Below are 115,343 nucleotides of genomic sequence, written 5' to 3' on the forward strand. Positions count from 1 at the left end.
GCCAAGGCTCTGGGCGTGCGTTACGAGTTCTTCTTCATGGAGGCCGACGGCTCCCAGTTGCGCGACCTCGGCGCCCTCTACGACAAGGGGGAGCTTCGGCCGGTCATCGACCGGACGTTCCCGTTCGCCGAGACGCTCGAGGCGCTGGCCCATGTCGAGCAGGGCCGCACCAAGGCGGGCAAAGTCGTCGTCGCCGTCGTGCCCTGACACTTGAGCGTATGGTCGTACTCGTAACGACGGGTAAGGAGCGTGCGAAGTGGTGCGATACGCGAAGGAGCACAAGTCGGAGACGAGACGCCGGATCATCGAGACGGCCGGTCGTCGTCTCAAGCGTGACGGCATCGACGGTTCCGGGGTCGCCACGCTCATGAAGGACGCCGGGCTGACCAACGGCGCGTTCTATGCTCACTTCGGTTCCAAGGAGGACCTGGTCGCGACGGCGGTCACGGATCAGCTGTCGGGCCAGCGGGAGCAGCTCGCCGCGGTGACGCCGGGACGTGCGGGGGTCGAGCAGATCGTGCGCTCCTACCTTTCGCCCGAGCACCGCGACAACCCGGGCGACGGCTGCCCGTCGGCGGCGTTGCTGGACGAGATCGTTCGGTGCGGGGAATCGACGAAGCAGGCGTATACCGAGGGTGTGCTGGGGATCATGGACGACATGGTGGCCCGGCTCGCGCCGGAGGACCCGTCGTCGGCTCGGACCACGACGCTCAGCGTCTACGCGATGATGGTCGGGACGTTGCAGCTTTCCCGTGCCGTGACCGACCGGCAGCTGGCCGACGACCTGCTGGAGCAAGGCATCCGCAACGCCCTCGCGGTCTTCGACGACGTCGCGGCCAGCTGAGTACTGGATACTAAACTCAGGGCCCAGTAGGATCACCTCGTGGATGGACGGCCCTCGGCTCCTGAAGGCATCGACGCGGACGCTCGCCTCGATCGGGACACGTCGAACTGTTCGATCGGCCGCACCCTCGAGATCGTGGGGGAGAAGTGGACGATCTTGATCCTGCGTGAGGTCTTCTACGGCTCGTCGCGGTTCGGGGAGTTCGAGCGAGTCCTCGGGTGTCCCCGCAACCTGCTCGCGGCGCGGCTGCGCATGCTCGTGGCGGAAGGGATCCTGGCCACCGAGACCTATCAGGTGCCCGGATCGCGGAGCCGGCCGAAATACGTGATCACTCCCAAGGGGATGGATCTGGTCCCCGCTGTGCTGGGGCTGCTGCAGTGGGGCGACCGGTACCGCGCGGACCCGAAGGGGCCGGCGATGCTGACGCGTCACCGCGGGTGTGGTGCGCCGGTCGGCGTCGAGGTCCGCTGTGAAGCGGGCCATGTGGTCGAGGCCGACCACATCGACAGTCTTCCCGGACCGGCTTTCCGGCTGCGGAAGGCCGGATAAGCCGCGTCGCCACCTGGGCGTTCGCCTCTCCACTTGATATTATGGTCATAATACCAAGTGGAGAGGCGGTCGAAGATGATGAAGTGGAAGGATGCGCCGACGCCCACGATCGAGGTCGGCGGAGTGCCGTTCGCCTACCGAGAGCTGGGCACGGGCGCGGGCGTGCCGGTGGTTTTCCTGCACCATCTGATGGCGGTGCTCGACGACTGGGATCCGCGGGTGGTCGACGGCATCGCCGCGCACCACCGGGTCATCGCGTTCGACAACCGCGGCGTGGGCGGGTCGGGCGGATCGGTGCCGTTCACCATCGAGGACATGGGGCGGGACGCCATCGCCTTCATCCGTGCGCTGGACCTGGACGAGGTCGACCTGCTCGGGTTCTCGCTGGGCGGCGCGGTGGCGCAGATGGTCGCGCTCCAGGAGCCCGGCCTCGTCCGCCGGATGATCCTCGCCGGCACCGGCCCGCGGGGCGGTGGCGGGATCGACGAGATCACCAAGGTCGCGGTGAACGCCTACCTGAAGGCGGCGCTCACCCTGAGCGACGCGCGGGCCTTCTTGTTCTTCCCGCGGACGACCGAGGGCAAGCGCGCCGCGAAGGACTACCTGGCCCGGCTCAAGGAGCGCACCGCCGACCGTGACAAGCGCATCTCGGTGCAGGCCCGGCGTGCCCAGCTCAAGGCCATTCGCGCGGCAGGGCTGAGCGAACCCGACGACCTCTCGGTCATCACGCAGCCGGTCTTCGTGGTCAACGGCGACCATGACCTCATGGTCGCCAGCAGCCACTCGGCCGACATGGCCGCCCGCATTCCCAACGCCCGCCTGAAGATCTACCCCGACTCCGGGCACGGCGGCGTCTTCCAGCGCCACCGGGATTTCGTGCGCGAGGCCCTGCAGTTCCTCGCCGCCTGACCCTCGGGGCAACGGTGTCGTCGTTGACCTGCCCGCCGCGGACGAGTCCCCAGTGGATCAGGAGAGCGACGGCGGCGGAGACCGCGATCGGGTGACCTCCTGACGGATCGGCCGGGGCAGGTCCCGCACCCTCCCGCCTGCGCGGTCGGTGGTCACGCGGTCCAGCCGGCCAAAGCTGTGTCGTCACCCACTCGGGGCGGGGCTTGCCCCGCTCATAGAATTATGGTCATAATATGAAGCACGACGAAGGGTGCGGCCGGGAACCACTTCCTCCTTGACTGACCGAAAAGGACAAGCCATGAGCAGCAGCCAAGACGTCGTGTCGTCCTATCAGGACGCGCCGACCCGCACCGTCTCCGCCGGTGGCGTCGACTTCGCCTACCGCGAACTCGGCCCGAAGACCGGTGTGCCGGTGGTCCTCGTGACCCACCTGGCCGCGGTCCTGGACAACTGGGACCCCCGCGTCGTCGACGGCCTCGCCGCCCACCACCGGGTCATCGCCTTCGACAACCGCGGTGTCGGTGCGTCCACCGGCACCACGCCGAAGACGATCCAGGAGATGGCCGCCGACGCCGTCACCTTCATCCGCGCACTCGGCCTGACGAAGGTCGACCTGCTCGGCTTCTCGATGGGCGGCATGATCAGCCAGGTGATCGTCCGGACCGAACCGGACCTGGTCCGCAAGCTGATCATCGCCGGCACGGGCCCCGCCGGCGGCGAGGGCATCAAGAACGTGACCAGGATTTCGAACATCGACACGGTCCGGGCGCTGCTGGCCCTGCAGGACCCGAAGCAGTTCCTCTTCTTCACCCGTACGGCGAACGGCAAGCGGGCGGGCAAGGAGTTCCTGGGCCGGTTGAAGGAGCGCAAGAACAACCGGGACAAGGCGATCTCGCTGAAGGCCTACCGCGCCCAGCTCAAGGCCATCCACCGCTGGGGGCTGGAGCAGCCGTCCGATCTCTCCGTCGTCAAACACCCCGTGCTGGTCGCCAACGGCGACAACGACCGGATGGTCCCGACGAGCAACACCCACGACCTGGCCCGCCGCCTGTCCGACAGCGAACTGGTCATCTACCCCGACGCCGGCCACGGCGGCATCTTCCAGTTCCACGCCCAGTTCGTCGGCAAGGCCTTGGAATTCCTCGCGCGTTAAGCACTCTCAGTGGAGTTCCGATGGATCTGTCCGGCGGTACCGTCCTCATCACCGGCGCCAACCGCGGGTTCGGCCGGGCGCTCGCCACCGAACTCCTCGGCCGGGGCGCCACGGTTTACGCCGGCGCCCGCGACCCCGGCCGGGTCGACCTGCCGGGCGTCAAGCCGATCACGATCGACATCACCGACCCGGCTTCGGTCGAGGTGGCCGCCCGCGCCACCGGTGACGTCACCGTCCTGATCAACAACGCCGGCTCGCCACCCCGCGCCGACCTGCTCACCAGCGACCCGGACGTCATCCGGCTGGAGATGGACACCCACTTCTTCGGCACCCTGACCGTGGCACGGGCCTTCGCGCCCCAGATCGCGGCCAACGGCGGCGGCGCGATGCTGAACGTCCTGTCCGGACTGTCCTGGGTCAGCTTCCCCGAAGCCGGCGCCTACTGCGCCGCCAAGGCCGCGGAGTGGTCCCTCACCAACACCCTGCGCCTGCAACTGGCCGGCCAAAGCATCCGGGTAACGGGGCTGCACCTCGGCTACATGGACACCGACATGGTCCGCGAGGTCGCCGCGGAAAAGTCCGACCCCGCCGACATCGCCCGCATCGCCGCCGACGGCCTCGCCGCCGGCGCCTACGAAATCGTCGCCGACAACGCCTCCCGCCAGGCACAGGCCGCCCTGTCCGGCGGCGTCGCGGCGATCTACCCCCAACTGCCCTGAGCACCCCACCCAGCAACACCGAACCTACTGGGCACGACCAGCGTGCCCAGTACAGACAGGAGTGTCATCCTGGGAACCAGTCCGCAGGCGCAGCAGTTCGCGCAGTTCCTGGAAAGCGTGCGCGCCAAATCGTCCACGCCGGGCCTCGACCTGGGCATCGTGCGCGACATCGCCGAGACGCACCACCTGGCCTCGACCGAACCGGAAGGCGTCACCTACGCCGAGATCGACGCCGGCGGCGTCCCCGCCCTCTGGTGCATCCCCGCCGGCGCGGACCCCGACCGGGCGCTGCTGCACTTCCACTTCGGCGGCTCGGTCACCGCGTCCATGCACTCCGACCGCAAGGCCGCCGGCCGCATCGCGAAAGCCGCCGGAATCCGCTCCCTGGTCGTGGACTTCCGGCGGGCCCCCGAACACCCCTACTCGCCTACCGGTGGCTGCTGGCGCAGGGCTACCAGCCGCAGAACATCGGCAGCACCGGCCACTCCATCGGCGGCACCCTCGCGATCATGCTGCCGCTGAGGCTGCTCGCCAACGGTGAACCCACCCCCGGCGCCATCGTCAGCATCTCACCGTGGACCGACCTCACCATCGCCAACCCCAAGGTCGACGAGAACGAGGAACACGACAAGATGCTCAGCCGCAACACCCTCGAGCTCTTCCGCGGAGCCTGGCTGCAGGACCCCGCCCTGGACTTCGCCGACCCGAAGATCAGCCTCGTCAACGCCGACCTGACCGGCCTGCCACCCACCGTCGTGCACTACGGCGAGTACGAGACCCTCGCCGGCGACGGCGCCGAACTCGGAGACCGGCTCACCGAATTCAAGGTCACCTCTGAAGTCCACCCGATGTCCGAAGGGCAGCACTCGTTCATCCTCGCCGCCGGCCGGTACCCGAGGTCGACCAGGCGATCGCGCAGATGGGCCAGTGGCTGCGCCGGCATCTCGGCGCCTGAACACCCCATTTCACACGTCACCGTGCCCGAGGACTACGCCGAGTCCTCGGTGTCGTCATACTTCGCGCTGTTCTCCACCATCCTCAACGGCGCGGTGCGTGTGCGGATGATCCCAGCCAACCCGTGCAACGGCGCGCGTGTGTCCAGTGGCGAGTACGACACCGAGCGGCGCGGCATCGAGATCCGCACTCCGCTGAAGGAGGTGGGTGGGAAAGTCTACAAAGGAGGCCGGAAGAGTGATGATCACCACGTCGATGGTCGCCACCGTCCGCCGACGAGGCGCGGCAACTCGCGGCCGAAGAAGGGGCGGACGAAAACGCCTGCCGGAACTCGGTTCGTGCCGTTACCGCCGGGGATCGCGGCGCTCTACGAGGAGGTGATGGACAGCCCTCTGGAGCCCTTCGTGCTGTGCACGCCGGAGGGGTATCCATGGCGGCGGTCGAACTTCCGGATCCGGTTCTGGCGGCTACGACCACGTGACCCCAGCCATGGTCAACCAGATCCTGAACGCCCTGGAGGAACGCTGGCAGCGGTCGCTGGCGTCCCTGTACCCGGGCGAGCGGGCGAAACTGGTGTCCTGGTTCCCGCACCTGAGGTCCCAGCGGGTGATCGGGCCGGGTCCGGGGGCCGTCGCCGGATCGTCGCCGACTGACAGCTAGAAGCCCCGCCCCTCCGGGGAGGGACAGGGCTTTTGACCTGCGAAAACATGTGGTGCGCGATACTGGGATTGAACCAGTGACCTCTTCCGTGTCAGGGAAGTGCAGCTTATCGGTCCACCAGCCGAAATGTGCATTACCGCAGGTCGCTGGCTCGGGTTGCTCTCCGGAGGGGCGGCTTCGATCTCATCGCGTCGGTTTGCGGTCGCCAGGGAATCGCCAGATTTGGAATAACGCGACACCACCAGTAAATCACGAAGCACTGGACCGGTCCGGAAGTGCTCTGCCGGCAGGCTGAAATTCCGGCGCATGTGCTGGCAGGCGTCGCCGTGCAGGTCACCCTCCTGGAGCACCGTCGATGTCTCCGCACCGAGCGCGGTTGACAGAAGATGAAGTGGTCGAGTGCGGGCGGGGCCGGTGCTGCTGCGGACGACGAGGTTCGTTGCCAGTTCCGCCCGCCTCGCGCCCAGTGGCTTGCCGCGGATCAGGGGCAGCAGCATCTGGGCTGCCAGCGCCCGCCTCTTCTGGAGGGGCTGGCGGACCGTGGCCAGCGGAGCGCGGTCCACGGCGCGAACGGCAGGTCATCGAAGCCGACGATGCTAACGTCGTCTGGGACGTGCAGGCGGCTCTCGTGCATCGTCTGATCCCGCCCAGCGTCATCGCCTGTCCGTACCCTTGCTGGTGGCGGAGGTTACCGTGGCGAACGTGCACGGGTGGCGCGAGATGCCCGCGGTGTCCAGCGCTGCCTTGTAACGCGCGATCCGGGCGCGGTGCACATCAGCTGCTACGGGCCGTGAGCCGCGCAGCGCTGCTGCTACATTTCTGTGTCGGGTTCGGCCAAGCTCCGGAGCGGCGTGGTCGTCGTTGCAATGATCGCCGAGTCGAAGGTTGATCTCGTCGATGAGATGGTCTTCGCGGATGTAGAGCGTCTTCGGCCGCGGCTGGCTTGCGCATTGTGTGCTGGTGTGGCCGTGGCGGCAGCGGTAGGTCGGTCGCCCATGGTTCGAGTGCGAATCCAGCTGCCGGTCGCAGACACCGCAGTGGATCAGCCCGGCCAGGGCGAACCGGCGGGCTTGGCCGTCACTGGCCGGTCGTGTCGCTCGGATCCGCTGAGCGGCGACGAAGTCCTGCTCCGTGACGGGCGGCGGATGCGCCATCTTCGCCGACAGCGCCGGCATTGACGCTGGGCCTTCGGTGCTGGCGGTGCGGCGGTTCCAGGTCTGCTGTCCGGTGTAGCGCGGGTTTGCCAGGATGACGGCGACGGTGCGTAGGGTCCAGGCCCTGGCGGCTCGGTCACTCTTCGGCCAGCCAGATCCTGCAAGGTTCTGTACAGCCTGCGGGTGAGCGCCTCGACCGCTCCGCTCCGCCCCGTGCAGGAGCACAGCCCGAACCGCGAGGACGATCTCGATCACCGTACGGATCTTGCTCTTGCCTAACCCGGCAGTGGCCACCTGCCTGCCCCGGGTAACTCCCTCGAATGGCCTAACAATGTTCATCCAGTCCGTCGCGGATCGTGGCGTGGTCGATCGGTGTCGTTGCGATTGCTGCCGGATGAGCTGTAGGAACCGACGGAGCCGTTGATCCCACGGTTCGAGCCGCGGCAGCAGGCGGTGGCACGGCCGCGCTGGACGCTCGTGCGGTGTTCACGGCGATCGTGTGCGTGCTGACCAGCGGCTGTGCGCGGCGGGATTTGCATCCGTCGTTCGGGGTCGCGTTTTGGACCGCACACCGCCGCTTCGGCAAAGGCTCCGCTGACCTATGAGCGTCATTGAAGTACTGAGGCACAAACCCTGCCCCGCCTCTCGGGGCGGCCGATAGATCAGCAGATCGGCTACCTCGTGCCCGGACCAAAGACAAGATCAACAAAGTTTCTGCATGATACCTCGTGCGGATTTGAATCCCGCTGGCTGCACTACCCGCGCAAGCCAGGGTATGCAATAGGATCTGGTCGAGGTCGGCCATCGCAGAGGAGGCGCCAGGGTGGACAGTTCAGCCCCTGAATCAGCAGGGTTGGCCGATGGCGTGCGGAAAGCCAACGCGCTGAGCGAGGAGTGTCCGAACTGCGCCTCGCGGGTGGTCTCACCTCAGCCGGAGTCCGCGGCGGGCTGGGTCTGCGCGGACTGCGGCAGGTCTTTGACGCTTTCGGCCGAGAGGGCTGACGCCGAGACCGCGCTTCTAGCGCTCCTCGACAACGAGGATCTCGCTGTCGGTGACCCCGTTGCTGCGCTCTTTCGACGTGGGGTGACCGTACGGTTCCTCCATTCGTTCAGCTCGCAGTTCGATTGTTGGGATTGGCCGACCTGGCGGGTCGTGCGCGACCTGGTGCGGCCGTCGACTGCCTCGACCCGGAACCGATACTTCGATGTCGTCGAAGGGTGTCATCCTGAGGAGTGTGGGCCGCCGGACGTGTTCGTTTCACACACGTGGTCCGCCCGATGGGGCACCGTGGTGGGTGCGGCTGCCTATGGTTGCCAAGACGGAAACCGGCGAGTTTGGCTGGACGTCTTCGCCGTCCGCCAGTGGCCGCACGGGGCTGCGGACATGAACTTCCATGAAGTCATCGGGAGATGCCGGTCGGTGCTTCTGGCAATCGATCACGATGTCGTCGAGGAGTCGAATCTTAATGATCTCGAAATACTGACGACCAGGCGCGACATCACCATCCACACGGTCATGACCGAATCCGTCCGGCGAAAACTTCCACTGGCTCGTTCCTGGTGCCTGGCCGAGATCGTATCCGCCCACGCCCACGGACGCCCGGTAATCGCCCTAATTGGGCGGTCGATCACGGACAGTTCCGAAGTCACCGGCCGTGATCTCAAATTGCCACGCCGTGGCACCGAGGGATCGTGGCATCCGGAGCGGCTATTCGCTATCTCTAACTTCGGGCTTGTGGAAAGGCTTTCCGAGCTCGTCGATGTGGAGCAGGCAGAGACCACCCTTGAAAAAGACAAGCTTCGGATCGATGCCGACATTGAGGGTTCGCTCGGCTACGACAGGTTCAACGCCGTCGTCCGTGCGACGCTGATCGGCGCGAGCCTCGATGCGCCGGTGGCCGAGTGCGTGCTTCCATTTTTGTGCGACGGTGACGACCAACAGTGGCGCCGGCGTGCGCCACAATTTGCAGGCATCGACCGCGCGCACCTGCTGGGCGCCTTCATTGGTGTCGGCGCGGCCTCGGCGGTGGCGACGTTGGCCGATGAATACGGGTACCGCCTTGAGGATCGGAGCATGCCAGCGCTGTGGATGGCGAGTGGCCGAGGACAGCTTCCCATCACCCGGACACTCGTGGACGACTACCACGTATCGGTGGAGGGCTGCGCCGGCAACGGGATGACGCCGCTGGCGGCGGCTGCCGCTGCGGGCAACCTCGACGTCGTCGAGTTCCTCCTGGCAAGAGGGGCACTGATCGACAAGCGGGCCCGCCTTGGGCGCACACCGCTCGTCAACGCCGCGATGTGGGGGCACACGCGGATTGTGTCCGTGCTCGGCCGGGCAGGCGCCGATCCCGATCTCGTCGACGCCGAAGGTTATTCGGCTCTGGCTCATGCAGTGTTCGGACGGCACGTGTCGGCCGTGCGCGCGCTCATCTCGGACTGCGGAGCGAACGTGAATCTGGCGGCGGGACCGGCAGGCTTCTCGGCGTTGCACTGGGCAGCGCGGCAAGGCGTCACCGACATCGCCGACGTACTTATCACCTGCGGCGCGGCGGTCGACGTTCGTGCCGAAGACGGAACCACCCCGTTGATCATCGCGGTGTTGAGTGGCAGCACGGAAGCGGCGGTGCTGCTAGTACGCGCCGGCGCAGCGGTCGAGGCAACCAACGACTCCGGATTCGGGCTGCTGGCCGCGGCGGTCACCTGTGGGGACCCGTCGCAGTGCCACGTCTTGGCCGCGGCGATACCCACAGTCAAGTACAGCGTCTTGAAGAATCAGCGGTTCCGGGGAAAGCACAGCGCCCTCGACATGGCCATCCTCGCCTCGGAACCGGCGATAGTGAGGGCACTTGTCGAAGCATATGCCTGGGACCTGTCGGGGCGAGCGGACGAAGGACTTCCGATCGTCTTCGTTGCTGTCATGGCCGCGGCGAGCGAGACCGCAGAAAGTCTGGCCACGCTGTCAGCAGTCATGGCCTGCGGCGCCGACCCCACCGCACGTGATGGCGCTGGTGCTTCTGTCCTCTTCGTCTGCCGGTCCGCTCGTGTGCTAGCCGTTCTAACCGGTGACCCGGTCACGAGGGAGGGCTTAGCCGCCATTGTGAACGACCGGATCGTCGACGGAAGATCTGCGCTTCATTTCGCGGCCTCGGCGGACCTCGCAGAATTCGTTCGCGCGCTCGTGAACGATCTGGGCGCGGAGGTCGATCTGCCCGGTCCTTCCGGGGCGACTCCGCTGGTCTTGGCTGTCCGGCATGACGCCACTGCCGCGGTGTCGATGCTGGTCGAGCTCGGTGCCGATTCAGGTATCGCCGCGCCGGACGGGACCACACTTCTGCAGGTGGCTGAAGAATACGCCGGCGAGGAAATGATTCGACTGATCGCGGGCCCGTCGGGGCACTGACTCCGCGCTAAATGGATGTCGCTCCTTGCTCGTGGTCGGCGACATATCGGACGAGTTGGTCGTTGGACACCACGTCGTCGTACCTGAACGGTGCCCATTCGACGTCGATCGACGTGGTCTGGGCAGCGACATTCGATACCGGGCTCCGCGTGCTTCCCGTCCTGTAGCCATAACAGCGTGCGTGCTGCGATATCTCACATCGCAGTAGCGATCCTATTAGCCTTTGCGCCGCTAGATTCTCGGCGTTAAAGGTTGCCGCGGCGATCTTGTTCGCGTTCGTTCGCCTCGAACAGCGCCTTGAAGTTGCCCTTGCCGAAGCCCAGCGAGCCGTGCCGCTCGATCAGCTCGTAGAAGACGGTCGGGCGGTCGCCGATCGGCTTGGTGAAGATCTGCAGCAGGTAGCCGTCCTCGTCGCGGTCGACCAGGATGCTGTGCTCCTTGAGCACCTCGATCGGCACGCGGACGTTGCCGATCCGGGCGCGCAGCTCGGGGTCGTCGTAGTAGGAGTCCGGGGTGTCGAGGAACTCGACGCCGGCGGCGCGCATGGCCGTCACGGTGGCGATGATGTCGTTGGTGGCCAGCGCGATGTGCTGGCAGCCGGCGCCGTCGTAGAACTCGAGGTACTCGTCGATCTGCGACTTCTTCTTCGCCACGGCGGGCTCGTTCAGCGGGAACTTGACCCGGTGGTTGCCGTTCGAGACGACCTTGCTCATCAGCGCCGAGTACTCGGTGGCGATGTCGTCGCCGACGAACTCCGCCATGTTCACGAAGCCCATGACGCGGTGGTACCAGTCGACCCAGTAGTCCATCTTGCCGAGCTCGACGTTGCCGACGCAGTGGTCGACGGCCTGGAACAGCCGCTTCGGCGCGCCTTCGGGCCGCTTGATCGTGCTCTCGCGCGGCTCGTAGCCGGGCAGGTAGACGCCGGTGTAGCGCGAGCGGTCGACCAGCGAGTGGCGGGTTTCGCCGTAGGTCGCGATGGCGGCCATGCGGACGGTGCCGTGCTCGTCGGAGACGTCGTGCGGCTCCTCGAGGATGGTGGCGCCCTGCGCGCGGGCGTGCTCGACGCACTTGTCGACGTCGGTGGTCTCCAGCGCCAGGTCGATGACGCCGTCGCCGTGCTTGCGGTGGTGGTCGAGCAGTGGCGAGTCCGGCTTCACCCCGCCGGTGATGACGAACCGGGCGGAGCCGGACTTCAGCACGTAGGACTTGCGCTCGTAGACGCCGGTCTCCGGGCCGGAGTAGGCGACGAGCTGCATCCCGAACGCGATCTGGTAGTACCAGGCGGTCTGGGTGGCGTTGCCGGCGATGAACACCACCGCGTCCATGGCCTTGACCGGGAAGGGGTCGGTCGAGGCGTCGTGGTCGACGAGGCCGACGAGCTGACGCAGCTGGTCATAGCTGACGTCGTCGTCCAGCACACGTGTTTGCTGGCTCGTCGCTCCGTGCGCTGTAAGCGTACTGTGATGGATCGACTCGGAGGTCCCGCCCACCTCTCGCAGTTGATCTTTGCGCGATTCTACACGTCGGAGCTGTAGGGCTGCTTCTGAAAAAGGGTCCCGTTGGGGCGCTTCAACCTCGCGAACCTCATCATGCTGCACGGCGTATTTGATTGTCGCCAGCAACGCCTGTATCTCAACTGGTGTCGGTTGCCGTTCGGCGTTCTCCTCACGCTCGACGTAGTGCTTGATGATCCGGCTCATCGCTGCACGCTGTTCGACTTCCGGCTCTTGCCGCGCCGCCACTTGCCTGGCGTAGAGCCGAACGAGGTCGTGAAAGCTGTATCGTCCCGGTTCGTGTTCGATTAGCAAATGGGCGGCATAGAGCTCGTCTAGCGCTCGACGGGTCGCATGGGAATCCAACCCGGTTAGGGCGGCCACCGCGCGCTGGTCGATGTCGTTGCCCGGGAGGATCCCCATGAGGCGGAAGACCCTTGCCGTCTGCTCACCGAGGGCATCGTAAGTCCAGGAGAACACCGTGGCCACGCTCACTCTGTCGTCTGTGGTGGCCAGCATTTCGAAGCGGCTGGCCTCGTTGGCCAATGAATCCGCAAGCGCGGAAAGTGGTAGCTGAGGTCGTGCCGCGGCTCGCTCGGCCGCGAGGGATAGTGCGAGGGGGAGCCCGCCGCAGTACGCGGCGACTTGCCGTGCAGCCTCCGGTTCCGCGCCGATGCGCTCGGCTCCGAGGCGTCGTTCGAGAAGGTCCATCGCGGCGGACGTGTCGAACGTCGGGAGGTCCAGCCGGTGGGCACCGTACCGGGCCACGAGGCCGCTAAGGCTCGAACGGCTGGTCACGATTGCTTGACATCCGTGCGCGCCGGGTAGAAGCGGGACGACCTGGTCCATGGATTCGGCCTCGTCTAGTAGGACGAGGATTTTGCGACCGGCGAGCGAGCTGCGGTAAAGCATCGCGCGGGCGTTCAGCGAATCAGGGATCGCAGTGGTTGGCACGCCCAGCGCCAGCAGGAACTGGACCAGGACGTCCGCTGGTTCAGCCGCGGGCGACTCACCTCGCCCGAGCTGGACGTAGAGCTGACCGTCGGGGAACACTGCGGCGGCCCGGTGGGCGCACCGGATCGCCAGCGAGGTCTTGCCGACTCCGGCCATGCCGCTGATGACCACCACTGACGCCGGGTCTCCGGAATCGCCGAGAAACCGTTCGAGGATGTCGAGCTCCCGCTCGCGTCCCACGAAGCCTGTGGTGTTTGCTGGCAAGCCCGCCGGGACTGGTGGCCGCAGGACCGCCCGTCCGGACCGCTCCTCGGACGAGGCAGGGCGGAGCGTAACGGTGATGAACCCCTGCTCCTGCACCACCACCGGCGGCGAACTGCCATGACGGACGCAGTCGCGCAGAGCCGAAGGGATGCCACTGCCCTCGCCCTCAACGAGGCGGACCCATGACAGGATGTGCGCGAGCCGAAAATTACGCTTAAGCGAATGGCCTGCGAACTCACCCAGCTCACGGGGCACACCGACCGGTAGCTCTCGGCCGAGCCAGTCGCCGGGGCTGCTGACCTCTAGCCTGTCCTCGAACAGCCGGACGTGCACGCATGCGTCGGGCCGCGAATAGTCGCGATGGACTAAGGCGTTGGCGACCACTTCCCGCACTGCGACCATTGGATAGCCGTATTCGGTGACCGCCTGGGCCTGGGTATCGCTCGGCCGCTCACCACGCTGGACGTGCCGCGCGACGAAGGCGTGCGCGGCGATGACTTGCTCCTGGATGGTGCCTTCGAAGGTTTCGATATCCCGCCGTGCCGTCTGATCGGCTCCGTGGTACCGGACGCACTTGACAATGGCCGTAGGACACGTGGATGTCGGACGGCGGCCAAAGAGAAGCATACCGGTGCGTGTCAGCTCTCTGCCGGACAACACCTCGGCCCGCTCGAGGAACTCCCAGGGGCTCAGGTCCGCGGGGTGGAGCGCCGTGGCGTCCTCGCGTAACTCGTCGCGGAACCGTTGGAGCGCGGCGAAGTCGAACACCGTCTCGCCGGTCGTCTGGTCGAGGAAATGGCGGACGCTGACATGGTCCGCGGAAATATCGTGCGTGGCCGGAGGCGCCGGGGGAAAATGCTCGCTCAGCGCCTCGAGCAAGGCTTGCAGCGCAGCGGCGGGGTCGTCGCAGTGGCGGGCGACCTTGGTCTGCAGGGCCAGCTGCTCGACGTAGGCGCTCTTTTCCATCTGTACCACGAATACCCGCGATCGGCCGCGGGAACGGCACGCTTCGACGATCTGGTGCGACCACCTGCTGCCCACGGACCTGGTAGTTCCGCATACGACGATTGGCGCCCCGGTCCCGAGGATCTTCGAGGCCGTGCCGGTCACCGACTCCCCGACTTGCACGGTCCCGCTGTGCGCGACATCGTAACCCGCGGCACGAAGGGGCGCCGCCACTTCTTCGGCGAGATGTTCTTCGCCTTCGGCGCACACAACATAGACGGACTGCTGATCCATCGTCACCTGAGTGCCGCGCAGAGGGTAACCAGTCCGCCGGCCCAATCCGAAGTCAGGTCGGCGTACTTGATGTCCGCGAGGATCGGTGGCGGTGTGCCACCGGTTAGCCGCACCGGCAGCAGGCGGATACCCTCGCCATTGAGCTGGCGGGCCAGCGCTGACATCCATTCCCGGCCCATCCAGGGACTGGCCGACCCCGAGCTCGAGAAGCAGAGCACGACGTGGGTGGTGGTGGAAAGACCGCTGCTGATCTTCTCAACGATCGAATCGCCGAGGCTGACTTCCCAAGCGTCCAGCCAGACCTCATGGCCGGTGGCACGCAGGTCCGCCCCGAGGCGCTCGGCCAACACGGCGTCGGCGTTGCGGTGGCTGATGAAGATCGCGGCCATGTCATTCCTCGCTCCCGGTGGCGCCCAGACTACCCCGTCCGGCGTCCGCGAGGCGCCGCACGGCCTGTTCGATGGCTTCGTGCTCGCTGATCAGGAGGTGGTCGGGGCAGCCGGCGGGCCTACCGTTCGGCTGCCGGCGCGGCAACGATGCGATGAGTCCGGTGATACGACACGCCTGAGTGCGATGCGGTGGAGATCTCGCTCAGCCGCGCTGGCGCCTCGATCGCGGACCATTTGATCCAGTTCGCGTTCTTCACCGATATTGGGTAGAGCATCGACATTCACCGGACCGACCTGCACCAGCACCAGCCGGGCCTCCCAATGCGCGTGCACCGCCGTTCGTCACGCGCTGTCACTCGCAGTATGGCCGACACCGCGACGATCGCCTGATCCGTTCCTCCGGACGGGTTAACTTCGGCGTCGACCCCCAGGTCCGCGAGATGTGCATTGCCGTGGCCTGCGTCAAGACGTCCCTTCTCAGCCCTGGGACATCGAGGAGGAGGTTGCCGTGATGCCGAGAACAGTTACGGCATCACGTGGGTCAATCCGGCAGGACGACCGCGACGAGGAAGCCGAGGATGTACACGGCCGTGGATTCGGCTGGTCTCGCGCCGCCTCCGCGACCGCTGACGGCAGCCGCGACACCGGCTTCGTGCGCTTGTAGTACCCGCCGGCAAGGCCGCCCGGCCAGCCCAGCGAGGAGCATCAAGACGGCGGAGTCGTGATTTCTGTTCTCGCCGGTAGCAAATTTCTTTCGCGCGACCGTTTTCGCGCGCAATGCCCTCTTTTACCACCGAAGCTGTTGTCTGTGCCAGGCGCGGCAAGCGTTGGAGTTGCGACAGATGAGTGATCGTCGCGGCGGCGCTCTGACGTAACAGAAGCCCGGTCACCCGCGACTGTGTGTCCGTGTCCGATCCGAATGGCCAGCCGGGCTTGGCACCACTGCTGGACGGCTACCAATACGATGTCTTCCTCAGCTACCGTCGGTCCGGGCCGGGCAACGTGGCCCGGTGGGTGCAGCAGCACTTCCACCGGATGCTGGAGGACTGCCTGGCCGATCAGGTCGGCCGGACTGCGGTGTACATCGACACGCGCGCCGAGACCGGCGTGCACTGGCCGACGGCGCTTCAGCAGGCTCTGGCCCGCAGTAAGATGCTCATTTCTGTCTGGTCGCCTCCCTACTTCACTTCGCCGTGGTGCCTGGCGGAGCTGGGTACCATGGCCGCTCGGGAACACGCCCTCGGCGGGGTGACTCAGCTGGTGTACCCGCTGATCTACTCCGATGGCGAAACCTTCCCTGAGGAGGCCAAGCAGCGCCAAGGCCGCCCAATGCACAAGGTCTCCAACCCCTTCCCTTCGTTCGAGGGATCCCAACGGCAGGCGGATCTGCACGACGAGACGTGTGCGATGGCCATCGAGCTGGCCAAGCTGCTCGCCCGGGTGCCACCGTGGCAGCCGGACTTCCCGGCCTGCGAAGTCCCGGCCGCTGCCCCACAGTCTCCGATCCCCTTTCCGGTGTACCAGCCATGATCTTCACGTTCACTACGGAAGAGCCAGGCAGTCCCTTCGACCGACTGTCCTACGATGTCGCGGCCCTGCTAGCCCGGTGGGGCTATCGGGTCCTGTATGTCGACTGGCGCCCGTCGGGCGAGCCGGGCGGCGTCGCCGCTCTCATCGCCGATCGGCTCGAACCGCTCGACGCCGCCCGCCATGTGAGACTTCCAGGCGGCCGCTCGGTCGACGTCATCGTCGGCGGAACCGCCGATCGGCTGCCCAGTAACCTTGAGGAGTGGGCTTGCGCATACGCTGACGGCGTCGCTGATTTCATCGAGGACTGCGCCGAGCGCTGGCAGGCAGTCTATGAGGTTGTGGTCATCCGAGGCGGGCGGCCGGGCGACCCGAGTCGGGCGATCGCCGTGGCACACCTGCCCGACGCGGTGGTGCTCGACTGCCACGGTGCCCGGGCCGCTGCTTTGAATGCCGCGAGCACGAGCCGGGATCTGCTGCCCTACGGTCGCGCCCAGCTGTCGGTGCTGCCGCTGCACGGGAACCCTGAAGACTACGAGCAATGGACGCTGCCCTGGGTGCACGCCACAGTCCGGCCCGAGCAGGTAGCCGACCTCGCCGCCGGGGACGTCCGGGTTCTCGCCGCGCTCCTGGCCAACGGGCTTGCCAGCACCAATCTGCTCGTCGCCGACCCAGCGGCCTACATATTCGCTGCGGAACACCGCGACGGCATCATGGAAGCCGCCCGTGTTGCGCGCTCGGAGCTGGCGCACCTGACTCCAGAGCACGACGACGTCGACCGAATCCTCCGGGAGTTGCTCATCGCGCATCCGACGCCGATCGCCGGCATTCGCGACGTCTTGGTGTCCGCCGTCCACCTCGGTACGTGGCTGGTGGACTTGCTTGCCGATCCCGAATTCCGGCCAATGCAAGCACGGACATCGCAAAGTGCCAACGCACCTGTCCGCAACCAATGCCCAGTTGACGGCAACTACGTCCAGTACCGCCGCGGCGGCGAGTCGCAACCGGAATGCCCGGATCACCGGGTCGCGCTGGAATCTGCTCCGTCGCCTCGTCGCGACGAGGCGGCCGCGTCGTGCGGCGCGACGGCCGCCCGAGGTCAGGGACGGATCATGACCGGTGACGCCGGGACGAGACCGGCTCCGCAACTCGGACAAGACGACCTTGACCTACTCGCTGCCCCACTGCCGGAACTCGACCCCCATGGGCTAGCCGCCACCGCGGCCACGTCGGAGCTGCAGCCCGTCGACGAGCACCTCCACGCCATGTTTACCGCCAAGCTAGACCAACCACGCTGGATGGATGCCCTCCAGGCCCACCTCCACCGCCGCAGGAGCCATGACGGCCGGGAAGCGCCGGGCACGGAAACGACGTCAGGCATTGCTGCGGGCTCGCCGCGAGGACCTGTCACGTCGGTTCGGCCTATCGGACGGACAATGCCGAAACACAATGTCCGCGATACCCGGGTCGCACTGGTCTTCGCCGTCGTCCTGGCACTGTTGGCCGGCGGCTGGTTCGTCTCCCGGCCGACGCAGAACATCAGTGCGGTGTCGGGTTCCACTGCGGCCCCAACGACCGCCGGGTCCGCGAGCGACTCGCCGACGGTGACCACCAGGGCTAAACCCAGCGTGATGCCGAACGTGGTCGGCAAGAAGCTCGCCGACGCCCAGGACGCCCTGCCGGGCATCCAGCCGGTCATCGAGGACAAGATCGACGCGACCGCCACCGACGGCACGGTGATCGCCCAGGAACCGGCGGCCGGTGCGGCGATTGGCGGCACGGTGATTCTGACAGTGGCCCGGCAGGCCCAGCTGATCTACCTCGACTCCGTCCAACCCGCGTCCGGCGAGTGGAACTCCAGGATCCAAAACGCCGACATCGCGGGCAAGAACTACCTCCACGCGCTGGGGAATGACGTGCGGCGCGACACGCCCCCCCAAGGGATTGAGTACAACATCAGCAAGGGATTCCGCCGGTTCACCGCGACCGCTGGCATTGACGACAACGCGGTTGACTCCTCTCTGAAGATCCAGATGGAGATCTTCGCTGACGGCCGCCGGGTCTTCAGCAAGCAGGTGGCCTACGGCGCGCCGACACCGATCGACCTCGACGTGAGTGGCGTACTACGGCTGGCGTTCCGGTATGCGGGGGTTTCCGGCAGTGAATGCTGTGCCACCAGCGAGCTGGTCTTAGCAACTGCCGAGTTGCTGGGCTTGCCCGCCGAAGTCCCAGCGTCGCCGACTACCGGCGGCTGACCGTCATGTGACTCGGCCAGAGGATCAAACGAAGTCGACTGAGGGTGCGTCGTCATGAGCGGGTTCGCGCAGCTGCTCGCTTACCGCTGACGAAAGATTTTCCTACCAATGGCGGAATCTGCGGAAGTCTTCCGCGTAGTCTTTTGCCGCGGTCTGGGCTCGGGCGAGTTCGCCGCCGAAAAGACCTGTGGCGAGCGGTGCCCATGACGATCCTGCGTCGTCAATCTCCGAGGAGATGATGGCGAGCATGCCGCCGCCGTAGTTGGCTTGCCAAGCGGAGCGACCAAACCACCTGGAATGTCTCACGGAAACCCGTTCTGGGTTGGCGGCAGCCCGCGCATTTTGTAGGTCTTGGGAGATGAGGCCAAGTATGACCTCGGTTCTACCGAAGGCGTCATCGTACGCTGAGTCGTCGGCGAACTGTTCGAGAAAATGACTGCGAATGACGGCATGCAGCCATTCGGCTACAGGTGTGTGGTATTTACCTTGCTGTTTCTGCTTAAAAACGTTCAGGGCGGTTCGTGGATCCTCGCCCGTCTTGGCGGCTCTAGCTACCAGGTTCGGGAGCAAATGCTGCCAGTCTTCGAATGGTGTCCAGGGATTCTCCGCGTCGATGAGCGGTTCGCGACCGCCGCCGTACCTCTTCGGAACGGTCGCGTCGACCAGTAGGGCCTTGAGATTATCCCATCGGCCCTGCCCGGTTGCGGCAAAGGCTGCCGTGAACGTTGCGGCGAGGGCGGGTGCGTGCCTGAGACCGAGCAGAGTAGTGTTGCCGCCTTGTGGCTTGAGGGCTTCGCCTGTGATGGCCTTAAGCGCCGATATCCAGGGCATGAGGGTGTGACCGTCAGCCCAGCGGGCCGCAATCTGGAGCGAGGTCACGAACGGTTCGACGAGCTGCCAGGACGCCGAGACGATCTCCGCGCAGCGGACCAACCGGTCCTCGTCGCTACCGTCGGGCAGGAGCGGCGGGTACTTCGTCTCGTCTCGAAGTGCCGTGAGGATGCCGCGGGCTTCCTGCGAGATGAGGTCATCCAGTTCGATGCGCCGCCGGGAATCGACAACCATTTCCTTGGTGAGTCGGCGGAGGGCGGCAACTCTGTCGCTGGCCTCGGCTTCCTCGACTGAGGCGCGTACGGTAGCGGGATCCGGACCGGTGGGGCCCATGATCGTATTGATCGACGTCATCAGGCTGACCATATTGGTGAGGTACCGATCGCCGAACAGGTCGGCGTAGTTGAGGTCGCCAAGCGTCCGGCCTGCGCCGAGGTCCCACGCGGGGATTTCTCCATCGTCAAAGCGGACCGGAATCAGCCAAGTTGTTTCGGGTGGGTACTGGCGAAACTCTTCGACCGCGAGAGTGAGTTCCTCGTTCATGTACGATTTCGGCTTGGCACGGGACTGCTCGGAGAAGCACGCTAGGAAGATGAGAGCCTCGGAACGGATGGCCTCGCGAACTTTCTGTCGCCACTGATCGCCCGGTGCAAGGGAGGTGCGGTCCCGCCAGTATGGGATCTGGGCGGCCGTCAGGGCGGCGCACAGTTTGTCGACCCGCTCTTCGTCTTCGCGCACGTAGGACACAAAGACGTGCTTGGCCTCACCGGTCGTCATTCGAACCATCGTAGTATTAGATCCGATCTGTGTGCGCACTGCCGCACGTGGTCACGATCCGCCAGCCCTTCGAAGGCAACATCAGTGAGGTCCGGACCGCGTCAGCGGCCAGCGTGTGGCTGTTCCGGCACCGACTGCCGCGCGCTAGCACGTCCGCGACCGCCAGGAGCCGTTACGGCGCTCGGCGGCTCAATGTGGGTAGACCAGTGCGACGAGGAACCCGAGGACATACACTACAGCGAGGATTACCGGCAGCCACTGCTCCAGATGGGTGAGCGGCCAGTACAGCGCTTTGTCCTTGCCCTCGCCGAGCGCCTGCCACTCCGCACGCCAGTACGGGGACGCGGGCAGCTGCTCCTCGAGCATCCCGACCACGATGTACTTGGCTGAGTTGAGCTGACGGTACGACCGGACGATCCAGAACCAGGCCGCGGTCTGTGCCAGGAGCAGGCACAGCGGCAGGACCAGCAGCGACGACGTCAGGAACTTCGATCCCCACAACGCACCGGCTGCCGTCAGGGTTGCGGTGTTCAGGCTCAGGAAGAACCCGTTGGCCAGCGCCCGCCGGGCGCTGATGCGGTCGGCCATTTCGACGTACATCTTGTACTGGTCGAGGATCGCGGCCTGGTAGGCGGCCTTCTCGCCGGTGTAGGCCGTCTCGTCGACCGGGGTCCACAGGCTACTGCGGACGGCCTGGACGTCGATCGGCTTCGCCCGGAAGTAGCGGGACAGGAACTGGGGCACCGGCTCACTCTAGGCTGGTCCGCGGCCGATGCGATGCTGTTGGTCGTAACACGCCGGTGGTGATCTCCGACCTGACCGGCGCGGGGGAGCGAAACGGGGGCGTGATGAATCCAGATGAGCGGTTCAATGTCTACTCGTCGGTGGACGTGCCGGCCAGCGCGCTGCCCGCCCTGCCCCGGGTGTTCGTCTCCCATCGCAACCTCGACAAGCCACTGGCCGAGGCGGTGACCGCGGTGCTGGCCCAGCTGGGCGTGCGCTACTGGTTCGACCGCGACGACGTGGACAGCCAGGCGGCCGCCGCGCTTGGCATGGTTGGTGACCAGCAGCTGGTGCACGCGATCGAGCGCGGGGTCCGACACTGCACGCACCTGCTCGGCCTGCTGAGCTCCGCCACGGTGGGGTCGTGGTGGGTGCCCTACGAGATCGGGTTCTCCCGGTCGGCGAACATCCCTGTGTCTTACCTGGTGCTGCAGTCGATCGGCTCGATGGCCGGATTGCCGGAGTACGTCCGGCTCGGTGCGAACTTCTGGTCGGCCGACGAGTTGGTGCGGTGGGCAGGCCGCCTAGCGGAGGGCCGGCGCGGCAGCGTGGACGGCTCCGTGGTCGACGGCCTGACCGGTTTCGTTCCGCGCCTGCCGCCGGTGCCCGAGGTCGCCGAGCTGGCCGCGCGAGCGGTGGCGGCCATCGAACTGCTCGCCACCCCCGGCGCCTGGGCCGCGCTGGAACTCACCCGGACCGACAGGTTTCAGTGGCTGCCCAGCACGGGCGGAATCGTTCGCGACCTGGCCTACGACCTGCTCGCGCCGTTGGCTTTCCTCGAGGTTGCGTCGGGGACCGTCAGCGCACGCGAGGAAGAGCTTCTCCGGTCGGCCGCGGCGGCGGCGACTTGGCATCGTGTGCTGGCCCAGACGACCCCGGCCTTGCCCTACGAGCCGGAGGTCGAGTGCTGGCGGTACGAGCGCTATCGAAACCCGCCGGTGCACTGGCTGCAGGGCTTGACGACCGGGCAGCTCCACGAGCGCCTGCATCGCTTCTTGATCGTCGATGACCTCGACGGTCGGCCTCGGCTGGCCACCCGTGAGGAGTTCAAGGAAGAGTTCGACAGCGTGCTGCGCGGCGGCATCACGCGGGAGGAACGCTCGCTGGGTGTCCTGCTCAACCCGCTGTTCGGGTTCACCCCGGCGAATCGACCCGTCTACTGGCGGATCCTGGCGGTTCAGTACGAGATCTACCACCGGATTCTCGGCATCACCCCGCCTTCGCGTACCTTCGACGAGACGACTTCGGCGCTGGCCAGGCACTTGGCCGACCAGGCCCGGTGAGTGAGCGAGGTCGGCTGTCCACTGTATCCCTTCGCGGTCACGCCGTCATGCGGATCAGCACCCCTCCGTTGGACATGTAGTAGTACGCGGCTGGCCCGTCGTACGCGACCGGGATCGGCTCGACGGGAACCGGCGTCTGCGTGTTCGGGGTGAGCGTTGCCGTGTTCACGGTGACCAGCCGCGGCGGTACGTTGTAGGTCCCGGCGACCAAACTGCTCTCGGTGACCGCCCCCTCGTGCCGTTGGACCGTTCGATCCGTAGACTTCCGAGCGGCCGACCTGTAGTCGCTGCTATCGCCTCGACGGCGGAATCCGCCAAATTCGGACGAACAGTGTTCCCCGCTGATCGAGCTGGACGCCGACGATTGATGGGATGTCGGCCTGTTGGAGCGCGCGGTCGCGAACGCGATCGACAATGCGCTGCGCCACGCCACCACCGGCCGCTGGGCGATCGCGATCAGCGCGAGTGCCAACGCCGTCGGCCGCGTCGTCTACCACCGCCAGGAATGCCGAATGGCGCTGTCGACTTGGCGTTCGGGGACTTGCAGTGCATCGGTGAGAATCCTGGCACGGCTGGTGACGTACCGGGTGGTCTGATTCGAGCCACAGCTCATCGAGTTGCGGCGTCGGGCTTGCGCTCGGGTTTCGATCCGTTTTGGCGGATCGTCCGCCTGAGGCGGTAGAAGTGGTGTGACAGGAGCAGGGTGGTGGGGGCGATTGTGGCGAGGGGAAACGAGACGGGCACGCTGAGGTCTGCGTCGGCGAAGGCGAAGAGAGCACCTTCCGGGCTGTAGTCGGGCAGGGTGACGCCCGTTGCAGACAGTGCGGCACGGGCACTGCGCCAGGGCTTCGTGTAGTCCGGGCTACCCTGCCGTGTCGCGGGCATCAGGAAGACACATTTGGCGAGAAACCCGTTCTCCTTCAGCCACTGGAGCTCCCATCGCGTGCCGGGGAAGTCCAGCGGAATGACAACGATCAGCTCGGCTGCTCGGGCGGCTGCGGTCACTCGACTGCGCCAGTCGGCTTCGGTGCAGGGAAACTTGCCGATACCCGGGATGTCAGGAGCCCATTCGCCGTCCTGCTGGTCGGTGGCGGCAGTCAACAATACATCAGGCCGTCCAGCGGCGATCAGTGGCCGGGAGGCGGGAAGCGCGACGGCGAGGAGGGCCTCGAAGTCGGTCTGGATGTTCACGACGCCCATCCGGCCCTCGAACTGGACCACCGCGCCGACCTCGGCGGTACCGAGCCGATCAGCGGTGGTGAACGGACGCAGGTAAAGCGAGAACCGTGGCGGCTTGCCTTCGGGGCGGTCCAGGACACGTTCGACGATGAGCCCGGCCCTGCGGTCACGGCTTCGCTGACGCGCCCGGTTCTCCCAGCTCATCAATGCGCGGATGATCAGGAACAGGGGCAGGAAGACAACACCGCTCATCAGTGCAAGGAGGAAGTAGAGCAAGAAATAAACTACGGTCTTCGCGGGCTGCCAGTCCGGGACGAAATTTTCCCACGGCTCGCCGAAAGGCGGGACCCAGCCGGAGCTTCCGATGGCGACGAGTCCGACCACGACGAGCACGACCAGCGAGCGCGCCGCATTCCCCGCGTGCACGGGTCGGAACGCCAGCAAGACAGCTGTGGCCGGATACAATCGGCCACCCTTCGACATCCAGCATCCAGGCCGCGCCGATCAATACCGCCGGCGGCAGAAGTCGCAGCAATCCGCTCCCGATCAGAACGCGCATGCTCATACGGAGACTCGGGCACAGAGCGGGCTGAACGTCCAGTGCCAACCAGCCGTCGACGACCATTCCTGTGCGGGTGGACCCGCCCGTACCTCGGCACCGATACATTGGGGGAGCGGTGTTCTGGTGAAGCGCCAAGCAAGGGGATTTGTCCGGCAAAGTCGCCCGTCTGGACCGGTCGGTTCGTGGCCGCGAGCGACGAACGTGTAACGAATCGGCGATGGCTCTCGACTACGATCAGACGGCGGGTACGAGGGCGGTGAACCGATGGTCGAGGACCTTGCCGAGCGTGAACGGCAGACGCAAGCGGATGCCGCGCGGATGGTCGGGACGAATCTGCGCACCGTGGTGCTGGGCACGGGGTGCGGGACTCTCGTCCTGCTGTTCGGCCCCCGCCTCGTGGTCTCGTTGTTCTCCGCACTGGGACTGCCCGTCAAGCGCGGGGACGTGACCTGGCTGATCATCACGGCTGTTGTGCTGTACGGGATCGCGCGGCTGTTGCCGGCGCTCGGCATTGCGGCCGTCCACGCGTTCATCTGGGCCAAGGCGCGAGGCGTCAGCGCTCGTGTCGCGCGCGATCCCGGACTCGCCGCCCTGATCGTCCCGCCGTCCTCGGGGCAGCTGGCCCTGCTCAAGAAGGTCGTCGGACACGGCCGGGCGGTCCAGCGGATCCTGCTGCGGCTCGTGGTCGCCTTGGTGGTGGCGACCGCCGTGGTCTGGGTGGCGGTCCTGGCCGCGCGGCAGTCGCCTGGCGCGTCCGGCTGGGTGCCCGGGCTGACGCTGTTCTTCGCGGTGGTGGTGCTCGTCCTGCTCATCGCCCTGAGCGGGCGGTTGCGCCGCTGGCGGGTGGCGCGGCACGTCCGGACCTGGTCGGAGAATCCTGCGCTGTCGGCGAACCTGTCCTCGATCGGGCCGGACGAGGATGGTCGCCGGGCCACCCTCGTCCCGGACCTCACCGTCGTGTTCGCCGAGCCGCGGTGGCAGATGCGGATGCGCGGCGCCGGGCCGGTGTCCGCCACGCGCAACGTGCTGAACCGGGCCCCGCTGAAGATCGCCTACCTCAGGCTGTTCGACAACCAGGCCAGGACGCGGGATTTCCTGCGCGGGGCCTGGCGCGAGGTCGGGTACGTCCACCTGCTGCGCAGCGCGGCCTCGGTCAGCCCGGCGGAACTGCGCGAGGCGCGGCGGACCGGTGGTCTCGGCACGATGTTCGTCACCTCGCCCCGGGTCTTCCGCCAGCGGCTGGTCGACCGGCCCGCCACTCCGCTGGGCCCGGGCGCCCACCGGCTGGGCGCGGTGACCGACCTCCCGCTGAAGGTGCACGACCCGCACGGCAGCTACCCGGTCCGGTCGGTGCTCTGCCACGGCAGCTTCTGGCGGATGGCGGTCGACCTGCTGCTCGCGCGGGTCGACCTGACCGTGCTGGACCTGTCCGGGTACCAGCCGGGCAACACCGGGACCCAGTTCGAGCTCCAGCGGGTGGTGGACCGGATCCCCGTCGGGCAGGCCGTCCTGCTCTGCGATTCGCGCAGTGACCGGCTGTTCCTCGAGGCGCAGATCCGGCACCACTGGGCGCAGATGGCCGCGAACTCGCCCAACAGCGGGGCCGGCAGCCGCCGGATCAAGGTCTGGGTGACCGACACGATGTTTGACTACAGCGGTCCGCTGAAGCGGTCCCAGCGGTTCGGTGATGACCGCCGCTGCCTGTCCCGGTGGATGGTCGCGGACGTGCTCGGTCTCGCCCGATGAGCCGGCCGGTTGCCCGACGCCGAGGGTGATGCGCGCGAGCGGCGAAATACCTACAGTACGTCCGCGGCCTTTCCGTTTCCCGTTACTTCGGTGCGTGGCGCCTCTCTGCCGAGGACGTCCGGTCGACGCTCTGGGCCGAGGGCGTCGACGACCGGGCCCCGGCTCATCAGGCGGCCACCCTCGAGTAGTACAAGGTCTACCACTCGGTCGGCCGCTCGCTGACCACGATTCGGTGATCTTTCATGCGCTTTCGCGATCCTATTGTTGCGCTGGCCGGTCGGCGCTGCAATCGAATCTTGACCCCGTTTGGAGTAGTCGACAAGTTTTTTTAAAAGGTTATGCAATGGCTGGTTGATCGTGTTTGATGGCTGCGTAGGCCTGATCGTCAGCCATGTGCCGGTGGCCATGCTGAGTGTCGTGACAAGTAGAAATGCAAACTGCCAGAAGTAGCTGGCAACGATGCCGGCAGCGACTTGCGCTCCGCCTGAGAGTGCTAGCGCGATGCTGGCTAGCATGCGGACCCGGCGGAGTTTCACAAGAACATCGTGCCATATGGCTAGTGAATCCTCATCACACGTTCGGAGGATGAATGACCCGTTCGCGGAGCTCTCGCCCGGCGTGGTCGAGGTCGCCGTCAGCTGTGAAACACTGCTGGACGGACGGCGTCTGGGCCGACGGCACGAACCGCTGGTTCCTCGTCACCGGGCTCGGTTGGGGTCCGTACCGGGGCCGGCTGACCTCGATCCGCGGCTTCGTCAGCGCGACTAGGATCAAGGATCAGGCGCTCGTCGGTCGTCTGCGGCAGTTGCTCCCGGAGTGCTGGGACTCGGGCCACAGGTTAGAGTTGTCAGGGGCGACAGCGGCGGACCGCCCTTACGTGTCATTCCCGGTACTTCTTGCATATCGGACGCGGCGTCACAACGTTCCGATCGGTGTGCTTCGCCGAGACCGGTCTAAGCGTGGCCGTAAACAGTCAGAGCAGCGCTGAACTGGCTGACATTGTCCAAGGTGTGGCTGAGGATGGTCTTGATGTTCGACGAAGAGTTGATCTTCCCAGTCAGGAGTCCTGGCTGGACGATCGTGATCGTCCACGAGATTTGTCCAGCGCCGCTCAGCCATCGGTCGAAGAGATGCTCGAGGTCACTGGCTGGCCCGGTCAGCAAAGTGCTTCCTTCTCGCAGCCGGTACTGCAGTCTGCGGGCGAGCCGGGACGGACTCAGCCACGCCACACTCCGGCTTGCCTGGGCTGCGACCTCGTAGAGATCACCGACTCGAGCGCCGGGAGCAGCGGACTTCGTGAACTTGCAGTGCACGAGGGACACCTCTCGACGGCCGTCCGGGCCTTGTCGGCCGATGACCACGAGATCGGCGACCTCGCCGGCTCGGTCGTCGTCGATGACGAACTCGACGTCCGGGTCGCTCTGGTACTGCTTGGCTGTGTAGGTCTTGATGTTGACGAGCCCCTCGCGAGGAGGATCGGACTCCCGGCGGATGTCGACGCCATCGAAGTCCCACATCTTCAGCACGTCGGTGCCGAGATCCTCGTACTCCGGCTGTGGCTGGAACATGTTGGGTCCGATGCTGGCGGCGCCGTCGGTGTAGAAGACAGTCGGGCTGAACTCGGTGAGGTACTCGGAGAACGATAGGTCAGGCGAGGTGCCCCCAATGAGTACTCGGAGGTCGGAGGAGTTGTCCGCAGTGACCTTGCCGGTAAGAGTCTGCCGTCCGGTCCAGACGACCTCGCCGTCGACCAGCGCGCGTAACGCGAGTTCTGTTTTGCTGACGCGGGCTACTTCGAGCGCCAGCTCTTCGAGGCCGAAGGCGCGGCTGCAGTCGGTGCTGCGGACGTGCAATCCGTTGCCGAGCGTGCTGGTCTCAAGGTGCGCGAGGTAGGGCTCCACGGGGAACTGCTCGAGTCGGCGTGGGCTCAACAACGCCAGTCCGGGAAGCCCTGAGGGAGTGGTATCGGCGGCCGCGTGAGCCAGGAAGGCAAGCCGGAAGCACCAGTCGCGGAACTCCATCAGACCGACCAGATCCGGGCTGAAGACCTTGGCTCGGCCGTAAGAAACCCCCAGCGAGGTGATGCTCGCCGGCGGCGGCTTCTGGTCTCCGGCGAGCATTGCCGCGGTGACGATCATCGGGTCGTAGACCCGAGCAATACCGTGACCCGTGCCGTAGGAGCGCGTCTCCGATGGAAGTACTGCCTCGCCGACCCGGGTGCCGGCCATCATCCGGTATGCGGCCAGCCTCCCACCTGCCGCACGCGCGCTGCGCATGCCGACGGAGTGGTAGTTGTCGACGGCCAGGCTGTTCATCAACCGATCGAGCCACAGGGGATCGATCAGCCGGGGCTCGTCCAGCCCCAGTGCGGCAAGGAGATCAGTAATCGTCCGGTCGCGTGTTCCGTGGACGAACACCAGCCCGTGCGTGCGGTCGTGCACGGCTACGTGGATCTCGTAGCCGTAGCGGTCCAATGTGTCGGCCTCAAGCCATTCCGGCCGGATCAGGTGTTCGGTAACGACAACCAAGACCTCGCCACCCGAGTCCACGCCTTGGTAGATGACCGTTCCGTCACCGAGCTTCACGAGCTCGGTGTGGAAGTCGAGCGGCCCACCTTCCGTTCTGAAGACCTGGACGTCCTTGCGGGGCCGGATCCCGGCCAGGCTCAGTGGTTCGATCGGCTCGGGGTCGAACGAACGCAGGTACTCTCGGCGACGGGCTTCATCGGCGACGGCCGCGTCCGCGATCGCCGGCACGAGTGTTGCCCAGGCTACGTCGCTGTTGTAGAGGTCTTTTGTCTCGTCGTTGACGTCTTCTTTCACGGCGAGCAGTTCTGCGGTCGGACCGTCGGCGAGGATGCGGGTAATGCGGCCGAGGAATTGCAGAGTCGCCGGCAGAGTCGCATGTGGCCGATGGTATGCGGCGACCTTCAGGCGCGGGAGGTCGAAACCTTCTCCGAGAACTCCGACGCTGACGAGCCCCCGCAGGGTGCCGTCTTCGACCTGCCGCAGGATCGTCCGAACTGTCTTCATCGGGGTCGTTGCGGTGATGAGGCCCATGGGGGCGCCGTGTTCACGGTAGAGCTCGGTGAGCTGTTCGGCATGGCTGACGCTGCTCGTTCGGGCGATGATCCGGCTGCCTGCGAGGGTGTGCTCCTTCGAGGAGGCACGCGTGATCGTTGCTTTGGCCAACGCGGTATCCCGCTCCTCTGCCGTCGCCTGGCTGTTGACGTCAACGGGGAGGAAATCGATAGGTGAGAGCACGCCGTCCGCCAGCGCCTGGGTGAGGGTGTAGGAGTACACGGTTCTTGCGGGAATCGGCTGCTTGTCCCGGCGAAGCGGCGTCGCGGTGACCAGCGTGACGGGCGCGTCCGACAGAGTCTTGAGCAGTTCCAGGTACGTCGGGGCGGGGGTGTGGTGGGCTTCGTCGAAGATGAGCAGGTCGAACAGATCGGGAGGGGGCGGGACGACGTTCTTGTGCGCTGGTGACAGGACGCTGGGTGTCCCGATGATGACGTCGAATGCCCGTAGCTTCTCCCAATCCGAGTCCTGCTGCCTGCGTTTGGTCACCGAGATCGTCCGTGGCCCGGGCAAGTCGGCGGCGATGACACCCGCGCGACGGAGCACCCGGAGCAAGGTGAATTCGCTTTCAAGTTGCTCGCGCAGCAGTCGGGAAGGCGTGACGATGAGGACGCGTTCGGATCCGAGCAGGAAGGGGAGCAGCGTCATCACCGCGCTTTTTCCGCTGCCGGTCGGCATGCTGACCAACGCAGGGTCCTGGTTCGTGCTGAAGTGGGCCGCGACGGCGAATGCTGCGCCGAGCTGAGCTCGGCGCAGCACCGCCCGGTCTCCTGTGGACGCCGGGACAGTCTGCCCGGATGTCGAGAAGGGGCCCGGGACGGTCAGTCGGAGGGTGGACTTGTTCGACTCGAAGTAGGACTCGGGGGCATCGGTCATGGCGGCTCGCTCGGATCTCAGAATTCGTGCCCGAGGAATCGTGACCACTGGCAGTTTTGCTACACCTTGTCACCCATTCGAGTTGATCGACGCAAGCGTTGTCATGAAGGGATCAAGCGACGTTATTGGTGCTGAACCAGGGCTTGACCTGCGTAGAGTGCGACCTGTAGGCGCGGCAGCGCCGGTCGCAGACTCTCACTATGACTGGCCCTCTTGTCTGGCCGGTCGTGACGAGATCGACATCGGTTCATGGGTGCTGTCGGGTGTTGACGAGGATGACCACTGAGACGGCGATCTACTCACGACCCTGCTAGGTGCTCGGGGTGCCGTTGCGCCAGACGCAGGGGGTGCTGTTGCCGATGGCGAGGCGTTGGTTGATGTTGGCGCGCAGGCTCATGAGGTAGCCGTCGCGGGTGGCGTTGATGAACATGTCGGCTGGTCGGCTGTCGGTGCTGAGTGTCCAGCCGTGGCCGGCCCACCAGGCGGTGAGGGCGTCGAAGTAGGCGTTGTTGTTCTGGGTGGTGGGCAGCCCGTTGACCCAGAAGGTGACACCGAGCAGGAGCTGTCCGGTGGGTTTGCCGGCGGAGTCGGTGCAGTTCAGGGGCTGCGGCGGTAGCTCTTCCAGGGTGAAGCCGGGCGGGAACGCTCCGGCGGTGGCTTCGCGGATCTGGTTGGTGGCGGCGGTTTGGGCTTCGGCGAGCGTGATGGTGAGGTTCATGGGGTGGTTGTCTCCGCATCCGGCAGTGGCGGCCAGCAGAACTGCGAGGGCGAGGAGCCACGAAAGCGTCTTCGGGGTTCCCTTGCGTCCTCGCGTCGCGGCGGTCACGGTGCCGACGCACCTGCTATGACGTTGGCCATCCCCTGGAGTGACTTCGAGTTGGGGTCCCAGTAGTCGGTATGGCCGCCGGTCGCGTTCGAGTCGAAGGCGTGGCCGCCGAACCAGCCGGTTGTGGGGTCGGGGCCGAGCGGATCGACGGGGTCAAGGGCGGGGATGTCGAAGTTGGTCAGCGCCGTGACCGGGTCCAGCGCCGCTTTGGTCGCGAAGACGTGGTTGCCCATCTGACCAGATGGGACACCGTCGAGGTGCAGGTCGGTGGCGTGCTGGACGCCGACGCCGGGGCTGGCGACCATGACGAGGTTGTCCGCAGGGAGACCGAGGTCGCGGGAGGTCTGGCCGACGACGGTGGTGCCGTAGCTGTGGCCGATGACGGTGGAGTTGACGGCGATGGGGTCGTGGCTGGCGCCGAGCCCGTCCTGGAAACGGCGCAGCCCCGGCTCTGCGTGGTCGGCGAAGCTGGTGCTAGCAGCATCCGGGATGATGCTTTGCGGGGCGTCGTAGCCGGCCCAGGTGATGACCGAGGTCGGGACCGGGTTGATGATGCTTGCGGTGTGGTTCATCAGGTCGGCCCGCTGGATGTCGGTGGCGAAGCCGTCGAGTCCCGCGAAGGTGCCGGGGACGTAGGTGGCGACGTTTTGGGCGTGGTCCGGGTTGCCGATCGCGATGATGGCATGGCCGGCGTTGGCGGTGTCGATGCCGAGCAGGAACGCCGGTGGCTGACCGGGCAGGGGCTGGGTGAGCCGTTCGTTGATCGCGTCCAGTCCCTGCAGCTTCTTGTCCATGGCGTCGGCGTCACGTTCGAGGTCGAAGTACTCGTTCTGCTGGGTCGGGTCGGCCTGGTCCAGAGCGTTCATGCGGTTCCGCAGGTCTTCACGTTGGTGCTGCAAGTCGGTGTACTGCTGGGCGAAGACCGTCCGGTTGGCTTTGTCCCGGACTTCGGCCGGCAGCCCGTCCATGACGCCGAGCGCCGCGGGCCGGTCGTGCAGGAGGATCGCCTGGCCGGCGGGGGACAGGCTGGCCCACCACGCCGCGGTCTGCGATGGCGTGGCGTTCGCCGGCGGCTCCGGCAGGGTGAGCCCGGGGTCGACTGCTCCGGCTGCGGCTGCGGCGGCCACGGTCGTTTCGTCGCCGGTGCCGAACTCGCCGGTTTCGGCGCGTTTGAGGACGGAAGTGAGGTCTTGGTCGATGTCGTCGGCGGTGCGGAGTGCTTGAGTGATGTCGTCGACGACTTGCTGGTGAGCTCGGGCTCGGTCGCCGGGGTCGAACTCCGGTGGGGGTTGGCCATCGGGAAAGGTGTCGGTGACCGTGCCAGTGTCGGAGATGCGGTAGCCGTACTTGCGGGCGTATTCCTCGGCGTTGGTCACGGCGCGTTGCACGCCGGTGATGGCGTCGGAGGCCTGGGCGATGGCTTTGCCGACGATGCTGGCCCCGGCGGCGAGCTTCTCGATGCGGGCCATCAGTGCCCGGTGCGCGGATGCCGCCGTGTCGGCAGCCGGCCCGGCCCAGCCGTCCACGGGAAACGTTTTGCCGTAGTCGTCGCCGGAATGGACCAGCACGTCGAGCTGCCGGCGGATCGTGTTGTAAATTTCGTCGATCTGTGCGGTGTTCCACCGCTTTACATCCGACAGTGAGACCATCAGCGCGGACCTCGGAGAGAACCGGTTTGGGCCAGATCGTCGTTGCCGGCCTCGTCCGTGGCCTGGTAGCGCTCAGCTGCCGTAGCCAGGCTCTCGGCCTGAGCCTCGGCGTCGATGCACCAGGACTTGAACGCTGTCGTCCACGACTCGCCCATAGCGGGAGCGGTCTCGGCGGTCGTGCCGCCCGGCATGGCCGCAGCCAGCCTGCGGACAGGCCCCCCGCAGTCGACGCCTCGCAACTCAGCCACCGCCTCGGCAGCGTGTCTTCGAGCGGTGCGGAGTACCTCCGGGACCGTCTGAAACCCCATTTGTCCCTCCCCGTAGCGACCTAGTCACGGTAAGCCACGGGAATGTCGAGTGCAATATGCACATCGCATGCTGTGTGGAGTTGACCTGCTTCTGTCCAGTACTTTCGGATGGTCAACAAAACGCGTTGATCTGGCCGAATCCGTGGGTCAACCACCGGCCGAAACGGCCCTTGCTGCGGATTTCGCATCGATTTGCATCGTGCTACGCGGAATCTCCGTCATCGACGTTATCCGGTTCGAACGAGTCGCTGCGGCGGCCTTGAAGCCAGGTCGTCTTCGGGGATGGGGCAACGAATCTGCGCGATGGCGCGTGATCATGAACAGAGGGCAGGTCAACGTGGATGCTCGTCAGCGTAGGTGTTAGATGGTGAACGCTTGGCCGTTTTTCTTGTGGTCGTTCGCCGCCTGCTCCATGCGGGCGGCCTGCTTGGGTCTGCTCGGAGTAGTGTCTTGTGGTCGATGAGCGGTGTCTCGGCCTGCGTGCAGAGAGCATCAAGCCCGGCGCCGGTCGGCGGCGTGGCGGCAGGCGCGTGGCCGTGACCGCGCCTTCGTGCGTACTGGGATGACATGATCGGTCAAGGGTGTGCTTCTGGAATGGGAATCTGTAACGATGGCAGGGTGAAGACCCTCTCGCCGCGTGTCTGGGGCACCGCCGCTCTGGCGTGCTCAGGCGGCGCTCAGATTCTCGCAGGAATGGCGGGAATCCTGGTCTGGCAGCTGGCATTCCTGCTGCTCACGGTGCTGAGCTTGAGTTTCAGTGCGTGGATTGCCGCGCCAGCTCTTCAAAAAATCCGATAACTTGACTCGAACCCCAAAAATCTTTCCCTGCGACATCTTCTAGGCAAGATAATCGAGTCTTCGCGGGACCTCAGTCAGTTCAGTCTCATCGTTGACTGTATTGACCAGCTGTACCGGGGTCGGGGGCGACTCAGGCGCTGCGAAAGCGCCGGCCTCGCGATTTCATGTGGTGAGCGCCAGCGGTGCAGTCGGGAAACGGTTGTCGAGAATTGTCTGCAGAAGGCCCGGCAGCTCGGCCGGCAGGAGCTTGTCTGCGCAATCCGTGAGCTTGGCGCTCGACCACCAGCGGCGCTCGATGAGACCCGCGCGTTCGTTGTCGGTGTACCGGGTCGCGGTGCGCGGTGCGGTTGTGTCAACGCGGGCGAGGTAAACGTGGTCGAGGCGGTGGTGTTCGCGGCCACGATAAGTGAAGCGGCTTTCCCGAGTCCAGAGCTTGCGGCCGATCTGGTCGACGACGAGCCCGGTTTCCTCGGCGACCTCGCGGCGAGCCGTGTCTTCGAGCTTTTCGCCGGGGGCCTGGCCGCCGCCGGGGAGTTCCCACCAGTGGTGATCGGGGTTGTCAGGGTCGCGGGCGTGGATAAGCAGAACTTCGTCGGCGGGGTTGAGGAGTAGGACACGTGCGCCGACCCGCAGGGCCGGTTCGCTGGGAAAAGGCATTGGGTGAAGTCCTTGTGCTTGGACAGTCAAAGGGACGCTCGCAGTGGCCGTTCATGAGCCTCGGTGGGCGGACCATTGGTGGGCAGCGTTGCGGAGTGCGAGCTTCCACGGCCGCGGATCGTCGGCGGCGATGGTGGTCCAGAGGCGAGCGTTGACGGCGACGAACGTGTCGAGGCCGTTTGGCGGGACGTGGCTCCAAGCAGGAAGCGTTTGAGCCCAGGCTTCTGCGGCGGTGGGTGTGTGGCCCTCGGCGATGAGCCAGAGTGCGGCACAGGCCGGGTCTACCCAGGGTGCGCCGAGGGTGGGCCAAGCCCAGTCCACCAGCCACGGCCGGCCGTCGCTGACGAGGACGTTATTGGGGTTGAGGTCGGTGTGCAGCAGGTGCTCGCCGGCGAGTAGGGCCAGGTCGGTGTCGTCGACCAGGCCGGTCCACCGTTGTTCGATCCGGGGCAGCGGCAGCGGTGGTGGTTCGAGTTCGCCCAGCCGGGCGAGGGTGCGTGCCAGGCCGGTGAGGTCGGGGGAACCGGGGGAGAGGTCGGCGGTGTGGCCGGGGAGGTGGTCGAATCCGAGCAGGTCCCAGTCAGCGGGGTTCAGGTGCCAGCGCAGCCGGGGCGCGATCCCGGAGATATGGGGTGCGATGGCGGCTTCGCGATGCTGACCGCGGACACCGGGATGGTCCTCCGGCATGCCTTTGACGAACACGGCGCCGTCGGCGGTGTGCAGCACGGCGGCGAACGCGGCGTTCAGCCCGCTGGCCACCGGCTCAACGCGACGGATCCCACCGACTTCGGCCTCGACCGCGGCGCGTACCGCCGGAGGGAGGGTGACGCGGTCGCGGGTGCCCATGGACGCCGCTGTGCTGCCGGGCTGGTTCACGCCGCCACCGCGCAGGTGAAGCCGAGGGTGGTCAGCCCTTCGGAGCAGAACAGCGATTCCGACGGCCCCCCGGCGGCGGCCTGCAGCAGCTGGTAGCGCGCGCCGTGCCGGGCGCCCCAGGTCATGGCAGCTCGCCACAGGGCGCGGCCATGCCCGCGGCCGCGGTGCCCGGGAGCGACGCCGAAGTACTGCGGCAGCAGGACCGGTGCCCCGTCGCGATCGGGCATCACGGCGAGCGGACCGATCGCTCCGAGCACCACGCCTTCGTGGACGGCGGCGAGGATCGGCCCGTCGACGCGGCCTTCACGCCAGCGCCGACACAGAAACCCGAGCCCGGTTTCCGGTGCCTGCTGGGCCAGCACGGCGAAGGTGTCCTGAGTGGATGGAGGGCAGGCGTCGAGATCGCGGATTCGTTCGGCAGCGCCGGGGTTGTCCTCCTGGGTGAGCGTCTTGAGCAGGACCCGGGTTCCTGCGGCGGCGTCGGTCTGCGGTGGCTCGGGGGTGAACCAGATGACGCGGCCGGTCGCGGCGCCGTAGGCGGCGCACCATCGGCGTGTCGCCGCGCGCAGAGCTGTGGTGTGGGGCTCGGCGGGGCCGTAGACGTGGGTTTTGATCATGCCGGTTCCGCGGTGGGTGAGCGTGGGAATGACAGTCAGGTCAGGGCGGTGGACGATCTCGTCGACCAGGACGGTCTCGGACTTCGTTGCCGACCAGCGGCGCTCCTTGTCGAACGGCAGCATCTGCCCGGTGCGCGCGGCGGCGACGACCTCGTCGAAGATCTCCGGCCCGAGCGTGTCCGGGTGCACTGGTCCCAGGGTGGGGACGACGGGCACCTGCAGGACGCGGCGCAACCAGCGTGGCCGGAATCGCATGTCGGCACGCTACCTGCCGCCATCAGGCCGCTCGGTGACCCCCGGTGTAGGACACGCCGGAGGTCACCGAGAGGTGGACGCGCGTTAGTACGGGTTGTCGTCGCCGGCGTTGCAGCTGCACTTCGATGACTCGACGAGATCGTCCAGGTGCTCGACGAACTCGATCTCGGCCGGGCCGCGTGGGGCAGCAAGCGGCACGGGGATGGTGGTGCCGCTCGGGTCGCGCCGTTCGAGTGGGACGAGGACAGCGGTCATGGGTTTCCTCCTTTCGGGTGATCAGTGCTGGCAGTAGGTATTCAGTGGGGCTTTGGCTTTCCGGTAGAGGGTGACCAGGGGCATGCAGGTGCCGCAGCTGCCCTGCAGCTGGCAGCCGGTGCAGCCGCCCTGGCGCAGCAGCAGCCGGTCCGCGATCCCACCCAGCCTCGCCAGCCCGGCCAGGCCCTCCTCGAGCAGCGGGATCTGGGGGTCGCGGCCGACCTTGCAGATGCTGGCCATGCCGTGCGGGTCGACGTGGAAGAACGTGTGGCCGGCGTTGCAGCCGGTGAACGGCTTCCGTTTGCGCAGGTACTCCTGCGACTGCGCGGGCAGGCTCTCCGCGCCGCCGTAGATGGTGGGCGACATGTTGGAGAACACGTGGTGCGGCAGCTCGTAGCGTTCGGCGAGTGCCTTCATCGCGTCCAGCTCGTGGGCGTTGTGCTGGGTGACGATCAGGTTCAGGTTCAGCGGCAGCGCGGCCTCGTGCGCGGCGGCCAGCCCGCGGGAGAACTTGTCGAACGATCCTCGGCGGCGGGTGAGTCCGTCGTAGGACTCGGCGGTGGCGCCGTAGACGCTGATGGTGAGCCGGTAGGGCCGGTACCGGGTCAGCAGCTCGAGGATGTTGGGTTGGGCGAGGCGGGAGCCGTTGGAGGAGATCGACAGCATCATCCCCAGCTCGAACGTCCGCTGGTACACCGCGGTGAACAGCTTGTCGATCAGCGGTTCGCCGCCGGTGAGTTGCAGCCACAGCACCCCGGCGTCCGCGAGCAGCTGCAGCAGCCGTTCCCGATCCGGCCAGGAGAGGCCTTCGAAGCGTTTGAGGCCGAGGTAGCAGTGCTCGCAGTCGTAGTTGCAGCCCAGGTTCAGCTCGTAGGAGGCACGACCGTAGGCGTGACCGGACGGGGCTCGCACCAGGACCACGTCGGTCTGCCGGCGGCCGGAAAGATCCAGATCCGGCCAGCGTCGGCTCGCGGCCTCCACCAACCAGCCTGGACAGAGCTGCCCGGCCGCGACGGACGCCAGCTCCTCCCATAGTCGCACCGGCAGCCGGATCCCTGACTCGCTGCCGGGGCGCAGCAGGAGATAGTCCTCGAGAAACGGGCTGGCGATGAGCTCGAACACGGGGGCTCCTTCTCGCGAGTGTTAGCCGGTGGGACGTCCGACGAACCGGCTGTACTCGATCGCGGCGATCGAGGCCTGGACCTGCTCGGCTGCCGGGGAGGGCCGGGCTGCGTTGACGACGACGGTGAGGCTGCAGCGGCGGATGTCGATGAAGTGCGGGTCAATGTCGGGGGCCTCGCACAGCTCCCGTAGGGCGGCTTGCCAGTGCCGGAGGTCGGTCTCCGGGCCGAGGTGTTCCCAGGGGAGGACGATCCACTTGCCGCGCCGGAGTGCCGCGGCGATGTCGTGCGGATCCGACACCCAACGCGGTGCGATCATGGCGCTGCCCGGGAGTGGATGAACCCGGCGGGGATCCGCCAGCCGGGGTGGGGGTCGAGGTGGATCCGGTGCACCGTCCGGCGTCCGGTGAAAGCGGTCCGGCCGTGCAGCCATCGCCGGTTGTTGACCACGTAGCCGCCACCGGCAGTCGCCGGGATCGAGATCGCGTGGCGGCGAATCACCTGGTCGAGTACGGAGAGCCGTCGCTGGGTGTGCGGGGCGAAGCGTGCCAGCTCGTCGCGCCGCAGCCGCAGGCCCGCCAGCTGGTCCGGGCCGGGTTCGAAGACGTTGCCCACGATCCCGGCAGCGCCGCCGAAGTAGGCCCCACGCCGCGTCGAGAGGTCGGCGAGCGCGTCGGGAGCGGTGGTGGCCAGCTCGGCGTGTACGGCTTGGCCGTCGACGAGGACGTAGTTCCCGCCGCGCTCGGCCGGCTGCACGCACACCGCCATCACCAGCAGCGGCGGCTCAGCCCGGTCGGAGCAGTCGGTGTGCGGCGCCAGCGGCTGTCGGCTGAACCCGGCCTGCCCGGGCCGTGGCCGGACATCGCCGCGGTCGGCCAGCACGGTGATCCCCGTAGGGTTGCTGTCCCGGTGCGGGACGATCCGGCCCAACCGAGTCGCCAGCTGCATCAGCTGCTGCTCGCTGCGCAGACCGTCGAATAGCGCGACGCCGTGCTGCGCGAGGACCGCGGCCAGCTCGCCGGCGCCGCCGACCGCGGCCACGTCGACACGGCAGTCCGGCAGCACGGTGGCGAGCATCTGGGTATCTCCTGTCGGTGCGTTTGGCTTGCTCAGCAGACCGGGCGTTCGTGGGCGCCGTCCACTGACAGATCGTCAACCCGGAAAGCCGCCCTCGACTGCTACGGTCGGTGACGCGCTGTGTTGGTCGGCAGGGGAGCTGGTGCTGGTGGCGGAGTCCGGATACCCGGTGTCGATCAAGGGCGTCCTGGTCCGGGACGACCGGGTGCTGCTGGTGCACAACGAGCGCGACGAGTGGGAGCTGCCGGGCGGCCGGATCGAACGCGGCGAGACCCCGGAGCAGACCGTGGCCCGCGAGATCACCGAGGAAACCGGGCTTTCCGTCGACGTCGCCGAGATCCTCGACGCCTGGGTCTACCACATCGCCGTCGCGAACAAGGACGTCTTCATCGTCACCTACGGCTGCACCACCACATCCGCCGCGGCACCGGTCCTGAGCCACGAGCACAGCCGAGTCGCCGAGTTCGCCGAGCACGAAGTGCCCAGGTTGCGGATGCCGGAGGGGTACAAGCGCTCGATCGCCACCTGGTTCGACCGCCTCCGCACCTCGGTGACGGCGAGGTAGCGAACGATGGCGGGCTGCGAACGCTGCGGAGCGAGGCTGAGCCGCCACGCCCGCACGCCGGTGTGCCCGACCTGCCAGGCCGGCACCACGACGCTCTCGACACGACCCCCGCGGCTCGCCCCGGCGGTCTGGATGTGGTCCGACCCAGCCGCCGCGGCAGCCCTGTCCTCCCGTGACCTCGCGACCATCCTGCGCGCCTACCGCGCCGCGAACGGCCTCAGCCAGGAAGCGCTGGCCGGCCTGCTCGGCTACGACAAGTCGTACATCGCGATGATCGAGACCCGCAGGCGGACACCCGGCGACGTGGCCGGACGTAGGCACATCGCTCGCGTGCTCGGCCTGCCCTTCCACGTCCTCGGCGTCGCTGATCCCGACGGCGCCGACTTCGCCGCGCTCGTGCAGTTCGGTGACAGTGTCGTCCGGCTGGCCGAGGTCGCCCGCCGATCCGGGCGCGCCGTCGAAGCGGTCAACGAGCTGTGGCCGCTGGTCGCCCGGCTCGAAGCCCGTGCCGCCGACGGCCGCCTCGAACGCGACACCCTGTACCTGCTGGCCTCCGCCCGGCTGGCACTCGGCGTGTCGCTCGGCACCGTGCTGCCCGAGGAACGGCTGACCGGCGCCGCGGCCTGGACCGGCAAGGCCCTCGTCCTCGCCCGCCACCTCGGCGACGACCACTTCCTCGCCGACACCTTGCGGATGCACGGCAACGAACTCCGCAAGGCCGGACGGCTCCCCGCCGCCGTCGCACGCCTCGAACACGCGGTCGCCGTGTCCACCGATCCAGGCGGACGGGGCTCGGCGTTCGCTCTGCTTGCCCGGGCCGCAGGGGACGCCGCCATGCCCGACCGGTTCACCCACGCGATCGACGCCTGCCGCAGGCTGTTGGACTCCGGTGCCGGCCGGGGGATGCTGCTCAACCCCTTCACCCTCCGCGAAATCCATGCCCGCGGGTTGCTCGCCCTCGGCCGCCCCTGTGAGGCCCTTCATGCTCTCGACGGAACTGATCCCGGAGAGCCGGCAGCACCGCAGTGGCAGGTCATCGAACGCGTCACCACCGGAGAGGTTCTGGCTGCCGGTGGTGAGTGCGCGGGTGCTGAGGACGCTCTCGCCGCGGCCATCGCGACCGCCGAACGACGACGGCTCCCCCATCAGCTGCAGCGAGCCATCCGCGTCGCCGATCGCAGTGGCATGGTCCGCATCGGCGCGGCAGGCCGAGCGGCGTTGCAACGCCTGCGAGGTCTCCTGGCCCCAGCCGCGTAGCTGGGCTTCAGCGAACCGGTACCTCACGACGTTTCGCGTGTCGCATGGCTGGAAGCTGATTGCCGCACTGGCTCGCTCCATGCAACGGCAGCATCGCCCCCACCGGTCAGAGCTGGTCATGGCGCTCCTGGAGACAGCGAAGCGGCGACGTCTTTCGTCGAAGATGCCGTGGTTTGGGTCGTCGCAGTCGACGCCACCAGACGGTGCCGCGCGGTTTGCTGCGGCAGGAGGCCCGATTGTCGGCAAGGCGTCCGCGGCACGCCGGACAGGTGCAGCGCGGAGCATCGATCATCGGTGCAGCCGAAAACTGGGCACCGCAGATCCCACGGTACGAGCCGCGGGCCTGCATCCCGTCGGCGAAGGCCGCTTCGGTGACGAGGTGGTTGGTGCCGGTCAACGCCTCGGCAACCCAGAACAGTCGTAGGGGAGACCGGCGCCCCGGAGGTGCGGTGGCCATTTGTGAATCTCCGCGGTCGAGCTCGATTGACGGAACGGTGGACACACCCGGCCGGTGCGCTGGGTCGGGGCAAGCGCACCGGCCGGGCTGATCAGGTGGCGGCTGGCCTGCCGCTTCGCGGCTGCTGCCCTGGCAGGCCATGGTGCTCAACATGAAGCCGTTGGCTCATAGGCAATGGCTTTCTGCTGGAGCGCGTCGAACGTCGACTTGTAGCGCTTCACGGTCGTCAGGTCGGACAGGTAGACCGTCGAGTGCTCGTGTTTCAAGACGACGGTCAAGGCCTTTTCCGCGGTCTCGTAGATCACGAAGGGCTCGATCGTCGGAGCGGTGGGAGCCTCGGCCGGGACGATCCGGGTGTCCACCCGTCGTCGGTTTGCCGGGTTGGAGATCTCCTGGAGTTGTGCCTGCACTACCTCCGGAGGAATGCCTTCCAGAGTCAGCGCTGCCGAGCCCAGCAGGAGGGTGTGCCGGTGTTGCGGATGGCGATCGACCTGTCGGACGCGGCGGGCGAAGATTTCCTGGTCGACTTCGTCGGGCTGCGTGGTGCGGGCTCCAGGAAGTGCGTGTGCGTAGTCGAATGTTTGGAGCAGGTCCGGGACGATCCTCGGCGCCCATTCATAGGTATGGAGGGTGTACCGGTCGTACGCGCGCTGGAGACTGATAATGCCGGGGTCGACGTATTCGACGTAGCTCGCGCGCTCGGATTCCGCGTGAAGGCGGCTCAGGAGATGGCATTCGGCGGGCGGTACTTCGAGGAGGCCGAGCACCCAGCCCAGTGGCACCGCCGGGATGCGTCGTTCTCCGGTCTCCCAGCTCGAAAGGAGACTTGGGTTGGTATCTATCAGGCGGGCCAGCTGGCGGAGGCTCATACCCCGGGCGATTCGGTGTTCCCGTATCGCGCGACCCACCACGTAGAAGCCGGGGTAGCGCAACGATGCGTCGGTCATGACGAGTGCCGTTCTGCGAGAAGAAGGTCGTGTGGAGTCAGTACGATGCCGGCGTCGACGTCCGCGGCGTGGGACTGCAGGAGGTCCAGCAACTCATCTAGCTTGGCTGCGACCTGACGCTGCTCGTCCGTCGTCGCCGTTCCGTCCTGTAGTTGGCGCACAAGCAGGCTGATTCGGACTTGCGTTGTCCGCAGGGCGTCAACGAGCTTGATGGTGTCGCGGGACATCAGAACTCCGGGCGGTCGTGGTGGCGACTCCGAAAAGGGCAGGCGGCGCAGTCCGACGAGTACGCGGCACAGCAGCACATACTCGGCGTCTTCTGCGAGAAGCAAGTCGGCCTCGGAAGGCCATCCTTCTTCCGTCGATCCGCCAAATCGTGAGGGCATGGCGGTCGGCGAGTTCGGTCCGGCCCGTGCGGCTGCTCCATCGCCGTGACGACAACGAGCCAGTCGGAGCGCCGACGCACGAGATGCAAGACTGGTTGCCGGGGCGGGCCTTTGTTCGTCATTTCCCATGGGGTACAGCGTGATCAACAGTTGGGGACGAGGGGAAGCGTAAATGGGGCCTGCTGTGGCCGGGATGGGCACAGCGGGGCCTCTTCGAGGCCTACCTGTTGTTGGCTGGGTATATAGTTCAGGATGAGCGACAACGTCGATGGAGGGGAAAGTCGATGGAGTTCTGGACCGCAAGGCGTGCTGCTGCGTTGTGTGCTGCGATGGGATGCACTCTCGCAGAGTTCGCCGAATACCTGGGACTTTCTCGTTCTACAGTGGCGAAGTGGAATCGCACAACAAATCCGCGAAATCCGGGGCGGGAAGCGCAGGATCTGCTCACGGTGGCATTGACGCAGGCGTCGCCGGCCGTTCGGGCTCGCTTTCACGCTGACTTGGGCGGAGTTCCGCAGGGTCCGACACAGCCCCTGGAGGTGACAACGGCTGATTCGCGGACTCAGGTTGCCGACGCGGCCGCGCAGGCCGAACTGCTGGCCAACGATGTGGCTGCCCTCGGTTCCGATGCCGATCTGATCGAGTACCAGCGTTCCGAGCTGGGACGGATCGCGGTCGCATACGTCCACTCACCGCTGCGCGCTGTATTCGCGGACCTGCGTCAAGTTCAGAACACCTTGACGCAAGCGCTGCGGACACCCCAACGGCCAAGTCAGACCCGCGACTTGATGTTCCTGGCCGGGGTAGCGTCAATCCTTCTCGCGCACGCGAGTCAGAACCTGGGTGATCACGGTGCTGCCCTGAAACACCTTCGGGCCGCGGCGACGTTGTCCACCGCCGTGGACAGCACGGCGCTCCGGGCATGGACCTGCGGCTCGTCGGCCCTGTTCCACGAATGGTCCAGGCAGCCGTCCGCTGCGGTGACAGCCGCTCTGAAAGGCCTGCAATACAACTCCGGTCCTCAGACGCGTCAGCGCCTGCTGGCCATTGCCGCGCGCTCCGCGGCTCGTGCACAGCGGCCTGACGTCGCACGTGATCTCCTGGCCCGCCTCAATGATCCACCTGATCGACGGTTCGCCTCCGAGGATTCCGTGGAAGATTTCGGCGGGCTGCTGTCTTTCCCGGCGACAAAAAAGACCTACTACATAGGCGGGACGTACGCGCTGCTCGGCGAACACGACAAAGCTGAACGCTGCTCCGCGCGAGCCATTCTCGAGTACGAGCAAGGTCTGCCGCAGGAACGGTCCTACGGGGATCTGGCCTTGGCTCGCCTGAACCACGCTCACGCGTGTCTCGGCCAAGACGACCTCGATGGCGCGGCCGCATCCGTCGCCCGAGTTCTCGACTTACCCGAGGAGGAGCAGATCAGCCAGCTCAACGGGGCGGTGGCTTCGCTGCGTGACCAGGCTTGTCAACTTGGCGATCGTCGGCATCGCGCCGCAAGGGAGCTGGCGGACAAACTGACCGGCTATCTCTCGCATCGACCTCGCGCTCTACCATCGGGATGTGGCTGACCCCGTACTTCCGAAGGTGCTCGATCTTGCGTGCCGCCGCGCTGGTCTCGACTCGGCCGGCGCGACGCCTTTGCGCAACCACGCGAACGACGTGCACCTGCTTCCGGCGGCCGGTAACTCCGGAATCGTGGTAAAGGTCGCTCCTCAGTCGCTGCGGGATCGCGCGAACCGTGCTGTCCGGCTCACCCTCTGGCTGGCCGAGCAAGGCTTCCCTTGCACGGTGCCGGCTCAAATCGAACAGCCTGTCGAGCTTCTGGGCCACGTCGTCACGTTCTGGCGGTTCTATCCCCAGCAAGATCGCGGCGTACCCGACGCTGGCTATCTCGGTGGTTTGCTGCGGAAATTGCATCGGCTCCCGGTTCCGCCGGTCGAGCTGCCACGCGCAGCGCCACTGTCCTCATTCGCAGACATCGTCAAGGCCGACACGACCCTTCCAGAACAAGACCGCCGGTGGCTGATCGAAGAGCGCGACCACCTCCTCGCGGACTTCGGCCAGTTGAACTTTCCGCTCGGGACCGGGCTGATCCACGGCGACGCCTACCCCGGCAACACCCTGTGGGACGGTGCCGATGTGCTGCTCGGCGATTGGGACGAGCCGGTATGGGGACCCCGCGAACTCGATCTCGCCAACACCGTCCAAGGTGGAATTCGCTTCGGCCGCTCAGCTGCCGAACTGGACGCTTTCGCCGCGGCTTACGGCTACGACGTCCGTGACTGGGACGGTATCTGCACCCTTGTGCGGATGCGTGACCTGCACACCTTGGGCAGCTTTTTCCGGCGTGCCGGATGCGGAGACGCCGGCGCAGCCGCTGAGCTGGAACGTCGAGTGCGGTCTCTCCGGCGACGAGACCGCGACACGTGGGTCGCGGCGTAGCTTGGCCAACGCCTCACTCCACTGTCTCCCAGATAGCAAGTGTCGTCGAACGTGTGTTCTACCGTCTGATACGTTCGGCGGACAAGGGACGGGATCGCGGAGCGGGAGGTTGCCGTGGCATGGTTGCTGAGAGAACGGGCGAGCGGCCGGGAGTGGCGCTTCGGCGACAGCGACCTCGCATGGGAAGCCGGCGGCTACGACACCACCCGGTTCGAGCTGCATGTCCTCGACGAGGACGTCACCGGAGCACCCGACGGCTCGCCCCTGGCGTCAGTCAGCAGGTGCTGACGCGGGGTGAATCAGCACCTCGATCCTTACGATCATCACGGGTCTTGATGGTCGGGCACGGGAATGGTTCGGCTGGTTGTGGGCTGCTTGTAGGCCTGGCGCCTACGCCTCTAACCGTTCGACTTGCGCGCCGCTCGGCACGTGCGAGCCTGCCAAGCTGATTTGTCACCGCGGCCGCAGTGGCTGCGGTAGTTGTCAGAGTGCTGCGTATTCCGGCGGTGGTTGTCGATGTGATCGAGCATTGGGTCCCGGACCGTTTCAGCTTGCCGCGCTGAGGCGCTTTGGCAGTTGCCGTGATCGCTGCGGTGCCCGTCTGCGACGACCTGGCTCACGCTGACCGGCGGGCGTCGACGCTCCGACGGTGCCGCGCCTGGTGGACGATGTCCGCGTGCCGGCTCACCCAGTCGGCCAGCGGCTGCATGGCGTCGAGTGCCTCCCGGGTCGCGGGCGCGAGGGAGTAGATGACTGACGGCGGGAACACGCCCGCCTCCTGGTCGCGGACGATCAAGCGGTCAGCCGTCATCGTCTTCAGCGTGCGCGTCAGCACGCTGGCGTGCAGTACCCGCGGTCGTCCGGACCAGCTGTTCGCCGCCGCGGCGTCGTTGAGCGAGCCGACCATGTCGAGCAGCTCGGTGTAGTGCTTCGGGCCGCTCTTCAGTGCCAGCAGGATCGCCGTCATCCAGTCGCCGCCGAAGAGCTGTTTCGCGTCGTGCAGCTTGCGCAGGCGCTCGGCGTCCTCGGCGGTGATTGGCTGTGTGCTCGGTCGAGTCATCGTTCCCTCCCCGGTTCGATCACCCCAGGCTGTTGATCTTATGTTTCCGCAGGTGGTGTCTCAACTATGGGACAGTCATTCACCTGATCGGGTCTTAATCTGAGTTAAAAGCGCTGTTGGGCGGTAGTTTCGAGGGGAGGTGAGGAGGGGTGATGGCCGAACGTGCCGGGCGCGACTTCGCGGACAAGCTGAACCAGTTGTTCGCGGTCACGAGGTCGTCGGAGGGCGACGAGTACAGCAACGACTTCGCTGCGGACTCGATCACGGCGGCCGGTACGAAGATCTCCGGCACCTACATCTGGCAGCTGCGCAAGCGGAAGCGGGACAACCCCACGATCAAGCACGTCGAGGGGCTGGCGAAGTTCTTCGGGGTGCCGGTCAATTACTTCTTCGACGACGACGTGACCGACCGCGTCGACCAGCAGTTCCGCGACTTGGCCGCGGAACGGGAACGCCTCAAGGCGAACGCCGGCGACCAGGAGGCGCAGCGGATTGCGATGCGCGCAGGCGAGCTGACGCCGGATCGCCGTCAGCTCGTCATGGACCTGCTCGACGTTGTCTACCGCGACCAGCAGGCAGCCCGGGAGCGAGGGGAGCGGTGAACGAGCGGTTGCTGCGCCGCCGGTGCCGGCGGTTGCTAAAGGAGCTGGATATCCGGCCTCCGTTGGACGTCGTCGAGCTGTGTCGGCGCGTCGGTGAACGCCGCGGCAAGCCGATCAAGCTGCTGGCCCACTCGATTCCGGTGCCTGGCCCGTTCGGCGTGTGGATCAGCACGCGCCCGGCGAATTACATCCTGTACCAGCGGGAAACCAGCAAGCCGCACCAGAACCACATCATCCTGCACGAGCTGGGCCACTTGCTGGCCGGTCATGAGAGCGATCCGTGCGATGACGAGCTTCTGGCCGGGCTGTACCCGGACATATCGACGGACAGCCTGCGCCAGCGGTACCCGGACCTCGAGCCGGACGCCGTTCGCCGGGCCCTGCGGCGCACCTCGTACGACACCGATCAGGAGCGCGAGGCCGAGACGACGGCGACGATCATCCTGGAGTGGGCGTCGGTCCTGGACCAGGTCGGCGTCAGCGGAAGATCGAGCGAAGCTGCCCAGGAGATGGGAGCTGCGCTCGAAGGCCGTCTGGGGTGGCTGTGACGCCTCTGGTTCTCGCGTACGGGATCGTGTCGGCTGCTCTGCTGCTGTGGCTGGCAGGGAGGCTGGCGCGGAACCCGGGGAACGCCGCCCTGCGCAGCGTGACGGCGCTGGTGGCGTGCCTGGCTGTAGCGTTCCCGTTCGGTGTCGCGGCCGACAAGGGCGCTCATCCGTTGGGTTTGCCGCCGATGATCTCGCGGCTGATCCAGCACGGTCTTCTGCTGATCGGCGTCTACAGCCTCGTGTGCTTCTTCCTGTTCTCAGCGCGGGAGCGGGCGGTCGCCCGGCGACGCGCCGGCTGGTATGCAGCCCTGCTGCTGGCGGCCGAGGTCGTGCTTCTCGTCGCCGCGCTGGTGACACCAGCGTCCGCGCGGACCAACGACCAGTCGGTACCCAGCGTGGCGGTGTTCTTCATCGCCGCCGACGTCTTCATGGCAGTCGGCTTCGCGGCCGCGGCGGTCTGGGCTTGGCGATACGCGCGCGACGCGGGCGGTCGGCTGGCGCGAGGGCTGCGGATCGCGGCCGTCGGCCTGGTCGCGATCGTCTTGGCGAATTGCGTATTCGTGCCCGCGATCGTGCTGGGCTTGATCTACCGCGTCGGGGTCGCCGATCGTGCCGGATCCGCCGGGACGGTGGTGGGCGCCATCGCGGTCACCGTCCTGTTGATGCCGGGCGTCCTGCTGTTCCTGGCCGGAGTGAGCTATCCGGCCGCGATGACCAGAGTGGGTGCGGTGCGGATCTGGTGGCGTCACCGCCGCGGGTATCGGCAGCTGGCGCCGTTGTGGGCGGTGCTGCATTCGGAGTTTCCCGATGATGCACTGGACCGGGTACCGGCAGCGCCGTGGCGTGACGCGCTGCGCCTGCGTGGGACGCACCGGCGGTACTACCGCCGGGTCGTCGAGTGCCGAGATGGTCTGGTGCGGATCAGTCCGTATCTGGAACGGACCGACGCTTCGGCTGACCTCCCGAGCCGTCTTCAGCAGGCGCTCGCCGCCCACGCGGCCGGTGAGCGCGTTCCGGCGAAGGCGGTGCCGGTGGCGTTGCCGGAAGGCGACGGGCTGGAGGCTGACGTCCGCGAGCTGGTGCGGTTGGCGCAAGGCCTGGAGACGAGGGGAGCGAGATGACCAAGGCACTGATCATCGGCGGGGGCATCGCCGGGCCGATCGCGGCCATGGCCCTACAGAAGGCGGGCATCGACTCCGTCGTCTACGAGGCGTACCGGACGGGCGCGGACGACGTTGGCGCGTTCATGACGATCATGAACAACGGCTTCGACGCCCTGCACGCGATCGACGCCGACAAGCCGGTGTTGCAAGCGTCGTTCCCGGCTGACCGCGCGTTGTTCTGGAGCGGCTCGGGCAAGAAGCTCGGCGAAGCACCTATCGGCGGCGGCACGGCCGGCGCGTACGGGCCGCACACGATCAAGCGGGCCGAGCTGTACCGGGTGTTGCACGAGGAAGCCATCCAACGCGGGATCCAGATCGAACACGGCGAGCGGCTCGACGACGTCGACACCAATCTTGACCACGGCGTGGCGGCGATCTTCGAGGACGGTTCCCGCCGCGAAGGCGACCTGCTGATCGGCGCCGACGGCATCCACTCAGCGACCCGGGTGCTCATCGATTCGAAGGCGCCTGAGCCGCAGTACACCGGAACCGTCGTCCTCTGCGGTTATGCCCGGCAGGCGCCGGTCGAGCCGGTGCCGGGCGTGTACCGGATGATCTACGGCAAACGCGTCTTCTTCGCCTACACCACCGCGCCGGACGGCGAGACGTGGTGGTTCGTCAACCTGCCGCGTCCAGAGCTGTCGAAGGTAGAACTCGCGTCGACGTCGCTGGAGGAGTGGAAGCGGCAGGCGACGGCGTTGTTGCGCCGTGACCGGTCGCCTGCGGCCGGGATTGTCGAGGCGTCGGAGGAGATCCGGGCGAGCAACGGCTACGACATCGCCTCGACGCCGAGGTGGCACGCCGGCCGGATGATCGTCATCGGCGACGCAGCCCACGCCGCGGCACCGAACGCCGGCCACGGCGCGTCGATGGCCATGGAGGACGCCGTTGTCCTGGCCAAATGCCTACGCGACCTGCCTGAGCCGGCGGCGGCGTTTCGGGCCTACGAAGATCAGCGCCGGGAGCGGGTCGAGCGGTTGGTGGCCACCAGCGCGAAGATGGGCGGCACGGCCACACCCGGGCCGATCAAGCGGCTCATCCGCGACATGGCGATCTCCAAGCGGCTCAAGAGTGGCCCGCGCAACACCGCGGCGTGGCTGACCCAGCACCACATCGACTGGGATCTGGCCGTGTCGCAGCCTTCTCCATGACACCCTGGGGGCATGCTCTTCCGGCGCAAGCTCAAACGGCAACGTGCGTACCTCTCCGCTGTCGCTGACCGCATCTGCGCGCGGAACGGCATCGTCCTGAAGGACGATTTCTCGGGCGGTAGGAGTCTCAACGGGCCGCTCACCTTGGGGGTCATCACCCATCGGAACGGCGAGAGTGCCGAGGTTCCTCCAGGCCCAGATAGACGCCGCGGTCGCCGCCGGCTACGCCGCACCGACACGCAGGAGCGCCAACGGCGCCGGGTTCGTGTGCAGCCCCGGTCTGCCCATGTTGATCATCGAAACGTTTGCGGCCGGCACGGTGATCCCGCTGCACGGTCAAGTTCCGGCGGGGCAGACCGGCGTCGTGGTGAGTTTGACGTGACGGACTGGTTGGCTGCCGAGTGAATTCGACGGAAGTTCGCATGCGTACTTGAAAGTTCGTGTCATGCGCCGTTTGCAGTGCGTGGGACCGTGGCCTGTAAACCGGATTCATGGCAACAACATGGATCGGTTTGGAGGTTGCGATGAAAAATTCGAAATACCGCCGCCTGGCGGGACGGGTCGCTGCAACGGGCTCGATCGTGATCGCCATGTTCGGTGCCGCGCTGACGCCGGCCGCGGACGCAGCTGTCCACTTCGGTCTGAAGGGGACCTGTGGCTACCAGGGCTGGGGCGAGTACCGGCATTGCGACGGCGGCACGGGGTCCACTGTCATGCTCGACGTTCAGGACATTTGGGGCAACCTTTACCACTACTGCGTCGGCCCGGGCGTGACCGACCTGCAGCCAGTGATCAGATGGCGTGTTACCGGCGCCTGGTGGAACGGGGGCGTGGGCTGCGCCCCGGGCTACTACGGCCCGGCTTGAGCCTGGCCAATGTCCGTGGGAAGGCTGAATCATGGCTCAGGACTTCTTTTCGATTGCGTCCCTCATTCTTGCGGCGGCGGGTTTGGTGGGCTGCGGGGCAGGAAATCGCGGCCATTCGTGCGATGTGATGTCGGACTCGGACACTGGACCGGATCCTTCGGTCCAAGGAGATCAGGGATCAACCGATGTTCGACTTCCTCGATGACCCCTCGCCGGACAAGCAAGGCACCAGTTCACCCGGGCGTGCTCGTCCTCCTAACGAGTGGACCTGCGCCGAGCCGGTGTTCCAGGCCGAACCAAGAGCTGATCATCGTGGCAGGAGGGAAATCCATGAACTTCGGTGAAGCTATCCGAGCCGCCGCTGCTTCGTCCGCGGTACTCGTGCTGCTCGGAAGCTGCAGCTCGAGCGAGCCTCACCCGGCCGAGACGTCGTCCGGCCCGCCGTTGAGCAGCGTAGTAACGCAGCCGGCCGATCTGGCGAAGCAGCGGGCGATCACTGCCTATGTCGGGATGTGGAGCGACATGGCGGACGCCGCGGTCACCTCCGATTGGCAGTCGCCCAAGCTCGCGCAGAACGCCACGGCGGAAGCGTTGCAGACCATCTCCCGCAGCCTCTACGCCGACCATTACAACGGCCTCGTCACCAAGGGGCGGCCGATCAACCATCCGCAGGTCGAGCGCGTCGAACCGCAGGCCGACCCGACAACGGTGAAGATCTCGGACTGCGGCGACTCGACGAACTGGCTCAAGTACCGCGCCGACAACGGCGCGCCCGCCGATGACGGACCCGGCGGCCACCGCCGCATCGAGGCCCTCGTCAAGAAAGCGGTCGACGGCTCCTGGAAGGTCACCACCTTCGCCGTGCACGAGGTCGGATCATGCACCGGCTGACCACGGCGGCGATCGCGGCTGCGGCCGCTTTCGGTATCGGCCTGCTCGTGGTTCCGGTCGCACTCGCGGATGGCTGGGGAGACGTGCATTGCGGTCAGGCGGGGAATCCCTCATGCGACGTCGACGCCGGTCGCAATGGCGGGAAGGCACCACCGTCGCCTACGGGCCCTGGGCAGCCGACGAAGCCTCAAACCGTGCCTGGCCAACGGCAGCCATCGGGCGACAGTCTCCTCGGAGGCAACGACTCCATGGCGACCTGCTCGTACGTCCGAAGCAACTATCAGCCGCCGGCGAACGGGGTCCAGACTGTCGCTTTGCGAATCGGGCCACAGAATACTTTTGCGCGCTGGTCTGGTTTCCACGCTCAGCAGCAAGGAGGGGCTTGGTACGTCTACCGGTGCTCCGGACCGGGCGTGCACGATGGTCTCTACCGGGCGCCGATCTGGCTTCCGGACGGTGTGGTGCCCGTGGCGGCGCTGCCGTCGCCGCAGGAGTTGGCTGACCAAGCTCGGGCGAAGCTGCGGCTGCCGACCCCGGGGATCGAGGCGAATCCGCCGGGCGACAAGCTCGTGCAGCTACCGACCTGGCTGTGGGTGGACCGTGCCACCTGGGGAACGCGGCAAGCAACGGCTTCCGTGCCGGGGGTGTCGGTCACTGCCGTGGCCACCCCGACATCGGTGACCTGGTCCATGGGAGACGGCCAAAAGGTGAGCTGCTCGGGACCGGGAACGCCGTACTCGGCCACCGCCGGGTCGGCGACGGCGTCGCCTGACTGTGGACACACCTACCGCCGATCTTCAGCTGCGGTTCCCGGCCAGCACTTCGTTGTCACGGCGACGGTGCACTGGACGGTGACGTGGTCCGGTGCCGGAGCGGGCGGGACGTTCCCCGACATGACGACCTCGGCGACGGCGTCGTTCCGGGTCGCCGAGGTGCAGGCGCTCGGCACCGGTCGCTAGTCCAAACGCAATCAGCGAACAAATTCTCGTTGTGCATCAACGCTTCTCGATGCGCGGCGCGGTCGAACCATGCTTGGAGGCAGGCCGTGACCAGTATCCGTACCGGTGAACACGGCACCGGAACCGATGTCGGTTCCGTGTCGTGGCTGACGAAGAAAGGCCGGCTCACCGCGGTGCCGACAGGCCGCCGGACACGCCGGCGCCTGCCGCACCTGCTGATCGGGCTCATGCTCATCGTGGCCTGCGTCGGCGGAGCGCTCTGGTGGTCGAGCACTGCGCAGGGACGGGTTCCGGTGCTGGGCATCGCCCGGCCGGTCAGCATCGGCCATGTTCTCGAACGAGCGGACATCCACGAGGTCGAAATCTCCGTCGCCGACGCCGTGGCAACCGTCCCGGCTGAACAGGCCGCTTCAGTCCTCGGCAGACCGATGGCAACGAGCCTCACCGTCGGCGCGCTGCTCACGCCGAGCAGCGTCGGTCCGCCGACGGTCCCGATCGTCGGGGAGGCGGTCGTGGCGGTCGGGCTCAAGGCAGGCCAGTTCCCGCTCGAACTCGCGCCCGGCGCTCCGGTCATCGTCGTGGTTGCGGCTTCGTCGCCGAATACCTCGGCGGTAGCTGGCCAAAGCAGCGGTGATGGGCCCACGTGGCCGGCGACGGTGACCGGCCTCGCCAAAGCGGAGTCCGAGCAGACCACCGTGATCTCCCTGCGGATGCCCAGCGTGACGGCGCCGGCGCTCGCACGCATCCCGGCCGGACAAGTCACGCTCGTCATGGTCGCCGGCGGTGAGCGCTGATGCTGATTGCCTTGGCAAGCCTGAAGGGGTCTCCGGGCGTCACCACGTTCACCGTGGCGCTGGCGGCGAACTGGCCCGTCGCTGTCCGGCGGCTGGTGGTCGAATGCGATCCGGCAGGCGGAGATCTCGCCCAGCGATTCGCCCTCGCACCCTCACCTGGTCTGCTCAGCCTCGCCGCCGCGGTCCGGCAGCCATTCGGTCCGGATGTCGTCTGGAACCACACGCAGACGCTCGCCGGCCAGCTGCCGGTCGTCGCTGGGCCTGCCGGCGGACCACAAGCTCGCGCGGCGTTAGGTGCCGTGACGGCGGCTGGCTCGCCCCTGTGCCGGGCGGCACGCGAGCCTGGAGTGCTGGTGTTCGCCGACTGCGGGCGCTTAGACCCCGGCTCGCCGGCAGAGCCGTTGATGCGCCAGGCGGATGTGCTCCTCCTGGTGTCCGGGACGTACAGCGACGAGCTCGCGCATGTGGCGGCTCGGCTTCACGAGCTTGGGCGGGCAGCCGGCCGCGCGTCGCTTGTCCTGGCCGGCCGGGGCCACACCCCTGACGAAGTCGAGCGTGAGCTTGGCGTCCCGGTGATGGCGAGGATCCCTCATGACCCCACTGCGGCGAGGAGCTTGACAGGGCACGTCGTCGCAGGCCGCGGGCGGAAGGGCGGGCTCGCCCAGGCAGCCGTGGCCGTGGCCAAGGTCCTCGCCGGCGAGGCACTGCCGGTGGGAGCGCATCAGCTCGGCCTCGGGCAGCAGGTGCCTGGTGTTCCGGCCCAGCAGGTGCGGACGTCCGGAGTTCGCGTTGCCGCGGCGCCGGGACTGCCCAACGGCCACTCGTACGTCAGCGCCCCCGGAAAGGAGCCTCCACTATGACCGTGCTCGACGAACATCGCCGCCAGCTCTCGGCATCCGCGCCGACACCGGAAGGGCGGCTGCGCGACGCCTTCCGCCGCGCGCTCGCGATCGAGCTACCGGCCCGAGCTGAAGCCGAACCGAGCCCGATGACCGGCGAACGACGTCACCAGCTCGCTCAGGAAGTCCTCCGCTCAGCGGGCGCCGCACACAGCGAGGCCGAACTGCAGGCCGGCCGCGTACTGCTACCGCCGGACGAGGAGAGGCGAATCGCCGAGGCCGTGCTCGACGAGGTCTTCGGGCTGGGCGGGCTGCAGCCGTTGCTGGCGGATCCGAAGGTCGAGACGATCAACGTCAACCGGTTCGATCGGGTCTTCGTGCAATACGCCGACGGCTCGCGGGTGCAGGTGGCGCCGGTGGCGGCCTCGAACGACGAGCTGACTGACTTGGTCCGGACGCTGGCGGCGCGCGCGTCGTCTGAGGAGCGCCGCTTCGACCGGGGCTCGCCTGCGCTGAATCTCCAGCTGCCCGGTGGTGAGCGGCTCTTCGCGGTGCTCGGGCTCACCGCTGACGGGGTGACGGCGTGCTCGATCCGCCGGCACGGCTACCTGACCACGAGCCTCGCGCAGCTGCGCCGGCGCGGCACCCTCGACGTCGGTCTCGAGCGTTTCCTGCGCGCCCTGGTGAAGGCGCGGAAGAACATCCTCATCACCGGCGGCGCCGGCTTCGGCAAGACGACCTTGCTGCGCGCGATGGCCGCGGAGATGGACCCGCTCGAACGCATCGTCACCGTCGAGGACGCCTTCGAACTCGGGCTCGGACTTGATCCCGAGCTGCACGCCGACGTCACGGCGCTGCAGGCGCGGGAGGCGAACATCGAAGGCGCTGGCGCGATCAGCCAGGCGGAGCTCGTCCGCTGGGGCCTGCGGATGTCTCCGGACCGCGTCATCGTCGGCGAGATCCGCGGACCCGAGGTCATCCCGATGTGCAACGCGATGTCTCAGGGCAACGACGGCTCGATGGCGACCTTGCACGCGAGCAGCTCGAGGATCGCGTTCACCCGGCTCGCTTCCTACGCCGCGCAGAGCGTGGAGCGGCTGTCGCTGGAGGCGACTGCGCTGCTGGTGGCGTCCAGCGTGCATTTCGTTGTGCACCTGGACAAAGCCGCCGACCGCGCGACCCGGGTGATCTCCTCGATCCGCGAGGTCGTCGACGCCGACGGCGGCACGGTCGTCTCCAACGAGGTCTACCGCCCCGGCTCCGACCGGCGAGCCTGCCCGGTCGCCGGCGCGCTCCGCGCGGACACGCTCGACGACCTTGTCGAAGCCGGGTTCGACCCCGAGCTGCTGGCCGAGCCCGCCGGGTGGTGGGCATCATGACCACCACCCTGGTTGTCGGCCTGGCCGGGCTCGGCACCGCCGTGGGACTCCTGTTCGTCCTCGCCGGCCTGCGCGGTCCTCAGCTGGTGCGTCGTCCGCGGTCGGCCCCGCCCTGGCGAGCCGATCGGACGTGGGGGCTTCGACTGGCGCTCGCGCTGGGCGTCGGCCTACTGGCCGGAGCTGCGACCGGGTGGCTCGTCGGGGGAGCGCTCGCGGCCGGGGCGGTCTGGTTCCTACCGCGGCTGGTCGGCCCGGACCGAGCTCACGTGCGCCGGGTCGCGCGGATCGAGGCGGTCGCGTCGTGGACGGAGATGCTGCGCGACACGCTCTCGGCCGCGGCCGGGCTGGAGCAGGCGATCCTCGCCACCGCTCCGCTGGCGCCCGCCGCGATCCGTGGCGAAGTCGGTAGGCTCGCGTCCCGGCTGCAGAACGGGCATCGGCTCGCGCCGGCGTTGCGGCAGCTGGCAGAGGAACTGGCCGATTCGACTGCCGACCTGGTCATCGCCGCGCTGGTCCTGGCCGCCGAGCACCAGGCACGGCAGCTCGGAGAGCTGCTCGGCTCCCTCGCCGAGACCGCGCGGTCGCAGGCGGCCATGCGGATGCGTGTCGAGACGGGCCGCGCTCGGACCCGGACGTCGGTGCGGGTCGTCGTCGCCACCACAGTCGCCTTCGCGGTCGGCGTGGTGGTGTTCAACCGCGGCTACCTGACGGCCTACGACAGCGCCCTCGGCCAAGCCGTCCTGCTCGTCATCGGCGGGCTGTTCGGTGCCGGCTTCGGCTGGCTGGTCAGGGTCGCCTCGGGCCGCGGCGATTCGCGCGTGCTGTCGCTCAGCGCGCCGTCCGAGCCAGCTCCCTCTCGATGGGCCGGTGATCATGCATGATCCCGATCTCCTGCCTCGGGCTGGGTACCGGCGTCGGCTTGTGGATGCTCCTGACCTGGGCGATCCCGCTGCGACCATCTCTTCACGAGCACCTCTCGACGGCGAACGCTGCGGCCTCGGCTCCGGCAGCGCACGTGTCGGAGGCCGGCTGGGCGATGGCCATCGCACGACCACTCGTTCCCGGTCTCCGGCGGCTCGGCCTGCCAGGGGAGAAGCTCGAACGCGACCTGCGAGTTCTTGGGCGAGGGGCGGACACGCACCTCGGCATCAAGGTCGTCGTCAGCTGCGTCGGTCTGGTGACGCCCCTCGTTCTCCAGGTCATCCTCGCGCTCGCGGACCTGCCGGTCAGCGTCGAAGTCCTCCTAGCCTCCGCTCTCGGGCTCGCAGCGGTAGGGTTCCTCGCTCCCGACCTCGAGGTCCGCACGAAGGCGGCGCGAGCGCGTGCCGATTTCCGCGGCGCGCTCTCGGCCTTCTTGGACCTCGTCTGGATCACCCTCGCCGGTGGCGCCGGAGTCGAGGTCGCACTGCTGGCGGCCGCCGAGGTCGGTTGCGGGCCCGCGTTCATCCAGCTGCGCCGCGCGCTGGACGCCGCCCAGCTGACTCGCATCACGCCGTGGTCGACGCTCCGCCGCCTCGGCGAAGAGCTGGACATCGCCGAACTTGCCGAGCTCGCCGCGTCGATTTCCCTCGCCGGCACCGAAGGCGCCAAGATTCGCCGCTCACTGGCAGCGAAAGCCAAGGCGCTGCGGACCCACCTCGTCGCCGACGCCGAAGCCGACGCCCAGGCGGCCACCGAACGCATGGCGTTGCCGGTGACGTTGCTGTTCCTCGGCTTCCTCGGATTCATCGCCTACCCGGCCGTCACCCAGGTCCTCAACGGCCTCTGAAACTCCACAGGAGACACATCATGCTGACCTACTGCCGAACGCTTTGGACCCTCGTCACCGCGCGCATTCTGTTACTGCTCAGGGATAGTGACCGCGGGGAAATCACGACGACCGTCATCGTGACCGCGCTCATGGCGGTGCTGGCCATCGCCTTGATCGCGATCATCGCCGCGAAGCTGACCGCGAAAGCCAACAGCATCGACCTCGGCCTCGGCGGCTGACATGCCGACGAACCCGGTCAATACGATGGCTTGGCGCGTTCGCCGTGCGCTGTCCGGCGAGCGCGGCGCGGCCACCGCCGAGCTGGTGATCGCGACACCGCTGCTCCTGCTCGCGCTGCTGACGATCATCCAGTTCGCCCTCTGGTCGCACGCGACCCATGTCGCTCAGGCGGCCGCCGCCGAAGCGCTCGCCGCGGCCCGCGTCCAGGACGGCACCGCGGCGGCTGGCCATGCCGCCGGCCAGCAGCTGCTCGACCAACTCGCGCAGGGACCGCTGCGCTCCTCGCAGATCGACGTCGAGCGGACCGCGACCTCGGTCTCGATCAGCGTGCAGGGCGAGGTCGTCGCAGTACTGCCCGGGGTGCACCTGCACGTGCACGCGGAAGCCGCTGGCGAGGTCGAAAAGTTCGTTCCGGACGCCTGACCGAGGAGGGGAGAATCATGTCACTGCTGGAAAAACCGGATGCGGTGACCGTTGGCGACTTCGCCGACGGTCCGGACACGATGCTGTGGAACCCCGCTCTCACCACGAAACGGTGGCGTCGGCAGGTGCTTCGTGTCTTCCTCGCGCGATGCCTGTCGGCTCGCTGCGCCGCAGGGCTTCTGGTCCTCACGCTGGTACTTGGCACGGGTGCCACCGAGGCCCCCGGCGGTGCGCTGGCGATTGGTGGCGCCATCGCGCTGCTGCTGAGCGGCCTCTGCGACGCGGGCATCACCGCCGCCTGCTTCGCGACCGATCACCAGCACGGACATCGCTGCCCGCTGGAGCGGTCTCCCGGCGAGTTCTTCCTCCGAAGTGACGACTTCGCCGACCTCGGCGCAGCGGCGCACCGCACGGCCGGGCTCCTGATCGACCTCACCGGCGAACTGCACACCACCCCGGTACGCGACTGGCTCGATCCCGAGCTGCCCGGCCGGGCCCACCAGGCGGTCTGGGATGCGCTGACCCGCTTGAGCCGGACAGCGCCTGCTCGCCGGCACGCCGCACGGCTCGCCGAACTGCCGGGCGAGACCGACCTCGCGGCCGCGACCGCCGCGGCGATCGCCGACTTCGACGCTCTGCTCGACGACCTGGTGTTCCACTTGCAGGGCTGCGTCACGCTCACTCGGGAATGGGAAGCCAAGCTTCGTCACGCCGAGCTCGTCGAGCGCACCAGCGCCGTTCAGGTCGAGCTGCACGCCGCGTCGATTCGCCCGATGGTCGATGTCGCCGAAGAGCTGCCGAGATCCGTCTTCGCGTACGTCACCGCAGCCCGCGACCTGACAGGCGCTGGACGGTTCCCGTGGGAACTGCCCGCCGCGGAGCCGGTTCCGTGACCGCGGCAGAGAGGTGGTGGCACGCCGAGGGCGGCGCGGTGACCGTCGAGGCGGTCCTGCTCGCACCGGCACTGGTCATGCTGCTGGTGTTCGTCGCCGTGGTCGTCCATCGCGGCGTCGACGCTCGGCTGCGGCTCGACGACGCCGCGCATCAGGCCGCGCGCGCCGCAAGCCTGCAGCGCATTCCGGCCGCAGCCGTTGCCGCGGCGCAAGCGACCGCCACTTCGGCGCTGACGCACGCCGGACTGGTCTGCCGCGACGCCGCAGCCAGCACCACGACCTCGGCGAACCCCGGCAGCACCGTCGTCGTGACCGTCCGCTGCACGGTCGACTTCGGTCAGGCTCTCATCCTCGGCGTCCCCGGCAGCCGGACGCTCAGCGCGACGGCCAGCGAGGTCGTCGACACCTATCGATCCCAGCCGACCGCCGGAGGCGCGTGATGAACGCCCGCCGCGCAGCGTGCTGGCGTGCAGACGACGGGCAGGTCTCGGCGTTCGTCGTCGTGCTGGTGGTCGGGCTGCTGGCCTTGGCCGGCCTGGGGCTCGACGGCGGCCTCGCGCTCGCCGCGAAGGTCCGAGCCACCGGCCAGGCCGAGTCCGCCGCCCGCGCCGGCGCGCAAGCGATCGACCTCGCCGCCTACCGGGCGACCGGCACGCTCCGGCTGGTACCCGCGGAAGCTGACGGTCTCGCCCGCCGCTACCTCGCCGGAATCGGCGCCACCGGTGAGGTGACGGCCACCGTCGACACCGTGACCGTCAACGTCACGACCAGCCAGCGCACCCAGCTGCTGTCGCTCATCAGCATCCCGTCCATCGGCGCCCACGGCAGCGGCGCAGCCCACCCCCAGCGCGGCGTCACCGAGGTTTCCCGGGAGTTCGCGAACCCTGAAGTGCGGACTGGGGTGAACTGACGTGTATGCCTTCGCTTTCAAGGTACCGCGGCTCGTGGGTTCGCGAACCGAGGTGTCGGGGCGGGTAGTGTTGCCGTTGTGCTGCTCTACCTTGTGTCAGGCAGCGCGGCCATCTGCGAGGCGTTGGTCCGAACGTACGACCAGGCAGCAGACGTTATGCGTCGAGGTACGCGTATTTGCTGTCACCGGGCTCGAGATGTACTTGACCGTCCCTGACGTGCAGCTGGGTCATGGTCATCTGCTCGTCGCTGACGATAAACAGTCCTCGGATCAGGGGTTTGGACCCGGACGCGGCGAGGGGTGCCAGCTGGCGCAACTGGTTCACGAACCAGTTGATGCCATCGGGTTCGACATGCAGGCCGTAGAACGCGTACCAGTGCCCGGTGTTCTGCTGATGAGGGAATCGCCAGCCGAAGTTGTCCCACTCGTTGACGACTTCCTCTTCGACAAAGTCTCTGACGAGCGCGATGTCATCCCGGGCACCTTCAAGCCACCCCCTGATGTTGACAAGCGCCGCGTTCGTTGCTCCCATCGCGGTGTTCCCCCCTCTTGCACTCTGAGCCGGAGTCAGGCCCGCGGACGTCGGACTGTACGTCATTGTCCTCGTCTGGCTGTTCACATCGTCCGGTCCACCAGGTCCAAGGGCCCGACCTGGGACTGAGGTCGCCAAGCAAACCCGCGGCATTTCATGCACTGGAGCCCTGAACACCGGAGGAGGAGAACGATGATCACGACCGATGAGATCGAGAGGCGCGTCGAGAAGGCTGACGCGGAGAAGAGTGCGAGGAGGACGGCGGCAGCCCGCGAGGTCGGCGAGCTCGCACGTCGTCGAATTGCGCTGGCCGAGGAGCTGGCGGAGGTCGAGCGCAAGCTCGGCACCGTGCTCGCCGCGGCGGCGGACGTCATCAGCATCGACGAACTGACCGAGTTCACCGACGTCCCGGCTGCCGACCTCACCAGGTGGCTGGCTGCCGGCAAACCCCGCGCCCGGCGAGGTCGACCGCCTGGCACCCGCCGGCCGAAGCCGGGGACGCAGCCCGAGACCTCGCCGGCACCTGCACCGGTTGTACCGCGACCGGGGCCGCCGACGGCCGGTATCCAGCCGTCGGCTGTCCATGGCCAACCAAGCTGAGCCAGGGGGCCCTGTTGTGCCTGCAGAACGGCAGACCGGCACCGGATCGCGGCGGGTTCTTCGTGCGTTCGTGGGTGGCGCAGGGCGGTTGGTTCGGGCTGGCGTGGCGCTCGCGCTGCTGTCCGGGTTGTGTGCCGGGCTGCCGTGGGCGCTGGTGCGGTTCATCGGCTGGCCCTTCCCGGATCACCTGCCCACCATGGCGGAGCTCGGCGAGGTGCTGACGGCTCGGCTATCGACAAGCCTGCTGCTGGATGTGCTCGCGTGCGGTGCGTGGCTGCTGTGGGGCGCGTTCCTCGTCGAGCTGGCCCGGTGCGGACGCGACCTCGTCCTCACCGCCGGCCGGCCGGACTCAGCCTGGCGTGGCGGCCCGCTCCGCCGGGTCGCGGCGGTGCTCATCACCACTGTGGTGGTGTCGTTCGTCAGCCGTACCGCGCTCGCTGCCTCCGGCGGAAGCAACGCGGTCCAGACCGGCATGAGCTCGTCGGTGACCGCGCCGTTGGCTGTTGACGGTCGATCGGAGGACGTCGAGCTGGTGCGTCCGCCCCGCGGCGGTGTCCACGATTCGCTGTACCGGATCGCACAACGTCGCCTCGGTGACACCAACCGGTGGCCAGAGCTCTGGCGCCTGAACGTCGGAAGCATCCAGCCCGGCGGTCGCACACTGACGTCGCCCCGCCTGATCCATCCGGGCGATCGCATCCGCCTTCCGCCGACCCCGAGGCCTGTTGCCCCCGAACCACCGCAGCGGCAGCCGCCATCAGTGAAGCCCATGGCGACCTCTCCGCCGAGCTCGTCGCCGCCTCCGACCGTTGCTCCGGGTCCAAGCTGGTCGTGGGAGCCCGGTGTGTATGTCGGCCTCGGGCTGGCTGGCGTGGTCAGCGCGATGCTGCTGATTGCCCGACGACGTCACCGCGCCGCTTACCGGCCCGGCAGTGGCCGACGCGACGACGTCCTGCCCGTTGCCCCGGTCGTCTACCAGCTGCAGCTGGCACACCAGTACGCCCAGACCGGACCCGAGGAGGCCGATGCCGTCGAGCCCGAGACGATGCTCGAGCTGGGGAAGCCCGCCGATGAGGCGGCCGCCGAACTGGCGCTGGACCTCGCGGCGACGCAGGGCCTTGGGCTCATCGGCCCCGGCAGCCACGCCGCGGCCCGCGCGCTGCTGCTCACGGCCATGACCGCCGCCCGCCACCCGCTGATCGTCGCGCCGGCCGCGGATCTGCGTGACTTGCTCGGTGTCCCGGAGTACGACGCCGACCTGCCCGAGTGCGTCCACGCCGTCGACGACCTCGCCGCCGCGCTCACGCACCTCGACAGCCAGACACCACACGACAGCGCCGACCGGATCTTGCTGGCGAGTGCGCCGGCAAGCGAACCCGATCACATCCGGCTGCAGTACGCCTTCGCCGGAGGCGACGCGAGCACGACAGTGCTGCTGCTCGGCCAGTGGCATCCCGGCGTCACGGTCTACGTGGACGCCACTGGCACCATCACCGCTACCTCACCTGGTCCGGGGGAGCGGTTACGTGGCCGGCGAGCCTTCTCCCTTCCCGAATCCGCGACCCGCGAGCTGTTCGCCCTCTTCGACGCCGCCCACGGCGCTCGGAACGACCACCCCGAGCCTGCCGCCGAGTCCGGCCACGGGTTGGAGATCGCAGGTCCACCGGACCAAGCCGAAGCAGTACCCGAGCCAGACTCGACGAATACCGTCGAAGACCAGCGTGACGTCGCCGCGCCGCTGGTGCTGAGGGTGTTCGGTCAGCCGAGGTTGTCGTGGCGACCTGACCTCGCGCGCCCGGATCGGGCGGTGGAAGTCACCGGCAGCCTGTCGCGACGGCTGTGGGAGCTGCTGATCTACCTCGCCCTGCATCCGGAGGGAGTTCCGCGGGCCGCGATCATCGACAGTCTGTGGGCCAACCGCCCAGCGCAGGACCCGGCCGCCGTGCTGCGCACCGTCCTGTCCCGCCTCCGCAGCACCGTCCACAAAGCCACCTCGCCCGACATCGGCGACGTCGTGGTCGCGCAGCACGGCCGATATCGTCTCGACCCCGCGGTCGTCGAGGTCGACTACTGGACTTTCGCCGGCGCGCTCGCCCGACGTCGCACCACGACCGACGACCAGCATCGCGCCGCGGCCAATGCCGCGATCGTCGCGTGCTACGGCGGCGAGCTCGCCGCTGGCATCGAAGCCGACTGGCTCGCCGCGCTGCGGGAAGGTGTCCGCCGCGACGCCCTCGACGCCGTCGCCGCTCTGGCCCGCGCACGAGTCCGGAGCGATCCCGAGTCCACGCTGGAGTTGCTGGAATCGGCGCGGGACTTCGACCCGCACAACGAGCTGCTCTACCGCGACATCATGCGCCTGGAACACAACCTCGGCCGGCACGACGCGATAGCCCGAACGCTACGGCTGCTCGAAGCGCGCCTCGCCGAGATCGACGAAACACCGACGGCTGAGACGATCGAGCTCGCCGAACGACTCCGAGAACCGCACGCCGGAATCGCAGTCCGCAAGGTCTGAACCGACATGGGGTGCGCCATAAAGTACCTCTACGCTGAAATGGCTGGTCCGTCGCGATGGATGTTAGTGTCGACGCACTGATAGTCGTCGCGCAGAAAAGCATCCCGTGTTTCCGTTCAGAGTAGCCATGTGTTGCGGCGCCACCACGGTGTCGCAACGCGTCGCATGGACGGACGCACCCTTGCGACTGTCCGAGCGGCCCGCTCGGCGGAGCCGATCGTCCACGGGCGCCGCCCCTCGGATGCCCGCCGGCCATCGGGGGTGCCACCGCACGCGCCGATCGCTCCGGCGTTCCGTGGACCGTCTAAGTCGGATCCTCTGTCTGCGCTCATCCTTGCAGGTCAAGGCCTGCATGCGGGGATCCGTCGGTGTCCCAGACTCGCTTGGCGACAAGCAGGTAAACACATCAGGCCTGCCCCGTCGGTCCCGCTGCTGTGATCATATCCCCACGGTCTGGCTCTCCTGGTCATCTCACCTCGTGCCGACGGTCATCCGCCCATTTCTATTTTCTTCAAATGTCCGCTCGTCCATTTCCTTTGTTGTGGCTGTCGTCTACTGCTTGACGTCTGCGACCTGCGCAAACGGTTCGACGAAACGCCTCGAATTCTTTTGTCTGAACATTGGAATTCCTCACCCGAATGGGGTGTGGAAAAGTATTGTGCGTCCGGTCTTGTCGAGTTACGTTTGTTGTGTCGCCCGGGAAATCCGGAAATCACATCCAAGGGCTGCAACGAATCTTTCTGATTCGCCGAACCGCCCGCGTCATGCACTGGGAAAGGAATACCTGCGATGACCACGCCCACCCCGCCCGTCGCGGCACCTGCCACCGGGCCGACCACCCCGGCGGGTGGGACGGCGCCCCGGCTCCGCAACGGCGAACTCCGCGCGATGGTCGCCAAAGTCCTGGCCGATGACCCCGCAACCACCCACACCCCGGGCGGCATCGCACACACCCTGAACCGCTCATCCGGCGCGGTCGGCAACGCCTGCAAAGCGCTGGCCGACAGGGGAGAAGCCGAACTCGCCACCACCGCGCCACTGGGCTACCGGGCAACCGCGACAACGGCGGCCGCCGCCGCGCCGGTCATCACCCCGGCCCCGCCATGCACACCCCGCCGCAGGCCACCCGCGACGGCATCCGCCGCAACCTCGCCCACGCCCGCCCCGTCCGGTACACGCAGCACCACCACCAGCCGACCGGCGCGGAAGGTCACCGGCCCGGTGAAACGCCCGAACGGGATGGATTACCACCCCCGGCTCCTGTCCGGCATGCCCGACGTGACCGCGCTGCAGCGGCTGCGCGACGCCGGGGTCGCCGCCCTCTTGTACGGCCCGCCCGGAACCGGGAAAACGTCAGTGGTGGAGGCGGCGTTCAACGACTGCCTCACCGTGCAGGGCGACGGCGACACCGTGGTCGCCGACCTCGTGGGCGACTACACCAAAACCCCCGACGGCGACTTCGTGTTCGTCCACGGCCCGCTGGTCCGCGCGATGCGCGCCGGGGTGCCGCTGTTCATCGACGACGCGACCCTGATCCCGCCGACCGTGCTCGCCGTGGTCTATCCCGCGATGGACGGCCGCCGCGAAATCATCGTCAAGGCCAACGGCGGCGAAGTCGTCAAGGCCGAGCCAGGGTTCTACGTCGTGGCCGGGCACAACCCCGGCGTGCACGGGGCCATCCTCACCGACGCGCTGTCCTCCCGGTTCTCCGTGCACATCCAGGTCTCCAGCGACTACGCCCTCGCCGAACAGCTCGGGGTCGACAAGAAGGCCGTGCGGGTGGCGCGCAACCTCGCCACCCGACAGGAAAAAGGCGAGATCGGATGGGCGCCCCAGCTACGTGAGCTGTTGGCGTTCAAGAAGCTCGCCGACGCGTGGGACATCGACGCCGCCGCCGGAAATCTGGTCGGGATCGCGCCGGAAGAGGACCGCGCCACCGTCGCCGCCGTGGTGCGTGACGTCTTCGGCAAGACCGTCACGCCGCTCGCCCTCGGCGCCCGCATTACCACCAAACCCTGAACCCACCCACGCGAACCCGTCGCGAAAGGACCCGCGCCATGAGCGCCCACTTCATCGCCGACCCGGCCGCCACCGGTGCCGCCGTGTTCCCCGCCCGCCCGGAATGGCTGACCCTGTCCGCCGCGTTCGCCGACGAGGTCCCCGTGATCGCCGACCGCGACGATCTCGTGGTCAGCGTCGCCCCCGGCGCGGGCGGCGGTGCCCCCGCCTGCTTCTACCCGCACCGTGCGCTGATCGAAGTCGACGGCGACCACCTCGGCGTGGACCCGGCCACCGTGGACCCGGCGAACCTGTCCGATCGGGCCCGCTATGCCCCGGCGTGGGGTGCCCTCACCCACGAGTGCGGCCACGCCAAACACACCGCGTGGGAACCGCCGGACGGCGCCCCGCCCGCCGTGGTCGCCGCTGCGATGCTGCTGGAAGAGCCCCGGATGGAAGCGGCGCACATCCGCCGCCGCCCGGATGACCGGCACTGGCTCCGGGCATGCGTGCAGGGCATCGTCGCCACCGACCTACACCTGTTCGCCGACCCCGCGACGGCACCGAAGATGACCCCCGCCGACGCCGCGCGCACCGCCGCGCTCCTGCTGGGCCGGGCCGATGGCGGGGTGCTCACACACGCCGAGGTCTACCCCGTGGCCCGGGTCGTCGAGGACGTGCTCGGCACGGAGGTCCTCGGCAAGCTGCGAGCGGTGTGGCGGCAGGCGCTGCTGACCGCCGACGACGCGGGCGAGGAGATGCTCGACCTCGGGCGGCAGTGGTGCGAGATCCTCGGCACCGATCCCGAGAGTTCGGACTCGACCTCGCCGGCCTCGGACCCGTCGGGCGGCTCGCCCAGGCCCGGCGTGCCTGTGTCCCCGTCACCGCTGGCGGATGCCATCGCTGCGGTGCTGGGTGGGGTGGCTGCGAACGTCGCTGGCGAGGAGGCACCCGAGGACCCGGCCGCCGTCGCCGCCGCCGCGAAGGGACGCGAAGACGCCGCCGAGGAGGAAGCGGGGACAGTGGCGCGGCAGGTGTTCAGGACCGGCGGCCGCCCCCGCAGCGGCAACACCAGGACGACGGGCACCCGGCCGCCCACGCCGGAGGAGCGCACGGCCGCGCGGGTGCTCGCCCGGGCGTTGGACACCACCGGGACTCGGGAACGGGTCGCCGTGCGGTCTACCTCGGAGGTACCGCCGGGACGGCTGCGGATGCGCGGAGTGCGTGCCGCCGAAGCCCAGCATGCAGCCGGGGCCGTGGTGACCGCCGAGCCGTTCACCCGCACTATCCGCACGCCGGTGACCGTGCCGCCGCTGCGGGTCGGGATTGCGTGCGATGTGTCCGGCTCGATGGGCTGGGCACGCGCTCACGTTGCCTCGGCGGCCTGGATCCTGGCCAACGCCGCCCGGCACACCAGGGTGCCCGCCGACGCCGCGAGCGTGATTTTCGGGAACCATGTGCGCCCGCTGACTCACCCGGGCAAGCCGCCCGCCGAGGTCACCGAGTTCCGCTCCAACGACGACTACGAGGACATTCCCCGCGCGCTCGACGCCCTCGACGGCGCGCTCGGTTTGTCCCGTCCCGGCGCGGCCCGGCTGGTGGTCATCGTGTCCGACGGGAAGTACTGCCATGACCCCCGCTGCGCCGGTCAGAAGAAGCTCGACCGCCTGCGCGCGTCCGGGTGCGCGGTGCTGTGGCTGACCACCAGCGACACCGACACCCCACTCAGCGGGGCGACCGTCCACGTGCTGACCGACCCCACGACCGCCGCCCGCGCCATCGGGCACGCCGCGACCGCCGCGCTTCGCGCTGCCGCCCGCCGGTAACCCGTGCGGGGCCCGGCACGGGCGAAATCCAGCTACCACCTTGGCTACCCGAGACATCAACGGAAAGGCGAGCCGCCATGACTACCCGCGACGAACGAATCATGAGTGCAGCACTCGATCTGGCAGCCGAACTGGACGGATCGTGGGGCTTGGTGACCTACCTGCGCACCTCCGGCTACATGACGAGTCTGTACGGCTGCACGGTGCTCCTGGGCCCGGCAGGCGAAGCCCTCCGCATTGATCCGGTCAAGCACCTCCGGCCGTGGGCCTACACCATCCACCCCGTCCTGCCATACGACGAAGACGAATTCGCAACCGGCTGGTCCGAGCCCGACGCGAACGTCCACCATCGGCTGACCTACCCGCCGGGCTGGTTCTTCCCGAAGGAACATCAACCGCGCCCCGTGCTCGTGGAGACCCGCACACCTATCAAGGACGTCGCCGACCGCCTCGAAGAGGAAGTGCTGCCCACCTATCGAGATTGGGCCAGCCGCATCCGAGCGCGCAACGCTCAACGTCACAAGCGATTGCCGCAAGAACGCGCGGCCGCAATCGACCTTGCACAAACATTCGGCGGCCCGGTGCGCGTCGTCCCCGGATCGCCGAGCATCACCTCGTGCCGACTCGGCGACGGGCAGTCCCGCATCCAGTTGAACACTCGCTCGCCGTACGTGGAGATGTCGTTCTTTGTTCCTCGTGATCACGCCGTCGAAATCGCGCCAGAGTTGGCTCGGCTGTTGGGGTTTGTCTTGACATGACGGCCTGAATAGGCACCGCAAGAGCAGGAAATTCCGCACGAAGACAAAGGAGATCACGATGAACGCCTCGACGACTGAACGCGACGAAGCGACAGGCGCTACCCCGACCAGCTACCACCACACCCGCGTAGTCGAGTTTGCCGGACGCACGCTTCGAGCACGCGTCGAGCGCGGCTACTACATCAACCAGAGCTTCGCGGTCGCCGAGGTGCTCAGTGACCAGATGACGTGGACGAGTCTCGCCGCTGACGCGCCCAGCAACTGGTGGCACGACACGCCGCGACCAAGCCCTGACATCCACGCCGCCACCGCTCTGGGCTCGCTGACCGAGCGTCTCCTCGTCAGGGCCACGGAAATCCTTGCCGCCCCACCGGCCACGCAGACCCTCTCACCTCATGTCCACGGTGCGATCGGTGCGCTGCTGCAATGACTCACGGTTTCGATGGTGAAAAGCGCATCGACCCCGACGACATCGCTTGGGCGTACCGCCACGGCGGCGCACTGCACATATTCGAGCATCCTGACGGTAGCGTTACCTTCACCAAGGCGCACCGGGGGTGACTGTCCGTTCGTTGCCACCGCTGGCGCGCAGGACTGCGACGACGAGTGCATCTTCTTTACCGGCTGACGTGAACCAGCAGGCGACGCAGTGAAGTTCCTTGCCGTCGTCCTCCAGCGCCGACGGGGGCGGGTCACCATCACGGTGATCCGCCCCGTCTTGTTGCCCTGGTGGTCAGCTGGCGGTGAAGCGCTTCGGCGCCTCGCACGTTTTCGTTGCCAGCCCGTTGGTGACGAGCTTCTCCAGGGCGTTGTTCACTGCGCCGCTGGATCGGACCAACTCGGTGCCGATCTTGGCGGGGCCGAACTCTTCGCCGGGATGCGCCTGCAGAAATTCCCTTACCAGCTCGTAAAGCGCGCCCTTCGGCAGTCGCTCCTTCGTCGGTGCGTCGGCCGTATCCTGGGATGTTGTCGGGGCAGAGGCAGTGCTGTCGCCGGGCAACGAGGTGTCGGCATCGTCAGCAGGGTTGTCCTTGCCCCGTTCTGCTGCAGTGGGCACGTCTTCGCCGGTTTCCAGGACTTCGGCTGTGTCGTCGTTTTGTTCGTCGCGGATCGCCCACGTGACGGGGACCGACTGGTCTTTTCCGTCGGTCCGGATTACGAGCCCTTCGGCGGCCCAGCGGGAGAGGATCTTCGTAGCTGTGGAGCGGCCGACTCCGGCCGCGCTGGCCAGCGTTGCGGCGGTCGTGCCGGGATGTTCCTTCAGGGCGCGGCGAACCTTCGTTTCTGCGGTTTCGGGTTTGGTGTCGGTCGGTTGGGTTGCGGGCATGACGTGCTCCGTTTCTGGGAGAAGCGGTGGGTGGTCATGCCCCGGCCGGGGCGTTCGCCCGCCGGTGCGCATCCGGTGGTTCGGGCTACACGTCTATGGACGCTCCGTGCACCGCTCGATGTCAAGCGTTCGTCCAAACAAGACATACGTATCGCCCAGAAGTGCTTGTGCTGAAGCCTCAACGAACCCCGGTTGGTCTGGTCGCGCCGATGTAGTCGTCGCCCGGATACCGATAGGCCTCGACCTGTACAGGCTTCCCGAAGTCGGGTGCGTCGATCATGTTGCCGCCGCCGATGTACAGGCCGACGTGATGGACGCGCCCGGCGGTCGCGTAGAAGACGAGGTCGCCGGGCAGGAGCGGCGCGCCGGTGGGTACGCGCGGTCCGGCGGCGTACTGCTCGCGCGAGGTGCGCGGCAATGAGACGCCGGCCGCGCCGTAGGCGGCTCGGGTCAGGCCGCTGCAGTCGAACCCGGCGTCGCCGTCCTCGGGGCCGTTGCCGCCCCAGACGTAGGGCAGACCGCGCTGCCCGCACGCGTAGTTGATGGCGGTGAGCGCGGCGGGCGTCGGTGCGGTGATGTTCGAGCAGTCACCGCCAGAGTTCTCGCAGCTCACTCCGGCAACCGCGGCGACGATCGCTTCGGCGTCCTGCTGGTGACGTCCGTAGGCGGCGGGGGTGCCGGAGTGCTGGACGGCTTGTGCGGCGTCGTTGAGGCTCATCTGCTGCCAGCCGGGCACCGCTTGGAGGTGCCGGTAGAACTGGGTCGCGGCGTAGGTCGGGTTCATGATCTGCTCGGGTGTGCCCCAGCCCTGGGAGGGGCGTTGCTGGAAGAGGCCGAGGCTGTCGCGGTCGCCATGGTCGAGGTTGCGGAGCGTCGACTCCTGGATGGCGACCGCGACGGCGATGACCCACCCGGGCGCGGGGACCTGCAGCTGCCGGCCGGCCGCGGTGATGATTGCCGCGTTCGCGAGCTGGTCAGGCTCGTAGCCGGGGACCTCGCCGACGTGCGCCTCATCGGTTGTGCAGCTCATGCCGCCGGCGCCGGCGAGCGAGTTGACGACCGCTTGCGGGACCGCGCCGAGCAGAAACGGAACCATCGCTAGAACTTCTGCTACGCCAACGGCGATCTTCGAACCCATAGGCCGTGAACACCTCCTCGGGCGGTCAGGAACGGGGATGGCGAGCGCGGCGGGGACTCGAGTTGGGCGGCGTAGGCCAGGGCGGCGGCAGCCGGTATGCCGTCGCTTGGCCAGACGCACCATCGGTGGAGTCGTCGAGCGCCGAGGCCGCGGGCGGCGACAGGTGCGGCCAGGCGTTCGTCAGGGCGCCGAGCTCGTATCGCGGCGATGTCGGCTTGGATGGCCTCGTGCTGAGCGGGAGCCAGACCTCGTCGGCTGGGCTCGGGCAGTCGGCGGCCGGGTCGAGGAGGTCGGCGGCCGCGGTGGCGACGGGGACGTCGGCGGGCCGTTCGAGGTCGGTGTGGAGGCGGGTGAGCGCGGTGCGGGCGCCGGCCTCGCGGCGGCTGCTGGGGAACCAGAACAGCACCGGGGTGGCGATGCCGGTGGAGTCGGCGAGCCGGGCGTAGGCCAACAGCTTGCGGGCGACCTTGGTCAGGGACTCGCTGCCGGTGTCGTACTCGAGGAAGAACTCCAGCTCGCCGGCTGTGCTCCGCCAGCGGCCGTAGGCGTCGGGGATGACGAGGTCACCGAAGTGACGGGCACAGCGGGCCTCCGACCACCATGCAGTGACCTCATGATGGTCCCGGCGGCTGCGCGCGATAAGGGAGGTAAAGAAGTCGCCGACGCCGACGGTGTGGGCGAGGCGCTGGTTGTGGGCGATGGCCATGGCGCGGTCGTGGCGGTAGCCGAGGTCTTTGACGTCGAGGCCGTGTTCGGCGGCCAGCACGGCGGCGCCGGCGGGTCCGAGCACGTAGTGCATGGGTGCCGAGCCGAGCTGGCGGAAGGGCTGGAAGCGGCTGACCGCGCGCCACAGGTACAGCTCGCGCAGGCGTTGGCGGGTGGAGCGGCCGGAGGGGAACGCGGCGTCCTCGATCTGGGCCGAGGTGAGGACGCGGTGCTCGTGCAGCATCGCCAGCAGCCACTTGTCCCGCGGCGTGAGCCGCGCGGCGAGGGCGGCCTGGTGTTCCACCGAGCTGGCCGCGCGCGCAGCGGTGCGGCCGGGAAGGTGCTGGCGCAGCTGGTGCTGCCGGGTCGTGGTGGTGATCACCGTGAACCTCCGTGCTTGGCGCGGCGCGGATCGGTCTTACGGCCGTGGGGCGCCGGGCGCGCGCTGTCCCGCTTCGTGCGGTCCGGGGGAGCCGTCCTGCCGGTGGGCGTCGACTGCCAGCGAATGGCGGCGCGGATCTCTTTGGCGCGGCCGGGGACAGCGGGCCGCATCGGGGTGGTGGTCATGGTGAAGGGCTCGGTTTCGGCGCCGTGGGCGACGAGCCGGGCGGCGACGTGGTAGACGCCGAGGTGGGCGAGGTCGTGTTCGGACAGCCGCGGTGCGGTGTGGCGGGCGAGTTCGTGCGCGTCTTCGGGGGAGGCGTTGAAGAAGATCTTCGATCGTGCGTTGGTGGAGATGCCTTCCTTGAGTTCGCGGGGGAGCTGGCCGAGGTGCTGGTGGGCGAGGGTCATGGCCAGGCGGAAGCCGCGGGCTTCGGCGAGCATGTCCTCGATCGGGTAAGGCAGGTTGAGGAAGTTGTGGCACTCGTCGATGACCAGCGACGCGTCCGGGCGCTCGCGCTGCGGGACCCGGGCCCGGCCGGTGGTGGCCTGCCACGTGCGGGCGACGACCAACGAGCCGACGAGCCGGGTCGTCTCGTCCCCGAGCGAGCCCTTCGGGATCCGGACCAGGCAGATCCCGCCCTGGTCGAGGACCTGGTTCATGTCGACGGTGGACCGGCCGCCGGCGATCGCGTCTTTGACGAACGGGCGCAGCAGGAAGGCGCGGAGCTTGTTCATCAGCGGGGAGATGACTTGGCTGCGGCTGGAGTCGGTGAGCTCGTCGTACCACTCCCAGAACCCCGCCAGGACCGGGTCGGTCAAGCCGCCGGTGATCCGGGCCCGGAAGGCTTCGCTGGTCAGGAGCTTGGGGAGGTCGGCGAGGGTGGGCACGCCGTCTTGGGCGCGGAGGGTGAGGCAGGCGGCGCGCATGAGGTCGTCGGTGCGCGGGCCCCAGAACGCGGAGTAGATGCGGCGGAAGACGGAGACGAGGTTGTCGACCTCGCGGTCGGTCTCGCCACCTTCGAGGGGGTTGAGACACGGCGGGCGTTGCCGGGAGTCGGCGTCGAACAGCACGACCCGGTCCGCGGCCTGGCGGGGTAGCCGGGAGAGGACGTCGGTGACGAGGTCGCCCTTGGGGTCGATGAGCACGACGCCGCGGCCGGCATCGGCATCGTCGAGGATCAGGTTGCCCAGCAGCGTCGACTTCCCGGACCCGGTGGCGCCGAGGACGTGCAGGTGGTGGCGGGCGTCCGGCACGCGTAGCCCGATGGGGCGGGCGTGGCCGGTGTCGGCGACGCCGAGCGGTTTGACCTCGGGTCCGGGGACGGCGATGCCCGGTGGCGGGGCGACGGCTTTCGCGCCGGCGCGCTCGATGCCGGGGATCTCCGCGTCGACCGGCAGGTGCGCGATCGCGGCCAGCTCAGGGACGGACAGCAGATCGCCGCGGTCGAGGCGCCGAGACGAGAGCGCCTGTATGGGGTGGCGGAGACGGGTTCGGGTGTAGTGGTTGTGCTCGGTGTAGGCGGCGAAGCTGGCGGCCAGGGCGTGCGTGCGGCCGCGCGCGGTGTCCCGCGCCTGCCGGACGTCGGTGTCGGTGGCGTCGGCCGGGAGGTGGGTGGTGACGGCGTAGCGGACGAGGGTCTCGTACTGGGAGCCGCGCTGCTTGCCGACAATGGCTCGGTTCTGTGCGGAGTACTCCAGCGACAGCTGCGGATCCTGGCTGATCCGGCGCGCATCGCGCGTACTCCCGGAACGGCTCGCCGACGCGCCTGGCGTGACCAGGTCGAGCAGCCGGCCGCCGAGCCGCCCCGACGCGCCGGCGTGGACCCGTCGGGCGGCACGCCGAGCTCGGCTCACCCTGCGGCCGGTTACCGGCCGGGCAAGGACCTGCACGGCGGCGTGCTCGTCCCGGCCGAGGCCGACCGGCGCGCCCAACAGCCCGCGGATCGGGTCGGCATCGAACCCAGTCCGGATCGGCAACGCCTCGGAACGAGCCAGCCGCAGCTGACCGCCCACCGTGATGACCCGCCGGTCCTTCGGCTCGGGCAGCGGTGGGTCGGCGGCGACGGCGCGGGTGTGCGTGCCGGGCCACGCGGCTTCGATCGCGCGCTCGACCAGGCCCGGCGGGATCACGCCCGGGACCCACAGCCGCAGGGTGACGCCGTGTTCGGAGAACCGGTACTCCCAGGCCAGATGCGGCTGACCGGTGAGCCATCGCCGCCAGCTCGGCCGCAGCAGACCGACGAGGTTGGACCACAGCAGGACGCCGCCGGCGGGATCGACGGTGGGCGGGGCGAGCACGGTGACGCATCGAGCGTCGGCGAGCAGCGCGGCGTGGCACCGGCTTCGCCACCAACGTCGGCCGACGGCCTGGGCCGCTGTGAGGGCAATGAGCAACGGCACAACGAGTGGTCCCCAGCGCATCGCCCAGGCGCCCGCGTAGGTCAGGAGCTGGTGTACGGCGTTCCAGGGGTCAGTCAGGTAGCCCCCGACCCAACCCCGGTAAAGAAGTGAAAGCTGCCGGTTCATGACTCCACGGACCTCCGGTGCAAGCGAGCAGCGGGCGAAATTCGCTGTCCGTTGGAATCGCGGTGACTGAGAATTGGGCCTGGACGACGTCGGCTGGTGAAGTCGTGATCACGAGGGGAAGAGGGGACGGCATGGCCGGAGGGGGCGAAGGCGACGAGCTGGAAAGGCTGGTTCGTCAACTCGACGCCGACAGCGTCGAAGACGCGATGGACGCGCAGGCCGCGCTGACCCATCGCGGCCGCGACAGCGACGTGATCACGCCACTGCTGCGGTGCTTGCCCACGTTGACCCGGTACGGGCAGTTGTGCGCCATCGAGATCATCGAAGCACTCGGCGATACCCGCGCTGTGCCGTCGTTGATCGAGCTGTTGACCAGCGAGCACGACACCGTGCGCGAATGGGCCGCGCTCGCTCTGATCGATTTCCCCGTCCCCGAAGCCGTGCCGGTGCTGTGGCAGGCCTACCACGCGTGCCGAAGGAAGGGCGTCCCTCCGGACTGGAGCGAACCCGTGGGCTACCGGTACGCGTTGACCGCGCTCGGCGCACGGAAGCCGGTTGTCCCGCCGCTGACCGCCGGCCTGCGGATCATCATCTCTGACGGTGCAGAGGCGTGGCCATCGACCCGGCTGCCCGAGGTTTTCGACGACCTCGCCGCGCACGGTCAGGTGACGTTGTACTTTCAGCTGTGGCAAGTCGAACCCGACACGCGGTACGGGCTTTCGCTGCCCGACAATGAGACGGAACTCGACTTCGCTCAGCCGTGGCCTTCGCTCGTCCGGGAGGCCCACCGTCGAGCTACCGCCATCGCCGCCGGTGCGACATTGAAGGACGGTGTGGTGGGGACGATCGAGTGGATCGACGAAGTCGACCGCTGAAGCACCGCATGTCCTGTTCACAGCTCGACCCAGTCCGGGTTCGACTCGGAGTCCTGCTGGGCTGCCAGGAACTCCGGGTCTGTGGTGACGAGGACGTCTTCCGTCGGTGAGGCGAGGGCTTGGAAGGCGACCCATTCGGTGCCGGAGCCGAGCAGGCCTTGGCCGCGGTCGGCGGTGAGCAGGAACTGGCGCTGGCCTTCGGAGAGGTTGAAGGTCGCGGCGATCTGGTCGATCGCCTGCGGGGATTGGCGCAGCAGCACGCTGGTCGCGGCGTTGGCCACGATCGCGCGGCCGAGCTCGCTGTGCAGGACGTCGTCGATGTCCTGGGTGGCGACGGTGAGCCCGGCCCAGTGTTTCCGGAAGGTTTTCGACATCCGGTAGAGGAACTTCGCGCCGTCGGGGGATTGCATGAGCAGCCATGCCTCGTCGACGACGACCAGCCGCCGTCGTCGGTCGGCCGGGTTGGACACCCTTCGCCAGATGGCGTCGAGGGTCAGCAGGGTGCCGATCGCTTTGAGCTCGTCGGGCAGGTCTCGCAGGGAGAACACGACGAGGTGGCCGTCGGGTGTGGTGGTGGTCGGGCCGGAGAAGAGGTCGGCGAAGGCGCCGTCGACGAACGGGTGCAGCCGGGCCGCGAGTTCTCGAGCCGTGGAGTCGCCATTGGCCGCCAGGACGTCGCGCAGGTCCCGCATCAGCGGCGCCGGTCGGGTCCAGGTGCGCGGGTCGTTGGTGATGCCGGTGTTGGCGTAGGTGGTGGTGAGGGCGGTGTCGAGGACGGCGCGTTCGCCGGCGGTCAGCTCGGCGCCGAGGCACACGCTGAGCACGGTGTGCAGGAAGAGGGCGCGGCGGTTGAGTGCGTCCTGCGGTGCGGTGCGCCGCCCGGTTGCGGTGGTGTGGATGGGTAGGTCGAAGGGGTTGAGCCGGACGCCGCCGGCGCCGAGGTGGACGTAGGCGCCGCCGACCTGGTCGGCGAGGCGGGCGTATTCGTCTTCGGGGTCGATGACGAATGCCTGGATGTCCCGGTACAGGCTGCGCAGGGTTTCGAGCTTGACCAGGTAGGACTTGCCGGAGCCGGATCGGCCCAGCACCACGGAGTTGTGGTTGTCGCAGGTGAAGCGGTCCCAGTGCACGAGGCCTTGGGAGCCGACGTTGTAGCCGTAGAGCACGCCAATGGGCGAATTCGACGTCGGATCCGTCGCGGGTAGGTCCGGTGATGTGAAAGGAAATGCGGCGGACGCGGCGGCGGTGTCGAACGTCCTTTTCAGACCGAGGGAGTCCAGCCCGAGTGGCAGCGTGGTGACCCAGCCTTGCAGCGACCGGTAGGTGGCCGGTTTGGCGTCCAGCAGCAGCGACGCGCACAACGACCGCAGCGCCGACACCTCCTCGGCCAGCGCCCGCTCGTCGGGTGCATGGACGGTCAGGTAGAGACCGAACTTGAACAGCCGGCCTTCGCCGCGGGCGATCCGACGGGACAAGTCGGCGGCGTCGTCGGCTGCCGCGTCGAGATCGGGGTCGTCGAGCTGGTCGTGGCGGGCGTGGTGACGGCGGGAGGACTCCAGCCGAGCTCGCTGCTTCTTCAGGCCGCTGGCGGCGGTGACCGGGTCGACTGGCTGGACGTGGACGGAGACGTCGAGGCGGGCGGGGTAGGTCAGCAGCGGGTCGAGCCAGCCAGGGTAGACCTCCTGCGGGTAGCCGGTGACCCCGAACGAGGCGACCCATTCATTGCCGACCTCGAGATGCCGTGCGCCGATCGACAGCGAGTCCGGCGTGAACGTCGCCGCTGCAGAGCCGGATTGCCGGGTGCGGGTCATCGTGCTCACCGTCCTTCGATCTCGTCATAGAAGTCGGCGGCGGGGGCGGCGGTCACGATGTCGCCGGCGCCGGCCAGCGCGGCCGAGGGCGGGAGGAAGGTGTCGGGGTTGCATGCCGCGGCGAGCACTCCGGTCGCGGTCGTGGCGTCCAGCGCGGTGACGACGATCCCGGCCGCGGTGAGCAGCTCGACCGCCTCGTTGAGCCGCCGGGCGAGACGCTGCTCGGCTGCCTGTCGAGCCGGCCCGTCAGCCGCAGGTGCGGCGGATCGTCGCCGGAGGTGTTCCCAGGTCGAGCTGACGCTGTCGACGACGGCGGAGCGCGTGGGCTCGCGGAGAACGAGCAGCACTTGGCGGCGCAGTAAGTCGGCGTGCTGGCCGAGCTGGGCGAGGTAGTCGGCGTGGTCGAGCGCGGCGGCTTCGAGTGCGGGGTGAGGGAGTCCGCCGGCGCGGTCGCGTAGCTGGTCGATCTGCGGGGCGAGGTCGAGCCGTTCGGCGCGCACGAGGAACTGTACGGGCGCGGTCAGCGAGTGCAGGTAGCGGGCGAACGAGCTGACGAGGGCTTCCTGTTCGGCGGGCGTGCGCAGCGAGAAGTTGACGGTCGAGCACGCGGCGATCACGGCGAGACCGTCGTCGCCGAGGTCGACGACGCCGGCGTTCATCCCGTCGTCGACCCCGCGCGCGGGCAGCTCCAGCGGCGTCGGCGCCACGTCGTCCTCCTCGGACTCGGCGGCGAGCCAGGCCGGCACCGGCCCGACTCCCTCCGGCGCGGAGACCTGGCGGCGCGGGGTGAAGCGCTGACGGATGGCGGCCAGCAGCAGCCGGTCGAGTGGGACACCGTCCCGGCGGCCGAGCGCGACCACCGTGACCGCGAGCCCGACGGGGACCGCGACGAGAAGGAACAGCGGCAGTGGCAGGACGCTGCGGGTGGCGCCGTAGAGGGCGTAGAGCAGCAGGCCGGTGACGCCGAGGATCGTCAGCTGCCGCGCGGTGAGCGGGCCGAGCACGCGGTCGGGGCGGTCGACGTCGGCGGGAATGCGCACGGGACGGGACATGACCTGGCTACCTCACTTCTTGGGACGACGCCGCGGCGGCAGATTCAGCGGCAGGGGCAGCTGGTTCCCGGTGCGCTTGCGCACTGGTGCCGGTGCTGCTGGCGATTCGGGTTTCGGCTGGCGGCGGAGACCGAGGGGGAGTGGGTACTGCCCGGACGCGAGTGACCGGTTCCCGCTGAAGGCATCGGGCGCAGGACGGCGGTGGGCGCGTGCCGCACGGTTGATCTGACCGGAGGGTGTGATCAGGCCGGGCCCGGTCTGCGGTACACGGTTGGTTCGGCCTGGGTTGCCGAGGTCGTCGGCGAGGCTGCGTCGAGCGGGCCGCGGGGTCTGCGGCGGCAGGTGGATCGGCAGCATGCCCGCGCTCGGCGCGATCAGCGCGTTCGGCAGCTTCGCCGGCGGGCGCGCGTTGCGGCTGATCCGCCCGTCCGGCGTCAGCAGGCCCGGCTGCCGCGGTGGCCGAGCGGCCGGGGTCGGCGCGGCGAGGTCGTCGGCGAGCGTGCGTCGCGGGGTCCGGTCGGGGGCGCGGCGCACGCTGATCGGCAACCCGAGCTGGTCGGCGGGCAGCGCGTTCGGCAGGTCCTTCAGCGGCAGCGCGCGCGGGTTGGTCCGGACCGTCGAGTCGCCGGTGCGCGTCGTGGACAACGACAGCTGACCCGGCCCCGGCGTTCCGTCGAGCGCGCCGGCGCGGGGGAGTTCGTCCCACCCGCGGCGGGGGTTTTGCCGCGAGTTGGTGGAGCGGCGCAGTTTCATCGGCAGCATGAACTGTCCGGACCGCGTCGCTGGCGGATTCGGCGGCGCGCTCGGTGCGCCGACGCGACCTCGTGAGGTGGCGCGGCTGGCTGCTGCGCCGGAGAGCAGGCCCATCGTCTTGTAGGCGATGACGCCGCGCGCGATCCGCCCGAGCATCGAGGGCCGCCCGGAGCGCAGCGGGGCGAGGAACCAGAACGGGATTTTGATGAGCACGTACATCAGCGCGATGCACAGCAGCAGGTTCATCAGCGAGGAGAGCGACGGCCCGAAGAGGGTGAACCCGCCGGGTGCGAAGAACACCCGCACGGTGACCACGAGCGTCAACGACTGACCGACCTGGATGAGCAGGACGCCGCCGCTGCCTTTCCACCAGAGGTAGGCGATGCCTTCGGTGTGGGGGAGGGCGTGGAACATCAGCGTGATCGGGGCGGCGGCGACCAGCAGGATCGTCACCATCACCCGCACGACGAAGACGACCAGCAGGGCCAGCAGCATCGCCACCAGGACGAGCCCGAGGATGCCGAGGAAGATGCCGCCGCCGTGGAGGGAGCTCTGCACCATCGTGATCAAGCTGTGCGTCATTTGCGCCTGGTCGACGCCCTCGCCGAGCACTGCGGCCGACAGCGCGTTGGCGACCTGGACGCCCTTGGTCATCAGGAACAGCGACAGCGTCCCGGCGAGAAAACCCACGACCAGGCGCGGGGCGAGTTCCTTGACGGTGTAGCGGGCCTGCAGGGTCTGGTAGCCCATGATGATCAGTCCGGCCAGCAGCACGAGGATCACGTAGGCGGTGAGCAGGATGTGCCACGAACCGGCCCACACCGCGCCGAGCCCCGGCAGCTGATCCGGCTCCGGCGTGGTCAGCAGCGTCTTGCCGAGCAGGTCCAGCAGCGGGTTCATCCCCGCAGCGACGACTGCGGCGAGCAGCGCGCTGGCGGCGACGACCATGCAGCCGGTCAGGTCGGTCAGTCCGCATTCCGCGGCATCGACACCGGCGCCGCCCGGCACCTGGGCCGGTGGCGGTGTGCTCGGCACGAGCGTGGACGGCTGCGGGATGCAGTTCGGACCCTGACACGGCGAGCTGGTGGGCGGCGCACAGCCGTTATCCAGCGACCCGGGAAAGCACGACGGCGGAGTGGGCAGTGCCGTGATCGGCGGGAGCGGAGTCGCTGGAACCGGCGGGGCCGAACTCGCGATCGGAAGGCGGCATACCGGTTCAGTCGAGCCGGGTTCGCACCCTGGGTTGGGTGGCAGTGGCAGCGGTGGCTGTGCCGGAGCGAGCTGAACTGCGCCGGTGTGCCGTGGGCCGGCGGCTGCCCTGGAGGCGACGCCGCCGAGCACCGTCGCGAGCAACGCCGCCAAGGCGAGAAGCCAGAATGAGCGGCGGTGACGCGACCGGATGGGGTTCCCCGGTGCGACCGAGCGGCGAGAGGCGCGGGCGGACATCGGCTACACCCCGCCGACGATGGTCTTGAGGATTTCGACGACGAGCGGCGCGAGGGCGGCGAGCCCGAACCCGATGCCGGCGGCCTTGAACGCGCCTTTGGCCTTCTCGATCTCGCCGGGGTCGTTGGACGCCATCAGGTAGCGGAGCCCGCCGATGGTCAGGAAGACGAGCGCGACGCCGGCGAGGATGCCCATGATCCACGAGCGGATGTTCGTCAGGACCTGATCGACGGACTGCGCGAGCGCGACGTAGTGCACGGTGTCCGCACGGGCCGTAGACCCGCCGAGCAACAGCGCCGCGGCAGCCAGCGTGCAGCCGAGCACCATGCCCGGACGACGACACGATCGTGCTGGAGAGATCGGATCTTCCGGCACAGAACCGGGCCGACGGCAGCTCGTGGCAGGAGCGGGAACTCCAGCCGCCGCGTGGTGGTCATGCCGGTTCGGTGGCCGGTGGACGGGTGAGCGGTGACCGGGGCTGTGCGATATCAGTCGCATGAGGACGCCTCCTGAACGGCGCCCGGTTCCGACGTGGACCGGGATGGGCGAGGGCGAGCGGGCACTCGCGTCCCGCGGTCACCAACTCCGGATTTCGGCGGCCGGGGAGACATCGGCCGCCGCGTCTTCTCGGGCTCGTACTCGGCAGTGCGCCTCGGCTCCGCCCGCGTTGTCGCGTCGTTCTCGCGGAGGGCGTTGAGGTATCGGCCGAGCCTGCGTTCGGCGCGGTGCCGAGCTTGCTGGGCCGCCTTGTACGTCTGGCCGCGTGCGTGGGCAGCGTCGGCCAGTGACAGCTGGCCGAACCTCGTGTCGCCGATCAGCGCGGCTTCGGCGGCGGTCAGGACACCGGCGTCGACGGCGGCGAGCAGAACGAAATCGGGGTGTCCGCCGGCGTGCTCCGGCCCAGGTGCGCGAGAGCCGAGGTCGGCGATTGGCGCCGCGGCGTCGAGGGCCTCGCGCAGCGCGCGGTGGCCGGCGCGGTAGGCGGCCCAGCGCAGCCGCACGAGGATGGCCGGCCGGGTGAGGTCGACGTCGGTGAGCGCTTCGAGGAAGCCGGTCAGCACCGCGGCGTGGATGTCGTGGACCTCGCCGCGGAACCGGTTGGTCAGCTTGGCCGCAACCGGCAGCAGCACCGGCAACGCGAGCCCGACGCACGCGACCGTCCACGTGCCGCCCTCGGCCCGCGATCGCGTCACGAGTGCTGTCCACACCGCGTCCCGCGTCTGCTGTGGACATCCTTTCGCGACGGTCAGCCGGCCGACTTCGTCCAGCGGCACCAGCCGCGGCGGCAGCCCGGAGATTCGGCGGCCGTCGAGGGCGACCGGGTGCGGTCCGGTGACCAGCCAGGCGAACGCGGTGCGGGCGATATCGAACACTCCGGGCTCGCCATGCGGACGCGCTGTTGGCCGGGATGTTGAGCTTTTCGGTGGTGAGGGCTGGTCCATGGCGGCACTCCTCAGCGAATGGCAAGGTGACGCCGTCAGGAAGCCCGCCGGGGCGCCTCAAAACCGCTTCAAACCCAGGTCAGAGGCGTGACGAAGCCGCCTCAAAGCCGTTTCACGCCTGCACCCCGGGCTCGAAATCGCAGCGGTGATCCGGCAGCCGACCTGCGCGAACCTCGCCACGGAGGTTCGGCTGCCGGAGGGACAAACACAGTTTTGGCGTGACGCTGTCTCTTACCGAGCTCCTTGCCGGAGTTAGCCGGCGACCGCGCAGAAGCCACTCGACTCGATCGGTTGGTGGCCCGCTTCCGGAGGTTCCGCTCGTGACTCGACGCCCGCCGTCCTCGGCCAACCGGCCGTCCAATCGAGACGACTCGACCCGCCCGCAGCGCAATCGAACCGTCAACGGCATCCCGTACCCGGGCGCTCCGGATCCCGTCGACCCGAGCGCTCGCACTCGCCGCTCCCCGAAGCGATCGACCACCAGCCGCGAACTCGCGCCGATTCCGCCGACGGTGTGGACGGCCGGGCCCGACCCAATCGACCCGACAGCCACCTGGCCGATGCCGATCATCGAAACCATCACGACCAGCTTCTCGGCACCCGGCGCTCGGGTCCTGCTCGCACCATGGCCGACCGCTGAGGAGGCCGCGAGCCGCGCCACCAGCGCGGGCGAACTGGACGCGGCGCTCGACGCCGTGCACGCGCTCGGTCGCCACCCTGCGATCACGAAACTCGGATTGCCGACCGCGGACATGGAGGCCGTGCGGGGCGAGACGAATTCAGCCTCAGCGGTGGTCAGCGAGCGAGTCGACTTGGTCATCACATCGCTGCCACCGGATCGCGGCGCAGACGGCTCGGCGGAGACGCTGGCGATCGCGGCCGGCCGGGCACTCGCCTCTGGTGGCGTCCTCGCGGTCTACACCCACAGCGACTGGTCGAGCGGCCGGCTCACTGACCCGTCCGGCCCGATGATCGCGGCCGCGCAAAACGCCGACCTCCTCTACCTCCAGCACATCGTCACCCTGCATACGCCCATCCGGAACGGTCGCCTACAGCCGCCCGCCGTGATGGACCGAACCGACGGTGGGCGCGGCGGCCGAAAACTCGCCGTGCCGAGGACACACACGCCGGCGCATGGCGACGTCCTCGTCTTCGCCCAAGCCCACGCCGATGCCGCGCAGCCGGAAGACCTCCGATGACCAGCCGATCGAAAGGCATGTGCACCGCCATGACCACCACGCCGCCGAATACCACGCAGGCATCAGCCGACGAGCAGACCATGCCGCTGTCCCGCGCGTTCATCGACGCCCTCGACACCACCCCGCCCGCCGACACGCTGGCGGAGTTCGGTGAGCTGCCGGTGTCGGTGTGGGCGACCGCGCAGACGTCGCCGGCCGCGCAGCGCAAGGGCCGATACGTGCCGGAATCGACCGCGCACCCGGCCAAAATGCTGCCCGCCGTCGCCGCGCACGCCATCGAGCACTACACCAAGCCGGGCGAGGTGGTGCTGGACCCGATGTGCGGAATTGGCACCACCCTGGTGGAGGCGATCGACCTCGGCCGGCGGGCGGTCGGCGTCGAGTATGAGCCACACTGGGCCGACATCGCCCGCGCGAATCTCCGACTCGCGCACGAGCGCGGCCACGACCACGACGGCCAGGTCGTCCGCGGCGACGCCCGCCAGCTCGAAGCCCTCCTGCCCGTCGAGTACGCCGGCCAGGTCGCGCTGGTCGTCACCTCGCCGCCCTACGGGCCATCCGTGCACGGCCTGGTCAAGACCGACCGGGAGCCCGGCGTCGACAAGGTCAGCAAGCGCCACTACCGCTACGGCAGCGCACTCGACCGCGGCAACCTCGCCAACATCGGCCACCACCGCCTGCTGGCCGGCTTCACCCGCATCCTCACCGCCTGCGCCCGCGTCCTACGCCCCGGCGGCCACGTCGCGATCACCGTCCGGCCGTGGCGCGAGCACGCCGAGCTGATCGACTTGCCCTCCCAGGTCATCGCCTGCGGCGCCGCGGCCGGGCTGGTCCCGGTCGAGCGGTGCGTCGCCCTGCTCGCCCGCGTCGCCGACACCGAGCTGGTCGCACGCGGCAGCTTCTTCCAGCGCGACTTCATCCGTAAGCAGCGCGAGGCTGGTTTGCCGCTGCACTTGATCGCGCACGAGGACGTCATCGTTTTGCGCGCTGAGGGGTCCCGCTCGGCGGGTTCAGGAATCTCGACGGACCGTTCGGATTCGCGACGGCTCGTCACCGGCCGAGCGCGACACGCCGGGAACCCGAGGGGTGAATCGGGTGTGTCGGAGAGCTGGGCGGCGTGACTACCCGGCTACCCCGCACCCGCGCTCGGTCGGAGCGCGACTCCGCCCCCGCCCTCGTCGCCGTCACCACGCCGGCGGGGGCGGTGCGGGCGGCCACTTCGCTGGCCGTGCCGGGCGACGTTCGCCAACGCCGGTCCTCCGTGCTGGAGCAGCTCGCTGACGTCGTTCGAACCACGCTGGGCAGACGTGGCGTCGAACCCAGGACCGGCGATCCGTACGGCACTGCGTGCGATGAAGGCGCTCGCGGAGTCCGGTCCTGCGTGGGTCGAAGAGCCGTTGCGCGCCGAGGACCTTGACGGTTACCGGCGGCTCGCCGAGGCGACCGGGTTGCCGATCGCCTGCGGCGAGAACCTCCATACGCGGCACCGGTTCGCCGAGTTCGCCGCGAGCGGCGCTGTCGCTGTTTTGCGGCCCAACGTCGTGCGGGTCGGCGGTATCACTCCGCTGCTCCGCATCGCGGCCGACCTGAGGGACAGAGGTGTGCGCTTGGCGGTGCACCTGTTGCCCGAGCTGTCTGGCCAGCTGGCGCTCGCCCTCGACCCCGAGACACCGGTGGAGCTCGTCGACGGTTCCCGCTTCGAGACGCTCGGGGCGCTGGCGGGCCCGACGAGGTGCGGATCGAGGACGGCCGGTTGTGGCAGACCGGCGTCCCCGGCCTCGGTGTGGAGTTCCGCTGACGTCCTACCGTCGCGGGCGGCTGTGCCGGCCCGCACCACCAGGTTGGTGGCCAGCTCGGCGCGCTGGTTGAAGTTGGCCGTGTTGCCGGACAGCAGTGTCCGGACGGCGAGTGCCGCCATCTTTTCCAGCGGCTGGGGCACGGTCGTCAGCGGCGGCGCCATCCACTCCGCCATCGGCACGTCGTCGAACCCGACCACGCTGAGCTCGTCGGGCAGGCGGAGTTGCCGCTGCCGCGCCGGCTCGTAGACGCCCATCGCCTGGACGTCACTGGCGGCGAAGATCGCGGTCGGCGGGTCGGGCAGGTCGAGCATCTTCGCCGCGGCCGCCAGCCCGGACTCGTAGCGGAAGTCGCCGTGTACGACCAGCTTGTCGTCGAACTCGATTCCCGCGCCTTCCAACGCGGCGCGGTAGCCACCCAGGCGCGCCCGGACTCCGCGGAACGGAGTACGCCGGTGCTCACCGACCGGGAACTCGCCGTGGTCCGGCTGGTGGCGGTGGGGCGGAGCAACCAGGAGATCGCCGACGAACTATGTGTCTCTCTGTCCACAGTGAAGCCTCATCTGGGGAGCATCCAGGTCAAGCTGAGTGCTCGTAACCGGGTGGAGATCGCAGCCTGGGCTTGGGAATCGGGCGAAGTTCGGCGTCGGTGAGCAGCCGGGTCGCCGAGGCACCTTGAAGCCGGAAAGGGGGGCCCACGTCTGCCCGGTGCCGGCCCGGCTCGAGAAGCTCGCAGCGAAAACACGCTGAGACGGTGGGTTTCGGTCGCCGTGCGGGCCGCCCGGCCATCGGCGTCACCGGTAGGTGCGGGCGCAGGTGAAGCTGTCGGCGTCGTCCGGATTTCCCGTTCGGTTGTAGCGGGCCACCTGGGGGTAGGGGCAGAGCTTGCGGGTCACCTCGGTGCCGGCCGGTGTGGTCAGCGAAGCTGGGACCGTCTGGGGTGCGCGGCCGTGCTCGACCCAGGCGACGACCGCTGCCAGCGGATCGTCGGGCATCGGGCCGGCGGCACTCCGGCAGTGGCTCGCCCCGGGGGCGAGGAACAGGCGGGCGAACTGCGCTGTGGCCGCCCCGCCGCGCATCGCGCGTTGGACGCGCTGGTAGTAGTCGACCGTCCCCTGCGGGAAGATCAGCTCGTCGGCGAGTCCGTGCCACAGCAGCACTTTGCCTCCTCGCGCGGCGAACGCGGAGAGGTCGGGGTCGTCGGTGGCGATCGTCGGACCGAACTCCTTGACCGACTGCGCGAACAGCTGCTCGAACCGGCTGAAGGTCAGGGTGCGCCAGTCCCAGGCGGGATCGCGCTGCAGCCAGGTGCCGAACCAGGCGACGGTGATCGGGAAGGCCGCGCCGGTAGTGTTCCCCGAGGCGTCGGTGGTCGTGCCCGCAAGTCCGGAGAAGTCCGCTCCGGGTTCGAGACCGAACCACAGGGGCCGTCCGGCCGTCTTCGGGCCCTCCCAGATCTTGGCCACCACGTCTGCGTCGGTGGCCGTGACGGTGCCGCAGGGGGTCACGGTGCCGACGAGGGCGTGCGGATTCCACCGGCAGGCGTCGACGTTGCCGATCACCCCGTCGGTGACGCCGTCGAGGGCGTCACAGGCCTTCACGACGGCCGCCGTGAAGGCCTGCTGCTTGCAGGCGGGCAGGAAGTCGGCGGCCTCGTTCATCACCAGCTGGGGCCAGATTTCGGCGGGGATGAACCTGGTCCAGTTGATCGCGGGCGCGCCGGAGACGATGCCGTCGTAGTCGCCGGGGAACCGCTGGACCTCCATCAGGCCTTGCCGGCCGCCGGTGGAGCACCCGGTGAAGTAGGAATAGCTGGGCAGGCGGTCGAAGAACGCCTTCGTCACGTCCTTGCCGACCACGGTCATGTCATGGATGCCGCGAGAAGCGAAGTCGGTGATCAGGGGCCAGTCGAGCCGGCGCCCGGCGGTCAAAGCGAACGATCCGTCCCGGTTTCCGCCTTGGTGCCCGCAGTCCGTCGACGCGGCGGCATAGCCGTTACCGAGGGCCTTTCCGAGGGCGGGATAGCTGATGCCGCAGGAGTATCCGCCGCCGCCCACCCCCTGGAAGCGCCCGTTCCAGCCGGCCGTCGGCAGCCACACCTCGATGCCGATGTCGTGACCGGCGCCGTCCGGCTTCGCCATCGTGACCCGGCAGAACGCCGGCAAGCCGGTCACCGCGGGTTGCCCCGGCGGTGTGAAGCTGCCCGACGTGTTCAGGGTCGCTCCGGTGACGATGCCGTCGGCCCGGGGGAGCCCGGCTTGCAGGACGTCCGCGCGGCACACCGTCGGCGGGACGCTCCCGAGCCCGGCGGCAGCAGACGCCGGCGTTGCCGTGCTCAACGCCAGAAGCGCGGCCATCGCCGCCACCGCCGGCTTGCGACGTGCCCTGATCACGAACTCCCGCCACGACCTCATCGTCGTCGTCCTTCCCGAGCGCAGGCGGCACCCCGCCAAACGCTCCACTTGTCATAGTTGTAAGTCGATATTTTTGTCGAATGATGCGAGGGGGTCCCGAAGAGACGTTTCGGGAACGGTGTTCCGGCGGGCTGCCAGCTCGGTCCGCGAGCGGATGCCGAGCTTGGCGTAGACCCGTGTCAAGTGGTACTGCACGGTTTTGCTGGACAGGAACAGCTCGGCCGCGACCTCCTTGTTGGACATCCCCCGGGTGACCAGCCGGGCCACCGCTTCTTCCTGTGGGGTCAAGGTCGCCGGGGTCGATTCCGGGCGCAGCAGGTGCATGCCGCCCGCCTTCAGCTCGCGGTCACATCGTTCGATGCAGGTCGTCGCGCCCATCGCGGCGAAGCCGTCCCGGGCCGCGGTGAGCACGACGTCCGCGCGGGCGCGGCGGCCGAGGCGGCGCAAGGTCTGGCCGTACCCGAAGTTGATGCGGGCCTGGTCGTAGCGCAGCGGCAGCGCGGCTGTCCGCTCGAGCGCCTCGTCGAAAGACGCGGTCGCGGCGGCGACGTCACCGCGGGCGCCGTGCAGCCGGCCGCGGGCCGCGGCGAGGCGCGCACAGGCCGAGCCGTGGTCCCGCTTGGCCGCCAGTTTCTCGTGCGGGGCCAGGAAGTCGTCGGCCTCGTCGAGCCGTCCGAGCAGGACCAGGGCGTGGGCGTACATGTCCTGCCAAGGCCAGTGGCCGGGTTCGTCGGTGCTGGAGTCCGGGGACGGCCGGGTGAGCGGGTGCAGCGCGCGCAGCACTCCGGCGGAATCGGCGCGGGCTTCGGCGACGTGGGCGCGAGCGAGCTGGCCCGGGATCCGCATGATCGGGTAGTCGTTCGCATGGGTGGTGCTCTGCAGCAGGACGGCCTCGGCGACGTCCCACTCGCCACGCAGCGCGCGGACGGCGGCGGCGGTCCACCACAACAGCGGCCCGGTGAGGAGGATTCCGCTGCGTTCCTGCAGTTCCAGGGCGTCGCGCACGGTGACGAGGGCGCTGTCGAACTCACCGGTGAGGAACTGCGTGCGGGCGAGCCACGCGCGTGCCCACAGCGAGATCCGCGCGGAGCCGCCGAGGTAGCTGGTGGGGACCGCGCTTTCGAGGTCGACACGGGCGTCGTCGACCCGGTCGGTCAGCAGGTTCAGCCAGCCGCGGGCCAGCAACGCACGCTGGGCTTGGGCGCCGTGGCGCAGGCGGCTGATCAGGTGCTCGTAGTCGCGCCGCGCCTGCTTGGCCCGGCCGGTGGCGGCCAGGCCGAGGCCGCGGATGGCCGCGGCCTCCACGGCCGGGGGCGTGCCGTCGCCGGCGAGCTCGATGGCGCGGTCGGCCCACCGCACGAGGTCGCCGCCGTCGTAGCGGGCGAGCGCGTCGAGGACGTAGCGCTGGCAGATGAGGGCCGCCGTCTCCGGGTCGCGCTCGGCGTTGACGATGTCCCACGCACGACGCAGCCGGGTGCCGGCCTCGGTGGCCCGGCCGCGGACCACCGCGAGGTAGCCGAGGACGGCGTCCCGCAGCGGGGTTTCCCGGATGCCTTCGACCTCCGGGACCAGTGCCGCCGCGCGGAAGACGTCCCCGGCGCCGATCAGGGCGTCGACGGCCCGGGTGAGCCGGGCCTGCCGCGGCTGGGGCTCGTCGGTGAGCCGGCTCGCGTCGCTGAGCAGGGTGGCGGCGGTGCCCCAGGCTCCCTCGGCCGCTCGCTCGCGCGCGAGGTCGTCGAGCCGGACGGCGATCGTCTCGTCGGGCACGGGACTGGCGGCGACCAGCAGCCGCAGCGACCGGACGGGGTCGGCGACCAGCTCCGCGGCGCGGCGTTGCAGCCCGGCGCGCCGGGCCGGGCCGAGCCTGGTCAGGACGGCTGCACGGACCATGGGGTCAGGCGGGCCGACCTTGGTGAGTCCGCGCGATGCGAGCCGGACGAGGCCGGCGCCGGCGGCTTCGTCCAGCAGGACGAGCGGGTCTTCGCCGAGCTCGGCGAGGGCGAGGACGTCCTGGACCGGAGTGTCGGCACCGAGGACGGCGGTCGCCTCGGCGAAGCGCCGAGCCGCGGGCGAGCAGTCTTCGAGGCTTCGGCGGACGCGTGCGTCGACGGTGGCCGGGGCGGGCAGCGTGGGGTCGAACTGAGCCCAGATCGCTCTCGGCAGCTCGGTGAGCAGCTCGACCACCGGTTTCGGCCTGCCGAGGCTGTGGCGCACCAGCCGTTCGGCCATCGAGGGGTGGAGCGCGACGCCGTAGGACGCGGCCAGTTCGCTGATCTGCGCGGCGTCCAGCGGCAGAATCCGCGGGCGGTCGGTGGCGACGCGCGGCAGCAGATCGAGCGCTTCGGCGTCGGCTCGCAGATCACCGGTGGTGGCGGTGACCAGGATCTTCAGCTGTGCTCCGGGGTGGTGGCGCAGCGCCGAGGCCAGGGTGCGCAGTGACATGATGTCGGCGAGGTGCGCGTCGTCGATGACCAGCAGCGTGCCAGGGGTGAGCCGTTCGACGAGCTGGGCGGCGGTGGCCAAGGGGTCGGACGCCGGCATCCCGGGGAAGGCCTGGGTCAGCAGGGCGTACGAACAGCGGGATTCCCACGCGGCCGCCGTCATGGACAGCCGCGGCCCCTGGTGGCGCCGTGCAACCTGGCCGGCGATGGCTGTCGCGCCGATGCCGGGCGGGCCGGCGAGCAGAACGAAGCGGTTGTGGCCGGTCTGGAGGCGCTGCTCCAGGCCGGCGACGAGCTCCGCTCGCCCGACCAGCGACTCTGCCGCTCTCGTCATATCGCCCTCCTCGATCCGCGATCCGGCCGGGCCCCTTCGCCAGGACAGGTACTTCGATCGTGGCCGCCCGCCCAGCGTGCCGCCTGACCGGCGCCGACGCCCATCGGAGCCGCTGCGCGGGTTGGCACCGGTGCCGCCGGTGTCAGCCGAGGTCGCCGCCCGCGACCGGCAGGACGGTGCCGGTCACGTACGACGCCTCGTCGGAAGCCAGGAACGCGATCGCCGCTGCTTGTTCGTCGAGGGTGCCGTATCGCTTGAGCAGGGACGACTCGAGCGTCTGGTCGATGTGCGCCTGGAACCAGGCCTTTTCCTGCGCCGACCCCAACGCGGGACCGCCGCGGGAGACGCGCCGCGGCGGGGCGTCCGTGCCCCCGGGCGCGGTGGCGACCACGCGGATCCCTGCGCCGGCGTACTCGACGGCGAGCGAGGCGGTGATCGCGTTGATCCCGCCCTTGGCCGCGGAGTAGGGAATCCGGTGGATGCCGCGGGTGGCCGCCGAGGAGACGTTCACGATCACCCCGCTGTTGCGCTCGCTCATCGACGGCAGCGCGGCCCGGCAGGCGAACAGCGTGGTCAGCAGCGACCGGCGCAGCTCGGCTTCGATCTGCTCGGGCGTGAACTCGGTGAACGGCTTGAACCAGATCGCTCCGCCGACGTTGTTGACCAGCACGTCGATCCGGCCGTGCCGGGCGAGCGCGGCCTCCGCGACGGCCTGGGCGCCTTCCCAGGTTTCGAGGTCGGTGACCACGGCGTCGCCCGCCAGTTCGGCGGCCAGGCCTTCGACGAGGTCCGCGCGGTCGGCCAGCACGAGCGTGCCGCCTTCGGCGGCGATCCGGCGGGCGGTGTGCTCGCCGATGCCCTGGGCGGCACCGGTGATGATGACGACCTTGCCGGTGAAGCGGCCGGGCGTGACGAACCGGGGCCGCTTCGCGGTGTCGGCGTCGGCCATGGCTCGCCGGGTGGTGATCTTCGAGCGGTCCGCGTGCCCGGCGATCAGCCTGCGGGCGGTGCTGCGGTCGCCGGCGTCGAACGCCGTGACGATGTCGAGGTGGTCCTGGGTGCAGCGCGGGTGGCACCACGTGGCGCCCCGCAGGGTCGTCTCCATGTGGCCCTTGACGCCGAGGGCGCGGTAGGCCTGCAGGAGGTGGTCGTTGCCGGTGAGGCTGAACAGGTAGTCGTGGAAGGCGGCGTTCGCTTCGGTGTAGGCGGCGGCGTCGACGAATCGGTCACCGTCCACGTAGGGCACGGCCGACTCGGCGAGCAGCCGGTAGCCGGCGAGCTGCTGCGAGGACAGCCTGCCGATGGTGAGTTCCAGGGCGCCGAGTTCGAGGGCCTGACGGGCTTCGAACACCGCGTCCGATTCGTGCACCGACGGGTGTTCTTCGCCGATTTCGTAGTGACCGGGTGCCGGCGGTTCGGTACCCGCCCACGCCGGGAGGACTTCCTGCCCGGCGATCGATCGGGCGGTGGCGTCGGCGAGGGCGGGCTCGCCGGGGTCGAGCCCGCCCTCGCCCCTGCCGGTGCCGGGCCAGATCCGTTGCCCGGCGATCGTGCACGCGGTGGCCGCCTCTTCCCGGGCCGAGCGGGCCGGGCCGCTGGTCGACGCGGTGAGGGCCACCTCGGGAAAGACCGTCCGGCCGGCCAGGGTGCGGCTCGCGCCGGGCCGGCCGTCCAGCCGGGGAACCGGGACGGTGACCTCGGGTGCCGGCTCGGCGTCGGGGACCTGTTGCGGTTCGGGCGAGGCCGCGACCGGCCCGCCGGGGCCGGCGGCGAGGGCGAACTTCTCGTAGTAGAACCCGGTCGGCATGAACCCGATGCCGGCGAAGTGCTTGCGGACGGCTTCGACCATCGGCGGCGGCCCGCACAGGTAGACCGCGACGTCGCCGTCGCGCAGATGCTCGTCGCGGATCAGCGTGGTGACGTACCCCCTGTTCGGGGCCGTGCTGCCCGGATCGGCGACGCAGTAGTCCCACGTCAGGTTCTCCGTCTGGGCGGCCAGCTCCCGCAACGTGTCGACCTCGACGAGGTCGTCGTCCGTGCTGACGCCGTAGACCAGGTGCGCCGGCCGGGTGGCTCCAGTCGCCCGCATGGCGCGCAGGATCGACAGGATGGGCGCGAGCCCGGTGCCGCCCGCGAGCAGGAGCACCGGCCGCTCGGTCTCGCGCAGGAAGAAGCTGCCGTGCGGCCCGGTGAAGGTCAGCTCGTCGCCCGGCTTCGCCCGGCCGGTCAGGTATTCGGACATCACACCGCCGGGCGTGAGCTTCACCAGGAACGTCAGGTGCTTCTCGTCGGGGGCGTTGCTGAACGAGTACGAGCGGGTCTCGTCGGTGCCGGGCACGGCGACGTTGACGTACTGGCCGGGTAGGAAAGCGAGCTTCTCCCGCTCCGGCGTCTCCAGGGTGACGGCCACGGTCGTGGGCGACAGCCGGTCGAGCGCGGTGAGCGTCGCCGGGTAGGTCGCCGCCTGCGTCTTGGCGACCGCGGACGTGCTCGCGATGCGCAGCACCAGGTCGGACTTCGGCTTCATGCTGCACGGCAGCACGTAGCCGCGCCCGGCCTCGTCCTCGGTGAGCGCGTCGTCGATGTAGCTGCCGCCGTCGTACTCGCCGGACTCGCAGAACGCCTTGCAGGTGCCGCAGGCGCCGTCACGGCAGTCGAGCGGGATGTTGATGCGCTGACGGTAGGAGGCGTCGGCGACGGTCTGGTCCGGCGCGCAGGTGATGAACCGGGTGACACCGTCCTCGAAGGACAGAGCGATCTGGTGGGTCATGGCGGACCTCAGATGTGGTAGACGTCGACGACGTGGTGGATGTAGTCGTTCTTGAGCACCACGGTCTTGCGGCGGATCAGCGGCGCGGGGCCGGAGAAGTCGATGGTGCAGAACGAAGTGCCGTAGTACGGGTCGACGGTCTTGTAGCGGAAGTACATGGTGTGCCAGTTGAACCGGACGTCGACGAGGTCCCCGCGGCGCTCGATCAGCTCGACGTTGGTGATGTTGTGGCTGGTCCGCGGTTCCGGGATGGACGTCGCGCTGGAGCGTTCGGTGCGGATGCGGAAGACCCGGTCCTCCAGGCCGCCCTTGTTCGGGTAGTAGATGAGCGAGATGTCGGTTCGCGGGTCTTCGGTGAGCAGGTCGTCGTCGCCCCAGGAGGGCATCCAGTAGACGACGTCGTCGGCGTAGCACTCCAGCCACTTTTCGAACTCGCGGTCGTCGAGGTAGCGGGCTTCGCGGTAGAGGAACTGCTCGATGTCGTGCTGGGTGATCGTCTTTTCGACGGTGGTCATCGGGTTCCTCCTCGCTCGGCGGCGATCGCGGCCTGCATCGTTTCGCGCCAGTAGCCGTGCTGGACGGGGTAGAGACCTTCGTCCTCGTTCCTTTTGCCGGCGGAGATGACGCCCTTCATGTCGAGGGCTTCGGCGACCTCGTCGGGCCCGGTGAGCCAGTGCTGCGCGCCGCGGCTCATGTCGTTCCAGGGCGCGGCGGTGGCGCGGAAGGTGAGCTGGCAGGAGCGGAACTCCTCGAGGTCGTCGGGGGTGGCCATGCCGGAGGCGTTGAAGAAGTCCTCGTACTGGCGGATCCGCCAGGCGCGGGCGTCGGCGCTCTCGCCCTTGGGCGCGATGCAGTAGATGGTGACCTCGGTCTTGTCCGGCGCGATCGGGCGGAAGTGCCGGATCTGCGTGGAGAACTGGTCCATCAGGTACACGTTGGGGTACAGGCAGAGGTTGCGGGAGCCACGGACCATGAACTCGCCCTTGGCGTCGCCGAAGCGTTCCTTCAGCTCGTCCATACGCGACCACAGTGGACGGTCCTGCGGGTTGCCCGCCCACGTCCACAGGCACAGGTGCCCGTGCGGGAAGGACCAGTAGCCGCCACCGGACTTTCCCCAGCTCCCGGCGTCGAGAGTCCTGGTGTCGTTCTTGGACTCGCCGGTGTTGCGGCGGGCGGTGGTGGCGGCGTAGTTCCAGTGGGTCGCGGTGACGTGGTAGCCGTCGGCGCCGTTCTCCGCCTGGACCTTCCAGTTGCCGTCGAAGGTGTAGGTCGAGCTGCCGCGCAGGACCTCCAGTCCGTCGGGGGACTGGTCGACGAGCATGTCGATGACCTTCGTGGTGTCGCCGAGGTGCTCCGCCAGTGAGACGACGTCCGGGTTGAGGCTGCCGAACAGGAAGCCGCGGTAGGAATCGAACCGTGCGACCTTGGTCAGGTCGTGGGAGCCGCCGGTGTCGAAGCTGTCCGGGTAGCCGGCACCGTCGGGGTCTTTGACCTTGAGCAGCTTGCCGTCGTTGCGGAACGTCCAGCCGTGGAACGGACACGTCAGCGTGGTGCGGTTGTCGGTCTTGCGGCGGCAGAGCATCGCGCCGCGGTGGGCGCAGGCGTTGATCAGGCAGTGCAGCTCGCCGCCGGAGTCCCGGGTGATCACGACGGGCTGGCGGCCGATGTGGGTGGTGAAGTAGTCGCCGGGGTCCGGCAGCTGGCTTTCGTGGGCGAGGTAGATCCAGTTGCCCTCGAAGATGTGCTTCAGCTCGAGTTCGAAGATCTCCTCGTCGGTGAAGATCCGCCGGTTCGCGCGGTACACGCCCGCTTCACGGTCCTCGACGACCGCGTCGGCGACGACGGCGGACACGTGCTCCAGCATTTCGGTCATGGATCCTCCAGCGGCCCGGATCGGCTCTGCTCGGCCTCCGGCGATCCGACGCCACCGGTGGCATGCCCGTCGAACCATGACAGCCCGTGCCGCCCGTCACACCAGGCAAATGCCTAGACCTGACCTAGGGTGGTATTGATATTTTCTGTTTATTAATCAGTCGAAACTAGGTCTTTGTCCTCGATCAGCGACGTCCCTACGGTGAGGTGATCGGCGACAAGGAACCGGGAGGAGGCTCGCCGTGGAACTGCGTCACCTGCGCTACTTCGCCGCTGTCGCCGAAACGTGCCACTTCGGCCGCGCCGCCGAGCGGCTGCACATCGCTCAGCCGGCGCTGTCGCACGCCATCCGGCAGCTGGAGGACGAGCTGGGCGTGGCCCTGCTGGCTCGCACGACCCGGCAGGTCACGCTCACTCCGGCGGGAGAGTTCTTCCTCGGCGAGGTCCGGCGAGTGCTCGCGGCCGTCGAGGCCGGGGTCCGGGGCGTCCGCCGCATCGGTGCCGGCCAGCTCGGTCTGGTCCGGATCGGCTTCACCGGGACCGCCGCGTTCTCCCATCTGCCGCACCTGGCCCGTGCGCTCGCGCAGCGGGTGCCGCAGGTCGAGCTCGAGGTCCGCGCCGACCTCTTGACGGTCGAGCAGTGCGCGCTGCTGCGTGATGGTTCGCTCGGCATCGGCGTGCTGCGCCCGCCGGTGACCGGCGACGACATCGACTACCGGGTGATCGAGGTCGAACCGCTGGTCCTCGCGGTGCCCGCCGACCACCGGCTGGCCGTGGAGCCCGTGGTCGCGATGGCCGACCTTCGGGCCGAGCCGTTCGTGACCTACGACGGGCGCAACTCCGTCGTGGACGAGGCTGTGCTGCGCAGCTGTCGGAACGCCGGGTTCACGCCGGAGCGCCGGCACGAGGCCCCGGGTACCGCGGCACTGCTCGCCCTGGTCGCCGGTGGCCTCGGCGTCGGCGTCGTGCCCGAGTCGGCCCGGTCGTTGCCGCTGGGTGGGGTCGTCTTCCGGGACCTCGCCGGCGCGGCGAGCGTCGAGCTGGCGCTGGCGTGGCACCGCGAAACCCGGTTCCCCTTGGTCGCCACCGTCCTCGCGGCACTCGAGGACGTCTTCCCGTCCGCACGGCCACCAGCAGAGGTCAGCTGATGAAGATCACCAGGGTGGAGGCGATCCCGTTCGCCATCCCCTACCGCAAACCCCTGCGCTTCGCCTCCGGTGAGGTGCACGCCGCCGAGCATGTGCTCGTCCGCGTGCACACCGACGACGGGATCGTCGGGGTCGCCGAAGCGCCGCCACGGCCCTTCACCTACGGCGAGACCCAGGCCGGGATCGTCGCCGTCATCGACTCGATCTTCGCTCCGCAGGTCGCCGGGCTCAGCCTGCTCGACCGTGAGACCGTCCACACACGACTCGAACGCACCGTCGGGAACCCGACCGCCAAATCGGCCGTCGACATGGCCATCTGGGACGCACTCGGCCGGTCCCTGGACGTCTCGGTGACCGAGCTGCTCGGCGGCTACACCGACCGCATGCGCGTGTCGCACATGCTGGGGTTCGACGAGCCCGCCGCGATGGTCGCCGAAGCCGAGAAGATGCGCGACACCTACGGCATCACCACGTTCAAGGTGAAAGTCGGCCGCCATCCGGCGTCGCTGGACACCGCCGTGGTGCGTGCCCTGCGCGAGGGCCTCGGCCCGGGAGCCGACCTCTACGTGGACGGCAACCGCGGCTGGACCGCCGCCGAATCCGCCCGCGCGATGAAGGAGATGGCCGACCTCGACCTGCTGTTCGCCGAAGAACTCTGCCCCGCCGACGATGTGCTCGGCCGTCGCTGGCTCGTGCGGCAGCTGGACGTCCCGTTCATCGCCGACGAATCCGCCGTCACCCCCGCCGACGTCACCCGCGAAATCCTCGGCGGGTCGGCCACCGCGGTCAGCATCAAGACCGCCCGCACCGGCTTCACCCGCTCGCAGCGAACCCACCACCTCGCCGAAGGGCTCGGCCTGGAAGTCGTGATGGGCAACCAGATCGACGGCCAGCTCGGCTCGCTCTGCACGGTCGCGTTCGGCGCGGCCTACGAACTGACGTCGCGCCGGGCGGGCGAGCTGTCCAACTTCCTCGACATGAGCGACGACCTGCTCACCGAACCGCTGTGCATCACCGACGGCGAACTGGCCGTCCGGCCCGGCGCCGGCCTCGGCGCCTCGATCGATCCCGAGAAACTCCGGCGTTACCGCCAGGACCGCTGACTCCCACCACGAACCAAGGAGGATCCATGACCGCCATCCACGAGACCGCCACCGCCGCGGCATCGGGCGCCAACGCCACCGAGCGCTTCAAGTCCGACAAGCTCGCCGGCGTCGCCGGCACACCGCCCGAGCGCGTCAGCCTGCTCGCCCGCGAGGTCCTGGAAGCCGTGCACGGAACGATCCGCAGGCACAAGGTCACCTACGACGAGTACAACGCACTCAAGTCGTGGCTGATCAGCGTCGGCGAGGACGGCGAGTGGCCGCTGTTCCTCGACGTGTGGGTCGAGCACGTCGTCGAAGAGGTCGCCACGGAGCACCGCGAGGGCAACAAGGGCACCATCGAAGGCCCGTACTACGTGCCCGACGCCCCCGCGCAAGGTGCTCGCGGCTCGGTTCCGATGCGGGACAACGAACCCGGCACACCGCTGACCTGGACCGGGCAGGTCAGCTCGACCCACGGCTCCGCGCTGGCCGGGGCGAAGATCGAGCTGTGGCACGCCGACGCGGACGGTTTCTATTCGCAGTTCGCACCGGGGATTCCGGAATGGAACCTGCGCGCGTCGTTCACCGCCGACGACTCCGGCCGGTTCGAGATCCACACCGTCCGCCCGGCGCCGTACCAGATCCCGACCGACGGCGCCTGCGGCAAGCTGATCGCGGCGGCCGGCTGGCACGCCTGGCGCCCGGCACACCTGCACGTCAAGGTCTCCGCACCGGCCCACGAACAGCTCACCGCCCAGCTGTACTTCCCCGGCGACGAGCACAACGACGACGACATCGCCTCGGCGGTCAAGCCCGAGCTGATGCTTTCGCCGCGTTCCGTCGACGGCGGCGAGGCCATCGAGTACGGCTTCGTCCTCGACCCCGAGCGGTCCTGATGCTGTACCACGTGCGCATGGACGTCCGCCTGCGCCCGGACCTCGGCCCGGCGGAGCGTGCCGACCTCCTTGCGCGGGAGAAGGAGTACAGCCAGAAGCTGCAGCGGGAAGGCAAGTGGCCGCAGCTATGGCGGGTCGCCGGCGAGTACGCCAACTTCTCGATCTTCGACGTCGCTGATCACGACGAGCTGCACACGCTGTTGTCGGGATTGCCGTTGTTCCCGCACATGGACATCACGGTGACCCCGCTGGCCACGCACCCGTCCAAGATCGCCGGCTGAGGCATGGGAGCCGTGCCGGAAGCCGGCGCGGCCGCGGCGACAGCCCCGCCGGCGGAAGGCGGCCGTTCACGAGCGGACAGCGAGCCGCTCCGGCAACCGGGCAGCCAGGTGGTCGACCAGCGCGCTGGTCCGCCTGGGCACGTGGACGTCATCGGCCAGGAGGGCCTAGATGTCGGCGGCCGGCGTCGGCACACCGGGGATCACCCGCACCAGGGCTCCCCTGCCGAAATAGGACCGGAGCTACCATTCCGAGAGTGCGGTGATCCCGTGGCCCGCAGTGCCCAGTCCGTCGCGACGCCGCCGTCGTCGCTCGACAGGCTGCCGTGCACCCGTCCCTTGCGGGGGCTGGGCGACGCCACCGAAGCGCCACAGTGCGAAGTCGCCTCGTTCTCCCTGATAGGGACGGTGCGGCGCACGGCACCCGGCGGTTGTGCGCCAGTCGGCGCATCCAGAGCGTGGACCGAGCCGTTCTTCGAGGGCTTTCAGGCGTTTGCCGACCACCGGGAGTGAGCGTCCAGCTCGCGCGCGCCGCCGTGAGCGAAGGAGGATGTTGTGAACCACCGCTACCGCGTCGCGGTCGTCCCCGGCGACGGCATCGGGCGCGAGGTCGTCCCGGAAGGCCTGCGCTGCCTGCGAGCCGCGGCCGAAGTGCACGGCTTCGGGCTCGAGACCACCGAGTTCGGCTTCGCTTCCGCCGAATACTGGCTGGAGCACGGCGAGATGCTGCCGCCGAACTGGCGTGACGTCCTTGCCGGCTTCGACGCGATCTTCTTCGGCGCGGTCGGATGGCCGGACGTGGTGCCCGACCACGTGTCCCTCTGGGGAAGCCTGCTGAAGTTCCGCCGCGGCTTCGACCAGTACGTCAACCTGCGACCGGTCCGGCTGCTGCGCGGCGTCCGCGGCCCGCTGCGTGGCCACAGGCCGGGCGACATCGACTTCCTCGTCGTCCGCGAGAACACCGAAGGCGAGTACTCCAGCATCGGCGGCCGGATCTTCGAAGGCACCGACCGGGAGACCGTGCTGCAAGAGACGGTGATGACCCGCACGGGTGTGGACCGCGTATTGCGGTACGCCTTCGACCTCGCCGCCGCCCGCCCGCGCAAGCACCTGACGTGGGCGACCAAGAGCAACGGGATCTCCATCTCGATGCCGTACTGGGACGAGCGCGCGGCCGCGATGGCCGCACGGTACCCGGGAGTCACCGCGGACAAGGACCACATCGACATCCTCGCGGCCAAGTTCGTGCTGAGCCCGCGGGCCTACGACGTCGTCGTGGCCAGCAACCTCTTCGGCGACATCCTGTCCGACCTCGGACCCGCGTGCACCGGCACGATCGGGATCGCCCCGAGCGCCAACATCAACCCGGACCGCACCTGGCCGAGCTTGTTCGAGCCGGTCCACGGCTCGGCGCCCGACATCGCCGGGCGTGGGATCGCCAACCCCGTCGGGCAGATCTGGAGCGGTGCGATGATGCTCGACCACCTCGGCGAACCCGTCGCCGCCGCCCGGGTCGTCGCCGCGATCGAAAGCGTGCTCGATGAGCAGCCGGACGTGCTCACCCCCGACCTCGGCGGCCCGGGGACGACCGCCGGCCTCGGTGCGGCGATCGCCGCGCGGATCGCCGCCGGGTAGCGGGTGACCGCGCGACCTGCTTCGACCTGGTCGGCAGCCGGTCCGCGTGCGCTGAAGGGGCTTTCCTTGTCGGCTGGGAGGTCGGCCCGACGTTGTTCGACTTCGGCGGCCGGACGCGAGCGATCACCGAATGGCTGCTGTGACGATCGTGTTCGCCAGCTCTACCGAGGAGAAGGGGTTCTGCCCGGTGTAGAGGTTGCGGTCGACCACGACGTGGGACGACCACGGGGCCGCCGCGACGAAATCCGCTCCCAGGGCGCGGAGACGGTCCTCGACCAGCCACGGGGCCTTGTCCCCGAAGCCGTTCGCCGCTTCTTCGGCGTTGGTGAACGAAGTCATGCGGTAACCCGCGAACGGCCACGCGCCGTCCGGCCGCTCGGCTGCGAGCAGGGCGGCAGGAGCGTGGCAAAGGACTCCGAGGATCTTGCCGGCATCGAGGGCCGAGGTCAGGATCCGCCCGGTGGCGGGCGAGACGGCGAGGTCTTCCATGGGGCCGTGCCCGCCGGGGACGAACACCAGGTCGTAGTCCGCCGCGTGCACGTCTTCGAGCCGGGCGGGGTGGTCGAGTTCGGCCTTGATGCCGTCGAGGTACTCGCTGATCCGGCGGGCGCGCCGCTCGTCGCCGCCGTTGCCCGCCGCGGACAGGCTCGTGCGATCCACTGTGGGCGCTGCGCCGCCCGGGGTGGCGATCGTGATCGTGAAACCCGCTTCGCGGAAGATCCGGTGCGGCTCCGCCAATTCCTCCGCCCAGTAGCCGGTCGGGTGCTTGGTGCCGTCGGTCAAGGTCCAGTGGTCTGCTCCGGTGACCACGAAGAGCGCCTCGGTCATGTGCCCTGCCTTCCCGCCCGGTGTCGATCTTGCTCCCGCATCGTACGGGGCAACTCGGACGGTTGCAGGGCTAGTCGACCCGAAATGTTGGAAAACGCGTTCCGAAAAGGCGTCGACCGCCGATGGCTCCTATAACGATGTTTTACCAGGTGGCTCGATCGGAGGGTTGTTGTCGATCGACGTCTTGCGGCATCATGGTCCAGCGAATCGGAAAACGCTTTCCAAGGCTGTGGAGCGACCGGACGGGCGGGAGAACCATGACAGGCATGCGAAGCTTCACTGGAAGAGCCGCCGTCTGGCCGGCGTTGGCCGCCGCGGTGCTGGCCTGCGTCGGCCTCGCTCCGGCCGCCCAGGCGGCGGACACGCCGCCGAATCCGCTGGACAAGGCGGGGTGGGTGCTCGATCGGCACGACGAGTTCAACGGCAGCCTCGATCCGAACCTGTGGATCACGAACTACTTGGAATCACGCACGCCGGAATGGCGCTCCCGGGCCCGGTACGGCTTCCGCAACGGTGCCCTCGTGCTGCGGATCGACGACGACCAGCCGACCTACTACGCCGGCGATCCGATGAAGGTCTCCAGCATCCAGACCGGGCAGCGGACCGGCCTGCACAAGACGTCTCCGCAAGACCACACGATCCCCACCATCTGGAAGTACGCCCCCAAGTACGGCTACTTCGAGATCCGCGGCAAGACCTCCGCGAGGAGCGGTCTCCACGCCGCGTTCTGGACGGTCGGGAAGCAGGACACGGCGACCCAGAACGCCGAAGTGGACATCATGGAACACCCGGGACGCACTCCGCGCAACTTCAACTTCAGCCTGCACAAGTGGTCCGATCCGGCGGTCCCGGAGGTCGACAACTCGATCGGGACCGGCTTCGACCTGGCCGGCGGGATGCACATCTACGGGCTCGAGTGGACGCCGACGCAGCTCAAGCTTTACGTCGACAACAGGCTCACGAAGACAATCAACGCGTCCCCGGCCTACGCCTCGGTGTTCCTGCTCGGTATCTACGAGAACGCGGGGTGGACGGGAACCGTGGATCCGAAGGATCCGCGCCCCAAGGAATTCGTGGTCGACTACTTCCGGGCGTACCACAAAGCTTAACCGCGTCGGGGAGTGCTTTCCCGCAGGACGACGCTCGTCGGCAGCCACACCAGCTCGGGTTCCTCGTTGTCGGCCAAGGCGAGCTCGATGGCGCGCAGGCCCATCCCCTGCGTGGGCACGGCGACGGTGGTCAGGGCGGGGTCGACGTCAGTGGCCGCGGTGATGTCGTCGAACCCTGCCACGGCGAGGTCGCGACCGGGGACGAGGCTCGCGTCACGCAGCGCTCGCATGGCGCCGATCGCCATGACGTCGTTTACCGCGAACACCAGCTCGATGTCGTCCTTGCCGCGGCCGAGCAGGCTGGTCATGGCGGAGTGGCCGCCGTCTTCGGTGAAGTCGGCTTCGATCGTGGCGAGCACTTCGATCCCGGCGCGGGCCAGCCCGGCGGCGAACCCGTCCGCGCGGTCGTGGGACGTGCGGAGGGCGTCCGGTCCTCGTAGGACGGCGAATCGCCGGTACCCGTGCGCGACCAGCGCGTCCGCCAGTGCCTCAGCGCCTGCGTGGTTGTCGATCGTGACGGTTCCGTACGGCAGCCCTGGCTGGCTCACCACTGCTACGCGCCCGCCCGCGGCTCGGTACGTCCCCAGTTCCCCGGCCAGCGTCTTCTGGTCATCGCCGATGCGGCTGCCGGCGAGCACGATCGCGTGGGGCCGGTGGCCACGCAGGATCGAGACGATCTCCAGTTCCCGCTCCGGCGACCGGCCCGTGACCGCCATGGTCACGGTCAGCCCCGCCGCCTCGGCGCCTTCCACGATCCCGGCGGCGATGGAGGAGAAGTACGGGTCGGCGATGTCGTGCACGATCAGCGCGACCGTCTTCGTCGACCCCCGGGCGGTGGCTTGCGCAGAGAGGTTCGGCGCGTAGCCGAGCCGCTCCGCAGCTTCGAGCACGAGGGCCAGCTTCTCCGCGCTCACAGTGCGGGTACTGCCATTGAGCGCGCGCGACGCCGTGGCCGCCGACACGCCTGCTTCCCTGGCGACGTCCAGCAGGGTGGGGGAGGAGCCGGTGTCTTGCTCGGTCATGCGGGGCGAACTCTCTTCCCTGGATCCTCAGAGATGTGGAATACGTTTTCCGTCAGTGATGCTACGGTGTCGTGCGGAGCACCGCGTGTTTCCATCTTCTGGCATGCTCCGGGACAACGGAAAGCCGGACGTCGGCGCGTGCGAAGTGGGGTGGGGATGCCGCATCCGGCACGGGACACCGTGACGCTGCACGACGTGGCGGCGGCCGCCGGGGTGTCGCTGGCGACCGCCTCGCGGGTGCTGGGCGCCAGCTCGCGGACCGTCGCGCCCGAGTACCGGGAGCGCGTGCTGGCCGCCGCCGAGCGGCTGCGGTACACCGCTGACGCGTCCGCGCGGGCGATGCGGGGGACCAGTGGGTCGCTGGCCCTCGTCGCCGACGACCTCACCACGCCGTCGATCGCCATCATGGTGTCGGCGATGGAGCGGGAGGCCAGTACCACCGGCGCGTTCGTCACGGTGTCGGCGACCCACGGCGATCCCGGGCGCCAGCTCGAGACCATCCGCCACGTCCGGGCGCTGCGGCCGCGTGCGCTGGTCCTCACCTCCGGCCGGGTCGCCGCCGACGCGCTGTCCGGCCGGCTCCTCGAAGAACTGCGCGCCTACGAGCGCGACGGGGGACGGGTGGTGGTCGTCGGCGATACGGACCTGCCGTTCCACTCGGTCGGTTTCGACAACCGGGGCGCCGCTCGCCGCCTCGGCGAGTTCGTGGCCGAGACGGGACACCGGCGCATCGCGATCATCGCGGGCGCCCGGGAGGAGGCCGCACCGGCTGCCCGAACCGCCGGGTTCGTCGACGGCCTCCTGGCCGGCGGTGTCGCGGCGGCCGACGTGCGGATCGCGTACTGCGCGGTGAGCCGGGAGGGCGGGCTCGAGGCGGGCAGGCGGCTGGTCGCCGAGGGGCTCGCCGGAACCGACGCCGTGGTCGCGGCGAACGACCTGATCGCGGTCGGCGCGCTCCGGGCATTCCGCGAGGCCGGCGTGGCGGTGCCGGACGACGTGTCGCTGACCGGGTTCGACGACATCCGGCTGGCGGTCAACGTCACACCGAGGCTCACCACCGTGGCGCTACCGCTCGCCTACGCCGGCGCGGAGGCGATCCGCCTCGCGCTGGGCGAACCCGGCGCGGTCACCCATGTGACCGTCGAAGGACGCTTGGTGGTCCGGGACAGCACCGCCGAACGCGCCGGTTGATCAGCTCTTGACGGCCGGAGTGTCGCGCGCCACACTTCAGGAATGCGTTTTCCGGGTCTCGACGAGGAGACGGCGGCGTGAGTACCCTCGACGAACTCCGCGGACTGCGTCGCCGCGGCGTGCGGGCCTCCCGGCGGAACAACAAGGCGGCGTTCTGGTTTCTGCTGCCGTGGTTCGCCGGGCTGGTGTTCTTCACCGCCGGGCCGATCGCGGCGTCCCTCGGGCTCGGGTTCACCAAGTACAACCTGATCCAGCCGCCCCGGTTCATCGGGCTCGGCAATTTCGCCCGGATCTTCACCGACGAGCGGCTGCACAACGCGCTGGGCGTGACCTTCACCTACGTCCTCGTGTCGGTGCCGCTGCAACTGGCGTGCGCACTCGGTGTCGCCCTGCTGCTGGACCGGGGCATGCGCGGTCTGGCGTTCTACCGGTCGGCGTTCTACCTGCCCTCGCTGCTCGGGTCGAGCGTGGCGATCGCGGTGCTGTGGCGGCAGATCTTCGGTACCGAGGGCCTGGTGAACCGCGTGCTCGGCCTCTTCGGCATCAGCGGGCACGGGTGGATCTCCGACCCGGATTCGGCGTTGTCGACGCTGATTGTGCTCAACGTGTGGACCTTCGGTGCGCCGATGGTCATCTTCCTGGCCGGCCTGCGGCAGATCCCGGCGATGTACTACGAGGCCGCGTCCATTGACGGCGCGGGCCGGTGGACGCGGTTCCGGCGGATCACGCTGCCGCTGCTGTCGCCGATCGTCTTCTTCAATCTGGTGTTGCAGATGATCCACGCGTTCCAGTCGTTCACCCAGGCGTTCGTCGTCTCCGGTGGCACCGGTGGTCCCTCGGATTCCACCATGCTCTACACGCTGTACCTGTACCAGCAGGGTTTCGCGCGCTTCGACATGGGTTACGCCTCGGCGCTGGCGTGGTCGCTGCTGCTGATGATCGCCGGAATCACCGGCGTCAATTTCTGGGCGTCGAGGTTCTGGGTGTTCTATGACGACTGAAATCGCGCGCCTGCGGACCGCAGGCAAGCACCTCGGCCTGCTGCTGGCCGGGGTGGTCATGCTGTATCCGGTGCTGTGGATGGTCATCAGCTCGCTGCGGCCGAACGACGAGATCTTCCGCAGCGCCGGCCTGGTGCTGGACCACCTGCGGGTGCAGAACTACGCCGACGGCTGGACCGCGCTGGCGTCACCGTTCGGGCACTACCTGGTCAACTCGGCCATCGTGGTGCTGGGCTGCATCCTCGGGAACCTGGTGTCGTGCTCCATGGCCGCCTACGCCTTCGCGCGCCTGGAGTTCACCGGCAAGCGGTGGTGGTTCGCCGTCATGCTCGGCACGATCATGCTGCCGGTGCACGTGATCATCGTGCCGCAGTACATCCTGTTCTCCCAGCTGGGCTGGGTGAACACGTTCCTGCCGCTGATCGTGCCGAAGGTGCTGGCCACCGACGCGTTCTTCGTCTTCCTCATGGTGCAGTTCATCCGCGGGCTGCCTCGCGAGCTGGACGAGGCCGCCCGGATCGACGGCTGCGGGCACCCCCGGATCTTCCTGCGGATCATCCTGCCGCTGATGAAACCGGCGCTGGCCACCACGACGATCTTCACGTTCATCTGGACCTGGAACGACTTCTTCAGCCAGCTGATCTACCTGACCGACCCGCAGATGTACACGGTGCCGGTCGCCCTGCGCTCGTTCGTCGACGCCACGTCGACCACCTCGTGGGGCTCGCTGTTCGCGATGAGCGTCCTCTCCCTCCTCCCCATCTTCCTGGCCTTCCTCTTCGGACAGCGCTACCTCGTCCGCGGAATCGCCACGACCGGGGGCAAGTAACTCGGAAAGGAAACAAGGCCATGCGGACGAGACACCTCGTGTGGGCGGTCCTGCTGACGATGACCGCGTCCCTGCCGGTGGCCTGCTCGTCCTCCTCCGGCGGGGGTAACGAGCTGTCGGCGGGGCCGGTGACGCTGCGCTTCTCCTGGTGGGGCGCCGACGACCGGCACAAGCGGACCCAGCGGGTGATCGAGCTGTTCCAGAAGAAGCATCCGAACATCACCGTGCGCGGGGAGTTCAAGGACTGGAACAGCTACTGGGACAGCCTGGCCACCACCGTCGCCGCGAACGACGCGCCGGACGTCATCCAGATGGACGAGCTCTACCTCGCCTCCTACGCCCAGCGCGGCGCGCTGCTGGACCTGAACACAGAGAAGACACATCTGAACACCGGCGACTTCGACGCCAAGGCACTGGCCACCGGTGCGATCGAAGGACAGCAGTACGGCCTGCCGGTGGGCCTCGGCTCCTACGCGCTGGTGGCGAACACCGACCTCCTGGCCAAGTACCACGTGCCACTCCCGGACGACGCCACCTGGTCGTGGGACGACCTGAAGACGGTGGGCGAGCAGGTGTCGAAGGCCGGTGGCGGCTCGGTGTGGGGCGTGCAGTCGCCGGGCTTCAGCGATGCCGGCGGACTGCAGATCTGGGCCCGGCAGGCAGGCGGGTCCTTGTTCGACGACAAGGGCAACGTCGCCATCCGGCCCGAAGTTCTCACCCGCTACTTCACCTACCTGCTGGACCTGGCCCACGGCGGAGCCGCACCGCCGCCCTCGGTCACCATCGAGAAGGCAGGCGGAACGCTCAGCCAGACGGCTGTGGCCACCAACGCCACCGCGTTCGGCTTCTGCTGGAACACCCAGCTGACCGCGCTTTCGGCGGCCAGCGGCCAGAAACTGAAGCTGCTCAAGCTGCCCGGTGAGGCCAAGACGCCCGCCACGTACTACAAGCCATCGATGTTCTGGTCGGTCTCGGCGCGGTCCCAGCACCCGGCGGAGGCCGCGCTGCTGCTGGACTTCCTGGCCAATGACCCGGACGCGGCGAAGATCATGCTGACCGACCGCGGCGTCCCGGCCAACACGAAGATCCGCTCGGGCATCGGCGGCACCCTCAAACCCACCGACAAGGCGGCGGCCGACTTCCTGAACCAGCTCAAGGTCACCGACCCGCCGCAGGTCACGCCCAACGGCGCGAGCACCGTCGAGACGATCCTCAAGCGACACGCCGAAGACGTCCTGTTCACCCGAGCGACGCCGGACGCGGCCGCCAAGGCGTTCATCACCGAACTGCAGGCCGACGTCGACGCGGCCCGATGATTCCCGAAATCGTCCCCGCCGGGGACGCCGTCGCGGTGCGGGCCGCGGGTGTGGAGCTATTCCGTTACGTCGTGCAGTCCGCGGCCACGGCGTTCGAGGGTCCGAAGCCGTACCTGCATCCGGTGCGGACGCTCGCGGGCGACGTCGTGACGGCCTACCGGCCGCACGACCACCGGTGGCACAAGGGCATCCAGATGACCGCCACCGACGTTTCCGGGCAGAACTTCTGGGGCGGCGTGACCTACGTGCGGGACCGCGGTTACGTCGATCTGCCGAACGTCGGCACCATGCGGCACGAGGACCTCGTGCCGCAAAGCACCGGCTTCGCCGAAAAGCTGACCTGGCACACCCAGGCGGGTGAGCATTGGGTGGACGAAATCCGGGAGCTGGCCGTCCAGGACGTCGACGGCGACTCGTGGGCCCTGCGGTTCGGCACCGAGCTGACGAACGTCCGCGGCGGGCCGCTCGTCTTCGGCAGCCCGACGACGAGCGGGCGGGACCTGGCCGGCTACACCGGGCTGTTCTGGCGTGGGCCGAGGGAGTTCACCGGTGGGGAGGTCATCGCCGCGAACGGGCAGGGTGGTCCGGAGATGATGGGCGAGGAAGCACCGTGGCTGGCCTACGTCGGGCACCACGACGAAGTGGACCGGGCTTCGACGCTGGTGTTCCTCGACCACCCCGGCAACGAGGTCACCCGCTGGTTCGTGCGTACCACCCCGTTCCCCGCGGTGAACCCGTCGTTCGCGTTCTTCGACAAGCTCGTTCTCGAGGCGGGGGAGACCCTGCGCCTGCGCTACCGCGTTGTGGTGGGGAACGGCGCGTGGGATCGGGCGCGCATCGAGTCCTATGTGGAGTTACATCCCTGGTGAGTCGCGGCGGGTGAGGCGTCGGTGCCGGAATTGGTCGTCACTATTCGACTGCTTCGACGGAAAATGCGCGTAAATAGCCTCATTTGAGGTCTTGTCAGAAGCGAGGATATGAGGTTCCATCTTTACCAGTACCGCGCACACGTTGTGAACGTTCAATTTCGGCCCCCGCGCGGCTCGTCGTCGATCAAAGGAGATCGAATGACCGAATATGGAAAAGTCTCTCTGACTGACCAGCCGGAAATCGCATCGACGCGGCTGGGGCGCCGTAGTGTGCTGCTCGGTGCGGCCGTGGGTGTGGGCGCGCTCGCCTTGGGCGCCGCGACACCGGCGAATGCGGCGGCCGCCTTCTTCAAGGGGGCCGACATCAGCTGGGCGCCACAGATGGAAGCCCGTGGCTACACGTGGAAGAACGCCTCCGGGCAGAGCCAGGACCTGCTGACCATCCTCAAGGGATACGGCATCAACGCCATCCGGTTGCGCACGTTCGTCAACCCCTCGAACAGTTCGACCGACGGCCACTGCAGTATCAACGAGGTCGCCGCGCTGGCCAAGCGGGTCAAGGCCGCGGGCATGTCCATCATGCTGGACTACATGTTCGGCGACACCTGGAACTCCGTCGGCGTGCAGAACCCGCCCGCGGCGTGGAAGAACATGAGCTACAACCAGATGCTGAGCGCCATGAACTCCTACGTCAACCAGACGATGAACGTCATGAAGAGCAACGACGTCCTGCCGGCGTGGGTGCAGATCGGCAACGAGATCAACAGCGGCATCTGCCGCCCGGTCGGCGGCGTTTCCAACCCCGCCCAGATGACCGGCCTGCTCAACGCCGCCTACAACCAGGTCAAGCAGGTGTCGCCGAGCACGACCGTGTGCATCCACCTCGCCCAGCCCCAGAAGTACGACTCGATGCAGACCTTCTTCAGCCGGTACGCCGGCAACGGCGGCAAGTGGGACATGTCCGTGTTCTCCTCCTACGGCAGCGCGAGCCTGGCCGCCGGCATCGTCGGGAACATGAAGAAGATCTCCGACGCCTATCACAAGCCGTTCATGCAGAGCGAATTCGGTGGTCCCGTCAGCAAGGTCTCAGCCACCAAGGCCTCACTGGTCGCCTACCTCGCCGCGCTCAAGAACAACGGCGGCCAAGGCCTCTTCTACTGGGAGCCCGAGGGCTACTCACCGTTCACCGGCTACGCCAACGTCGCCTGGGACGCCGCCACCCGCCGGCCCACTGCCATCATGGACGGGTTCCGGTGAGCCTCACGACACGGATAGCCGTGCTGCTCGTGGCCGGGCTCGTCGTGACCGAGGGGGCAGCCGGCGCCGCCACACCGACCGCTGTCGACTACTCCTTCAACGTCGCGCCCGGCGACTACGAGGTCACGGTGAACTTGGGCAGCGCGAGCCAGGCCGCGCAGACCGGTGTTCAGGTCGAGGCACGTCGCACGATGCTCGCGCCGGTGAGCACCCGCGCGGGGGAGTTCCGCCGGGAAGTGCTGGCGGTGAACGTGCGCAGCCCGGAAAGCATGCCCACCGGGGAGGAAGGAACGGGAACGCCCGACTTGCAGGTTCACCTCACCGGAAGCCACCCGGCTGCCTCGAACGTGTCGGTGGCTCCCGTGCGCCGGCCGCGGCTGTTCGTGGTGAGCGACTCCACCGCGTCGGACTGGCTCAAGGGCCCGAAGCGGGGCTGGGCGCAGGAACTGCCCCAGCTGCTCCAGCCGGGAATCGTGGTCGCCAACTACGCGGACTCGGGCGAGAGCACCGTGAGCTGGCTGAGCAACCTCCGGCTGTTCGCCACCGTGAAGCCGTTGATCCAGCGGGGCGACGAAGTGCTGATCCAGCTGGCGCACAACGACAAAACCACCACCGAGAGCACGTTCCGGGCCAATCTGGGCAAGCTTGTCGACGGCGTCCGCCAACGTGGCGGGTTGCCGGTCCTGGTCACCCCGCCGGTTCGGCACCTGTTCGGGGCGAACGGCAAGCTCACCCCGACCGGCCTGGTGGTCAACACCCTCGGCGTCGACCTGCCCGCGGTCATCCGCGACGTCGCCGGCAAGCTGGGCGCGCCGTTGATCGACCTCACCGCGCGCAGCCAGGCCCTCCTGGAGAAGCTTGGAGAAAGCGCTTCCTGGCCGTTGTACCTGACGGTCCAGCACGACGGGGTCCAGGACTCGACGCACTTCTCCGAGTACGGCGGAACGGTCATGGCGGGCCTCGTGACCAAGGGGATCGCCGACGCTCACTTGCCCGCCGCCGCGTTCCTGCGGATGTCGGCCGGTGCCGTACCGGCGGTCGCGAAGCCGCCTGGCACCGTCGCTCCGAGTTGCTTGGCGCAGCCGGCGAGAGCGGACGCGACGGCCGCCGCGACGGTCAAGGTGTGGCTCGCCGGTGACTCGACCATGGCGGATCCGAAGTCCTCGTGCCCGGTCGGCTGGGGCAGCAGGTTCGATGCGTTGTTCAACGACCAGGTGACCGTGGTCAACAAGGCCGTGTCGGGCCGCAGCATCCAGACGTGGCTGTACGAGTCGAACGTGACCGGCACCAAGAACTCCGCCGGTGAATGCGTGGTGAGCCCGAACGCGTTCGCTCAGCGGTGGCTGGACATGCTCGATCCCGCGAAAGGGATGCAGTCCGGCGACTACCTGGTCATCCAGTTCGGCATCAACGACGGCGATGCGAGCTGCCCGCGACACGTCGGCCCGGCACGCTACCAGAGCCTGCTCACCACGATGGCCAACGCGGCGAAGAGCCGAGGTGTCCAGCCCGTCCTGCTGACCCCGGTTGCGGCCATCACCTGCAGCGGAAGCACCGCGGTCGGAAACCGGGGATTCCTCACCCAGACGACGGCCGCGGGCACCGCCACCGGCGCACCCGTGATCGACCTGCACAAGCTGAGCTACACCCTCTACAACACACTCAAACTGTGCCCCAACGACGGCGACTACAGCAAAGGTGCCGTAGGGGCGTTCTTCTGCAACGACCACACGCACTTCGAGGCCGCGGGCGCGGACCGGATCGCGCGGGTCGTGGCGAAGGCGCTGCGCGACCAGAAGATCGGCCTGGCCGGTTACCTCAGGTAGCCGGTGGCCTGACGCCCACCCCCCAACCCCCAGGGAGTCATCGATGACCATGCAACGACGCACGTTCCTCAGCTTGACCGCCGTCGGCGCGGCGGGCGCGGGTCTGGCCCTGCTCGGCGCCGGACCGGCACTGGCCACCCTCGCGCCGCTGGGCCCGGCACCGGCCACCCCGTTCGCGGTCGGTGTGCGCAAGTACGACTGGAAGCGTGGCAGCCGACCCTGCACGACCTACGTCTACTACCCGGCCACCGGCACCGCCGGCGGCAACCCGGTCACCAACGCCCCGGCTGCGAACGGCGTCTTCCCCATCTACAACTTCACCCACGGCTACAGCAGCAGCCCGCAGAACTCCCTGTTCATCATCAAGGCCCTCGCCGCGGCGGGCTTCGTCGTCCCCGCCCCCTACTTCAACCACAACTTCGGCGACGTCAACAACGGCAACACCTCGAAGGACGTCTCGCAGATCCTCACCAACACTCTCGCCCTCAACGCCAGCGGACCGCTCGCGGGGCACATCAACACCGGCATCGGCGTCGGCGTCTCCGGCCACTCCCTCGGCGGCATGGTCACCCACGGCCTGCTGACCTCGTGGCCGGACAGCCGGATCGTCTCCGCCAACCCCCAGTCCTGCGTCGACATGGGCAACCCGTCCCCTTCGGTCACGGCCAAGGTCCTGTTCGTCCACGGCGACAAGGACACCACCTGCGCCTACTCCTCCGCTCGCCAGGCCTACAACGAGATCAAGTGGCCCAAAGCGTTCCTCACCTTCATCGGCGGTAGCCACACCAGCTTCTGGAGCGACCAGCGCTTCCCGAAGACCGTCGTCGACTGGGCCCGCTGGACCATGTACGGCGACACCGCGGCACGAGACCGCCTCGCGGGCGACGCGTCCGGCTCCAAGATCAAATGGGAAGCACAACTGGGATGACACGCGGACGGGTGAATCGCCGGTGGAACAGAATGGTCGGCGGGTTGGCGCTGATCCTCGGCTTTGTGCTGGTGGCAGGCGTGTGCGGTCCACAAGGGACAGCTCAGTCGGCGCCGGCACAGCGGGTGGAGCAGGTGCAGTCCACCGGGCGGGTGGTGGACTTCACCGATGCATGGAAGTTCCTGCTGGTCAACAGAACCGGCGCAGACGCCCCGCAGCCGGGCGCGAACGATCCGGCGTGGCGGGACGCCCGGCTGCCGCACGACTGGAGCATCGGCATCGATCCCGCGCAGGGGCCGAACACCGCCGCGGCCACGGGTTTCCTGCCCGGCGGTCTCGGCTGGTACCGCAAGACCTTCACGCTGCCGTCGTCGATGGCGGGCAAGAAGGTGTCGATCGAGTTCGACGGCGTCTACATGGACTCCGAGGTGTACCTCAACGGCACCCTGCTCGGTCGGCATCGCTACGGCTACACGGGTTTCGCGTTCGACCTGAGCCCGCGCGCGCACACCGACGGCACTCCCGACGTGCTCGCGGTGAAGGTGCGCAACCAGACGCCGAGCAGCCGGTGGTACTCCGGCAGCGGCATCTACCGCAACGTCCGGCTGGTCGTCACCGAGCCGACCCGCGTCACCCGTCAAGGCGTGCAGGTGACCACGCCCGACCTGGCAAGGACGATCAAGTCCGGCTACGCCACGATGCGCGTGGCCACCACCGCCGTGAGTGACGGCGGCGCCCAGGCGGAGATCCTCTCCACGGTCAAGGACGCGCGCGGACAGGTCGTCGGCACGGGCACCGTACGCGCTGCCCTGACGGCGCAGCCGAGCACCGCGGTCGCCGAGGTGCGGATCGACCGGCCCATCCTGTGGACGGTGGACCAGCCGCACCTGTACACAGTGGACACCGAAGTCCGGGTGAACGGCAAGACCGTGGACGCGGTCAGCACGCGCACCGGCGTCCGGTACTTCGCGTTCGATCCGAACAACGGCTTCTCGCTCAACGGCGTGGAGACGAAGCTCAAGGGCGTCAACCTGCACCACGACCTCGGCGCGCTCGGTGCGGCGGTGTCGGCGGACGCGACGGTCCGGCAGTTGCGGATCATGAAGAGCATGGGTGTGAACGCCGTGCGCACCTCGCACAACCCGCCGTCGCCGGAGTTCCTGCAGGCGTGCGACGAGCTGGGCATCATGCTGATGGTCGAGGCGTTCGACATGTGGCACATGTCCAAGACGACCTACGACTACGGCCGGTTCTTCGACACCGAGAGCAGCTCCGACATCCGCGAGATGGTGCGGGCGGCCAGAAACTCGCCGTCGGTGGTGATGTGGTCGATCGGCAACGAGGTGTACGACGTCAGCAGCGCCTCCGGCGTGCCGATCGCCCGCCGCCTCATCGACGACGTGCGCGTCATCGACTCCACCCGCCCGATCGTGATGGGCAGCGACCGGTACCGCTCCGTCCCCGCGTCCGGCTCGCCGCAGGACCAGATCCTGAAGATGCTCGACGGGCTTGGGGTGAACTACAACACGGCCTCGTCGATCGACGGCCTGCACGTCAAGTATCCCGCGAAGTTCTTCTTCGAGAGCGAGTCGTCGTCCTCCACCTCGACCCGCGGCTACTACCAGGACCCCGAGCAGCTCAACACCGGGGAGAACTACACGCCGGGCAAGCGCAACACGTCCTCGTATGACAACAATCTCGCGACGTGGACCTACAGCGGTGAGTACGGCCTGAAGAAGGACCGCGACCGCAAGTGGTTCGCCGGCCAGTTCCTGTGGACCGGCATCGACTACATCGGCGAACCCACGCCGTACAACGTATTCCCGGTGAAGTCGTCGTTCTTCGGTGCCGTGGACACCGCCGGGTTCCCGAAGGACTTCTACTACCTGTTCCGCAGCCAGTGGAGCAGTGATCCGATGGTGCACCTGCTGCCGATGGACTGGACGAACCACAAGCTCGGCGAGCCGGTGTCAGTGTGGGCGTACAGCAACGCGGACGCGGTCGAGCTGTTTCTCGACGGCAAGTCCCTGGGCGAGCGGACGTTCGACACGAAGACGACCACCTACGGCGCGAAGTACCGGGAGACCACGGAGGCGAGCGGCGACGACAAGACCGTCACCGGCGGCCGGTATCCCGGTAGCTACACCAGCCCGAACGGCAGCGCCGGCAAACTGCACCTGACGTGGTCGGTGCCGTTCCAGCCGGGTCACCTCGTCGCGGTCGCCAAGCGTGGCGGGGTCGAGGTCGCCCGGGACGAGGTCCGCACGGCAGGCGAGCCGTCCGCGATCAGGCTCAAAGCCGACAGCAGTGCCGCCGGCCAGTCGCTCACGTTCGTCACCGCCGAGGTCGTCGACAGCGCGGGCGTCGTCGTGCCGGACGCGGACGACCTGATCTCGTTCCAGGTCGAGAATGGCAGCCTGGCGGGGCTGGACAACGGCAGGCAGGAGAGCGCGGAGAACTACCAGGCGAGTTCGCGCACCGCGTTCAACGGCCTGGCCCTGGCGATGGTCACGCCCGGCCCGGGTCCGGCCGGGGTCACGGTGACGGCACGGGCGCCGGGCCTGCGGGACGGCATCGCGACCATCTCCGCGAACGGTGCCCGGACCGGTCTCGGACCGCGTGCCGCCGAACCTGCCGGCGTGGCGGCGGCCGTGGCGGCGGACGCGAGCTACTCCGGCGCGCCGAGCACCGTCCCGGCCGCGATGCTCGACGGCAACACTTCGACGTACTGGTCGAACTACTACCTGAAGTCCGCCACGGCGTTGCTGCCGCAGGTGAGCAGCGCGCACGCGGCGGAGTGGGTGTCGTTGTCCGGTCTCGAAGGTGCGCCGATCCGTTCGGTGCAGGCCTCGTTCCTCGTCAACGCGTCGCACGCGCTGCCCGCGACGATTTCGGTGTCGTACTGGAACGGTACGGCTTTTGTGCCGGTCGGTGACCCCCGGGTTGAGTGGGCGACGGGGTCGGGCCAGCCGACCAGGGTCACGTTCACCCCGGTGAGCACCAGCCGCCTCCGGGTGGACCTGACCAGCCGCGCGCCGCGCACGGCGAAAGGGTTCGTCGGGATCGCGGAGATGTCGTTCGGACGCCAGTGACGATTTTGACTCGAAGGGAAGGTCTCGAAATGCAATTCGTTCGAAAGAGCTTCGCCCGCAGGTGCCGTGTCGGCCTCGCCACGGCTGCCCTCGCGCTCGTCGGCGTGACCGTCCCGGCGACGCCCGCTCAGGCGGCCAGCGCGTGCAACAACGGCGGGTTGTACGACATGGGCAAGTACTGGATCACCAACAACCTGTGGGGCGCCGGTTCCGGCTCCGGCCGGCAGTGCATCTGGACCACCTCGCAGTCCGGCAACACCATCAGCTGGGGCACGAGCTACAGCTGGTCCGGGTCGGGCTCTTCGGTGAAGTCCTACGACGCGGCCATCCTCGGGTGGCACTGGGGCTGGCGCCGTTCCGGCACCGGTCTGCCGGTGCAGCTCTCGGCCAACCGGAGCGTCAGCACCGGCTACAGCTACAACGTGCGGCACAGCGGGGGCGCCATGAACGTCTCCTACGACATGTGGCTGCACCCGATGGCCAACCCCGGCAGCGGCACCACGCCGAGCGATGAGGTGATGATCTGGACGTACCGGGCCGGCGGCGCCGGCCCGGCGGGGACCCGGCAGGCCACCGTCACCGTCGCGGGCACCAACTGGGACCTGTACCGCGGCCGGATCGGCGGCTCGACGGGCTGGAACGTCTACTCGTTCGTGCGCACGTCCAACACCACCTCCGCCACATTCGACATCCGCGACTTCCTGAACCACCTCGTCGGGCGCGGCTGGATGAGCAGCTCGAAGTACCTCACCAGCGTGCAGGCCGGAACCGAGATCTTCACCGGCACCGGGCAGCTGGACGTCACGAACTTCTACGCCAACGTGAGTTGAACGCCTGATGGGTGGAAGCAGGTCGGACTCGTCTCGACCTGCTTCCACCCGCATCCCTTGCCTGTTCTCGGAGGAACGCATGCAGACCATCCGCCGATCCCGGCTGGCCGCCGTCGCCGGTGTCCTGACCGTCGCCGCCGCCGTCACGGTTGGCGCTGTACCCTCGGCCTTGGCCTCGACCACGTCGCCGGTGGACGCGCTGGCCGGGGTGCACACGGTGGGCCGGGTGAAGCGCACGACCGGCGCCGCGAAGTACACCTGGCCCGGCATCTACTTCGAGGGCCGTTTCCGCGGCACCGGCGTGGACGTACGGCTCAACGACGCCCGGAACGACTACGACATCCAGGTCGACGGCACCACGGTCGCCACGCTGGTCACCCCGGGCCGCACCACCCGCCAGATCCGCGGCCTGACCAACGCCGAACACAGCGTGCGGCTGGTCAAACGCACCGAAAGCCCCTGGGTCGCCGGCGAGTTCGACGGTTTCGCCGCGGCCCCCGGCGGACAGATCCTCGCGAAACCCGCCGCCCGCACCCGGCAGATCGAGTTCATAGGCGACTCCCTGACCGCCGGTTACGGCGACCTGTCCACCACCCGCGACTGCTCGGCCAACGGCGGGATCGACCGCAACACCGACACCGACATCAGCTACGGCGCCCTCACCGCCCGCGGCCTCAACGCCGACTACCAGGTCAACGCCTACTCCGGCCGCGGCATGGTCCGCAACTACAACGGCGGCGACCCCGGAACCGACTACCGCACCTACTACGACCGCACACTCCAGAACGTCTCCAGCGACGCCTGGCCGGTCCCGGCCACGTGGCGGCCGCAGCTGGTCGTGGTCGCGCTGGGCACCAACGACTTCAGCACCGCGCTGCACTCCGGTGAGCCCTGGCCCACCGCCGAGCGTCTGATCGCCGCGTACAAGAGCGCCTACCAGGGTTTCCTCGACAAGCTGCGGACGCGGTACGGCACCGGCACGACCATCGTCGTCGGTGCTAGCAACCTGTACGCCACCCAAGCCCAGCAGGTCGTCACCGACCGCAACACCCGCGGCGACAGCCGCGTCCGGTTCTGGAACTTCGACGACCCGCGCCTGGACCACCTCGGCTGCGACTGGCACTTCTCCCGCA

Annotated in this window: 98 protein-coding genes and 6 pseudogenes (2 of these 104 cut by a window edge); 65 read left to right on the forward strand and 39 right to left on the reverse strand. The window is 68.5% G+C overall.

The annotated features are described in order from the left end of the window. The 7 genes and pseudogenes from AB0G28_RS12495 to AB0G28_RS12525 form a co-directional block, all read left to right on the forward strand. Positions 1-207: the 3' portion of a zinc-binding dehydrogenase gene (locus tag AB0G28_RS12495; protein WP_361087032.1), read on the forward strand. The gene continues 360 nt to the left of window position 1, outside the view; the window shows 207 of its 567 coding nt (coding positions 361-567); the start codon falls outside the window, past its left edge; it ends in the stop codon at positions 205-207. Between the two features lie 49 nt (positions 208-256). Beyond that, on the forward strand, positions 257-844 hold the full coding sequence (locus AB0G28_RS12500) for a TetR/AcrR family transcriptional regulator (protein ID WP_361087035.1): 588 nt from the start codon (positions 257-259) through the stop codon (positions 842-844). A gap of 39 nt (positions 845-883) precedes the next feature. After that, positions 884-1,393: a helix-turn-helix domain-containing protein gene (locus tag AB0G28_RS12505; protein ID WP_361087038.1), complete on the forward strand. Its 510-nt coding sequence runs from the start codon at positions 884-886 to the stop codon at positions 1,391-1,393. A 78-nt stretch (positions 1,394-1,471) separates the two neighbouring features. Then, on the forward strand, positions 1,472-2,302 hold the full coding sequence (locus AB0G28_RS12510) for an alpha/beta hydrolase (RefSeq protein WP_361087041.1): 831 nt from the start codon (positions 1,472-1,474) through the stop codon (positions 2,300-2,302). A gap of 298 nt (positions 2,303-2,600) precedes the next feature. Continuing rightward, entirely contained in the window at positions 2,601-3,455 is an 855-nt protein-coding gene (locus tag AB0G28_RS12515; protein ID WP_361087044.1) for an alpha/beta hydrolase, read from the forward strand. A 20-nt stretch (positions 3,456-3,475) separates the two neighbouring features. Further along, a complete protein-coding gene (locus AB0G28_RS12520) occupies positions 3,476-4,174 on the forward strand; it encodes an SDR family oxidoreductase (RefSeq protein ID WP_361087047.1) in 699 nt (232 codons plus the stop codon). A 327-nt stretch (positions 4,175-4,501) separates the two neighbouring features. Next, a pseudogene (locus tag AB0G28_RS12525) lies at positions 4,502-5,781 on the forward strand (alpha/beta hydrolase fold domain-containing protein). Positions 5,782-6,441: 660 nt separating this feature from the next. Here AB0G28_RS12525 and AB0G28_RS12530 read toward each other — a convergent pair. Further along, positions 6,442-7,197, reverse strand: coding sequence for a recombinase family protein (locus AB0G28_RS12530; protein WP_361087050.1), 756 nt, complete (start codon positions 7,195-7,197; stop codon positions 6,442-6,444). A 165-nt stretch (positions 7,198-7,362) separates the two neighbouring features. Here AB0G28_RS12530 and AB0G28_RS12535 point away from each other — a divergent pair. Together AB0G28_RS12535 and AB0G28_RS12540 are read left to right on the forward strand one after the other, a co-directional pair. Then, positions 7,363-7,523: pseudogene (locus AB0G28_RS12535) on the forward strand (transposase); the annotation flags it as partial. Positions 7,524-7,765: 242 nt separating this feature from the next. Then, positions 7,766-10,345: an ankyrin repeat domain-containing protein gene (locus tag AB0G28_RS12540; protein ID WP_361087053.1), complete on the forward strand. Its 2,580-nt coding sequence runs from the start codon at positions 7,766-7,768 to the stop codon at positions 10,343-10,345. 245 nt (positions 10,346-10,590) lie between these two features. On the opposite strand, the gene hppD is transcribed toward AB0G28_RS12540, so the two are convergent. The 3 genes and pseudogenes from hppD to AB0G28_RS12555 all read right to left on the reverse strand — a co-directional run bounded on the left by hppD (position 10,591) and on the right by AB0G28_RS12555 (position 14,687). Further along, entirely contained in the window at positions 10,591-11,766 is a 1,176-nt protein-coding gene (gene hppD, locus AB0G28_RS12545; protein ID WP_361087459.1) for a 4-hydroxyphenylpyruvate dioxygenase, read from the reverse strand. Positions 11,767-12,312: 546 nt separating this feature from the next. Next, a pseudogene (locus AB0G28_RS12550) lies at positions 12,313-14,298 on the reverse strand (NB-ARC domain-containing protein); the annotation flags it as partial. A gap of 2 nt (positions 14,299-14,300) precedes the next feature. Next, complete coding sequence (locus tag AB0G28_RS12555) at positions 14,301-14,687, reverse strand: toll/interleukin-1 receptor domain-containing protein (protein WP_361087056.1); 387 nt, start codon at positions 14,685-14,687, stop codon at positions 14,301-14,303. Between the two features lie 906 nt (positions 14,688-15,593). On the opposite strand from AB0G28_RS12555, the gene AB0G28_RS12560 reads away from it, so the two are divergent. After that, on the forward strand, positions 15,594-16,217 hold the full coding sequence (locus AB0G28_RS12560; protein ID WP_361087059.1) for a TIR domain-containing protein: 624 nt from the start codon (positions 15,594-15,596) through the stop codon (positions 16,215-16,217). Further along, positions 16,214-18,469, forward strand: coding sequence for an NPCBM/NEW2 domain-containing protein (locus AB0G28_RS12565; RefSeq protein ID WP_361087062.1), 2,256 nt, complete (start codon positions 16,214-16,216; stop codon positions 18,467-18,469). The genes AB0G28_RS12560 and AB0G28_RS12565 overlap by 4 nt, the downstream gene beginning before the upstream one ends. 102 nt (positions 18,470-18,571) lie before the next feature. Here the strand turns inward: AB0G28_RS12565 and AB0G28_RS12570 are convergent, their stop codons facing one another. Beyond that, positions 18,572-20,077, reverse strand: a complete 1,506-nt coding sequence (locus AB0G28_RS12570; protein WP_361087064.1) for a toll/interleukin-1 receptor domain-containing protein — start codon at positions 20,075-20,077, stop codon at positions 18,572-18,574. Between the two features lie 189 nt (positions 20,078-20,266). Next, the gene (locus AB0G28_RS12575; protein WP_361087067.1) at positions 20,267-20,821 is read right to left on the reverse strand and encodes a hypothetical protein; all 555 of its coding nucleotides are present in this window, start codon (positions 20,819-20,821) and stop codon (positions 20,267-20,269) included. Positions 20,822-20,925: 104 nt separating this feature from the next. Between AB0G28_RS12575 and AB0G28_RS12580 the strand changes: the two genes are divergently transcribed. Further along, positions 20,926-22,143 (forward strand): toll/interleukin-1 receptor domain-containing protein, encoded by a 1,218-nt coding sequence (locus AB0G28_RS12580; protein ID WP_361087069.1) that lies wholly within the window; start codon positions 20,926-20,928, stop codon positions 22,141-22,143. 37 nt (positions 22,144-22,180) lie between these two features. On the opposite strand, the gene AB0G28_RS12585 is transcribed toward AB0G28_RS12580, so the two are convergent. Further along, positions 22,181-22,354: a hypothetical protein gene (locus AB0G28_RS12585; protein ID WP_361087072.1), complete on the reverse strand. Its 174-nt coding sequence runs from the start codon at positions 22,352-22,354 to the stop codon at positions 22,181-22,183. Between the two features lie 172 nt (positions 22,355-22,526). On the opposite strand from AB0G28_RS12585, the gene AB0G28_RS12590 reads away from it, so the two are divergent. Beyond that, positions 22,527-22,739 carry a hypothetical protein gene (locus AB0G28_RS12590; RefSeq protein WP_361087075.1) on the forward strand — a complete coding sequence of 71 codons (213 nt, stop codon included), beginning with the start codon at positions 22,527-22,529 and terminating at the stop codon, positions 22,737-22,739. Between the two features lie 13 nt (positions 22,740-22,752). Here the strand turns inward: AB0G28_RS12590 and AB0G28_RS12595 are convergent, their stop codons facing one another. Beyond that, on the reverse strand, positions 22,753-23,805 hold the full coding sequence (locus AB0G28_RS12595) for a hypothetical protein (protein ID WP_361087078.1): 1,053 nt from the start codon (positions 23,803-23,805) through the stop codon (positions 22,753-22,755). 343 nt (positions 23,806-24,148) lie between these two features. On the opposite strand from AB0G28_RS12595, the gene AB0G28_RS12600 reads away from it, so the two are divergent. Next, entirely contained in the window at positions 24,149-25,630 is a 1,482-nt protein-coding gene (locus AB0G28_RS12600; protein ID WP_361087081.1) for a hypothetical protein, read from the forward strand. Between the two features lie 953 nt (positions 25,631-26,583). Here AB0G28_RS12600 and AB0G28_RS12605 read toward each other — a convergent pair. The 3 genes from AB0G28_RS12605 to AB0G28_RS12615 all read right to left on the reverse strand — a co-directional run bounded on the left by AB0G28_RS12605 (position 26,584) and on the right by AB0G28_RS12615 (position 32,061). Further along, positions 26,584-29,586 (reverse strand): DEAD/DEAH box helicase family protein, encoded by a 3,003-nt coding sequence (locus AB0G28_RS12605; protein WP_361087083.1) that lies wholly within the window; start codon positions 29,584-29,586, stop codon positions 26,584-26,586. Positions 29,587-29,896: 310 nt separating this feature from the next. Further along, positions 29,897-30,412: a hypothetical protein gene (locus tag AB0G28_RS12610; RefSeq protein WP_361087085.1), complete on the reverse strand. Its 516-nt coding sequence runs from the start codon at positions 30,410-30,412 to the stop codon at positions 29,897-29,899. Continuing rightward, complete coding sequence (locus AB0G28_RS12615; protein WP_361087088.1) at positions 30,409-32,061, reverse strand: alpha/beta hydrolase; 1,653 nt, start codon at positions 32,059-32,061, stop codon at positions 30,409-30,411. The genes AB0G28_RS12610 and AB0G28_RS12615 overlap by 4 nt, the downstream gene beginning before the upstream one ends. Before the next feature lie 926 nt (positions 32,062-32,987). Between AB0G28_RS12615 and AB0G28_RS12620 the strand changes: the two genes are divergently transcribed. Beyond that, on the forward strand, positions 32,988-33,167 hold the full coding sequence (locus AB0G28_RS12620) for a hypothetical protein (protein WP_361087091.1): 180 nt from the start codon (positions 32,988-32,990) through the stop codon (positions 33,165-33,167). A 162-nt stretch (positions 33,168-33,329) separates the two neighbouring features. Here the strand turns inward: AB0G28_RS12620 and AB0G28_RS12625 are convergent, their stop codons facing one another. The 7 genes from AB0G28_RS12625 to AB0G28_RS12655 form a co-directional block, all read right to left on the reverse strand. Further along, complete coding sequence (locus AB0G28_RS12625) at positions 33,330-33,824, reverse strand: NUDIX domain-containing protein (RefSeq protein ID WP_361087094.1); 495 nt, start codon at positions 33,822-33,824, stop codon at positions 33,330-33,332. A 51-nt stretch (positions 33,825-33,875) separates the two neighbouring features. Then, a complete protein-coding gene (locus AB0G28_RS12630) occupies positions 33,876-34,700 on the reverse strand; it encodes a phosphotransferase (RefSeq protein ID WP_361087097.1) in 825 nt (274 codons plus the stop codon). Next, positions 34,697-35,572, reverse strand: a complete 876-nt coding sequence (locus AB0G28_RS12635) for a GNAT family N-acetyltransferase (RefSeq protein WP_361087100.1) — start codon at positions 35,570-35,572, stop codon at positions 34,697-34,699. Before AB0G28_RS12635 ends, AB0G28_RS12630 begins: the two co-directional genes overlap by 4 nt. A gap of 84 nt (positions 35,573-35,656) precedes the next feature. Then, entirely contained in the window at positions 35,657-35,827 is a 171-nt protein-coding gene (locus AB0G28_RS12640) for a hypothetical protein (protein WP_361087103.1), read from the reverse strand. Between the two features lie 21 nt (positions 35,828-35,848). Then, complete coding sequence (locus tag AB0G28_RS12645; protein ID WP_361087106.1) at positions 35,849-36,949, reverse strand: radical SAM protein; 1,101 nt, start codon at positions 36,947-36,949, stop codon at positions 35,849-35,851. A gap of 21 nt (positions 36,950-36,970) precedes the next feature. Further along, entirely contained in the window at positions 36,971-37,267 is a 297-nt protein-coding gene (locus AB0G28_RS12650) for a hypothetical protein (protein ID WP_361087109.1), read from the reverse strand. Then, on the reverse strand, positions 37,264-38,025 hold the full coding sequence (locus AB0G28_RS12655) for a TauD/TfdA family dioxygenase (RefSeq protein WP_361087112.1): 762 nt from the start codon (positions 38,023-38,025) through the stop codon (positions 37,264-37,266). The genes AB0G28_RS12650 and AB0G28_RS12655 overlap by 4 nt, the downstream gene beginning before the upstream one ends. A gap of 148 nt (positions 38,026-38,173) precedes the next feature. Between AB0G28_RS12655 and AB0G28_RS12660 the strand changes: the two genes are divergently transcribed. Continuing rightward, positions 38,174-38,590, forward strand: a complete 417-nt coding sequence (locus AB0G28_RS12660; RefSeq protein WP_361087115.1) for an NUDIX hydrolase — start codon at positions 38,174-38,176, stop codon at positions 38,588-38,590. A gap of 6 nt (positions 38,591-38,596) precedes the next feature. Next, a complete protein-coding gene (locus AB0G28_RS12665; RefSeq protein WP_361087118.1) occupies positions 38,597-39,847 on the forward strand; it encodes a helix-turn-helix domain-containing protein in 1,251 nt (416 codons plus the stop codon). A 603-nt stretch (positions 39,848-40,450) separates the two neighbouring features. Here AB0G28_RS12665 and AB0G28_RS12670 read toward each other — a convergent pair. Together AB0G28_RS12670 and AB0G28_RS12675 are read right to left on the reverse strand one after the other, a co-directional pair. Continuing rightward, positions 40,451-41,251: a helix-turn-helix transcriptional regulator gene (locus tag AB0G28_RS12670; protein ID WP_361087121.1), complete on the reverse strand. Its 801-nt coding sequence runs from the start codon at positions 41,249-41,251 to the stop codon at positions 40,451-40,453. Next, entirely contained in the window at positions 41,248-41,478 is a 231-nt protein-coding gene (locus tag AB0G28_RS12675; RefSeq protein WP_361087124.1) for a hypothetical protein, read from the reverse strand. Before AB0G28_RS12675 ends, AB0G28_RS12670 begins: the two co-directional genes overlap by 4 nt. A gap of 443 nt (positions 41,479-41,921) precedes the next feature. On the opposite strand from AB0G28_RS12675, the gene AB0G28_RS12680 reads away from it, so the two are divergent. The 3 genes from AB0G28_RS12680 to AB0G28_RS12690 all read left to right on the forward strand — a co-directional run bounded on the left by AB0G28_RS12680 (position 41,922) and on the right by AB0G28_RS12690 (position 44,373). Further along, positions 41,922-43,211: a hypothetical protein gene (locus AB0G28_RS12680; RefSeq protein ID WP_361087127.1), complete on the forward strand. Its 1,290-nt coding sequence runs from the start codon at positions 41,922-41,924 to the stop codon at positions 43,209-43,211. Then, positions 43,204-44,085 carry an aminoglycoside phosphotransferase family protein gene (locus AB0G28_RS12685; protein WP_361087130.1) on the forward strand — a complete coding sequence of 294 codons (882 nt, stop codon included), beginning with the start codon at positions 43,204-43,206 and terminating at the stop codon, positions 44,083-44,085. Before AB0G28_RS12680 ends, AB0G28_RS12685 begins: the two co-directional genes overlap by 8 nt. Before the next feature lie 114 nt (positions 44,086-44,199). After that, positions 44,200-44,373 (forward strand): hypothetical protein, encoded by a 174-nt coding sequence (locus AB0G28_RS12690; RefSeq protein ID WP_361087133.1) that lies wholly within the window; start codon positions 44,200-44,202, stop codon positions 44,371-44,373. A 328-nt stretch (positions 44,374-44,701) separates the two neighbouring features. Here AB0G28_RS12690 and AB0G28_RS12695 read toward each other — a convergent pair whose 3' ends face one another. Continuing rightward, complete coding sequence (locus tag AB0G28_RS12695) at positions 44,702-45,145, reverse strand: helix-turn-helix domain-containing protein (protein WP_361087136.1); 444 nt, start codon at positions 45,143-45,145, stop codon at positions 44,702-44,704. 152 nt (positions 45,146-45,297) lie between these two features. Here AB0G28_RS12695 and AB0G28_RS12700 point away from each other — a divergent pair, with 152 nt between their 5' ends. The 17 genes from AB0G28_RS12700 (at position 45,298) to AB0G28_RS12780 (ending at position 58,553) form a co-directional block, all read left to right on the forward strand. Continuing rightward, complete coding sequence (locus tag AB0G28_RS12700; protein ID WP_361087139.1) at positions 45,298-45,747, forward strand: helix-turn-helix domain-containing protein; 450 nt, start codon at positions 45,298-45,300, stop codon at positions 45,745-45,747. Next, positions 45,744-46,295, forward strand: coding sequence for a hypothetical protein (locus tag AB0G28_RS12705; RefSeq protein WP_361087142.1), 552 nt, complete (start codon positions 45,744-45,746; stop codon positions 46,293-46,295). The genes AB0G28_RS12700 and AB0G28_RS12705 overlap by 4 nt, the downstream gene beginning before the upstream one ends. Positions 46,296-46,321: 26 nt before the next feature. Continuing rightward, complete coding sequence (locus AB0G28_RS12710) at positions 46,322-47,416, forward strand: MAB_1171c family putative transporter (RefSeq protein WP_361087462.1); 1,095 nt, start codon at positions 46,322-46,324, stop codon at positions 47,414-47,416. Next, complete coding sequence (locus tag AB0G28_RS12715) at positions 47,413-48,609, forward strand: NAD(P)/FAD-dependent oxidoreductase (RefSeq protein WP_361087144.1); 1,197 nt, start codon at positions 47,413-47,415, stop codon at positions 48,607-48,609. Before AB0G28_RS12710 ends, AB0G28_RS12715 begins: the two co-directional genes overlap by 4 nt. A 491-nt stretch (positions 48,610-49,100) precedes the next feature. Continuing rightward, the gene (locus tag AB0G28_RS12720) at positions 49,101-49,475 is read left to right on the forward strand and encodes a DUF6355 family natural product biosynthesis protein (protein WP_361087147.1); all 375 of its coding nucleotides are present in this window, start codon (positions 49,101-49,103) and stop codon (positions 49,473-49,475) included. A gap of 330 nt (positions 49,476-49,805) precedes the next feature. Then, on the forward strand, positions 49,806-50,366 hold the full coding sequence (locus tag AB0G28_RS12725; RefSeq protein WP_361087150.1) for a hypothetical protein: 561 nt from the start codon (positions 49,806-49,808) through the stop codon (positions 50,364-50,366). Further along, positions 50,354-51,325 (forward strand): hypothetical protein, encoded by a 972-nt coding sequence (locus tag AB0G28_RS12730; RefSeq protein ID WP_361087153.1) that lies wholly within the window; start codon positions 50,354-50,356, stop codon positions 51,323-51,325. Before AB0G28_RS12725 ends, AB0G28_RS12730 begins: the two co-directional genes overlap by 13 nt. Before the next feature lie 137 nt (positions 51,326-51,462). Next, a complete protein-coding gene (locus AB0G28_RS12735; RefSeq protein ID WP_361087156.1) occupies positions 51,463-52,119 on the forward strand; it encodes a hypothetical protein in 657 nt (218 codons plus the stop codon). Next, positions 52,119-52,979 (forward strand): carbon monoxide dehydrogenase maturation protein, encoded by an 861-nt coding sequence (locus tag AB0G28_RS12740; protein WP_361087159.1) that lies wholly within the window; start codon positions 52,119-52,121, stop codon positions 52,977-52,979. Before AB0G28_RS12735 ends, AB0G28_RS12740 begins: the two co-directional genes overlap by 1 nt. Further along, positions 52,976-54,337 (forward strand): ATPase, T2SS/T4P/T4SS family, encoded by a 1,362-nt coding sequence (locus AB0G28_RS12745; RefSeq protein WP_361087162.1) that lies wholly within the window; start codon positions 52,976-52,978, stop codon positions 54,335-54,337. The genes AB0G28_RS12740 and AB0G28_RS12745 overlap by 4 nt, the downstream gene beginning before the upstream one ends. Further along, positions 54,334-55,218 carry a type II secretion system F family protein gene (locus tag AB0G28_RS12750; protein WP_361087165.1) on the forward strand — a complete coding sequence of 295 codons (885 nt, stop codon included), beginning with the start codon at positions 54,334-54,336 and terminating at the stop codon, positions 55,216-55,218. Before AB0G28_RS12745 ends, AB0G28_RS12750 begins: the two co-directional genes overlap by 4 nt. After that, entirely contained in the window at positions 55,215-56,105 is an 891-nt protein-coding gene (locus tag AB0G28_RS12755; RefSeq protein ID WP_361087168.1) for a secretion system protein, read from the forward strand. The genes AB0G28_RS12750 and AB0G28_RS12755 overlap by 4 nt, the downstream gene beginning before the upstream one ends. Positions 56,106-56,125: 20 nt before the next feature. Further along, positions 56,126-56,326, forward strand: coding sequence for a hypothetical protein (locus AB0G28_RS12760; RefSeq protein WP_361087171.1), 201 nt, complete (start codon positions 56,126-56,128; stop codon positions 56,324-56,326). 25 nt (positions 56,327-56,351) lie between these two features. After that, positions 56,352-56,750, forward strand: coding sequence for a TadE/TadG family type IV pilus assembly protein (locus AB0G28_RS12765; RefSeq protein ID WP_361087174.1), 399 nt, complete (start codon positions 56,352-56,354; stop codon positions 56,748-56,750). A gap of 17 nt (positions 56,751-56,767) precedes the next feature. Further along, on the forward strand, positions 56,768-57,643 hold the full coding sequence (locus AB0G28_RS12770; protein ID WP_361087177.1) for a hypothetical protein: 876 nt from the start codon (positions 56,768-56,770) through the stop codon (positions 57,641-57,643). Further along, complete coding sequence (locus tag AB0G28_RS12775; protein WP_361087179.1) at positions 57,640-58,083, forward strand: TadE/TadG family type IV pilus assembly protein; 444 nt, start codon at positions 57,640-57,642, stop codon at positions 58,081-58,083. The genes AB0G28_RS12770 and AB0G28_RS12775 overlap by 4 nt, the downstream gene beginning before the upstream one ends. Then, positions 58,083-58,553 (forward strand): pilus assembly protein TadG-related protein, encoded by a 471-nt coding sequence (locus tag AB0G28_RS12780; RefSeq protein ID WP_361087182.1) that lies wholly within the window; start codon positions 58,083-58,085, stop codon positions 58,551-58,553. The genes AB0G28_RS12775 and AB0G28_RS12780 overlap by 1 nt, the downstream gene beginning before the upstream one ends. Before the next feature lie 154 nt (positions 58,554-58,707). On the opposite strand, the gene AB0G28_RS12785 is transcribed toward AB0G28_RS12780, so the two are convergent. Continuing rightward, positions 58,708-59,085, reverse strand: a complete 378-nt coding sequence (locus AB0G28_RS12785; RefSeq protein ID WP_361087185.1) for a hypothetical protein — start codon at positions 59,083-59,085, stop codon at positions 58,708-58,710. A gap of 192 nt (positions 59,086-59,277) precedes the next feature. Here AB0G28_RS12785 and AB0G28_RS12790 point away from each other — a divergent pair, with 192 nt between their 5' ends. The 6 genes from AB0G28_RS12790 (at position 59,278) to AB0G28_RS12815 (ending at position 67,215) form a co-directional block, all read left to right on the forward strand. After that, positions 59,278-59,685, forward strand: coding sequence for a hypothetical protein (locus tag AB0G28_RS12790; RefSeq protein ID WP_361087188.1), 408 nt, complete (start codon positions 59,278-59,280; stop codon positions 59,683-59,685). Between the two features lie 103 nt (positions 59,686-59,788). Further along, positions 59,789-62,203, forward strand: a complete 2,415-nt coding sequence (locus AB0G28_RS12795) for a transcriptional regulator (RefSeq protein WP_361087190.1) — start codon at positions 59,789-59,791, stop codon at positions 62,201-62,203. Positions 62,204-62,992: 789 nt separating this feature from the next. Beyond that, positions 62,993-64,222 (forward strand): AAA family ATPase, encoded by a 1,230-nt coding sequence (locus AB0G28_RS12800; protein WP_361087193.1) that lies wholly within the window; start codon positions 62,993-62,995, stop codon positions 64,220-64,222. 38 nt (positions 64,223-64,260) lie between these two features. Beyond that, complete coding sequence (locus AB0G28_RS12805; RefSeq protein ID WP_361087196.1) at positions 64,261-66,027, forward strand: vWA domain-containing protein; 1,767 nt, start codon at positions 64,261-64,263, stop codon at positions 66,025-66,027. Positions 66,028-66,104: 77 nt separating this feature from the next. Continuing rightward, positions 66,105-66,785, forward strand: coding sequence for a hypothetical protein (locus AB0G28_RS12810; RefSeq protein WP_361087199.1), 681 nt, complete (start codon positions 66,105-66,107; stop codon positions 66,783-66,785). A 58-nt stretch (positions 66,786-66,843) separates the two neighbouring features. Continuing rightward, positions 66,844-67,215 (forward strand): hypothetical protein, encoded by a 372-nt coding sequence (locus AB0G28_RS12815; protein ID WP_361087202.1) that lies wholly within the window; start codon positions 66,844-66,846, stop codon positions 67,213-67,215. 303 nt (positions 67,216-67,518) lie between these two features. On the opposite strand, the gene AB0G28_RS12820 is transcribed toward AB0G28_RS12815, so the two are convergent. The 4 genes from AB0G28_RS12820 to AB0G28_RS12835 all read right to left on the reverse strand — a co-directional run bounded on the left by AB0G28_RS12820 (position 67,519) and on the right by AB0G28_RS12835 (position 72,865). After that, the gene (locus AB0G28_RS12820; protein WP_361087205.1) at positions 67,519-68,112 is read right to left on the reverse strand and encodes a hypothetical protein; all 594 of its coding nucleotides are present in this window, start codon (positions 68,110-68,112) and stop codon (positions 67,519-67,521) included. A 178-nt stretch (positions 68,113-68,290) separates the two neighbouring features. Continuing rightward, entirely contained in the window at positions 68,291-69,250 is a 960-nt protein-coding gene (locus AB0G28_RS12825) for a C40 family peptidase (protein WP_361087208.1), read from the reverse strand. A gap of 25 nt (positions 69,251-69,275) precedes the next feature. Beyond that, entirely contained in the window at positions 69,276-70,337 is a 1,062-nt protein-coding gene (locus AB0G28_RS12830) for a replication-relaxation family protein (protein WP_361087211.1), read from the reverse strand. After that, a complete protein-coding gene (locus tag AB0G28_RS12835; protein ID WP_361087213.1) occupies positions 70,334-72,865 on the reverse strand; it encodes a DUF87 domain-containing protein in 2,532 nt (843 codons plus the stop codon). Before AB0G28_RS12835 ends, AB0G28_RS12830 begins: the two co-directional genes overlap by 4 nt. Positions 72,866-72,996: 131 nt before the next feature. Between AB0G28_RS12835 and AB0G28_RS12840 the strand changes: the two genes are divergently transcribed. Next, positions 72,997-73,740: a HEAT repeat domain-containing protein gene (locus tag AB0G28_RS12840; protein ID WP_361087216.1), complete on the forward strand. Its 744-nt coding sequence runs from the start codon at positions 72,997-72,999 to the stop codon at positions 73,738-73,740. A 17-nt stretch (positions 73,741-73,757) separates the two neighbouring features. On the opposite strand, the gene AB0G28_RS12845 is transcribed toward AB0G28_RS12840, so the two are convergent. The 5 genes from AB0G28_RS12845 to AB0G28_RS12865 form a co-directional block, all read right to left on the reverse strand. Further along, on the reverse strand, positions 73,758-75,551 hold the full coding sequence (locus AB0G28_RS12845; protein WP_361087219.1) for an ATP-binding protein: 1,794 nt from the start codon (positions 75,549-75,551) through the stop codon (positions 73,758-73,760). Positions 75,552-75,556: 5 nt separating this feature from the next. After that, entirely contained in the window at positions 75,557-76,603 is a 1,047-nt protein-coding gene (locus tag AB0G28_RS12850; protein WP_361087222.1) for a PrgI family protein, read from the reverse strand. A gap of 12 nt (positions 76,604-76,615) precedes the next feature. Then, positions 76,616-78,391: a hypothetical protein gene (locus AB0G28_RS12855; protein WP_361087225.1), complete on the reverse strand. Its 1,776-nt coding sequence runs from the start codon at positions 78,389-78,391 to the stop codon at positions 76,616-76,618. A 414-nt stretch (positions 78,392-78,805) separates the two neighbouring features. After that, positions 78,806-79,129 (reverse strand): pilin, encoded by a 324-nt coding sequence (locus AB0G28_RS12860; RefSeq protein ID WP_361087228.1) that lies wholly within the window; start codon positions 79,127-79,129, stop codon positions 78,806-78,808. 161 nt (positions 79,130-79,290) lie between these two features. Continuing rightward, positions 79,291-80,175 (reverse strand): sigma-70 family RNA polymerase sigma factor, encoded by an 885-nt coding sequence (locus AB0G28_RS12865; protein ID WP_361087230.1) that lies wholly within the window; start codon positions 80,173-80,175, stop codon positions 79,291-79,293. A gap of 629 nt (positions 80,176-80,804) precedes the next feature. Between AB0G28_RS12865 and AB0G28_RS12870 the strand changes: the two genes are divergently transcribed. From AB0G28_RS12870 to AB0G28_RS12880, 3 genes and pseudogenes are all read left to right on the forward strand, one after another. Continuing rightward, positions 80,805-81,443 carry a hypothetical protein gene (locus tag AB0G28_RS12870; protein WP_361087233.1) on the forward strand — a complete coding sequence of 213 codons (639 nt, stop codon included), beginning with the start codon at positions 80,805-80,807 and terminating at the stop codon, positions 81,441-81,443. Between the two features lie 29 nt (positions 81,444-81,472). Continuing rightward, positions 81,473-82,564 carry a DNA methyltransferase gene (locus AB0G28_RS12875; protein ID WP_361087465.1) on the forward strand — a complete coding sequence of 364 codons (1,092 nt, stop codon included), beginning with the start codon at positions 81,473-81,475 and terminating at the stop codon, positions 82,562-82,564. Positions 82,565-82,795: 231 nt separating this feature from the next. Next, positions 82,796-83,038: pseudogene (locus AB0G28_RS12880) on the forward strand (enolase C-terminal domain-like protein); the annotation flags it as partial. Positions 83,039-83,328: 290 nt separating this feature from the next. Here the strand turns inward: AB0G28_RS12880 and AB0G28_RS12885 are convergent. Beyond that, positions 83,329-83,640 (reverse strand): annotated as a pseudogene (locus AB0G28_RS12885) (substrate-binding domain-containing protein); the annotation flags it as partial. Between the two features lie 57 nt (positions 83,641-83,697). On the opposite strand from AB0G28_RS12885, the pseudogene AB0G28_RS12890 reads away from it, so the two are divergent. Beyond that, a pseudogene (locus tag AB0G28_RS12890) lies at positions 83,698-83,892 on the forward strand (helix-turn-helix transcriptional regulator); the annotation flags it as partial. Positions 83,893-84,033: 141 nt separating this feature from the next. Here AB0G28_RS12890 and AB0G28_RS12895 read toward each other — a convergent pair. The 5 genes from AB0G28_RS12895 to benA form a co-directional block, all read right to left on the reverse strand. Beyond that, complete coding sequence (locus AB0G28_RS12895; RefSeq protein WP_361087236.1) at positions 84,034-85,653, reverse strand: tannase/feruloyl esterase family alpha/beta hydrolase; 1,620 nt, start codon at positions 85,651-85,653, stop codon at positions 84,034-84,036. A 51-nt stretch (positions 85,654-85,704) separates the two neighbouring features. Further along, complete coding sequence (locus AB0G28_RS12900) at positions 85,705-88,428, reverse strand: LuxR C-terminal-related transcriptional regulator (RefSeq protein ID WP_361087239.1); 2,724 nt, start codon at positions 88,426-88,428, stop codon at positions 85,705-85,707. 142 nt (positions 88,429-88,570) lie between these two features. Further along, positions 88,571-91,198, reverse strand: a complete 2,628-nt coding sequence (gene benC, locus AB0G28_RS12905; protein WP_361087242.1) for a benzoate 1,2-dioxygenase electron transfer component BenC — start codon at positions 91,196-91,198, stop codon at positions 88,571-88,573. Positions 91,199-91,206: 8 nt separating this feature from the next. Next, a complete protein-coding gene (gene benB / locus AB0G28_RS12910) occupies positions 91,207-91,713 on the reverse strand; it encodes a benzoate 1,2-dioxygenase small subunit (protein WP_361087245.1) in 507 nt (168 codons plus the stop codon). Next, positions 91,710-93,071: a benzoate 1,2-dioxygenase large subunit gene (gene benA / locus AB0G28_RS12915; RefSeq protein ID WP_361087248.1), complete on the reverse strand. Its 1,362-nt coding sequence runs from the start codon at positions 93,069-93,071 to the stop codon at positions 91,710-91,712. Before benA ends, benB begins: the two co-directional genes overlap by 4 nt. A gap of 241 nt (positions 93,072-93,312) precedes the next feature. Between benA and AB0G28_RS12920 the strand changes: the two genes are divergently transcribed. From AB0G28_RS12920 to AB0G28_RS12940, 5 genes are all read left to right on the forward strand, one after another. Further along, positions 93,313-94,218: a LysR substrate-binding domain-containing protein gene (locus AB0G28_RS12920; RefSeq protein WP_361087250.1), complete on the forward strand. Its 906-nt coding sequence runs from the start codon at positions 93,313-93,315 to the stop codon at positions 94,216-94,218. Next, complete coding sequence (locus AB0G28_RS12925; RefSeq protein ID WP_361087253.1) at positions 94,218-95,321, forward strand: enolase C-terminal domain-like protein; 1,104 nt, start codon at positions 94,218-94,220, stop codon at positions 95,319-95,321. Before AB0G28_RS12920 ends, AB0G28_RS12925 begins: the two co-directional genes overlap by 1 nt. Before the next feature lie 26 nt (positions 95,322-95,347). Next, a complete protein-coding gene (gene catA, locus AB0G28_RS12930; protein WP_361087256.1) occupies positions 95,348-96,199 on the forward strand; it encodes a catechol 1,2-dioxygenase in 852 nt (283 codons plus the stop codon). Then, a complete protein-coding gene (gene catC, locus AB0G28_RS12935) occupies positions 96,199-96,480 on the forward strand; it encodes a muconolactone Delta-isomerase (protein WP_361087259.1) in 282 nt (93 codons plus the stop codon). Before catA ends, catC begins: the two co-directional genes overlap by 1 nt. A 552-nt stretch (positions 96,481-97,032) precedes the next feature. After that, positions 97,033-98,112 carry a tartrate dehydrogenase gene (locus AB0G28_RS12940; RefSeq protein WP_361087262.1) on the forward strand — a complete coding sequence of 360 codons (1,080 nt, stop codon included), beginning with the start codon at positions 97,033-97,035 and terminating at the stop codon, positions 98,110-98,112. Positions 98,113-98,235: 123 nt separating this feature from the next. On the opposite strand, the gene AB0G28_RS12945 is transcribed toward AB0G28_RS12940, so the two are convergent. Beyond that, positions 98,236-98,940: a type 1 glutamine amidotransferase domain-containing protein gene (locus AB0G28_RS12945; RefSeq protein ID WP_361087265.1), complete on the reverse strand. Its 705-nt coding sequence runs from the start codon at positions 98,938-98,940 to the stop codon at positions 98,236-98,238. Positions 98,941-99,206: 266 nt separating this feature from the next. On the opposite strand from AB0G28_RS12945, the gene AB0G28_RS12950 reads away from it, so the two are divergent. Next, complete coding sequence (locus AB0G28_RS12950; RefSeq protein ID WP_361087268.1) at positions 99,207-100,049, forward strand: glycoside hydrolase family 16 protein; 843 nt, start codon at positions 99,207-99,209, stop codon at positions 100,047-100,049. On the opposite strand, the gene AB0G28_RS12955 is transcribed toward AB0G28_RS12950, so the two are convergent. Beyond that, positions 100,046-101,071, reverse strand: a complete 1,026-nt coding sequence (locus tag AB0G28_RS12955; protein WP_361087271.1) for a LacI family DNA-binding transcriptional regulator — start codon at positions 101,069-101,071, stop codon at positions 100,046-100,048. The two genes, AB0G28_RS12950 and AB0G28_RS12955, sit on opposite strands and share 4 nt — an antisense overlap. 156 nt (positions 101,072-101,227) lie before the next feature. Between AB0G28_RS12955 and AB0G28_RS12960 the strand changes: the two genes are divergently transcribed. The 11 genes from AB0G28_RS12960 to AB0G28_RS13010 all read left to right on the forward strand — a co-directional run. Beyond that, positions 101,228-102,262: a LacI family DNA-binding transcriptional regulator gene (locus AB0G28_RS12960; protein ID WP_361087274.1), complete on the forward strand. Its 1,035-nt coding sequence runs from the start codon at positions 101,228-101,230 to the stop codon at positions 102,260-102,262. A gap of 77 nt (positions 102,263-102,339) precedes the next feature. Further along, complete coding sequence (locus AB0G28_RS12965) at positions 102,340-103,263, forward strand: sugar ABC transporter permease (protein WP_361087276.1); 924 nt, start codon at positions 102,340-102,342, stop codon at positions 103,261-103,263. Then, positions 103,253-104,092, forward strand: coding sequence for a carbohydrate ABC transporter permease (locus tag AB0G28_RS12970; RefSeq protein ID WP_361087279.1), 840 nt, complete (start codon positions 103,253-103,255; stop codon positions 104,090-104,092). The genes AB0G28_RS12965 and AB0G28_RS12970 overlap by 11 nt, the downstream gene beginning before the upstream one ends. A 20-nt stretch (positions 104,093-104,112) precedes the next feature. Beyond that, on the forward strand, positions 104,113-105,408 hold the full coding sequence (locus tag AB0G28_RS12975) for an extracellular solute-binding protein (protein ID WP_361087281.1): 1,296 nt from the start codon (positions 104,113-104,115) through the stop codon (positions 105,406-105,408). Further along, the gene (locus AB0G28_RS12980; RefSeq protein WP_361087284.1) at positions 105,405-106,277 is read left to right on the forward strand and encodes a PmoA family protein; all 873 of its coding nucleotides are present in this window, start codon (positions 105,405-105,407) and stop codon (positions 106,275-106,277) included. Before AB0G28_RS12975 ends, AB0G28_RS12980 begins: the two co-directional genes overlap by 4 nt. Before the next feature lie 288 nt (positions 106,278-106,565). Then, a complete protein-coding gene (locus AB0G28_RS12985) occupies positions 106,566-107,534 on the forward strand; it encodes a glycosyl hydrolase 53 family protein (protein ID WP_361087287.1) in 969 nt (322 codons plus the stop codon). Further along, positions 107,531-109,360, forward strand: coding sequence for a GDSL-type esterase/lipase family protein (locus tag AB0G28_RS12990; RefSeq protein ID WP_361087289.1), 1,830 nt, complete (start codon positions 107,531-107,533; stop codon positions 109,358-109,360). The genes AB0G28_RS12985 and AB0G28_RS12990 overlap by 4 nt, the downstream gene beginning before the upstream one ends. A 43-nt stretch (positions 109,361-109,403) precedes the next feature. Next, positions 109,404-110,288, forward strand: coding sequence for an alpha/beta hydrolase (locus AB0G28_RS12995; RefSeq protein ID WP_361087291.1), 885 nt, complete (start codon positions 109,404-109,406; stop codon positions 110,286-110,288). A gap of 134 nt (positions 110,289-110,422) precedes the next feature. Further along, the gene (locus tag AB0G28_RS13000) at positions 110,423-113,380 is read left to right on the forward strand and encodes a glycoside hydrolase family 2 TIM barrel-domain containing protein (RefSeq protein ID WP_361087294.1); all 2,958 of its coding nucleotides are present in this window, start codon (positions 110,423-110,425) and stop codon (positions 113,378-113,380) included. A gap of 29 nt (positions 113,381-113,409) precedes the next feature. Next, positions 113,410-114,210, forward strand: a complete 801-nt coding sequence (locus tag AB0G28_RS13005; protein ID WP_361087297.1) for a hypothetical protein — start codon at positions 113,410-113,412, stop codon at positions 114,208-114,210. Between the two features lie 79 nt (positions 114,211-114,289). After that, positions 114,290-115,343: the 5' portion of an SGNH/GDSL hydrolase family protein gene (locus AB0G28_RS13010; RefSeq protein ID WP_361087300.1), read on the forward strand. Its footprint extends 65 nt past the window's final position; only the first 1,054 of its 1,119 coding nucleotides appear in the window; its start codon is at positions 114,290-114,292; the stop codon falls past the right edge of the window.

This window comes from Amycolatopsis sp. NPDC021455 (assembly GCF_040640995.1).
Taxonomy (GTDB): Bacteria; Actinomycetota; Actinomycetes; order Mycobacteriales; family Pseudonocardiaceae; genus Amycolatopsis.

Bases quoted from the DNA above. Each gene is read 5' to 3' on its own strand.
- AB0G28_RS12510 (WP_361087041.1), top strand. From the start codon at position 1,472: ATGAAGTGGAAGGATGCGCCGACGCCCACGATCGAGGTCGGCGGAGTG.
- AB0G28_RS12515 (WP_361087044.1), top strand. From the start codon at position 2,601: ATGAGCAGCAGCCAAGACGTCGTGTCGTCCTATCAGGACGCGCCGACC.
- AB0G28_RS12520 (WP_361087047.1), top strand. From the start codon at position 3,476: ATGGATCTGTCCGGCGGTACCGTCCTCATCACCGGCGCCAACCGCGGG.
- AB0G28_RS12555 (WP_361087056.1), bottom strand. From the start codon at position 14,687: ATGGCCGCGATCTTCATCAGCCACCGCAACGCCGACGCCGTGTTGGCC.
- AB0G28_RS12565 (WP_361087062.1), top strand. From the start codon at position 16,214: ATGATCTTCACGTTCACTACGGAAGAGCCAGGCAGTCCCTTCGACCGA.
- AB0G28_RS12570 (WP_361087064.1), bottom strand. From the start codon at position 20,077: ATGACGACCGGTGAGGCCAAGCACGTCTTTGTGTCCTACGTGCGCGAA.
- AB0G28_RS12580 (WP_361087069.1), top strand. From the start codon at position 20,926: ATGAATCCAGATGAGCGGTTCAATGTCTACTCGTCGGTGGACGTGCCG.
- AB0G28_RS12595 (WP_361087078.1), bottom strand. From the start codon at position 23,805: ATGTCGAAGGGTGGCCGATTGTATCCGGCCACAGCTGTCTTGCTGGCG.
- AB0G28_RS12600 (WP_361087081.1), top strand. From the start codon at position 24,149: ATGGTCGAGGACCTTGCCGAGCGTGAACGGCAGACGCAAGCGGATGCC.
- AB0G28_RS12605 (WP_361087083.1), bottom strand. From the start codon at position 29,586: ATGACCGATGCCCCCGAGTCCTACTTCGAGTCGAACAAGTCCACCCTC.
- AB0G28_RS12615 (WP_361087088.1), bottom strand. From the start codon at position 32,061: ATGGTCTCACTGTCGGATGTAAAGCGGTGGAACACCGCACAGATCGAC.
- AB0G28_RS12625 (WP_361087094.1), bottom strand. From the start codon at position 33,824: ATGCCTTTTCCCAGCGAACCGGCCCTGCGGGTCGGCGCACGTGTCCTA.
- AB0G28_RS12635 (WP_361087100.1), bottom strand. From the start codon at position 35,572: ATGCGATTCCGGCCACGCTGGTTGCGCCGCGTCCTGCAGGTGCCCGTC.
- AB0G28_RS12640 (WP_361087103.1), bottom strand. From the start codon at position 35,827: ATGACCGCTGTCCTCGTCCCACTCGAACGGCGCGACCCGAGCGGCACC.
- AB0G28_RS12650 (WP_361087109.1), bottom strand. From the start codon at position 37,267: ATGATCGCACCGCGTTGGGTGTCGGATCCGCACGACATCGCCGCGGCA.
- AB0G28_RS12655 (WP_361087112.1), bottom strand. From the start codon at position 38,025: ATGCTCGCCACCGTGCTGCCGGACTGCCGTGTCGACGTGGCCGCGGTC.
- AB0G28_RS12665 (WP_361087118.1), top strand. From the start codon at position 38,597: ATGGCGGGCTGCGAACGCTGCGGAGCGAGGCTGAGCCGCCACGCCCGC.
- AB0G28_RS12670 (WP_361087121.1), bottom strand. From the start codon at position 41,251: ATGACCGACGCATCGTTGCGCTACCCCGGCTTCTACGTGGTGGGTCGC.
- AB0G28_RS12675 (WP_361087124.1), bottom strand. From the start codon at position 41,478: ATGTCCCGCGACACCATCAAGCTCGTTGACGCCCTGCGGACAACGCAA.
- AB0G28_RS12680 (WP_361087127.1), top strand. From the start codon at position 41,922: ATGGAGTTCTGGACCGCAAGGCGTGCTGCTGCGTTGTGTGCTGCGATG.
- AB0G28_RS12695 (WP_361087136.1), bottom strand. From the start codon at position 45,145: ATGACTCGACCGAGCACACAGCCAATCACCGCCGAGGACGCCGAGCGC.
- AB0G28_RS12700 (WP_361087139.1), top strand. From the start codon at position 45,298: ATGGCCGAACGTGCCGGGCGCGACTTCGCGGACAAGCTGAACCAGTTG.
- AB0G28_RS12715 (WP_361087144.1), top strand. From the start codon at position 47,413: ATGACCAAGGCACTGATCATCGGCGGGGGCATCGCCGGGCCGATCGCG.
- AB0G28_RS12720 (WP_361087147.1), top strand. From the start codon at position 49,101: ATGGCAACAACATGGATCGGTTTGGAGGTTGCGATGAAAAATTCGAAA.
- AB0G28_RS12725 (WP_361087150.1), top strand. From the start codon at position 49,806: ATGAACTTCGGTGAAGCTATCCGAGCCGCCGCTGCTTCGTCCGCGGTA.
- AB0G28_RS12730 (WP_361087153.1), top strand. From the start codon at position 50,354: ATGCACCGGCTGACCACGGCGGCGATCGCGGCTGCGGCCGCTTTCGGT.
- AB0G28_RS12740 (WP_361087159.1), top strand. From the start codon at position 52,119: ATGCTGATTGCCTTGGCAAGCCTGAAGGGGTCTCCGGGCGTCACCACG.
- AB0G28_RS12745 (WP_361087162.1), top strand. From the start codon at position 52,976: ATGACCGTGCTCGACGAACATCGCCGCCAGCTCTCGGCATCCGCGCCG.
- AB0G28_RS12750 (WP_361087165.1), top strand. From the start codon at position 54,334: ATGACCACCACCCTGGTTGTCGGCCTGGCCGGGCTCGGCACCGCCGTG.
- AB0G28_RS12755 (WP_361087168.1), top strand. From the start codon at position 55,215: ATGATCCCGATCTCCTGCCTCGGGCTGGGTACCGGCGTCGGCTTGTGG.
- AB0G28_RS12760 (WP_361087171.1), top strand. From the start codon at position 56,126: ATGCTGACCTACTGCCGAACGCTTTGGACCCTCGTCACCGCGCGCATT.
- AB0G28_RS12765 (WP_361087174.1), top strand. From the start codon at position 56,352: ATGGCTTGGCGCGTTCGCCGTGCGCTGTCCGGCGAGCGCGGCGCGGCC.
- AB0G28_RS12770 (WP_361087177.1), top strand. From the start codon at position 56,768: ATGTCACTGCTGGAAAAACCGGATGCGGTGACCGTTGGCGACTTCGCC.
- AB0G28_RS12780 (WP_361087182.1), top strand. From the start codon at position 58,083: ATGAACGCCCGCCGCGCAGCGTGCTGGCGTGCAGACGACGGGCAGGTC.
- AB0G28_RS12785 (WP_361087185.1), bottom strand. From the start codon at position 59,085: ATGGGAGCAACGAACGCGGCGCTTGTCAACATCAGGGGGTGGCTTGAA.
- AB0G28_RS12790 (WP_361087188.1), top strand. From the start codon at position 59,278: ATGATCACGACCGATGAGATCGAGAGGCGCGTCGAGAAGGCTGACGCG.
- AB0G28_RS12800 (WP_361087193.1), top strand. From the start codon at position 62,993: ATGACCACGCCCACCCCGCCCGTCGCGGCACCTGCCACCGGGCCGACC.
- AB0G28_RS12805 (WP_361087196.1), top strand. From the start codon at position 64,261: ATGAGCGCCCACTTCATCGCCGACCCGGCCGCCACCGGTGCCGCCGTG.
- AB0G28_RS12810 (WP_361087199.1), top strand. From the start codon at position 66,105: ATGACTACCCGCGACGAACGAATCATGAGTGCAGCACTCGATCTGGCA.
- AB0G28_RS12815 (WP_361087202.1), top strand. From the start codon at position 66,844: ATGAACGCCTCGACGACTGAACGCGACGAAGCGACAGGCGCTACCCCG.
- AB0G28_RS12820 (WP_361087205.1), bottom strand. From the start codon at position 68,112: ATGCCCGCAACCCAACCGACCGACACCAAACCCGAAACCGCAGAAACG.
- AB0G28_RS12825 (WP_361087208.1), bottom strand. From the start codon at position 69,250: ATGGGTTCGAAGATCGCCGTTGGCGTAGCAGAAGTTCTAGCGATGGTT.
- AB0G28_RS12835 (WP_361087213.1), bottom strand. From the start codon at position 72,865: ATGAACCGGCAGCTTTCACTTCTTTACCGGGGTTGGGTCGGGGGCTAC.
- AB0G28_RS12840 (WP_361087216.1), top strand. From the start codon at position 72,997: ATGGCCGGAGGGGGCGAAGGCGACGAGCTGGAAAGGCTGGTTCGTCAA.
- AB0G28_RS12845 (WP_361087219.1), bottom strand. From the start codon at position 75,551: ATGACCCGCACCCGGCAATCCGGCTCTGCAGCGGCGACGTTCACGCCG.
- AB0G28_RS12850 (WP_361087222.1), bottom strand. From the start codon at position 76,603: ATGTCCCGTCCCGTGCGCATTCCCGCCGACGTCGACCGCCCCGACCGC.
- AB0G28_RS12860 (WP_361087228.1), bottom strand. From the start codon at position 79,129: ATGGTGCTCGGCTGCACGCTGGCTGCCGCGGCGCTGTTGCTCGGCGGG.
- AB0G28_RS12870 (WP_361087233.1), top strand. From the start codon at position 80,805: ATGCCGATCATCGAAACCATCACGACCAGCTTCTCGGCACCCGGCGCT.
- AB0G28_RS12875 (WP_361087465.1), top strand. From the start codon at position 81,473: ATGACCACCACGCCGCCGAATACCACGCAGGCATCAGCCGACGAGCAG.
- AB0G28_RS12895 (WP_361087236.1), bottom strand. From the start codon at position 85,653: ATGAGGTCGTGGCGGGAGTTCGTGATCAGGGCACGTCGCAAGCCGGCG.
- AB0G28_RS12900 (WP_361087239.1), bottom strand. From the start codon at position 88,428: ATGACGAGAGCGGCAGAGTCGCTGGTCGGGCGAGCGGAGCTCGTCGCC.
- benC (WP_361087242.1), bottom strand. From the start codon at position 91,198: ATGACCCACCAGATCGCTCTGTCCTTCGAGGACGGTGTCACCCGGTTC.
- benB (WP_361087245.1), bottom strand. From the start codon at position 91,713: ATGACCACCGTCGAAAAGACGATCACCCAGCACGACATCGAGCAGTTC.
- benA (WP_361087248.1), bottom strand. From the start codon at position 93,071: ATGACCGAAATGCTGGAGCACGTGTCCGCCGTCGTCGCCGACGCGGTC.
- AB0G28_RS12925 (WP_361087253.1), top strand. From the start codon at position 94,218: ATGAAGATCACCAGGGTGGAGGCGATCCCGTTCGCCATCCCCTACCGC.
- catA (WP_361087256.1), top strand. From the start codon at position 95,348: ATGACCGCCATCCACGAGACCGCCACCGCCGCGGCATCGGGCGCCAAC.
- catC (WP_361087259.1), top strand. From the start codon at position 96,199: ATGCTGTACCACGTGCGCATGGACGTCCGCCTGCGCCCGGACCTCGGC.
- AB0G28_RS12945 (WP_361087265.1), bottom strand. From the start codon at position 98,940: ATGACCGAGGCGCTCTTCGTGGTCACCGGAGCAGACCACTGGACCTTG.
- AB0G28_RS12950 (WP_361087268.1), top strand. From the start codon at position 99,207: ATGCGAAGCTTCACTGGAAGAGCCGCCGTCTGGCCGGCGTTGGCCGCC.
- AB0G28_RS12955 (WP_361087271.1), bottom strand. From the start codon at position 101,071: ATGACCGAGCAAGACACCGGCTCCTCCCCCACCCTGCTGGACGTCGCC.
- AB0G28_RS12960 (WP_361087274.1), top strand. From the start codon at position 101,228: ATGCCGCATCCGGCACGGGACACCGTGACGCTGCACGACGTGGCGGCG.
- AB0G28_RS12970 (WP_361087279.1), top strand. From the start codon at position 103,253: ATGACGACTGAAATCGCGCGCCTGCGGACCGCAGGCAAGCACCTCGGC.
- AB0G28_RS12975 (WP_361087281.1), top strand. From the start codon at position 104,113: ATGCGGACGAGACACCTCGTGTGGGCGGTCCTGCTGACGATGACCGCG.
- AB0G28_RS12980 (WP_361087284.1), top strand. From the start codon at position 105,405: ATGATTCCCGAAATCGTCCCCGCCGGGGACGCCGTCGCGGTGCGGGCC.
- AB0G28_RS12995 (WP_361087291.1), top strand. From the start codon at position 109,404: ATGACCATGCAACGACGCACGTTCCTCAGCTTGACCGCCGTCGGCGCG.
- AB0G28_RS13005 (WP_361087297.1), top strand. From the start codon at position 113,410: ATGCAATTCGTTCGAAAGAGCTTCGCCCGCAGGTGCCGTGTCGGCCTC.